Below are 114,367 nucleotides of genomic sequence, written 5' to 3' on the forward strand. Positions count from 1 at the left end.
TTTGTCGAGAGCTTCAACGGCCGCCTGCGGGACGAGTGCCTCAACGAGCACCTGTTCGCCAACTTGCGCCAGGCCAAGGAGCTGATCGCGGCATGGCGCGCTGATTACAACCACCACCGCCCCCACACGAGCCTCGACGGGCTCACCCCCTGGGAGTATCACCAACGGTCACAAGAGGACCAAACCCTGAACAGCGCTAACCTATAAGCGCGGACTCTAAGGGGAGCAGGTCAATCGACGACCGTTTAGCACCCGATCACTAAGGTTCTGTCAGTTGCGAGCGACAGCATCGGTGCTGCGGCGCTTTGCCGGTGGGTAACCATGTCCGCGTAAAGCAGTCTGAGGGCAGGTTTGAACGTTTCATTCCTCAGCGGCCCGGCGAGGTTGCCGCTGCCGAAACGCTTACGCCCTGCGGCTTAGACATGTCTCGGACGGTGATCCTAAGCTTACCGTGAATCCCATGGAGCACCGCCACAAGCACCAAAAAGACTGCGTCTCCTCCGAGCGCCTGTGATATTCTGCGGCACACCAGCACGTCTTCCCCTAAGCCTTCCAGACCAGAGCATACCTGAGTTCTGGGTTTGCAGAAGGGTTTGCAACTACCTCAGGATCCATTCGATCGCCTTAGGGGGCCAGATGTCCGCCGCGGACGAAAGCTAGCGACTCAAGTCAGAGGACGAAGACATATCGTCGTAGACCGCCAAGACGGTTCAGCCTGAAGAACAGCAGGGCAACGCACCGAACGAAGTGCATTGTCTATACATCCAAGTCCTACCCAACCTAACGGCGCCGCATTGCTCAGTGACAATACAGCAAACCAATCCGCTCAATATCCGCTCTGACGGTTGGGCCTGAACTCCCGAACCGGGCACGATTGGCGCATCTGGTCTACGCCGGGCGCGCCTCATCGGGAGGTGCATTTGGGGTCGCGACGCTACACCGGGCGCGGCCGGCGTTCTTTGACAGATACAGCGCAACATCTGCGTCAGACATGAGGCGGTCGGGTTCGGGGATGTCGTAAAATGTCGACATGGTGATCCCGATGCTCCCGGAAATACGGCATTCGTGCCCCTCCCAAAGGATCGGCTCCTCCAGGCGAAGAATGATGCGCTCCGCGATGCGGCGCATCAGATCAACATCGCTGCAACCCGCAAACACGAGTATGAACTCATCCCCGCCAACCCGCGCCACCATGTCCCCCTTGCGAACCTGATCGCGCAGGATTTTCCCGACCACAGAGAGAACGTAGTCACCCGCTGCATGACCCAGGGTGTCATTCACCGACTTGAAGTAGTCCAAGTCCAAATGCATCAGACCGAAAACCGCACGCTCTTCGGCAAGGTCAGTCAAGTGCCGGTCCATGGCGCGTCGGTTCTTGAGCCCGGTCAATTTGTCGGTCACGGCTTGGGATTCCGCCAGGGAGCGCGCGTCTGCTAGACGTGTGTTGAGACGCTGAAACTCACCCAAAACAGCGGACTGGGCCTCCATGAGAAAGAGGATTTCGACAGTGGGGTCGAAGGCCGCGAAGTCGCCCGCGCTCAAGCCATGACGTGCCACGCCGCTGGCCACATCCGCCCCAAAGAAGATGTTCATCAACCCCTGCCCTGCCCCCAGCTCATAGACGACGGCCCGCATGCGCGAGCGGTGTCCCTCGGCGGGAACCGCAACCTCTTGGCGCAACTGGATCGTCAGGCGGCGGCCCTCGTGCTGGAACAAACGCCCGATACCCGTCCCCAGGCGCGGCTGAAGGACACGTAAGACACTGGATAGACTGTCGCCTTCCTTCACTTCGGCCAAGCGGCGGAGGGTCGGACCCGCCCGCATCACGACACCCTCACCATCGAAAAGAAGGTGCATGGGCATCATCCGGTCTAACACATCCAGCGGCAGCGCCACGGTCATCAGGCGGCCCCTCCGAGGGAAAAGGCCTGGGGCGCCTGAAAATCCTCGTCGAAGAGCTGGATCGAGACGATCTCCACCCAGCCCGCAGATACCTTTTGGGTCGCGTCGATCTCAATCATGGCGAGCGCCCCGTATTCATCCGCCAAGGTCCGCAGGATGCCGGTCAAGAGGCCACTGGCGCCCGGAATGGGCCAGGTGCATTGCACCTCGAACTCCACATCATCCACTTGGCAGAGGTGAAAGATTGGCAACTCCAGCTCCGGGACCGCCATACGCGCCCGCGCCTCCACCTCATCGAGCGAAAGCACGAGATCGCGAAAACTGGTGCCAATGAAGCGAAACAGACGGCGGACCGGTTGCAGGGGGGGATGCGTACAAATCCAGATCCCGATATCCTCCATCAACTGCAACCTGTCGCGCCCCAAGCGCTTGGCAGCCGCAGTCTGGGCTGCGGCGAACACCTCATTCGGGTAGCTCTGCATCGCTTCAAACCCGTCGATGCCCACCTCTGCGTCCCGCGCGATGGCGGCCCATACGTCCTTACCATGGGCCGAGATGACATAGCCCTCCAACGATTTGCAGATCATCCCGTGCATTGCGCCCCAGCGTCCTCAGTACCCGCGGAGGAGCCTAGCGGCCCAGGCATGAAGATCGCGTTAAGGGGCCAAGGACCGCGTTAGAAATCCGTGGGCGCCCCGCCCTCTTCTTTTCGCTTCGCAACGAAGGCGGTCAGTTCCTCTCGTATGGCCGGGTCCATTTGGGGCGGCTCAAAACCGTCGATGATGGCGCGCGCAATCCCATGGGCGCGCTCCGCCGTCCAGGTGCCGCCAGCGCCGTCCCAAGCCTCGAAGTTGCGCCAGTCAGACAAAAAGGGCTGATAGAACGCCTCCTGATACCTGTCCTGAGTATGCTGGCAGCCAAAGTAATGCCCGTCGGGCCCGACCTCAGCGATGGCGTCGAGCGCGATGTCCCCCGGTGTCGTGGCATGGATCGCGGGGTCGAAATAGCGCTGGATCTGCTGCAACACCTCGCAATCCATGACAAACTTTTCGGGGCTCGCGATCAAACCGCCCTCAAGCCAGCCTGCGGCGTGATAAATGACATTTGTGCCCGACTGCACCGCCGCCCAGAGAGAGGCCGTGGTCTCCCACATGGCCTGGCCATCGGGAACATTGGCAGCGCAGACGCCGGATGACCGGATCGGCAGCCCATAGAAACGGCCCATCTGCCCTGTCATCTGCGTGGCGCGGATGTATTCCGGCGTCCCAAAGGCGGGCGCGCCCGATTTCATGTCCACATTCGAGGTAAATGTCCCGATGGCCACGGGTGTGCCGGGCGAGATGAATTGCAGCAGCGCAATGGCTGCCAACCCCTCGGCGAGGCTCAAGGTCACGGCCCCCGCCATGGTCACCGGCGCCATGGCCCCGGCCAGGGTGAACGGGGTCACGATGACCGGCTGGCGACGCCGGGCATGGATCATAGCCCCTTCGAGCATGGGGAAGTCGTGCTTCAGCGGGCTGACGGAATTGATGTTCGTATAGATCCGGGGCGTGGCCTCGAACTCTTCGTGGCTCAACCCACCGGCGATGCGGGTCATCTCAAGCACATCCTCGACCCGTTCGCGCCCCAGCGAATAGGCATGGACCACCTTATCCGTCAGCGTCAGCTTTTCGAACAGGCAGTCCAGATGGCGGACCGAGGCGTGGACGTCCACCGCCTCCACCGGATACCCGCCCGCAAAGTGGATGCAGTTAAAGTACTGGGTCAGCTTCAAAAGCTCGATGTATTTATCCAACGTGCCGGGCACCTTGCCGGTCTTCAGATCCCAGTAGTTCGGCGGGCTCGACACATTGCCGAAGGCCATCCAATTGCCGCCGATGGTCAGGCGCCGATCAGGGTTGCGCGGCGTGATGGTGAATTGGCTCGGCGCATGGCCCAACATCTCCATCACGAAATCGCTGTCCATGCGCACGTTGGTGCCATCAACACGACACCCCGCCCGGCGCAGGTGGTCCACGGCCTCCGGGTTCAGGAACTCAATCCCGATATCGCGGAGGATCCGCATGACACCGGTATGGATCGCCTGGATACCGTCTCCGTCCAAGGGTTCGGTCGGGCGGTCGATATTGCGCGGCTGGCGGAATGGCATCTGATCGATGATCGCCCCGCCCGCGCGGGCCGCATGGCCCCGGCGACCACCAGAGCGGCGGCGACGCGGTACGGTCTGATCCGGCTGTCCGTCCATGGCATGCCCTCCCTTTGCGTGTAGCTTGGGAGGGGTCGGCGCCGGGAACTGCACGTCTTGCGACCCCGAATGTCGTTTTCGCTAGCTGGGCACCCGCTCCGAAAGCCAGTGGGGCAGATCAGCGATACTGTCCAAGACGGCCACCGCATGGGGCGAAAGGGCTTCGCGATCTAAGGTCCCGGTCAGGACGGCCACCGCATCCATGCCAGCCCCATGCGCGGCGCCCATGTCCGTCATGCCATCGCCGACCACCAAAACCTCGGACGGCGCTAACCCCTGTGTTCTCGCAAAGGCGAGGGCACCGTCTGGGGTCGGTTTTGGCCCCCAACCGCTGTCGTACCCGATCACTTGATCGAAGGCGTCAAGGACACCCATGGCGGCCAGATGGGTGCGCGCCTCCGCCTCATCGGCATTCGTCAAGATGCCAAGCAGCAACCCGCGCCCCCGCAATCCAGCCAAGAACGGCGCCAGGTCCAACACGGGGACTTGCGTGACCTCGATCACCTTAGCGTCCCACCATTGAACAAGTTGCTGCGTGGACCACCCGGTCTCCTGCGCGAGGGCCTGCCCCATCTGCGCGCTGGTTCCCGTGACAAAGGCGCCGTCGGCTCGGATGACGCCCAGGTCCAGGTCAAAGCCGATGATATCGGCCAAACGCTCGGGCGCGAGACCAGCCTGCTCCGCCATGCCCCCGATGAAACCGGGCAGCCAAGCCTCCCAGGTCTTGCGAAAATCGGTGAGGGTGCCGTCTTTATCGAACAAAATCGCGCGGTACATGGCGTCGTCTTGCCAGGACAGGCCGGGCTTTGCCAGCACCCAATCAGTCGGCGCGCACCGCCCCCAAAACTGGCCCAGGTTTGCCATCGACCACGGTCTGGGCCAGCACAATCTGCGACAGACCCTCGGGGGCTTCGGGCAGAACGACGGACAGCCGCTCTTCGCCGGACCACTCCACCAAGGGATCCCAACTGCGCACGATGTTATGGTAAGTGATCTTCTTCCCGGCGTTTTCCCCGTGGGAAATGCGGACGGTCGCCTTTGGCTCAACGGTCACCAGAATGATCTGCGCCCCTCCGTCGCGGGGCATGGCAGTCACGGCCTTCCCATCCGCGCTGGAGGCGAGGCGCAGCATGTCGGTCGTCTGGGCCTGATGGGCATCAATCATTTCCGCCAGTTGCATCCCCGAAGGCCCCGCAACCTGGTCCCGCCCGCCGATCACAAACTGGGGGGTATACACCACACTGGACCCAGCGGCGGAGGCATAGAGCCGTTGGCGTTCGGAATGGGCGGGGTCCGCAAATGTGTCGGCCCACCCGATCCAGTCCCAATAGTCCACATGCAGGGACAGGGCGATCACGTCATCCCGTTCCGCCAACATGCCCAACATGTCATCCGCCGGCGGGCAAGACGAACATCCTTGCGATGTATACAACTCCACCACCACTGGATCAGCGGCGGCGGGCAGTGCCAAGAGGCTCACAAGGGCAAGGGGCAGGAAGCGCATCGGCGGCTCAATCCAATCAGGGTCGCCTAACACACCTAGCGAGGGCGCCACGCCTTTGCCAATCACCCTTGGGTGAGCGGCCCGCGCCCTGTGGCCTCAGAGCCAGCGTCGGCTCTGCGCCAGGTACGTCTCGGCCGCGGGCCCGAAGGCGCGCCGCAAGCCGGCCTCCTCCACCTGGGCGAACCGACGGTCAAGCACCCACCACAAGGCGGGCACGGGCAGCAGCGCCAAAATACTCGGCTGCCTGAGGGCATAGCCCAGCGCGATCACGACGAGCGCCAGATAGATCGGGTTCCGCGACACGCGGTATGGCCCCTCCACGATCAATGCCTTGGGGGCGTGGTGGGGTTCAATCGGTGTCTTCTTGCGCCAAAACCAGACCCCCGCCCAGAGGATCAGCGCCAAGCTCGCCCCAATCAGCGCCGCTCCCAGCCAGTCGCCAAAGGCCCCAAGCCCCGCCACAGGCACAAACCGCCCAATCGCCCAGGACGTCGCCATGGTGCCCAACAGCCAGATTGGCGGCAGGTCCGGGGCGTTCTTCATGTGCGTGCCTCCTGCCAGAGCCGAAGACACGATAAACGGTCGCTCAACTCTGGGCCTTTGGTGTGATCTCCGCCACGACGATACCGTGGTCCGATTGGCGGCTTTTGCCGACACCGTCATTCAACATGTGATCGGTCAAAACGTCAAAGTCCGTGACCCGCCCAATGCTGTTGGGCGATAGGTCCGAGAAAACATCAGACAGCAGAATATAGTCCAAGGTCGACCACTCCTGCCGGAAAATATAGGTGCCCGGGCGTGGCGCGCCGGACTCGTTCGGCCACAGGTGGAAGGCATCCTTCAGGCGGAATCGATGCATATGGGCCTTGGTCCCGGGGGGCCAGTCCGCCTCCGACAATCCGCCGATATCATAGATCGGGTCGGCCATGGTGATCGCCCGTAAGGCCACGGACCGGGAATCATCGTTGAGATCGCCCAGCACGATGATTGGTCGCGTCTCTTCCGCTTCTAGCTGCGCGGCAGCCCTCAGATACAGCGCCGCCGCCTCGGCGCCCCTCTGCAACATCGACCAGACGTGCCCGCGCGACATCTGCCGCATGGTGTCATAGACGCGGTCCCGCCAAGGCATGTCATCGGGATAAGGCGCCCCGTCCATCTTGGGGCGCTTGGATTTCAGGTGCACGCCATAGACGGTCACCTCTCCGAAGTCGGGCGTATCGACCACGACGCAGACCGGCGGGCGCGAGAGGCTAAAGTCGTCCTCTACGGGCAGAAACGCCTTGAGACCCTCGTCCACCGTCACGGGATCCGTCCGCAGGATCGGAAAGCGCGACGCAATGGCGACGACGGGGTTGAAAAAGACCTCGGGATCCTCTGGGTCCTGCACCGGTTCCGAAGCCGTCGCGAAATGGGGGTAGCCGGCCTGCTCACACAACACCCGAAGCGCCTCGATCGAAAACACCTCCTGGAAGGCCACGACGTCGGCATCTGTCCGCAGCAGTTGTTCGCCGATCCAGTTGGTCTTGTCCTGCCAAGCGTCTTCCGTGTGGGTGGACCGCCCGTTGTCCTTGCGCTCGTACCAATGGTTCGGCGGCTCTAGGAACTGGTACAGATTAAACGTGGCAACGCGCATGGGTCTCTCCTCTCACATGGGCGACACGTTAGAGGGACTGCGTGACCCATGCGTGATCCGAGCGTGGACCCCGAGGCGGTCGGCGCCGGACCGCCCCGCGCAGTCCACCGTCGACCCGCCCGAGGCGTCGGATGGCTGCTGCCGCTTGTCTTACGGCCAACCCCGGACGTTCATGCCGCCGCCAGGTTCCGCAGAACGTAGTGCAGCACGCCGCCGTTCTTGATGTAGTCGATCTCCACCTCCGTATCGATCCGGCACTTGAGCGTGACCACACGGTCGGTCCCATCGGCCATGGTGATCTTGGCCTCGACCTCTTGCAGGGGACGCACATCGCCCAAGCCTTCTATGGTCACCACCTCGTCGCCGGTCAGGCCCAAGCTGCTGCGACTGTCGCCGCCCGTGAACTCAAACGGGATCACGCCCATGCCCACCAGGTTGGAGCGGTGAATACGCTCAAAACTCTCGGCAATGACGGCCTTTACGCCCAGCAGCGCCGTCCCCTTGGCCGCCCAATCGCGGCTGGACCCGGCGCCGTATTGCTCCCCGCCGAAGACCACAAGCGGCACGCCCTTGTCCTGCCAGGCCATGGCCGCGTCAAAGATCGAAGTCTGCGCGCCGTCCGGCCCCTTGGTATAGCCCCCTTCGACCCCATCCAGCATTTGGTTCTTGATGCGGATGTTGGCGAAGGTCCCGCGCATCATCACCTCGTGGTTGCCCCGCCGCGACCCGTAGGAGTTGAACTCCCGCACGGGCACCTGACGCTCAACCAGATAGCGCCCGGCGGGCGTGCTTTCCTTGAAAGACCCGGCGGGCGAGATGTGATCCGTCGTCACCATATCGCCCAGCACGGCCAGGACCCGCGCGCCCCGAATATCCTCGATGGCGCCGGGCTTCGGGTCCATCCCTTGGAAATAAGGCGGGTTCTGCACATAGGTGGAGGCGGCGGGCCAATCGTAGGTTTCCTGCGCCGGAACCTCCACGCCCTGCCACTTGTCGTCGCCCTTGAAGACGTCGGCATATTTCTCCTGAAAGGCGGCGCGAGTCACCGTTTGCTCCACCAGTTCGGCCACCTCTTGGGCACTGGGCCAGATGTCGCGCAGATAGACGTCGCGCCCCTCGCGGTCCTGGCCCAAGGGCTGTGACGCGATATCCACGTTCATGTCCCCGACCAGGGCATAGGCCACCACCAGCGGCGGCGAGGCCAGGTAGTTCGCCCGCACATCCGGCGAAATCCGCCCCTCGAAATTGCGGTTCCCCGAGAGGACACTGGTCGCAATCAGATCGTTGTCGTTGATGCACTTGGAAATCTCAGCACCCAGCGGCCCCGAATTGCCGATACAGGTCGTGCAGCCATAGCCCACCAGGTTGAACCCGATGGCGTCCAGATCCTCTTGCAGGCCCGCCGCCTCCAAGTAGTGGGACACCACCTGCGATCCTGGCGCGAGCGAAGTCTTGACCCAGGGCTTCCGGTTTAGCCCCAGGGCCCGCGCCTTGCGCGCCACCAGACCCGCACCGATCATGACATAGGGGTTCGACGTATTCGTGCAGGAGGTGATCGAGGCAATGACGATAGAGCCGTCGTGCAACTGCGCCCGGTCCGCCTCTCCGCCCGACACGAAGCCGCGCTTGTGGTTGCCCGTATCGCCGGGGATGTCCGAAGGCTCTGGCGCGCCACCCTCCCCTTCCCAGCGGATCTCGGCCTTGGGCGATGCATCCTCTCCGGACCGAATGCCATCAACGTAGGCCCCAAAGGCCCGCGCCGCGTCGGTCAATGCGATGTAATCCTGCGGCCGCTTCGGCCCCGAGATCGCTGGCACGATGGTGCCCATATCCAGATGCAAGGTGTCGGTGTAGATCGGCGCGTAATCATCGCCCCTCCACAACCCATTCGCCTTGGCATAGGCTTCGACCAGGGCAATCCGGTCCTCGTCCCGCCCAGTCTGCCGCAGGTAGCGCAGGGTTTCTCCGTCGATGGGAAAAAACCCACAGGTGGCGCCGTACTCCGGTGCCATATTCGCAATCGTCGCCCGGTCCGCCAGCGGCAACGTGTCCAGGCCCGCGCCATAGAATTCCACGAACTTGCCGACGACCCCCTTGGCACGCAGCATCTCCACCACCTTCAGAACCAGATCGGTACCGGTGGTGCCTTCGACCATCTGACCAGTCAGCTCAAAGCCCACAACCTCGGGGATCAGCATGGAAATCGGCTGCCCGAGCATCGCGGCCTCTGCCTCGATCCCGCCGACGCCCCAGCCCAAGACGGCGGCGCCATTGACCATGGTCGTGTGACTGTCGGTGCCCACAAGCGTATCGGGATAGGCCACAAGATCCCCGTTCTGGTCGGTGTCGGTCCAAACGGTCTGGGCCAGGTATTCCAGGTTCACCTGATGGCAAATCCCGGTCCCGGGTGGCACCACGCGGAAATTGTCGAAGGCCGTCTGACCCCATTTCAGGAACTGATAGCGCTCCATGTTGCGCTCATACTCGCGGTCCACATTCATCTGGAACGCGCGCGGGTTGCCGAATTCGTCGATCATGACCGAGTGGTCGATGACCAGATCGACCGGGTTAAGCGGGTTGATCTTTTGGGCGTCGCCGCCCAGTGCCTTGATCCCGTCGCGCATGGCAGCCAGATCCACGACCGCCGGGACGCCGGTAAAGTCCTGCATCAGAACGCGGGCCGGACGATAGGCGATCTCGATAGGGTGGCGCCCGCCTGCTTCTGCCCAAACGGCGAAGGCGGCGATATCCTCCACCGACACTGTGTGACCGCCATCTTCAAACCGGAGCATATTCTCCAGCACCACCTTCAGTGCCGCTGGCAGCTTGGAAAAGTCGCCCAACCCCGCCTCGCTGGCCGCCTCAATCGAATAATAGGCGAGCGTCTGGTCGCCGACAGTAAGCGTGCGGCGAGTCTTGGCGGTATCGGTTCCGGTCTGAACGGTCATTGGCGGCCTCCAACGCTGGCTATGACGACCGGTCCGGGCTCCGCAGGCGAAAGACGTTGAACCGGCCTTTGATATCAAATCCAGATATGACAGCCCGTCGCATTCTCAAGCGTCCACGCTAAGTCGGCCCGTTTCCCACCTATGCCCCGTTGCGCCGCGCTGCCGTCTGGCGCAAGACAGCGCCATGGAACTGCGTGTCGAAGGTCTGGCCTGTCGCCGTGGCGAGGCCGTCGTGCTGCGCGACGTGGGCTTTGTGCTTGCGCCCGGCGAGGCATTGATCCTGCGGGGACCGAACGGCGCGGGTAAGACAACGATGCTGCGCGCCCTTGCGGGTCTGACCCCCCCTGTCGCGGGCACCATCTCTGCCCCGCAGGAGGCGATGGCCTACGGGGCACACGCTGACGGGCTGAAGGCGCAGCTGACCGTGGCCGAAAACCTGACCTTCTGGGCTGCGGCCTTTGGGACCTCGGGCATCGGGCCGGCCGTGGCCGCCTTCGATCTTGGCGCGCTGCTGGACCGACGCACGGCGGACCTGTCGGCTGGACAAAAGCGACGGGCGTCGCTGGCGCGGATGGTCCTGACCGGGCGGCCCATTTGGTTGCTGGACGAGCCGACGGTGTCGTTGGACGCCGCCAACGTGGCGCGTTTTGCGGCGGCTGTCTCAACCCATCTGGAGGCGGGGGGCTCCGCGCTGATTGCCACCCATATCGACCTGGGCCTGGCCGAAACACGCGTGCTGGACGTCACCCAATTCGCTGCCCGGGCCGCAGCGCGACGCGAAGCCGACCCCTTTGCGGAGGCCATCGAATGACGCGCAGCCGCCTGACCTCATCGCGCGGACACAACACCCAAAGGGGCCGCGTCCGATGATCGCTCTGCTGTTGCGCGACCTGCGCCTCGCCTTGCGTGCGGGCGGCGGCTTTGGCCTGGGGCTTGGGTTCTACCTGGTGCTCGCAACGCTTGTGCCGCTGGCAGTGGGCCCGCAGCCGGACCTGCTGGCCCCCATCGCGCCCGGTATCCTCTGGCTGGGCGCGCTTTTGGCCTGCCTGCTCTCACTCGACCGCCTCTGGGCGCTGGATGCGGAGGACGGATCCCTGGACCTGCTGGCCACCTCGCCTCTCCCGTTGGAGGGCGCGGCCACCGTTAAAGCCCTGGGCCATTGGCTCACGACGGGTTTGCCGCTGACGGTCATCGCGGCCCCGCTGAGCCTGCTGCTGTTCCTACCGACGCAGGCCCTGCCCTGGCTGGTGATCTCTCTGGCTGTGGGCACGCCCGCCCTTTCCTGGCTGGGCACCTTTGGCGCCGCCCTGACGGTGGGTCTCAAACGCGGGTCTCTGCTGCTGTCGCTTTTGGTGCTGCCGCTCTACATCCCCACGTTGGTCTTTGGCGCCGAGGTTGTGCGGCGCGGTGGCGAGGGCCTCTCCGTGGCCACACCGCTCGCGATCCTAGGCGCGATCAGCCTGGGCTGCTTGGCCATTCTGCCCTTCGCCACGGGCGCAGCCCTGCGCGCCAACCTGCGCTAAGCGGCGGGCTGGCATCCACCCGAGTGCGAACAATCCTTGCCCAGACGCGCGGCGTGAAACGGGGCAGATATTGCAAAGACAGAGCCCGAGCGCCAAACAACCTGCACTCAGACCCCGGCCGATCAAAGATCGTGAACCATGAGGCAACGCTCGCCTCGGAACACCAGCCGACGCAAGACGTGCCCCACGCGACCGGTGGCCGGACGCCCTCTCTCGTGACATACCTAGGCGGAACGCAGGCCCGTCATTCCACAGACCTCCCCCACGAGCCCCGACCAAGACGTGACACCCATGGACATGCCAAGCAAAAAGTACGGACGCACCTACCACTTGCCGACCTCTCCGGGGGCTACGGACGATGACAAGACGATGTCGGACATGGCCCACCTGATGTCCGCGTCAGAGATCGTCATCACCGAAAAGATGGATGGTGAAAACACCACGATCCACGCCGGCGGTTGCCACCCGCGCAGCCTGGACCCCCGCCCCCATCGGTCGCGAGACTGGGTCAAAGCCTTCGCCGCTGGCATTTCTCCCGCGTTGGACCAGGGCGAGAGAATCATTGGGGAATCGCTCTTTGCCCAACATGCAATCGCCTATGACGCATTGCCATCTTACTTTCTGGGGTTCGCCGTTATCCAAAGCGGCACGGTCCTCGGCTGGGATGAGACGCTGGCGCGGTTTGAGGGCCTGGGCATCACGCCCGTCCCCATCCTCCATCGCGGCCCACCGAGTGTCGGTGTCATCGACACCACCGTGGGGTCGCTGGATCTGACCCGGCAGGAAGGACTGGTGGTCCGCGTCGCAGGCTCATTCCCGGAGGCGCAGCAAGATCGATACCTCGGCAAATGGGTGCGCGCGGGCCACGTCGCGACGGATGTTCATTGGACGAAGGGACCGCTGGTCCCCAACCGCCTCGCGTGATGGGGCAATCCGGACGACAAAAAGGACGGCGTGTCCTACCGTCCCCCGTCATATCTGCCGCAAACGCCATCGCTTGACCGGCCCCGGGAGCTCTCTGACACCCCCGTGACGATGCTGCACTTGAAGCCCAGCCCGCCGGTCCATAGGAAAGGGCCATGTCACTCTGGGAATACGCCAACCCCCGCCGTTTCATGGCCCTGTCCGCAGCCGTTTTGCCATGGACCTGGGGCCTTGCCATCGCCCTCTGTGCCGTGGGTCTGACCTGGGGCTTTTTCTTCACGCCCGAAGACTTCCGCATGGGGCATTCGGTCAAGATCATCTACATCCACGTCCCCTCGGCTTTCATCGCCATCAACGCTTGGTTCATGATGCTTGTGACCTCGTTGATCTGGCTGATCCGGCGGCACCACGTCTCGGCCCTGGCCGCACGCGCGGCGGCCCCGGTTGGGCTTATCATGACAGCGGTCGCGCTGCTGACCGGCGCGATCTGGGGCAAGCCCATGTGGGGCACCTATTGGGAATGGGATCCCCGTCTGACCTCCTTCTTGATCCTCGGTTTGTTCTACCTGGGGTACATCGCCCTGTGGTCCGCCATAGAAGAGGCCGATCAAGCCGCTGATCTGACCTCTATCCTGTGCCTCGTGGGCACAGTCTTTGCCGTGCTCAGCCGCTACGCCGCGCAATTCTGGAACCAAGGCCTGCACCAGGGCGCCTCGCTCTCGCTCGATAAGGAAGAGAACGTGGCCGATGTCTTTTGGCTGCCCCTCGTGGTGTCGCTTGCGGGGTTTGTCGTCCTGTTCCTGGCCCTTGTCCTGCTGCGCACCCGGACGGAGATCCGGCGCCGCAGGCTCCACGCGCTCACGCTTCGGGACCGTCTCGCATGATTGATCTTGGGAAGTACGCCTTCGATATCTTGCTCGCCTATGGGCTGAGCGCTGTGCTGATCATTGGCTTGGTCGCGCAGACCATCGCCAGCGCCAGGTCCGCCCGCCGTCGTCTGGAGGACGCCGAAAAATGAAATGGCTTGCCTTGGCTCCGGTTGCCATCTTCGCGGCACTGGGCGGCTTTTTCCTATCCGGCCTCTTCCGCGAAGACCCTGACGCCCTGCCCTCGGCGTTGATCGGGGAGACCGCCCCCGCGATCGACGTGACCGAATTGCCGGGGCGCACGCCCTTACCCGACGGTTTCTTGGCCGACGGAGAGGTGAAGCTCGTAAATTTTTGGGCCAGTTGGTGTGTCCCCTGCCGGGTTGAGCATCCGCAACTGAAAACCCTGGCTGAGGAGCTGCCGGTCTACGGCGTGAATTACAAAGACCAGATCCCCGATGCTATCTCCTTCCTGGAGGAACTGGGCGACCCCTTCGCGGGCATCGGTGTGGACGCGCGGGGGCGCGTTGGCATCGACTGGGGGCTCTACGGCGTTCCCGAGACGTTCGTGATCGCGGGGGACGGCACCGTGGCGCTGCGCTTTGCGGGGCCAATCACCGTCTCCGTGATCGAAGACACGATCCGACCCGCTATCGAAGCCGCCAGGGCCCAGTAGCAGGGCCACGCGGTTTAGACCAACGACCCGCCGCCTCGTGCGGTCGTTTCGGATCAACACGCAAGGACGCATCCCCCCAAACGCAGCCGCCACGCCGTTTGTTGGCCGCCCGTCTCCCCTGTCTTTAGCGGTTAAACCGCCACCCAGCCGACTGCGCTTGGACCCAATCCCAACTGGACTGGCACATATCCGACAGGCCAAAATCCGCCTCGAACCCCAGCACCTCCCGCGCGCGCGCAGGATCCGCGTACAGCCGCGGCACATCGCCCGGGCGCCGGGGACCAATGACGTGGGGCAAGTCGCGACCCACCACGTCTTGATAGGCGCTGTGCATCTCCAACACGGATACCGGCGTTCCCGTGCCGATGTTGACGACATGGGCCCGACCGTCCAGCAGCGCCTCCATCGACAGAACATGGGCCCGGGCCAGGTCCATCACGTGGATGTAGTCCCGCCAGCAGGTCCCATCGGGCGTGTCGTAGTCATTGCCGTGAACCGTCAAACGCGCCAGCTCGCCCATGGCGACCTTGGCAATATAGGGCATCAGGTTGTCTGGGATCCCGCGCGGGTCCTCCCCGATCAGGGCCGATGGATGAGCCCCGACCGGGTTGAAGTACCGCAAGACCCCGATCTGCCAGGGATCGGCCTGCGCCGCCTGGGCGAGGATGTGCTCGCAGGTCACCTTGGTAAACGCATAGGGCGAGGTATGGGACAGCGGCATGTCCTCGGTCAGGGGAAAGACCTTAGGCTCGCCATAAACCGTCGCCGTGGACGAAAAGACCAAGCGCCAGACACCCGCAGCCTTCATGGCCTGCATCAGTGCAGTCAGCCCACCGATATTGGTCTGGGCATAGTCCAGGGGGTTCGCGACGCTCTCCCCAACCGCCTTACGCGCCGCGAAGTGTACGACCCCGTCGTAAGCCTCGGCCGAAAACACTTGGGCCAAAAGATCGGCATCCAGGACCGATCCTTCGATGACGGTGACGTCTTCGCCGACCAAGCGCCCCAGCCGCCCGACGACATCGGGGTCACTGTTGGAAAAGTTGTCCAGGATCATCACTTGGTGACCCGCGTCGCGCAGGGCCACAAAGGTGTGAGAGCCAATGTATCCGGCCCCGCCCGTCAGTAAAATACGCGCCATCGTGATACTTCCGAACCGGATCCGCTGCCTGCGCCGTCCCTGATGAACCGCAAAGGTGTCAAATTTTCGACGACTTTCCCTGAGATTTGAACCGAAGTCCTTCGTTGTGTCTGTTAGCGAGAAAAATTCATGCCACGATTTCTAAAAGATGAAACAGGCGCTGTCACCGTTGACTGGGTCGTGTTGACGGCTGCAGGCGTCGGACTCGGGCTGGCGGTGATGGGACTGGTCCAAACCGGTGCGGCCTCCCAAAGCGATGATGTGGATGAGACCCTGCGCGGCATCGGCATCATGACGTCCTTTACCAAGATCTATTCCACCAATGACTTCAGCGATGGCCGCGGCGATTGGTCTGGGGGCGAATTGATCAACTTCGAGGGCTTCGGCGATATCCTTGCCCTCTCAGGCAGTTCACCGACCGCTGACCTGCCCTTGGAAGTCGAATCGCAGTACAGCTATGCTGTTGTCGAGTTCGACATGGTCTTCGGAGACAGCTGGGACGGCGAACAGGCCACCATCTCGCTCAACGGCCAGGAACTCGCCATGGGCGAGTTTAATTGGCAGTCGGGCGAGCCGACGATCACCACCTACGACACGGAAACGGATACACAAATCACCCTGACGCGGTCCTCGACGGACACGGGGTCCGGGCGCGGTCGCTGGCAGAGCCAGAACGACTACACCTATTCCGTCCAGGTGGTTGCCGCGAACGACGGGTCCGCCTTGCAACTCGGCGCCTCGACCACGCTCAACAGTGGCACCAACGATGAGTTTTTTGGCATCGACAACGTCCAGGTGTCCGGCGCCATCAGCAAACCCTAAGGATCTCAGGCCCCGCGCATGGTCATGCTTGTCTGATCGTCCCGCGCACCACAGACTTCCCCCCACGCCAAATGGCGTGTGGGAGGGAGTGCGCGGGTGTCAAACGGGATTAGCCTGACTTGGGCAGATGCCGCCGCTGTGGCCGCCCTCACAATCGCGCTGCCCTATACGGCAGGCTTTGCCTACTACGCGGCCTTCTTCACGACCTTCGACGTGGCCCTGTCCGAAGTGAACCTCTCCCAAGGGGATTACTTCCTCCAGGCGCTCAATGTCGCGACGGAACGGGATGGGACCACGCGCCTGCCGCTTTGGGCCGTTCTGCTGTGCTTGGCGGGTCTCTACGGCTGTATCCTTGCGGTTCTGCGGACGGCCAAGATGCTCCGCACGCGCCATTTCGTCCTGGGGGGCGTCGCAGGGTTTGCCGCGCTCCTGCTTTTGGCGCTGACAGCTGGTCAGCACTTGGGTCGCAGCGAAAGTCGGGATCTGCTGTCTGGGGACCGATCCCTGCACCCTCCGCTTTTGCTCAACCTCGCGGCACCCAAGGACAAGCAGATCGACTTGTCGAGCTACGAAGGTCTGGGCGCCCGCCGGATCAGCGGCGACGGCGTCTGGCGTTTGATCTTTGCGGACGGCCAGACCCTCTTCCTGCTGGGCCAGTTCGACCAAAGCCCCACCCATTTCGTGTTGCGCCTGCCTGTGGCCACAACCCAAGCCCTTGTCACAACCGTCCCGGAGGGAACGCCATGACCCGAACCAACCCCGTATTGCCGACTGCCGCGTTGTTTCTATCCACGGCCCTTTGCGGTTCCGCCCTGGCAGAGGACGAGGTGCCGGTCGACCCCGCCGAAGTGGCCGATACCGATACAATTTATGTTCTGTCCCTCGGCCTAGAGACGGTGCGTGGACGCTTCGTGAAAAAGACCACGACCCCCGATGGCCGCCCCTATAACTTCGTCGATTGCTACCCCACCGACCAGTTGCGCAACCTGCCGCCCGGTAACTACAAGCCGGATCCCCATTCCAACGTCTGCGCCGCCAGCAGCGCGACGGGAACCTGGGCAAAGATGGTCGCCGTCGAGCCCTATTCCTGGGAAGCCCCCAAAGACATCACCGTCGCCTTTGCAGGCGGCAGCGCCCTGCTCGACTGCTTTGCGCCAATCGCCAGCCAGGAAATGGCCCTCGCCCCCGGGTGGGAGGAGGCGCTCGGCGGTGTGGCGGAACTCAAGGGAGAATTGGCGGGCGGCTATGCGGATGTGCTGTCGGCGACCAAAGACGACTTTGGCGGCTATGGTGTGACGCTCACCCCCGATCAATGGGCTGCCATCGGGGTCACGGCACCGGCCACGGGCATGGTCGACCTGGCCCTGCCCCGCGACAGCGTCCGCCTCGCCCAGGAAGATGGGGCCTGGATTGCGACGGTCACGCCGGACGGCTGCAAACGCGCCCTGGGCGCGACAGACCTGACCGATGCAACATTCGTCCCCACGGGGCTCGGGAACAACCTGCCCGATCTGGCCATCCCCTCGTTCGAGCGTGTCAGCCCGGCCAGTCAGTAGGGACCTTCCGTCCCATCCGCATATGGCCTATCCTGATGCCAACCATACAAGATAGAGCAGCCCCATGCCCGACGACCTGCTAAACGGCGCGGACAGCCCGCAGACCTACGACGCCTCCTCCATCGAAGTGTTGGAGGGGTTGGAGCCGGTGCGCAAACGCCCCGGCATGTATATCGGCGGCACGGACGAGCGGGCGCTGCACCACATGGTGGCCGAAGTCTTGGACAACTCCATGGACGAGGCCGTCGCGGGCCACGCCAATCGGATCGAGGTCGAATTGCTGGCGGACGGGGCCATCACCATCCGCGACAACGGGCGCGGCATTCCCGTGGACCCCCACCCCAAGTTTCCCGACAAGAGCGCGCTAGAAGTCATCCTCTGCACCCTGCACGCGGGCGGCAAGTTCTCCGGAAAGGCCTACCAAACCTCCGGCGGCTTGCACGGGGTGGGTGCCTCGGTCGTCAACGCCCTGTCCGATTCCATGGTCGTCCAAGTCGCCCGTGACCGCGAGCTTTGGGAGCAACGCTTCTCCCGTGGTCTTCCCTTGGGGCCCGTCGAGAGAATCGGCGCCGCCCCCAATCGGCGCGGCACCACCGTCACTTTCCATGCGGATGCTGACATCTTCGGCTCCCACAAACTGAAACCTGCGCGCCTGTTCAAAAGCATCCGGTCCAAGGCCTATCTCTTCTCGGGCGTGGAAATCCGCTGGAAATCCGCCATCGACGACGGCGAAACCCCGACCGAGGCCACGTTCCATTTCCCGGGCGGCTTGTCCGACTACCTGTCGGAAACCCTGGGCACGGCGTCGACCTATGCGGATGCGGCTTTCGCCGGCACCGTGGATTTTCAGGAAAAGTTTGGCGCCCCAGGCAAGGTGGAATGGGCCATCAATTGGACGCCCTCCCGCGACGGCTTTATCCAATCCTACTGTAACACAGTCCCCACGCCCGAAGGCGGCACCCATGTCACTGGCTTTTGGGCCGCGATTCTGAAGGGCATCAAAGCCTACGGAGAATTGGCGAACAACAAAAAGGCCGCGCAGATCACGCGCGACGACCTGACCTCGGGCGGCTGTGCGCTTGTGTCCTGCTTCATCGCTGAGCCTGCGTTTGTGGGCCAAACCAAGGACCGTCTCTCGACCGAGGCCGCCGCGAAGATGACCGAAGGCGCGGTGCGCGACCGCTTCGACAATTGGCTGGCGGGGGACACCAAAGCCGCCGGAGCGATCCTGGATTTCCTGGTGCTGCGCGCCGAAGAACGTCTGCGCCGCAAACAAGAAAAAGAGACCGCACGCAAATCCGCGACCAAGAAACTACGCCTGCCCGGCAAACTGGTGGACTGCAGCCAGAACAATCGTGACGGCACCGAGTTGTTCATTGTGGAGGGCGACTCGGCTGGTGGCTCCGCCAAGATGGCCCGCGACCGCAAGACCCAGGCCCTCCTGCCCCTGCGCGGCAAGATCTTGAACGTGCTGGGGGCCGCGTCCTCCAAGTTGGGCAGCAACGCCGAGATTAGCGACCTAACCCAGGCCCTAGGCGTCGGGCTGGGCACCAAGTTCAACATCGACGATCTGCGCTACGACAAGATTATCATCATGACCGACGCGGACGTGGACGGCGCCCATATCGCGTCGCTGCTGATGACGTTCTTCTTTACCCAAATGCGCCCCATGATCGACGCGGGCCACCTCTTCCTGGCCTGCCCACCCCTCTACCGCCTGACCCAGGGGGCCAAGCGCGTCTATTGCATCGACGAAGCCGAGCGCGACGGCTGGCTGGAACGTGGCATCGGCGGCAAGGGCAAAATCGACGTCAGCCGGTTCAAAGGCCTGGGCGAGATGGACGCCAAGGACTTGAAAGAGACCACGATGGACCCCGCCTCCCGCAAGCTGATCCGCGTGACCGTGGATGAGGACGCGCCGGGTGAAACGGGTGACCTGGTGGAACGGCTCATGGGCAAAAAGCCCGAGATGCGATTTCAGTATATTTCGGAAAACGCTCGGTTTGCGGGGGAGTTGGATGTGTAACCCTGCGTAGTAGGTAGACGGGCCCCGCCTCGGAACCATGTCGGATAGACAGCGGTGGCGCGGCACGACTGAGGTCATCTGCTCCGAAACGCACGCCTGCTTTATCGACTAGTGGTCATCCAAACGCGGACGCAGCCTGCTCACCCCAAAGCCACAGGGGTGAGCCGGACCAAGATCGGCCGAGGGGTGTTGGGAACATGAACCCCCCGCCCGGCGATGATCCGGCCCCCCATGCGGTGCGGGCCTGTTGTGCGCGGCACAGCAGACCCCTTCACAGCATCTTGGACAGCAGACTCCGTCGCAACATCCCGGCACACCAAGCAGGCGTTCGGTATGCGGCGAACACGGGCACAGCGTCGCCGCGCCCGGTGCTGATAGCGTTACTCCACCACGAGCAGCGCTTTCATCATCGGGTGGATCTCGCAGAAATAGGCGTATCGGCCCGGTTGGTCGAAACGGAGCGAGGCGGACTGGCCCCTGGTCAAGCGACCCGTGTCAAAGCTCCGGTTGTTCGCCGTGGCCGTGTGGGGCGCACCGTCTTCGTTTACAAAGGTTACCGTGTCGCCCGCTTGAATGGTGAGTTGCGCGGGCTGAAACGTGAACCCTTTGATGGCGACTTGATGGGTGCGCGCATGTCCATCGGCCCGCGCTGGCGCGGCAAGCGTCAGGGCCGCGATACCAGCCGTAGCGGCAGCGGCTTTGGTCATGAACTGGCGGCGGGTCGTATGGGCCATAGGGTGTCTCCTCTCATCAACGTAGACACCCCTCTGTCGGGCGCCCGACCCAAAAGGTTCATTCTTTTTTCGACGCAGTGCGTCGGGACGGTGACGGACGTCCAATGGTCCGCCCCAAATCCGACCGTGGTCACCCCTGGATCACCCCTAAAAATCCCCCCTCCAAACACGCGAAAACGGGGCGGCCGAAGCCACCCCGTTTCCCCTCTCCCCTCCCGTAGGATCAGTTGCTGCCGAGCGTCACAGTGCGGCTCGCGGGCACCTGGATCACGACTTGGCCGGCCGCGTTGGTGAAGGCGTACTGGCTGCCCTGATAGGGGGTCAGGGTCATGTCGATCGGCTGCACCTCGCTGATCACCTTATCGCCATGGAGCACGACGGGCGCGTTATCGACCGGGTGGATGACCCGGATCAGATGCGCAGAGGCCGGAGCGGCGAAAGCGATGGCGACAGCTGCGAGAGCGATGATCTTTTTCATGGTATTATCCTTTGATTTCAAGGTGACCCGCCCGCCGGTTGGCTTCGGGAGCATCTCTGCTGTCCCCTCTCTACAGACTAATTATCATCAAGAAAAATTCAAAATAATAGCAAATGAAACGATAATTTCTCATGGTAAGCGCGATCCCCCCAACGCTGACAAGTCGCCATTGTGGGACTTGGTGTTTACGCGGCGGGACCCTACGGTGATGCCATGTCCATGCTCCGTCCCTTTCTCCAGGCTTGCCGTGGTGCCGCGGTTCTTGTTGGCCTTCTGGCCATTGCGGGCTGCACCAGATCGTTGACACAGGCGGAATTGGCCCTGTCCTCAAAGCTCCATGGGGATACCTTGGACCCCGCGCCGATAACGGTGGTCCAGAACCCCTTCATCGGTCTCTTCCCAATCACCTTCAACGCCCGCCCCCGCACCACTTGCCGAGAGCGGATCGGGCCGCCGCGCAGCGGGCGCATCACGGCGGCGACCGGCGGGATTGTCCTGTTTGAACGCTTGTTGCTGTCACCCGACGCGTGGCAGCCGGACTATGCCGCCACCTACGGCCCCGAGGCGGTGATTGATCTGCCCGCTGCCATGTTCCTGATCCACGAACTCACCCACGTATGGCAGTGGCAGAACCGCGCTCTGACGGGGTATCACCCCCGCCGCGCGTTCAAGGAACAGATCACCATCGACGACCCCTATCTCTTTGATACCGATGCGGAACAGCCGTTTCTCAGCTACGGCTACGAGCAACAGGCGAGCCTGGTGGAGGAATACCTATGCTGTGCCGTCCTAGACCCGGATGGCGCGCGCACGGAGCGGTTGAAGCACCTCTTGCGGCAGGTCATGCCCGTGGCGGAGCCTCGCACCCTGACCCGCCCCGCCTGGGTGCCCTATACCGAGGACGTGCCGGGGATATGTTCGTGACCCTGGCGCGCCCTACCCTCCCCATCATGAGATGGTTGATACTGGCCTTTACGCTGCTGACCCTTCCGGCGTCAGCGCAGGACACGGACCTGGAACTGGTGCTCTTGGCCGATGCCTCGGGCTCAATCAGCCAGGCGGAGTTGATGTTCCAACGGGACAGCTACGCCCAGGCCATAACGGACCCGGCGGTCTTGGATGCGATCACCAACACGGCCTATGGGCACATTGCGGTGACGTATGTGGAATGGGCGACCAACCAATCGGTGGTCGTGCCATGGATGCGCATCGATGGGCCCGAGACCGCGGCGGACTTCGCCGCATCCCTCGCTGGACCGCCCAGGGGGGCCACGGGGCGAAACGCCATAGGGTCCGCCCTTTTGTTTGCGCGGGACTTGATCGAAGGGAACGAGATCGACGGATGGCGTCGCGTCATCGACTTTTCCGGCGACACCACTGGCAACAGTTTTGGCCCGCCGATCGAAGTGGCGCGCGACGAGGTTTTGGCCCAGGGGATCACGATCAACGCCCTTGCCATCGTGTCGGAGCGGCGTTTCGACAGCGATACGCTCGCCCAACGGTACGCAGATCGCATCATCGGTGGGCCAGGCGCCTTTGTCGTCGAGGCCGGGGTGGGCGCAGCCTTTGCCGAAGCGGTGAAGCGCAAGCTGATCTTGGAAATTTCCGGCGTGCCGATGGACCGCGTCATCGCCAACCTAGACGACTGATTCACCACTGGCCGCGAGCCAATGAGAGCGTCTGCCGCGAGGTCCGGCGTTCAACCAGCGGCCTCGGCACGCTCCTCTAGGGTCAGCCACTCTTCTTCTGCGGCGGCCAGCTTGGCCTGTCGCTCCGCCAAGGCGTCGGTCGCCTTCTTGAACTTCACAGGCTCCCGCCGGAACAAGTCCGGGTCGGAGAGCAATCCCTCCAACTTTCCGATCTCTGCCTCTAGCCGTTCCATTTCCGCTGGCAGGGCCTCCAAACGGTGCTTTTCCGTATAACTCAGCCCCGCGGGCTTCGCGGCCTTTGGTGCGGCCACAGCGGCCTTGGCTTTCTTCTTCGGTGCCTCTGCCTGCGTCTCGCGGTCTGGCCGTTGGGCGCGGTAATCGCTCCACCCGCCGGGATAGACTTGCGCACGACCCTGCCCCTCCATCGCGATGGTCTGGGTGGCCACGCGGTCCAGGAAATCCCGGTCGTGGCTGACCAGCAGGACGGTCCCGTCGTAATCGCCCAGGACATCCTGCAACAGATCCAGCGTCTCAATATCCAGGTCGTTCGTCGGTTCGTCCAACACCAGCAGGTTGGAGGGCAACGCCATGATCCGGGCCAGCAACAGGCGTGCCTTTTCGCCCCCCGACAGCGACCGCACGGGCGCCTTCAACTGCTTATCGTCGAACAGAAAGTCCTTGAGATATCCAGCCACGTGGCGCGGTGTGCCCCGGACCATGACCTGATCGGAATTGCCCGAGACGCCCAACAGGGGATCCAACGTCAGATTGTCCCAAAGGGTCGCATCCGGGTCCAGCCGCGCCCGGGTCTGGTCAAAGACGGCGACCTCCAGGTTGGTGCCCAGGCTGACGGTGCCGCCATCCGGCTCCACCTCGCCCAACAGCATCTTCAAGACGGTCGTTTTGCCCACACCATTGGGCCCCACGAAGGCAACGCGATCCCCCCGCAGAACCCGCAGGTCAAAATCGCGGAGGATCGGCTTGTCCCCATAGGCCTTAAACAGCCCGCGGGCATCGATGACCCGTTTGCCGCTGGACTGGCCCGCGTCCAACTCCAACGCAGCGGTCCCGGCGCGCCGCACCTGCGCCGCGCGCTCCGCCCGAAGACCCGCGAGAGCGCGGACCCGACCCTGGTTGCGTTTGCGGCGGGCACTGATGCCCTCCACGGCCCACCGGGCCTCCGCCTTGATCTTACGGTCCAACTTGTGTCGGGCGAGGTCTTCCTCTTCCCAGGTCTTGTCACGCCAAGCCTCGAAAGCATCGAAGCCCTTTTCCTGCCGCCGCACCGCGCCTCGGTCTACCCAGAGGGTCGCCCGGGTGAGCGCGGTCAAAAAGGCCCGGTCGTGGGAAATCAGAACAAAGGCCGCCCGGGTCTCAGACAGCTCCCGCTCCAGCCAGGCAATGGCCTCGATGTCCAAATGGTTGGTCGGCTCGTCCAGCAGCATCAACTCCGGCGCTTCGGCAAGCAGTTTCGCCAACGCCGCGCGCCGCCGCTCCCCGCCCGAGGCCGTATCGGGCGCCCGGTCGAGCGGCAGCTTCAGACCATCGGCCACCGCCTCCACCCGCCAGACCTCCGACGGATCAAGCCCCGAAACGGCGTAATCCCCGAGGGTCGCATACCCGGAGAGATCGGGATCCTGCTCCATGTAACCGACGGAGGTTCCAGGCGAGAGGGTGCGCGCGCCCGTGTCCGCCTCCACCAGACCGGCCATCACCTTCATCAAGGTCGATTTGCCAGAGCCATTGCGCCCGACCAGCGCCACCCGATCGCCCGGCTGAACCACGAGCGAGAGGTCCGCAAACACAGGGTTGCCACCGAAGGTGAGGGAGATGTCAGTCAGTTGGAGAAGTGGGGTCCGTGCCATGGCCGCGAGTTAGGCGCCCCGGCTCCCCGCGTCAATCGGCAGACCGACCGGCTGCCCCAGGGCTAGGCCGCTGCCAGCATCCCGCGCAGCAACTTGGCCCGGCGCGGTGGAATATCGGCAATGGGCAGGGCCGTGCAAACATGCACCGTGCCCAAATCGCGGTCGACCACACCATGGTCCGACACCCGCGCGCCCAAACTCAGGTAGGATCGCAACAGCGGCGGCAGGGGCGTGGCCGGTCCGGTCAGGTCCCGCGTCTCCGGGGCCTTGCGCCCTGGGGCCCAGGTTTCAGGCGCCGTTTGCCCCGTCAGGCGCGACAGCCCCGTCCCCTCCAGCGGAAACGAGGCACACCCATAAAGCGCCAGTGCCCGTTCCCGCACCACCAAGCGGGCCAATGTCGCCAGCAAGAGGCGCGGCGCATCCGGGTCGGCGCAGCGCGGATCCAGGCAGATGCGGCCAACCTCCACGACCCGGCGAAACGCCGCTGCAAAAGCGGTCAGATCGTAGAACTGAGCCGTGTATCCCTTCTGGATATCCGCCTCGCGCTGCACCTCCAGCCGCGCGCAGCCGACGACGCCCTCAGGGTCTTCGATGACCAGATGACGCGCACCGCTGTCAAAGGCATCCCGGTCACAGCCACCGCCCCGAAACACGCGCCCCCGCAGGTCCAGCGCGCCCTCGGCGCCCGCGAGGTCCGTCACACGTGCCCTGAGACGCCCCGCGTCAATCTCCATGCCGGTCCCTTCCATAGGCTCTGCAACATCCTATGTCCCGGACGTGCATGACAATCGCCCGAGAAGGACCAGCAATGGACAAAGTCGTCAAGACAGATGCGGAATGGCAAGCGCAACTCGGGAGCGAGGCCTATAAGGTCCTGCGCAAACACGGGACGGAACGGGCCGGCACCCATGAGGATTTTCCCAAAGGCGCGGGCACCTACATGTGCAAAGGCTGCGGCGCGCCCCTCTTTGACCAAGCCCATAAGTTCGAAAGCGGCACCGGCTGGCCCAGCTTCTACCAACCCGTCGACGGCCTCCAGAGCGAGCGGATCGGTGAAAGCCAGGACAACAGCTGGTTCATGCGCCGGACGGAGGTCCATTGCGCGCGCTGTGATGGCCACCTGGGCCACGTCTTCCCGGACGGCCCGAACCCTACGGGTCTGCGATACTGCATCAATGGGGTCGCGCTGACCTTTGAACCCGAAGACGGCTGAAGGGCGCGCCCGGCCCCCCTTCTTCTCGGCAAAAATACCTCCGGGGGGCCGCAGGCGGGGGCAGAGCCCCCTCCGCCCTTCAATCCAGGCGATCCCGGTCTAAACGGCGCGACATGAGCCGCGAGGCTCTGTGAGGACTTAAGTATCGTCGGCCAGTGTTTCGCCGATATTGACCCGACCGAAGTTGCGGATCAGCTGCTGGATCAGGCCGAACTCCCGGATGGACGTCTCGGTCACGCGGCGGGACAGGGTCACCACCCGGCCATCCTCCAACCCAAACCGCTCAATGTTTTGAACGGTCCCATCGTCCGCAAAGCTGATGGCGACCAACTCCCGTTCGATTGTCTCCGGGGCGCGGTAGGCGAAGTTGCGCACGCGCGAGCGGACGTAATACCAGGCATCTTCGCGGAGCACCCCATTGGCGGACGGACGCCCCACCGTGGTCTCCACGGTATCGCGGGTATCCACCCCGACGACCAGAGCCTGAAGGTCGGTCTCATCGGGGACGTAGCCATGGTTTCGGAAGGTCGCGGAACAGGCTGTCACGCCCACGAGAACCAGGGCCATCGCCGCCATGCGAACCATGCCGCGATTAGTTGCTGCCATGCCGAACCCGTCCCTGCCCCACAGCCCCGTTGCGGGCTGCCCTCTTTTCGCCCTATGGCTTACCTGTCCGGCTGGGCACCATCAAGCCCGGTCACCCAGACAGCAGTTTTCGGGAAGGCTTCGCCCATGACACCGGTCCTTAGCCACAGATTGCGCCTCGCCGATCTTCCGCAGCGTCGTGCGACGCATGTCCGGCTGGTGCCTGACAGTGGCGCGTTGACCGAATTGGCCGATCAATTCGACGTGTCAGAACTCCGGAAAGTCCGCTTCGAAGGCACGCTCGCTCCGCTGGCGGGCAAATCCTGGGTCTTTGATGGAACGCTTGGGGCCACGGTGGTCCAGCCCTGTCGCGTCACAGGCGATCCCGTCACAACGCGCATCGACGAGCCCGTCCAGCGCCGCTACCTGGCCGACTTTGAGACGCCCGAGGCCGAAGAGGCGGAAATGCCCGAGGATGACACGGCAGAGCCCTTGCCCGACGTCATCGACATGGGCGACCTGCTGGAAGAAGTCCTCGCCCTGTCCATACCGGCCTTTCCGCGCAGCAATGACGCGGAAACGCTCAATGTCAGCGCGGCCCCCGAGGGGGCAGCGCCATTGACCGACGAGGCCGTCAAACCCTTCGCGGGCCTGGCCGCGTTGCGCGCCAAGATGCAGGACACGGACGACGGGACAGACTGACAGGGGCCTGCGCCGTGCCGTGGCGCGGTCCGTTACGAGATGAGCGCGCTGACATAGGTAGTGGCCGCCCCCAAGGACAGCGACACAACCAGGATGACAACAGTGGACAGAAGAATGCGCATGGCGTGATCCTTTCCGCAGCGCGGCATCGTCTTGGTCTTAGACGTGCGACGGGGCGCCTTGGTTCACTTTTCGGTCTCTCGTCGGTTGTCCGGCGCGCCCTCCGGGCTTGCATCCCCCGTGAATCGGTGTATCAGGCGCGCTCCGCCCGGCACCTGTGTCGGGAAAGGTCTGGACCCCTGCTGAGATAGGCAATAGGGACCGACGGAAGATTCAAACTGACACTGGGCTCTCCGCGAGGCCCTCCTGATAGACTAGAGGTTGAGCCATGGCCGTCCCGCAGAACAAGGTCACCCCCTCCCGCCGCAACAACCGCCGGTCCCACGACAGCCTGCGTCCGGGGAACCCTGCTGAATGCCCCAATTGCGGTGAGCTGAAGCGCCCCCACCACGTCTGTGGGGCTTGCGGCCACTACGCCGATCGCGAAGTCATCGCGGCCAACACCGTTGAGCTGGACGACGACGTCGCCTGAGCATTGACCTCCGGCCAGCGATCCGTGACGGAGCCTGCCCATGTCTGATGCGGATGCCAGCGGCGTCCTGTCCATCGATGCCATGGGCGGCGACCTCGGGCCGGAGGCGGTCATCGCCGGCCTGGCCCGGGCCGTTCGCAAAACACCCGCCATGCGGTTCATCGTCCATGGCGATACCCAGGTGTTGGAGCCGCTGATCGCCAAGCGACGCGGCCTGTCCGATCATTGCACCCTGCGGCACGCCCAGGATGTTGTCGTGATGGACGACAAGCCCAGCCAGGTGCTGCGCACGGGAAAGGCCACATCCATGTGGTCCGCCGTCGAAGCCGTCCGGTCCGGAGAGGCGCAGGTGTGCGTCAGCTGCGGCAACACGGGCGCCCTTATGGCGATCAGCATGATCCGCCTGCGCCGCTTGCCCGGCATCAATCGTCCCGCCATCGCAATCCTTTGGCCATCGCGAAACCCGGCAGGGTTTAACGTCATGCTGGACGTGGGCGCCGACATCCGTGCGGACCCAGACGACCTGCTGCAATACGCCTTGATGGGAATCTCCTACGCCCGCAACGGCCTTGGGTTGGACCGACCCCGGGTCGGGCTGCTCAACGTCGGCACCGAGGAAACGAAGGGCCGTGCGGAACTCAAAGAGGCCCATGATTTGATTGAGGCCAACGCGGCGACGTCGCACTATGAGTTTGTGGGCTTCGTGGAGGGCGGCGACATTCCCGGCGACCGCTGCGATGTGATCGTGACGGACGGGTTTACCGGCAATATCGCGCTCAAGACCGGCGAAGGCACCGCCCGGTTCGTCCGTGATATGCTGGCCGAAGCCTTTAGTGCCACACCCCTGTCCAAGATCGCGGCGCTGCTGGCCATGACCTCGCTTAAGCGCCTGTCCAAACGGATTGATCCCCGCCGGGTCAACGGCGGCGTCTTCCTGGGCCTGAACGGAACCGTGGTGAAATCCCATGGCTCTGCCGATGAAACCGGCGTCGCGGCCGCCATCGCCCTCGCCTGGGATCTGTCGCGCTCCGGCTTTTCTGACCGGCTCCAGGCACGGGTGGCGGCAGCTACGCGGTCCCTCGATGTCCCATCGGGGGGCAAAGCATGAGGCGGGCTGTCGTCAAAGGCGTGGGCCATTGCCTGCCGGAGCGGGTCGTCGAGAACGCTTGGTTTACCACCTTCCTGGACACGTCTGACGATTGGATCAAAGCCCGATCCGGCATCGAACGCCGCCATTTTGCGGCGGACGGTCAGACCACCTCGGACCTTGCAACCGCAGCGGCCCAGGCCGCGCTGGCCGATGCGGGGCTGACTGCCGATGACTTAGACGCCATCGTGGTCGCCACATCGACGCCGGATCTGACCTTCCCGGCAACGGCCACCATCGTTCAGCAAAAACTGGGTATGACCAGAGGTTTCGCCTTCGACGTTCAAGCGGTCTGCGCGGGCTTCGTCTATGCGTTAACCAATGCCGACGCTCTGATCCTGTCAGGTCAAGCCAAGCGCGTCCTCGTCATCGGGGCCGAGACCTTCAGCCGGATCATGAACTGGCAAGACCGCACCACCTGCGTTCTGTTTGGGGACGGCGCGGGGGCGCTGATCCTAGAGGCGGAGGACAGCGCGGGGACGTCCCAAGATCGCGGCATTCTGGCCACCGACCTGCATTCGGACGGGCGCTACCGGGATATCCTGCAAGTCTCCGGCGGCGTCTCGTCGTCCCAGACCACGGGCCATCTGATGATGGCTGGTAAGGAAGTGTTCCGCCACGCCGTCGAGAAGCTGGCCCAATCCACGGTAGACGTGATGGCCAAGGGCGGCGTGACCGCCGATCAGATCGACCGTGTCATTCCACATCAAGCCAACATCCGCATTATCACGCGGACGGCGGCGAAGCTCGGCCTGTCCATGGATAAGGTGGTCGTCACCGTGGCCGATCACGGCAACACCTCGGCGGCATCGATTCCCTTGGCAATGTCCGTCGCGAAGGCGCGGGGAGAGCTGCGTGCGGGCGATTTATGCGTGACAGAGGCCATTGGCGGGGGCTTGGCCTGGGGGGCCGTCCTGCTGCGCTGGTAGGCGAAGCGCGTTACGCCATATGGGCTTTCTCGGATTTCGTCCGGCAAAAGACGGCATATGAACTTCGGCGGCTAAACCCCGATGTTGACACGGCTTTCCGCGTGAGGTGAACCTGGGGTCATCTGATGATACTTTGTCTGCATATCGGAGCTTTTGATGTCGGGAAAAACTCTCACCCGGATGGATCTCAGCGAAGCCGTTTTTCGCGAGGTCGGCCTTAGCCGCAATGAAAGCGCAACGCTCGTCGCCTCCGTTCTGCAACATGTCTCAGATGCGCTGGTCGCTGGCGAACAAGTGAAGGTGTCCAGCTTCGGAACCTTTTCGACCCGGGACAAGACCGCCCGCGTTGGACGGAACCCTAAGACCGGCGAAGAGGCGCCCATTCCGCCCCGTCGCGTGCTGACGTTCCGTCCGTCACACCTGATGAAAGACCGCGTGGCTGCCGGTAACAAGGACTGATCCTTGGCTAAAGCACCGGAAAAATCCGACGGCGCGTTTCGTACAATCCGCGAAGTTGCCGACTGGCTTGGCGTACCCACCCATGTGCTCCGCTTTTGGGAGTCGAAGTTCGACCAGATCGCTCCGGTTAAGGGCGCGGGCGGTCGTCGATATTATCGCCCCGAGGACATGCGTCTGCTGGGTGGGATCAAAGTCATGCTGCATGACCAAGGTCTGACGATCCGTGCCGTGGGCCAGAAGATCGAGGACGACGGCGTCGATCCGGTCATGGCGCTCTCACCGGAGGTGGAGATGCCAGAGGGGCCGCCCGCACGCACCCGCCGTGTCATACGGCAGGGGGACGAGCCTGCCACGGAGCCGGTGGCGTCCAAAGCGACGCCCACCGATATACCTGCCTCGGAGGAGACCTCTGCCAATGAGCCGGACCTGTCCGAACCGGCAACCATCGCGGAGCCGACTGACACGCCTGTCGCCGAGCCGGACCTTGAGACCGAAGATGCATCCGAGGCACGGGTAACGCCGGGGGCTGCCCTGCCCAAATCACGGCTGACGCCCGTCAGCCTGGAAGAGTTCCCGGATGAGGCGCCCACCGAGGATGGGGAGTCAGCTGCACCGACCGATGAGGCACCCAGCCCGTCCCCCGACACGCGGGATAACACAGATACGCCAGAGGACAGCGCCGAGGCCGAACCCATCGCGCGGGACACCGACGTTGATGCCGACCAGACCCCGCAGCCTAAGCCAGTGCCGGTGCCGGATGTGCCGAACCAGCCCGACGATCCGACGCTGGCGGCGGAGGTACCAGAGCAGCCGGACGCTCCCAGCCCTGCCGTCGAAGCGGCGCCGCAGACGGATCCCGTGCCTGCACAGCCCGTGCCGACGGTTCCCCCGCATGATCCTCACCCAGAGCCTGCAGCGGCCTCTCAACCGGCGCTGTCCCTGCGACGGGCGCGGGAACAGGCCCGGGGCGCGGCATCCCTGGATGATCTCGCCCGGCGGCGGTTGCGGCGCTTGGTCCGCCGTTACCGTGCCCTTGCCGAAGAAATCCGCGAAGACCTGGATGACAGCGCGCAAAAATGATCGCAGGCCCGGCGCAAAAAGCGGGACTTTATGCTTGCGCCCCCGACGCAGGACCGTATGTATGGCCGCCAGTCGGGCTATGGCGCAGCCTGGTAGCGCGTCCGTCTGGGGGACGGAAGGTCGCAGGTTCGAGTCCTGCTAGCCCGACCATATCGCAACGCCTCTCCCCGATTGGGGTGAGGCGTTTCGCGTTTTAAGACCGCACAAGGCGGAGGGGATGATGGCATATCCGCCTGGTGTTTTGGCCAGTCAGCAAATCCAGGGGCTTGTCGCACAGGGCGCGATTTCGGCGCCTCCGTTGATCGAGGGTCAGGTCCAACCGGCCAGTCTGGATCTCCGGTTGGGGACTGTGGCCTATCGGGTTCGTGCCTCGTTCCTGCCAGGCAGCGGCCAGCGTCTTTTGGATCGCTTGCCCGAGTTCGAGATGCATCGCATCGACTTGACCGAAGGTGCGGTCCTGGAAAAGGGAGCGGTCTATCTCGTGCCGCTGCAAGAAGCCTTGGACCTACCCGAGGATCTGTCCGCCGTCGCCAATGCTAAATCGTCGACCGGGCGCTTGGACCTTCTGACGCGCACGGTGACCGATGGCGGGGCGGAGTTTGACAGGATTGCCCCCGGCTATACGGGGCCGCTCTATGCTGAAATCTGTCCACGCAGCTTTAGCGTTCTGGTCCGCCCCGGTATGCGCCTGAATCAAATCCGGTTCCGCGCAGGCGAGGCGACCCTGAACGATCAGGCCCTGCGCGCGCTCCATAATGCGACGCCGCTGGTCGATGGGGCGGCGGTGATTGGCGACGGTCTTGGCTTTTCCGTCGATCTGACCCCAGGTAAGAGTGAGCTTGTGGGGTGGCGGGCGAAGCCCCACAGCGGGGTGATCGACCTGGATCGGCTAGGCCACTATGCGCCCCGTGACTTTTGGGAAGCGATCCGCACCGACAAGCGTCGGATCGTGCTGGATCCTGGTGCGTTCTATATTCTTGTCAGTCGCGAGGCTGTCACCATCCCGCCAACCCATGCCGCAGAGATGGCGCCCTACCTGGCAATGGTCGGCGAGTTCCGCGTTCACTACGCCGGATTCTTCGATCCGGGCTTTGGCCATGGCACCCCTGCCCGTGGCGTGCTGGAGGTCCGCTGCCACGAAGCCCCCTTCGTCCTGGAGGACGGACAGGTCGTCGGGCGCCTGATTTACGAGACGATGTCCCAGGTCCCTGAAACGCTCTATGGTCAGGACATGGCGTCAAACTATCAGGGACAGGGACTGAAGCTATCGAAGCATTTCGCCGCCCCCTGATCGCCGCCCGGCATCTCGCTAGCTGTCAATCGCGGACATGGTCGTCGACGTCGAAGGCCGCCGTGACACCCGCTTGAACACCCCGTTCAAGGTGCGTGGACAGCGCCATGTATGTCTTCGTCCCGATCACCCCTTCCACGTCATACACGCGCGCCAGTAAGCCCTCTAACGCATGGGGTGACGCCACGCGCACCTTTAGGATCAGACAGGTGTCGCCGGTGGCGGAGTGGATTTCTTCGACCTCGGGAAAGGCGCTCAAGGACAGAAGCGACCGGGTCTTGCCCCATCCCCGCGTGTTCACATGTACGAAGGCGAGCATCGGCTTGCCCATGGCCGGGCCGTCCAAATCCGCCGTGGTCCCTCGGATCACGCCTGCGGCGCGCAGACGTCGCACCCGCTCATGCACGGCCGCTGGCGACAGGCCGACCTCCGCTGACAAATCGGAATAGCTGACCGTCGCATCCCGTGCCAAAACACCGGATATTTTTCGGTCCATATCATCCAAACCCCGTCCTGCCCCGGCACGGGACCGAAGACCAATCGTTTCTTCACCCTTCGGCATATGCGCTCCTTCCAGAATGGTGTTCGCCCGATTACGCCAACGGGCAGCGCAATTCTAAGGATCTGCACGCCATGCGAAACGACATTCTTTTGATGAGCGCGGTTGGCCTTGTCGGGACAAACTCCATGGCCTTGGCACCGATCTCGGGCACCGTGGGGGCGGACCTTGGGCGGACAGCGACGCAGATCATGGGCGCCTCCGCTGCATTTGGCTTGGCCACGGCTGTCGCGGCCCTGGCGCTCGCGCCCTTGATCGACCGTTTCGGCGCGGCGCGCATGGCCACGGTTGCCCTGATGACCCTGGGCTGTGGCTTGGCCGCCAGCGGTTTGGCGCCAAGCTTCACCTGGTTGCTCTTTGGCCAAGTCCTGGCGGGGCTTGCCTCAGGGGTGGCGTTGCCAGCGGCTTATGCCCTGGCCTCCGAGATCGCGCCCCCCGGACGTGAAGCAGCAACCCTTGGCCGGGTGCTCACCGGATGGACGATTGCCATGGTCTGTGGCGTGACCCTGTCCGCCGTTCTGGCCGACCAGGTCCATTGGCGCATGATTTACGGGCTGACCACGGTTGTGTCCGTCGCCCTATCTTGGTGGATGATGCAACTCCCCAATCGGGGCGGCGGGACGGTCTCGCCCCCTTGGACCGCCCTAACATGTCCCGGTGTTCTGAGCGGGTTGATCGCCCAAGGTGTGCTGATGACGTCGTTCTATGGCACCTACAGCTTCCTGGGGGCCCACGGTGAGGCCCAGGGCTGGACCACGACACAGGGTGCCCTGCCAGTTCTGGCCTACGGGATCGGCTTTGGTGCATCGGGCCTGTTCGATCCCTGGCTGGACCGGCGCGGCTATGGCGGTGCGGGCCCTTGGGTCTTTGCAGGCAGCGCCTTGGCCCTCGCTGGGATCAGCTTGACGGGATCGTCCTTGGTCGCGCTGTCCCTGGCTTTCTTGGCCTGGGGTGTGATCACACACTTGGCCCTCGGATTGACCGTCGGGCGCCTAACGCGGGCCGCCGGATCGCAAAAGGGGGCGGTCCTTGGCCTCAATTCAGCGGTCACGTACTTGGGTGTTGTCGGAGGTGCCGCAGGCTTTGCACCGGTCTTCACCTGGGGCGGCCTGGCCACCTGCGCCATGATTGCTGGCGGAGGGTCAGCGGTGCTGTGGGCAGAAGCATTGAGCTACCGGTTGAGATCGCCGGCTGCACAAAGTTGAGATGCCGGGCCATGTTTTCAGCGCCGCATTTCAAAGACGGGGAAAAAGCGCGGTTTCCGTGCGTCGGCAGGGAACGTGACCAAAATCCGCACGACCACTGCCGGACGCGCTAAACTGGAGCGTCTTGAGGGCATCACTCCTCCGGGGCGGCGTCGCTCAGCAGGTCGTCGCTTTTGGCCTCCCGCCGCTCTTCGTCGACCATGCGCTCGATGGTGGTATCGGCGGCGAGATCCTCCACATCCGCTGGGCTGGCCGTTGGTCGCGGCGCTGCGGCGGGGGTCTGCACAGGCTCGGTCGTCGTCGGCAGCGTCCCGGAAATCGCCAAACGGTAGGTGGGTTCGGGCAGTCCGATGTCAGCAGCCGTCAGAGCCGCCATGACGCTGCGCAAGGCTTCGCCCCGAGCGACCGCGAAATTAACCTCACGCTGATTGACCCAGCCCAGGAATTCGACCGCGATGGTCGAGTCGCCTGCCTCTGAAATCCAGACCTGGGGCGCGGGATCGTCCAAGACGAACTCCAACCCCTCCAAGGTAGACAGCCCAATGCGCCGGGCCGCAGACAAATCCGCCGCCGGGTCGATGCCCAGGACAAAAGAAAACCGGCGTTCAGCGTTGCGTGTGTAATTGATGATCTTTGACTTGAAGACAGTGGCATTGGGCAGACGGACGTGATTGCCGTTCGGGTCCAACAAGACAGTCGCTCGGCTGGTGAGGCGGATGACCGACCCCATGCTGCCCTCGATGTCCACGAAGTCGTTGGGGCGAAACGGCTGACGCAGAGACAGCATCACCGAGGCAATGAAGTTCTCGACCGTGTCGCGCACGGCAAAGCCGACCGCCAACCCAACAATCCCCGCAGCGCCGAGCAAGCCCGTCAAGACAGCGGTCGCATTGAGGATATCCAGCGCAATGACGACCCCTGCCAAGACAAAGACGAGGCGCAGCACCATACGATAAATGTCTGCGATGAAACCGTTCGGAGCCAGACGGCGCCACGGGGCCTCCCACCGGGCCAAGAGGATGCCACCAAAGATCACGGCGCCCCCGGCGGACACCGCAATCGCCACGAGTGGCAGGTACGCCACCGCCTGGGCCAAACGGTCCTGGAAACGGTCCACGACCGGATCGAGCCGTTGGGCAACGTCCGTGCTCTCATCGACTTCGTTTTCGATGGCGACCACCCCGTCGACACGCGCGGCCAGGTCATCGAGCCGAGGAATGTCCTCTCCGTCGAGGACTTCACCGGTGAAGGTCACAATCCCGTCTTGCACCGTGACCTGCACGGTGTCGTATCCGTCTAAGGCGGCAATGATCGTCTGAATGCGGCGCTGGATCGCCGCATCGGCAGCGCTGTCCTGCGTGGTGGAAATGGCCCCAGACGGCTGAGCGCCCCCCTGCGCGCTGACGGAGGGCCCCCAGAGGGTCAGGGCCAGGATGGCCGTTAGAAGAAAGGCACGCATGACGTCCCCGTCGGATCAGACACTTACGCCATCAACGGGCCGCAAATAGCACGTGGCGTCAAGGCCCGAGCACCGGTCCGGTCAAAAGGTTTGATCGTAGGCGCCTACGGTCGGCTCCTGCCGGATGATTGCGTCGAGATCGCCGAAGATGGCCCGCAACTCCGCCTCCGAGGCGGGGCTTTCGCACACCACCACAAGATTGGGCGTGTTAGACGACGCGCGGACCAGGCCCCATGCGCCATTCTCCAACATGACGCGCGCGCCATTCACCGTCACGATATCTACGATCCGCTGCCCACCCAGCGTGCCCTGCCCCTTCATTGGCAAGAGACGCGCGACGATCCGGTCAAGGGTGGCGTACTTTTCCTCGTCCGGACAAAACGGCGCCAAGGTCGGCGTATTCCAAACCTTGGGCAGCGCGGCGCGAAGGTCGGAGAGGCTGGCCCCTGGATTGCGATCCATCAGCTTGCACACTTCGACAGCGACCCGCATGCCGCAGTCGTAGCCTCGACCGATGGGCTGCGCGAGAAAGTAGTGACCCGACTTTTCGAAGCCCGCCAAAGCCCCCAGGGCGTGAACACGGCGCTTCATGTGGCTGTGACCTGTCTTCCAATAATCCGTCGTGGCGCCGTTGCCGCGCAAGACAGCGTCGGAGGCAAAGAGCCCTGTGGATTTGACGTCCGCAACGAAGGTGGCGCCGGGGTGCAACGCGGACAAATCACGGGCCAGGATCACGCCCATGATGTCCGCAAAGATTTCCTCACCCTGGTCATCGACAACGCCGCAACGATCCCCATCGCCGTCAAAACCTAAGGCCAAATCGGCCCCCGAAGCCCGCACGGAGTCGGCCATATCATGCAGCATTTCCATGGCTTCGGGGTTCGGGTTGTAGGCGGGGAAGGTGTAGTCAGGGGTGCAATGGCTCTCGAGCACCTCGGCGCCGATACGCCGCAAGATCTCGGGCGCGAAGGCGCCGGCAGTGCCGTTGCCTGTGGCGCAGACAACCTTCAGCGGGCGGGACAGGCGGAAGGTCCCGACCAGATCCTCGATGTAAGCCTCCTGCACGCCATCCACAAAGGACCACCCGCCGCCCGGACGCGCCTCGCCATGGCCACCAAGGACGATATCGCGCAACTCGGCCATTTCCTCAGGCCCGTGGGTCAGCGGCCGCTCAAAGCCCATCTTAACCCCAGTCCAGCCATTCGGGTTATGGGACGCGGTAACCATGGCGACGGCAGGCGCGTCCAAATGAAACTGTGCAAAATAGGCCATGGGCGAGAGGGCCGGACCGATGTCTTGCACCTGAATCCCCGCTTGCACCAGGCCCAGGATCAAGGCCTGCTTGATGGCCAGCGAATAGTCCCGGTAATCATTCCCGACGGCAATCCTCGGCTCAATCCCGCGTCGGTGCATTTGCGTGCCTAGACCCAACCCGAGGGCCGTCATGCCGGGCAGGTTGATGGATTCGGGGTACTGCCATCGCGCGTCGTATTCGCGGAAGCCCGTCGGCGCGATCATCGGGTCTCGGAGAAAGCGCCAGGTGTTCGGCGTCACGGTGGCCAAGGGTGTCATGGTTGGGTCCAGAAATGTCTGTCGAAGGAAGGGTCTAAGGACAGGTGCGCGACCTTAACCGCTCACCTGTTCGCGCAGGATTGCAGCCGTCAGCGAAATCATAAGATAGATCCCGGAGAAGATCAGAAACGCCAGGATCGTGTTCTCGAACGCCCTAGGATAGGTCGGTTCATCCACGGCAACGGGGGCCACGGGCGTGGACAAGTAGCGGACCTGCCGGTTGGCCTCGATCCGGGCGGTTTCCTGTTGCTGCGCCGCTTGTTGCAGCAGAAGCTGGCGGGTGTTCAGATCCATCTGCGCCACGCCCAATTCGGCCGACACGCGGGCCAGGCTGGCGTCAGCGGTCGCGCCATCGGTCAGACCCGCGCGCAGGTCCTCCAACTCCGCATTGAGACGCGCGATGTTGCGCTCCGCCACGTCGACACGGGTCGCATTGGGACGGGCATTGGCCAAAAGCTGATCGAGGCGCAGACGCTCGGCCCGCAATTCCGTTTCGACAAGGTTGATTTGGCTGTAGCGGCTGCTCAGTTCCGCATCGGCGGAAACCACGCCCAATTGCTCCTGCAGATCGACGACGCGGGCCTGGGCCTCCAACATCCGCGCCTCGGCGGCGGCAAAGCTTTCCATCGCGCCCGCCATTTGGTCGCTGCGCAACCGTGCGGTGAGTTGGTCGACCTGCTCTTCCGCGTAGTCGATGAGCGCCTCGCTGAATTGGAGCGACACCTGGGGATCGGCGGCGACAACCTCCATCTTGATGACGCCTTCGGTCGGATCGTATCCGATTTCGACCATACGCTGGTACAGCGCATAACCATCGGCTTGGGAGCTATCGGCATCGAGTCGCTGCAACGCATCGATGGAGGGGTCCGCGAAATGCGCCGTAAATCCCTGGTCGGCATCCAAGCGGCGGAACGCATCGCGCGACAGCAGATACCCTTGGACCGAGACGCTGTCGGTCTGGGTCGCAAGCCCCGTACCCGAGAACAAACCGCCAAGCCCCCCGGCCCCGCCCGCCGCACTGTCGGCCTGTTGGATCACAAACTCCGACTTGGTGGCGTACATGGGGGTAGCGATGGTGTAGTAGTAAATCCCGGCTATGACGGTCGGAAGACCGACGAAAAACGCCAGCCGGATCGACAACAAGGCCAGACGGCGGCGACGGCGGCGGGCAATGTCGCGCTGAATGTTGACGATCTCAGAATCGCGTCGGTCGCCGTCCAGAACGATTGGTGTGGGCGCGGCGGGTACGGGCGCCTGGGGCATCGCTGGAACCTGTGATGCCGCGGCAGCGGGACCAGGAACCTGGGCGGGCGCGGTCTGAGCCGGCACCAGTTGCAGCATGTTCGCCCGCTCAAAGGGGTCGATGCCCTTGGCGCGCAACGCCTCGACGGCCTCTTTGTCGGAACTGACCTTGATGCCGTGTTTCTGTGCGATCCGACGGGCCATCCGCAGTTGGCGTCCCGTCGGCTCCGCCGGACCATTCCCCGCCGAGGCCTCCGGCTTCGCGCCATCGCCCAAGGGCGCGACCGGCGGGGGGGCATCGTTGGCGGCAGGTGCGATATGTGTCGCCCCCACGACCGGGGCGGCCCCCTCGGTCAGTTCGACGCCCGGCGTCATAAAGGGCGCGTCGGGGCGGATGCGGAACTTGCGGGCCTTAGGCATCGTACTCATAGAGCCTCCGCGCTTCGTCGAGCGTCTCGAACTGGTGCAGTTTGCCATCCCGGAGCACCGCCGCCGACGTGGCAAACCGCTCAAGCGTCTTCGGTTGGTGGCTGACGATCACCACGGTGGCATCGCGCAGGCGATCCTTCAGGATGGAGCCCGCCCGCTTATTAAACCCCGCGTCGGTGGTCGATGGCATCCCCTCGTCGATCAAATAGATGTCAAATTCCAGCGCCAGCATCAGGCTAAAGCTGAACCGCGCGCGCATCCCTTGGCTGTAAGTGCCGACAGGCATGTCGAAATATTCTTTGATGTCACAGAGCCAGCGGCAGAAGGCTTCGCCGTAATCTGGATCAAGTCCGTAGAGCTGGGCGATGTAGCGGGCGTTTTCGGTCGCGGTGTTGCGATTGACCACACCGCCCATAAAGCCCAACGGAAAGGACACACGGCTGGTGCGATGCACCTCGCCCTCATCGGGCTTTTCCAGACCGGCCATCATGTTGATGATCGTCGTCTTGCCAGTGCCATTGGGCGCCAACACCCCGACGGAGCGGCCCATCTCCACCCGGAAGGAGGCGCGATCAAGGATCACCTTGCGCTGTTGGCCGGTCCAAAAGGACTTCGAGACGTGGTCAAACTCGATCATATGACGGCAAACCCCGACTCACCTATCTGGACAATGCATCCCCGATCAGGGTAGCGCGCTGTCCCTGCTAAGCGGTTAATTCGCCGATATTATGGTGAATGGCAGAGGTTTTGACCACCGAAAGTGGGGAAATGCGGCGACTTTGGGGCAAAGTCGCCGCCGGTTGGTTGGGTGGCTACTGAACGGCCACCTTTTGAACACGGGTCAGTTTTCCTGCCACGAAGGATAGAATGGCGGCGGCAAAGCTGAACAGCGCACCCATTTTCGCAGCGTCTTGGACCGGACCCGGATCAAAGGCGACGGACGCCACAAAGAGCGACACCGTAAACCCGATCGCTGCCACACAGCCGATGACGAACAGGTCTATGGTTCGCATCCCGGCCGGCAGGCCCAGCTTCAAGGTATGGGCGCCCACATAGCCAAAGAGCAGGATACCAAGCGGTTTGCCCACGATCAGACCAGCAAGGACCAACCAGGTCGGCTCAGAAATGGCCGAAAACTCAACGCCCGCATTCATCAGGCCGAAGAAGAACAGGATCACTTCGACCGGGTGCTTCAGCAGATGCTCCGTATGGTTCAGCAGATCCGTCAGGTGCTTTTCCGCATCGGCAAAGATACCAAAGGCGCGGTCCGCATGGGGCAAGGTCGGCACGATGGGCAGCAGGCCCAAGGCAGGGTGCAGGCCCGACTGGGCAAAGCCATACCACGACAGCGCGCCCGCGATCAGATAGGGCCAGTAGGACAGCTTTTGACGCATCCAGGTGGAGCGAGGGCGCAGTTGATCGCCCCGGTCCAACCGGCGCGGCAGCCAGTTGAAGATCAGGAACACACCGACCGCAGCAGCCAGCGACAGCAGAAGCCATTCCGGCGCCAATGCGCTGGACGGATAGAAGATCGCGAGGATGATCAGGCCCGCCGCGTCATCTGCGATGGCCAGCAGCAGCAGGAACCGCACAGCCGGGTGCCCGGCTCCGAAGACGAGACGCCCGACGAGGTAGCTGAACGCGATGTCTGTCGCGGTCGGAATGGCCCAACCATTGGCAACCATGCCGAACTTGTCGGCCCCCAGCACCGCAGCGAGGCCTAGATACACGGCAATCGGCCCAAACATGCCGCCAGCCGTCGCAAACAGGGGCGTCGCAGCCTTCTTGCCGCGCAGGCTTCCGTTCTTGAGGATGACCGCTTCCCAGACTTCTTTCCCCGCAATCGCAAAGAAAAATGCCATCAGCAGGTCGTTGACCAAGTAGTGCGCGGTCAGAACCTTGGCGCTTTCTGGGTGGCCGAACGCCAGGGCGTCCTCGCCCATGGCGACCTCCCAGTGGTGGAGGCTGACACCGATGAAGTCATTGAACCAAAGGGGGTATTCCACGAAAACGTGGTAGGAATGCCCCTCGGTGTTTGCCCAAACCAACGCGATGATCGCGCCGAATATGAGCAAAAGCGAGTAGTTCGTGAGAAAGTTCCAAACGCGATACATGGTCGTCCCCGGTCTAGTTTCAAGGGCCTTTATCTGACGAAATGATACAGGACAACCGCAGCGCTGTCCCCGCTTCCTTCGTCTAACGTATTTCGTTACCATGCTAACGAATCGTAGGAGACCCACATGACTGACCTCAACATCTTCGCGCGCATCACCCCAAAGCCAGAGTTTCGGAGCGCCGCCATCGACGCCGTTCGCGGAATCATTCCCGCCACCACGGCGGAGCCGGGGTGCCTCCGCTTTGAGCTAAACGTCGGAACCGGCGAGGATCCCGCGATATATCTGGTGGAGCGATGGACCGATGAAGCGGCGCTAGCGGCCCATTATGCAATGCCCTACACCGCCGCGGTCATGGAGAATTACGCTGATTGGCTGGCAGAGCCCGCAGAGATCATCCACATGCACCCCGCCTGACGTGTTCTTTCTGAAGGACCTGCCCACGCGCGAAATGATCGAAGGGTTGGCGGGCCGGTTCGCCGGGGCAGATGCCGACGCCATGCTGGATGAGCTGCGCCTGCTGCGTCGGGCCAGCCTGCGCCTGCGTCTCGTGGAGAATTACCTGACGGCCCAGGGCCTATCGCAAACGCAGTTTCTGGTGCTCACGGTCATCCTGCGAGAGCCGGACCGGGACAGCCTCACGTCTGTCGAGATCGCTGAGCGTTTGGACGTCTCGCGCCCCGTTCTCTCGAAGACCCTGGCCACGATGGAGCGCAAAGGCCTGATCGCGCGTCAGCCCCACGGCCAAGACAAGCGCTGCGTCCTAATCGCCCCGACCGAGGCTGGGACTCAGACGTACCTGGCGCTTTTGCCGGGGTATTGTGACGCTCTGTTGGCACCCCTGCCCGATGACGGGGCATCGAAAGATCCCACGGCCACGGGATAACCCGCAGGCCCCCACGAAACGCAACAAAGGGGCCCAAGGGCCCCTTTGCTTATGCCGTGTCGGCACATGTCTCAGCCGAGGGCTGATTACATCATGCCGCCCATGCCGCCCATGTCGGGCATGCCGCCAGCGGCGCCACCGGCACCCGGCTTTTCGGGCTTGTCGGCAACCATGGCTTCGGTCGTGATCAGCAGACCGGCAACCGAGGCTGCGTCTTCCAGGGCGGTCCGAACCACCTTGGCGGGGTCGATCACGCCGAAGGAGAACAGGTCACCGTACTCTTCGGTTTGCGCGTTGAAGCCGAAGGAGGTGTCGTCGCTTTCGCGGACCTTACCGGCCACCACGGCACCGTCGACGCCGGAGTTCTCGGCGATCTGGCGCAGCGGCGCTTCGATGGCCTTGCGCACGATGGCGATACCGGCGTTCTGATCGGCGTTGGCGCCTTCCAGACCGGCGAGGGCCTTGCCACCCTGAACCAGGGCAACACCACCCCCAACGACGACGCCTTCTTGCACGGCGGCACGGGTCGCGTTCAGGGCGTCATCGACGCGGTCCTTACGCTCTTTGACTTCCACTTCGGTCATGCCACCGACGCGGATCACGGCAACACCACCGGCCAGCTTGGCCACGCGCTCTTGCAGCTTTTCGCGGTCGTAGTCGGAGGTCGTCTCTTCGATCTGACCACGGATCTGAGCCACGCGGGCTTCGATCTCGGCCTTCTCACCGGCGCCGTCCACGATGGTGGTCTCGTCCTTGGTGATCGAGACGCGCTTGGCGGTGCCCAGCATGTCCATGGTGACGTTTTCGAGCTTCATGCCCAGATCGTCGGAGATGACCTGGCCACCGGTCAGGATCGCGATGTCCTGCAGCATGGCCTTACGACGGTCACCGAAGCCCGGCGCCTTGACGGCAGCGATCTTCAGACCACCGCGCAGCTTGTTGACGACCAGCGTGGCCAGGGCCTCGCCTTCCACGTCCTCGGCGATGATCAGAAGCGGCTTCTGCGACTGGATCACCGACTCGAGCAGCGGAACCATCGGCTGCAGCGACGAGAGCTTCTTCTCGTGCAGCAGGATCATGGCGTCTTCCAGCTCGGTCGTCATCTTGTCCGGGTTGGTGACGAAGTAGGGCGACAGGTAGCCGCGGTCGAACTGCATCCCTTCGACAACATCGGTCTCGGTTTCGAGGCCCTTGTTCTCTTCGACGGTGATGACACCCTCGTTGCCGACCTTCTGCATGGCGTCGGCGATCTGACGGCCGATTTCGGCTTCGCCGTTGGCCGAGATGGTGCCGACCTGGGCAACTTCGTCGGAGTCTTTGACTTCGCGCGAGGCGGATTTGATCGCTTCGACCACTTTGGCGGTGGCCATGTCGATGCCGCGCTTCAGATCCATCGGGTTCATGCCAGCGGCAACCGACTTCATGCCTTCCTTGACGATGGCCTGGGCCAGAACCGTCGCGGTGGTGGTGCCGTCACCCGCTTCGTCGTTGGTGCGGGAAGCGACTTCCTTCACCATCTGGGCGCCCATGTTCTCGAACTTGTCTTCCAGTTCGATTTCCTTGGCGACCGAGACACCGTCCTTGGTGATGCGCGGGGCACCGAAGGATTTGTCCAGAACCACGTTGCGGCCTTTGGGGCCCAGCGTGACCTTAACGGCGTCAGCCAGAATGTTGACGCCGCGCAGCATGCGGTCACGGGCGTCGGTATCGAATTTCACGTCCTTAGCGGCCATGGTATTCTCCTAAATTACAGTATGATGGGGGACGATCGTGAGATCAGCGGCTCAGCCGATGATGCCCAGGATGTCGCTCTCCTTCATGATCAGCAGTTCTTCGCCGTCGAGGGTGACCTCGGTGCCGGACCACTTGCCGAACAGGATCTTGTCGCCAGCTTTGACAGACGGTGCGATCAGCTCGCCCGAGTCCTTGCGGGCGCCTTCACCGACGGAAACGATCTCACCTTCGGCGGGCTTTTCCTTGGCGGTGTCGGGGATGATCAGACCACCCTTGGTCTTTTCGTCGGACTCGACGCGGCGGACCAGGACGCGGTCATGCAGCGGTGTGAAAGCCATTTCGGCCCTCCTGAAATTGCGTTTCTCCCTGTTGTCACTCACCAAGGGCGAGTGCCAACGCCCGCTAGGTAGGTGCGCGATCCGAAGGTGTCAACAGGCGCCGTCCCGCTGAATGCAGTGTTCGGTTTGCGCTAACTTACGCCAAGCCTGATCCGTGGGAGCGCGCAGACTTTCGCACGGATGGAGACGCGGCCTTAACCTATCGCTGCGAGTTACCGCAACGACCTAGAGGCAAGGCGATGGCAGGCATCACGCGAAATGGCGGAAACGGTCCCGACAGCTTGGTCGGGACGCAGGATGACGACACCCTCCGTGGGAATGGTGGCGACGATACGCTGCGCGGCCTGGACGGCGCGGATTCGCTGGACGGCGGAAACGGAAATGACAGCATCGCCGGAGGGGATGGCGACGACACGCTCGACGGCGGCGACAACGACGACACCCTAAAGGGCGACGGCGGGGCCGATTCGATTACCGGCGTGAACGGCGCCGACAGTATCTCTGGCGGCGCAGGCGACGACACGCTCAAGGGTGGCAGTCAGGACGACACCATTGGCGGCGGGGCCGACGATGACAGCATCGAGGGCGGATCGGGCGACGACCTGATCGGTGGCGGCGCGGGCAATGACTCCCTGACCGGCGACGATGGAGAGGATACCATCTATGGCGAAGGTGGCGACGATTTCATCGACGAAAGTTTCGACGGCAGCCGCAATCGGTTGGACGGCGGCGACGGCCAAGACGCCATTCTCGGCGGCTCTCTCGAAGATACCATTTGCGGCGGCGACGGCGACGACTTCATCGACGCGGGCACAGGCGGCGACCATGTGGACGGCGGCGCGGGCGACGACACGATCATTGCAGGCGGCGGCAGCGACTACGTCGACGGGGGAACCGGCGACGATAACATCACCTTCGGCGGCTACGACGGCGGCAATGACACCATCGCCTTCGATGTCGGGGGCGGCACGGATACCGTTCTGGGTTGGAACCCGCAGGAAGACCTCATCCACATCGGTGACCTGACCCAGGATGACATCACACTCACCCAGGTCAGTCCGAAGATCTGGCAGATTAGCGTCGATGGGGGCGACCCGGACGATGTTCTGACCTTGGACTATGATTTCTTTTGGAACCAAAACCTGACTGAGGACGATCTGCGCGCCCGGATCCTGACCAGCGCCGATGAGCCGCGACCAGAGAAACCCGATGTGGCCGACCCGCCATGTTTCACGCCAGGGGTTCGGATCCTGACGACAGATGGGCTTGTACGCGTGGAACATCTCATTCCCGGTCAGATGGTCGTGACCCGAGACCACGGCCCCCTGCCCTTGCAGCGGCTGCTGGAGACCACCATTGACCCAACCGTCATGTCGGACATGCCCAACTTGCGACCGGTCGTGTTTCCGGCAGGGTCTATCGCGCCGGGCATCCCGCCGCGCCGCATGCGCGTGTCACCACAGCACGGCATCTTGCTGTCGTTGCCGAGTGGCCCTGCCGTGATCCGGGCGCGACACATCGTGGAGCACGCGAACATTGGCCACCGGCAACGGGCACCGTCCCAGCCGGTACGCTATCTCCACCTGCTATTGGAGCGTCACGCGTTGGTGCAAGCGGACGGGATTTGGTCCGAGAGCTTTTATCCCGGCCCCCAAACTCTGTTCGGGCGCCGAATTCTTTCAGAGGTGACTGACCAAAAGCGGGACCCGCTGCCTTGGCCGTACTTGAAACGCCGTGACGTGCGCGCCTTGACCTCTTCGGACCTGCGACGCGCGCTGGGTGACGGGCTGACATCCGAGAACGATGACGCGACAGCCAGCTTGCAGCGCATCTAGTCCGTTGTCCTATGGATGACCGGCCCTTTGACGGTAGAGCAGTGTATCGCCCACGGCCCATAGACGTGCTCGATTAGGGACCAGATGCCCTAACCGTCGCCTCACGCCAAAGGCCCCGGATCTGGGCCATGCCGACCGACTGCGTTCAGACAGCCGGCATCCCCAGGGATCGCCTTAGGCCCAGAACTTCCAGAACGGCTTCTTTTCCGGTGCCGTGCCAGCCATCGCCGGGGCCGGGTAAGCCGCGTCTTTCATCACGCCAGAGAGCGTTCCATAGGCGGTGACCCAAGCCTCTTTGACTTCAGGGGTGAACCCATCGCCCAGACCCTTTTCCAAGGTGCGCAGCAGCGAGGCACCGACCTTGTCGTAGTCCTCGGCTTTCACGCCGTAGGCCACGTGACCCACGGCCAGCTTCTGCGCCACCGGCACAATCTTATCGAGGTCGCGCAGACCGTTCACGACAACCGCCAGGGTGGCCATCAGCTTGGAGCCCTGTTCCGTCATGTCGCTGTTCTTGAAGTAGGGCTTCACCTCGGGCGAGGTTTCAAAGAGGTCGTTGTAGAAGATCTCGGCGGCGGCGTCCTTGATCGGCACAACCTTGGCAAAGCTTTCCTGCACGAGGACGATCTGCTGTTCGTTCATAGTCTCATTCCTTTGGGATCTGTGTTTCCGCCCAGGCCAGCGCCGGGGAGTCTCCGCCGCTGGCCCAAATCATAAAGGCCACAGCCGCCTCGACCTCAGCATCGCTCAGGTCCGCGTTGCCGCCACGCGCGGGCATTTCGGCATATTTGGGCCCGATGAACCCATTGATCGCGTGATCAAAAAGCACATCGAGACCTTGGTCTATTCGGGGCGCCCACACCTCGGTCGAGGTGATTTTGGGCGCGCCCGTCAGCTTGTTGCCCCCGTGGCAGTTCTGGCAGGTGTCGCCCCAAACCGCGCGCCCGGCGGCCAGGGCCGCCACATCGGGCACGGGAAGGCGATCCAGGGTGACAAAGCCGTCCAACCCCTCGGGCGTGGCTTGCGCCAGCACCGAAGGGGCCATCAGGGTGGCCAGGGCCAGGGAGAAACAAGCCGTCCGCATCTTACATCGGGATGCGGATCACGACGCCGCCCATGACGTCACCGGCTTTGAAGTCGGTCCGGGGCGTGTCCTTGTGGTCGTTGTGGCAAGCCCAGCAGGCTTCGGCCACGGCAATGTCAGGGTAGACGGCGGTGAAGTAGGTTTCGCCACCCAGCTCTTCTTCGCCATAGAAGTTCTCACCGGGGTTGGCGGCGATGTATTCCAGGCCCTCTTTCTCCATCGGAGTGGTCGGCGCGTTCTGCTTGTTGATCGGCCAGAGCGACAGCAGCGAGTAGGAGAACTCGTCGGTTTCCTCTGCCACCATCTCGGAGCCGAAGCGGAACATCTGGGCGGGCAGCACCAGGGCCTTGTCGTCCTCAAAGTGTTCGGAGGCTTTGATCACGCCTTCCTCGACCGCCAAACGGTTGACGATCATGCGCGTGTAGACCGTGCGGTCGGAGCTCATGACCAGGTGCAGAAGGTCGGTCACCGTCTCGTAGTCCATGCCGTCCGCCGAGGCCGAGCCGCCCAGGGCGACGCCCGCGCCCACGATAAGGGCTTTGACCTTTGCCATTGGTGTCATCATATCTGTGTTTCCTGTCGCTCTTGCAGTTGCGGGAAGCGTGGCCAGCCGGTCATTGGTTGGAGCCTTGGTCCGGTTGGTCCACGCGTTTTACCGCCCAATCGATGCTTTCGATGTGGCGATCCGGGGTGCCCTGGAAGTTCCGCTGCACCAAGTCCGCGTCCGCCAAAGCGTCGATCGAGAATTCGAGGCTGTGACAGGACATGCAGACGGGGCGGATCATCTTCTCATTGGGGCGAAGGGTGTCGTTCTGGTTGTGGTTGGTCATCACTACGCCGCGCCGCTCGCTGGTGGACATGTGGCATGTGGCGCAGGTCACGCCCGACCCGGGCGGCAAGTCGCCAGCCATTTCGGCCAAGACCAGGTCATGGTGGGCGCTGTCCTCATAGGCGAGGCTGTGATCGTCGGAATGGCACGTCAGACAGGCGCCCGTGGAGGCAAAGGACAGATCCTGTTCGTGGGGCGCATGGCAGGTGGCGCAGGTCAGGTCGCGGCCCATGGCCTCGGCATGGAGGTCGACGCGGGCCTCGGAGGTGGACATGAGCGGCGCAGGCGCAGGATCGGCCAGATAGTCTTCGAGCGCAGAGACGACCATTTCTGGCGGCTCTGACCAGCCCAGACGCTTAAGCATACGCTCCGGGTCACGGGGGTTGGCCAGTTCTGGGTGGCGGCGCATTCCGTGGCGGCCCAGAGCGAAGGTCTTGGCCTGGCCACGGTGGCAGGAGGCGCAAACCTGTTCCCCTGGCGCAGGCTCCCACGCAGCCTCAATCTCGGCCGGGGTTTCGGCGTCGGGCGCGTGGCATCCGCCACAGCCCACATCAGCGGCGGCATGGGCGGAGGCCGCCCAATGGGTGTCGGCCTCGGTGCCTTGGGCATCTTCTGGGGCGACGATGGCTGCTAGATAGGTCTCAATCTCACTGGCATCTGCACGGGGACGGGCCCGGGCGATGACGCTGGGCGGATGGGTCGGATCATCGGCCAACCACGGCTCGCCCGCGTGTTTCACCAGGAAGTCCTCATAGAGCGCCTTGTTGTCGTGGTAGTTGTGGCACCCCGAAGAGGCACAGGTGTCAAAGGTCAAGCCCAGGTGCGACGGGCGGTTCACCCGCACGTCTTGCTCCCCTTCCGAATGGCAGGCCACGCAGTAGTCGCCGGGCAATGTCAGCAGACCGGCCTCGGTGATCTCCGGCTCATGCTCCGAATGGCAGGAGGTGCAGTACCGCGCGTCGATCCGGTCCCAGTAGGCCGCCATCCGCGGGTTCTTGAACTTCTTGATAGGGTGGCTGTCGTCCGCGGCCTTCAGCTCTTCTTTGTGGCAGGTCACGCAGGTCTTGTTCAGATCCTTGCGGATGGAGGCCTGATCTTCGAACGGCTCAGAGGTATGGCAAGTCTCACAAGAGACTTCGAACTGATGGTGCACGCCCGAGGTCTCACCCGGTTGAAAGACAGTGCGATCACCCCCCACGTAGAGCCGCGCCGACGCCGCAGCCGCAAGCCCCAGGGTAAGCGCAATCCAGAGGATCCAAAGCGTTCCGGTCTTCATCGCCCTCGCCCCCTCAGTACGCGTATGACGCTAAAACGTGGATGAGCAGCAGCACCGGCAACGGCCAGAGCAGCAGGATATGGGCCCAAGTCGGCATCTTGCGGGGTGGATTGCGGGTCGTCCCAATCCGACGCGCCCGCAGTTCGTGGTCTGCCCCCGTGGCCACACCGGCAACCGCACCAGTCAGCAAGGTGCCCAAAGCCACCACACCAAGCGCGAGGTTCCAGCCGGAGCCCAGGCTGAACCCCGTATGGGCGAAGAAGCCCGCAACCGCGCTCAACCCCACCACGTTGTGAACAAGACGCCAGCCATCAAAGCTGCCCAGACGATCAAACAGACGGATCCGCTTGCGCAGCCCGATGGCCAAGGCCGCCACGAAGATACCGACCAGGATGTAGCCGGACCACTGCTTGACGATATTGTCGCGCCACAGCCAGTCGCGCAGGCTATCGGCGTCGTAGCTGGTTGGCAGCGGGACGTTCCCAACGAACAGGGGATACAGCCCCACCAACAAAGCAACCAACGACAGGGCCAGAACCGGCTTCCACAGCGGCACAGGCTCTGGGTCGGCGCCGGCGTCAATCATCTCGGCCAGAATGGGACGGCAGGTGCCACAGACGCTGCCAGCGGTGGTGACCGCCGATAGATCGGGGACGGTGCCCGCCCCCTGGGCAATCGCCTGGCGCAACTGTCCCGCCGTCACGCCCGTGCAATTGCAGACCGTCGCAGAGTCGGCCATGGCCTCGGCAGAGGCGTCGCTTTCGGCCCAGAGGTGCCCGTTCGCGCGAAAGCGAAACACCATCCAGGGTTGAACGGTCGCGCCCTGCCCCACGGCATCCTGCACGCGGCTCGCATCGCGCCAGCCCCCGACAGCGATCGCGCCGACCAAGCGGCCCCGCTGAATAAAGATCCGCCGGTAGCTGTCGCCTTCGCTCCAACTATGGGAGCGGACGCCGACCCGAGCTTCGAGCTGTTCCACGTCACCGGCCGAGAACACCTCCGCGCCGATGACCTTGAGCTTTGTCGCCGGGGTCCGCGCCTCGAAGGCATCGATCCCCCCGGTCACGGTGGTCGCAGCCACCTCCGCTTGGGACAGGCCTGGCCCGACCAGACCATACAACTGGCCCTCATGTTCCGCGCATTCCCCGACAGCAAAAATATCGGGGTCGCTGGTCCGCATGTGATCGTCGACCGTGATGCCACGCCCAAAGGCCAGCCCCGCATCCCGCGCGAGGTCGATGTTTGGGCGGATACCGGTGCAGATCACGACGGTATCGCAGTCCAACGTACTGCCATCGGCAAAGGCCAGGCCCGAGACCCGTTCCGCCCCGGTGATTTCGCGCACGGCCACGCCGGTCCGCACCTCGACGCCCATCTCGGACACGCGGGCCGCAAGCCGATCCCCACCGGCCTGGTCCAACTGGCGCGGCATGAGCCGGCTTTCGTGTTCCACCACCGTGACGGCGCACCCGCGCAGGGCCATCCCCCGCGCCGCTTCCAACCCAAGCAGACCGCCGCCGATCACCGCGACGCGGCGGGCAGAAAAGCTGCGGGCGAGCAATGCCGACGCGTCATCGGCACTGCGGAAGCGATAGACACCGGTGCGATGACGGCCCGGGATGTTGGGCACGAAGGCTCGGGAGCCCGTCGCCAGAACCAACTTGTGATAGGGCCAAACGGCTCCGGTGGCGGTCACGACCTGCCGGGCCTCGCGATCAATTCGGACGATCCGCTGGCCGAGCGCCAGGTGCCCTTCCTCTCCGGAGGATGCCAAGGCAGGCAGCGCGATGTCCCCGAACTGAGCCTCTCCGGCCAGGAGTGGCGTCAGTTGGACCCGATTATAAGGATCTACCGTCTCGTCGGTCAGGACAATCGCCCTTTGGCCAAGGCGTGCAAGGGACTGAGCCGTCCGGATCCCCACGGGGCCACCGCCGACGATGACGATACCGTCATCTTGCGAAACCCGATCTGGGACATGCCCGTGTTGGGCGACAGCTGGGCTGGCAACTGGGGACAAAGGACCTCTCCTTTCACGGGGAAACCCCGATCCGACGAGCGCCTTTGCCCAAAAATGCGACTTGCGAGAGCACCCCGTTGCATCCCCCGCGTCCCCAGGATTGTGCATGTGCAGAATCTGTCAAGCGACAAGCCGCGAAATGGCACGTTGGTCGCAGGTAACGGGCGGCAGGTTTTAGAACTGCTCAAATCCTAACAGCTTTGCCTCCGCTCATGACGCAAAAACGGCCGCAGTGCGCTTAGTGCAATGCGGCCGAAAGGCAAGGATCTGCTGCTGATTCCAGGCGATTCCTAAGCGTCAGAGGATGAAATCTCCAACCTCCGCACCGCCGACAATGTAGATTTGACCATTGGCGACGCCGTCACCTCGGGTGTCGAACGAGGCGATGGTGACCGCCTGCCCCGACAGCGTGTAGTCGTTCAAGATCATCTGCCCCCCGCGACCAGTGAACACGCTGCCGCCAAAGGTGAAGGTCTGGTTGCCCGACAACCACACATTCGCGTCCATGGCCGACAGATCGATCACGTCACCCTCTGCAGCGTCGAAATCACGGATCTCATCGCGGCGCCACCGCCCCACACCCGTATGCGCGACGCTGGTAAAGACAAAGCGGTCCGCGTCCGCGCCGCCCGTCAGAAAGTCCACGCCGTCGCCGCCCCCCAGGGTGTCGCGCCCAGCGCCGCCGAGCAAACGGTCCACGTCATCACCGCCTTGCAACAGATCATGGCCCTCACCACCCAACAGCGTGTCGCGCCCATCCAGACCGTAGATCCTGTCATTGCCCAAGCTGCCTTCGAGCCGGTTGCCGTGGGCATGGGTGCCATAGATCAGATCGGCGTGGCCTGACCCAAAGGCATGTTCGATCCGCGACAGCCGGTCCGTCCCTCCGCCACCGGTGGCGGTGCCCGCTTGCAGATTGACCTGCACCCCCGCGCTATGACCCGTGTAGAGCACCATGTCGAAGTTCGTGCCGCCATCCAGTGTGTCGTCGCCCGCGCCCCCGCGCAGCGTATCGGCATAGCTGCCACCGCTTAGCCTGTCGTCGCCGTCATCGCCTTCCAGCCTGTCGCTGCCGCTGTCCCCGTTGAGCGTGTCATCGCCGCGTCCACCGCGGAGCGTATCGTTGTCGGCACCCCCCGTGAGCAGATCGTCGCCATCCCGCCCCAATAGACTGTCGTTTCCGGCGCCCCCGTCCAGATCATCATCGTCATTGATCAGCGCGATTTCCTGCCGGGCTCCGGCAGAAATTGCCTGGAGCGCCGTGCCGCCTTCGAGATCGGGGATCGGGCCACGGTTTGCGTCGGGCACCCAGTAGTTCACCAGATCCGGATCCGATGTGCTGGCCAGGTCGCTGATATCCCGCGCGGCCACCTCCACGCTGCTGAGGGCCTTGTCGTAGACCGCGATCGGACCGAAATCGCCCTCGAACAGCGCGTTTCCACTGGACGTCCAGACGCCCTGACTGTCGCCGAACACCAGCTTGCCGCCAGAGGTGAAGCCCGTGCCAGCCTCATAGGTCGTCGACCGCTTTTCGACCCCGTCCAGGTACAGCGTCATCATACCGGTCGAGGCGTCCCGCGTGATGGTCAGCCTGTGCGCCTGTCCGTCGGCCAGGTCACTGGCATAGAGCCCTGTCCAAGCCGTCGTGTATCCGCCCGACCGCGGTACGATAAAGAACAGCGCGTTCGATCCGGTGCTGTCGAACAATTGCAACTCCAGGATCGGGTCGCCGGATCCGTCGGGATCGTAGGACACGATCCGTTGCAAATGGTTCACGTTGGCGTCGAACTTCAGAACCATGTCGATCGTGACGCTGCCGGGCATGGCGTAGTTGTCGATCTCCAGCCTCCGCGCGGGACTGGTGCTGTCGTTCATCTCTGCCAGGATCACAGTGGGCACCGGCTGCCCTGGTCCGGCCCCGTCCAGAGTGTCGTTCCCCGCGCCGCCACGGATGGTGTCGTTGCCCAGACCACCCCGCAACAGATTGGCGGCCCCATTGCCCGTCAGACTGTCATCTCCGATGCCTGCGACGCCCTCCTCGATGGTGACGCCAAAGGCAATGTTCAAACCACCACCCGCGCGCGTCACATCACCGTCGCCATCGCGGACGACGTCCCAAAGCGAGACATAGCCGCCCCCGCCGACCTCCACTTGGAGGGTCGCTGCCCGCAGGTCTAGGATGCTGTCGCCCGTGATGCCGGACAGGTCGATGCGGTCGGTCCCGCCAGCGTCCCAGATGGTGTAGAACGAGCTGTCGAAAGACACCCCGGGCACGTAAGTCGTATCGCCCGCCTCATGGGTCTGGTTCGCCCCAAAAATCGCCTGCAAGGCCGCGATGTCGAACGGCGCGAGGTCTTCGGGATAGAGAAACCGCAGATCAGGATGCTCGGTCGGGGTACCGGTGCGGTAGGCCATGACGGTGTAGAAATTGCTGTTGAAGCCAAACTGCCCTGGATCGTAGGTACTGCCCACGCCGGGCAGCTTGGTCCCGTCGAACGGATGGTCCAGCGCCATCACGTGGCCCAACTCGTGGGTCAGCAGGCCGATGCTATCCGATCCGACCACAAACGTGCCAGACGTGCCCGCATAGCCGCCCCAGCCCCCTGGGACGGAGTCCACCATTTCCAGTCGGATGTCAGAACTGCCGTAGGGAACCTCCGTAAAGGTCATACCGGCGACTTCGCTGAAACGGGCCACGACGTCTCGGAAGTTGGCCTTTTCCTCGTTCGTCCAAGCGCGGGTGAAATCGGAGCCGCCCTCGTACCCTGCCTTCGTCGTGGGATTGCCCGCTGGCACGAAGGCATAGGTGTAGCTCGATTTCGTGGGATTGAAGCCGTAGGACAGCGACCCCAGCAAGGGATGGTTGATGTTGTCGATGTTTGTTGCGCCCACGGACATTTGATCGCCTCCTCGTTTCGGCCGTTATAGGCGCAAGAGAAGGGTCCGCGTCACCCAGATTGTCGCAGACACGGCCAGCGTGCGACCTTTGTCTCACGGGATGATCAGAGACGGTCGTGAACCACCGGGCCAGACAAGACGCAGGTGTGGCGGCGGGCGGCCCCCCTGCTGGGGGCCAGCCGTTCTCGCATCGCGCATCTGACTACAAAATGAAGTCGCTGATGTCCGCCCCGCCCACGATGTAGATTTGACCATCGGCCAACCCGTTGCCGCGCACATCCAAGGACGCAATGGTCACGTCCACACCGCTGATCACAAAGTCATTGAGGATGATCTCACCACCCGTGCTGGTGAAGCTTGTCCCGGCAAAGGTGAAGGCCTGGTTGCCCGCGTTGAACACATTGGCATCCATCACAGACAGGTCGATCATATCGCCATCGACGCTGTTGAAATCACGGATCTCATCCCGTCGGAACCGCCCGACGCCGGTGTCGTTGATGTTGCCAAACTCAAAGGTATCGGCCCCCGCACCACCCGTCAGGAAGTCGACGCCACCACCGCCGTTCAGCGTGTCGTTCTGATTTCCACCCAGCAAGCGGTCCACGTCATCGCCGCCAAACAGGACATCTTCGCTGTTGCCGCCCAGGAGGGTGTCCCGGCCATCGAGGCCGTAGATCGTGTCGTCCCCGGACGACCCCTCGAGACGGTTGCCATGGGCATTAGTGCCGAAGATCTCGTCACCTGCGGCAGAGCCGAAGACATTCTCGATATTGCGAATGGTGTCCGTCCCGGCGCCGCCGGTGGCCGTTCCCGCCTCCAGGTTGACCTGCACGGCCGCGAAGATCCCAGTGAACAGGACCGTGTCGAAGTTTGTCCCACCGTCGAGCGTGTCGTCCCCGAGCCCAGCGAGCAACGTATCGGCAAAGGTGCCGCCTGACAGGCTGTCGCTGCCATCGCCACCGTCCAAGCGGTCCGCGCCGGACCCACCGATCAGCGTATCGGAATCCGCCCCGCCGCTCAGCGTGTCGCTGCCCGCACCGCCGTCCAGGGTGTCGTTATGCGTGCCCCCTTCCAACACGTCGTTCTCGGTGCCGCCGTTCAGTTCATCGGACCCGCTTCCGCCCTTCAGCGTGTCGTCACCGCCATCGCCAAAGAGTTTGTCGTCGCCGCCGTTGCCCTCCAGGCTGTCGGCATCGGCGCCGCCCTCCAGTCGGTCACGGTCCGCGCCGCCAAACAGGCTGTCTTCGCCTTCGTCGCCAAACAGACTGTCGTCTCCGCTGAGCCCATAGAGCTTGTCATCGCCGCGTTTGCCTTCCAGCACGTTCGCGATGCTGTTGGAGCCGAACACCGTATCATCGCGGTTCGATCCGATGACATCCTCGATACTAACCAGGGTATCGGTGCCCAAAAGCATCCCGCTGGCGGTTTCGTTTTCCAGGTTGACCGAAACCCCTTCGGGAATGAACAGGAACGATACAACGTCGGAGTTTTCGCGGCCATCGAGACTGTCATCTCCGCTGCTGGCGAAGAAAAAGTCGTCACCCCTGCCACCGATCAGCGTATCGTCGCCACCCCGCCCGGCCAGTGTGTCGTCGCCATCGTCACCAAACAGCCGGTTCGCGCTAAAGGCGCTGCCGGACAGGACGTCGTTGAACGCGGAGCCATCGACGTTCTCGATGGAGATCAGGCTATCGTTGCCTTCGCCCGTGGCCGTCCCCGCGTCGAGATCCACCGTGACACCCATGGTGGCGTTGGTGAACCGCGCCGTGTCACGATCCGCCCCGCCATCCAGCGTGTCGTCGCCAGCTAAGCCGATCAGCGTGTCATCCCCAGCGCCGCCGGTCAGCGTGTTGCCATGGATCGCGGTGCCGGTGATCTTGTCGTTGCCGCTGCTTCCGGTGGCATGCTCGAACTGCTCGACGACAGTCACCGTGCTGCTGCCACTGCGGACGGCTGTCCCCGCCTGAAGATCAATGTCGAAATCGGAAATGGCCGCGCTGAAGTCCACGAGGTCAAAGTTCGACCCGCCGTAGATGTAGGACGCGCTCGTCAGCGAGTCATGCAACATGACCGTGTCCCGACCGCTGCCACCGTCCACGGTATCGCCCGTCGCGTTCCCAATTATCAGGTCGTTCCCGCCCCGTCCGTTCAGGATATTGGCACCGAAATCGCCGGTTATGGTGTCGTTTCCGTTGCCACCATCGACGTCTTCGATCCCGATCAGGGTGTCGCTGCCTTCGCCCGTGGCCGTCCCAAGCAGCAGATCAATGTTTAGGTCCGCTGTCGCGTTGGAGAAATCCGCGAGGTCGTAATAGCGGGTTGTGGTCGAAATACCCCCGACCATGACGACACGGTCGCCGCCACCTTCGAGCGTATCGTCGTCCGGTCCGCCCAGAAGGGTGTCATTGCCGTAGCCGCCGAACAGCTCGTCCGAACCGCTGCCGCCCACAACAACATCAGCGCCATCATTGCCACGGATGGTGTCGTCTCCACCGCGTCCGCGCAGGGTGTCGTTGCCGCCCAAGCCGATGATCAACTCGCCGGCATTGGTTCCCGTAAAGTCATCGTTGATCGACCCCTGACCGACGAAGGCGGTCGTATCAATGCCCGATGGATTAATTTCACCGTCGCTATACCCGTCCATCTGGTCCAGGTACGACCATCGTTCAGCATCCCCGCCAGAGATTACGCGGCTGGGCGCGCCGGGGTTGTAGGTTCTGCTCAGACCGCTCAGCACGATATCGGCAAAGCCGTCTCCGTTGATATCGCCGCCGTCGACCTCCACCGCGGAGATATCGAAGTTGCCGTAGCCAAAGGCGCCGAGGTTGATGCGGTATCCGGTGGAGGGCGTGAGGCCTGAAACCTCGACAAGCTCGGTCGGTGTGATCGCCGATCCAAAGATGACGTTCAGTGTGACATCATAGGCCGAATACGTGGCGCCACTGTAGCTGGTCAGCTGCTGGGCGACCGTTGATTGGCTGAAGACACCTATGTCGTCGAGGCCGTCGCCATTGACGTCGCCAATCGCCGCGGCCTTGCTGCCGATCGCGTCTTCGCCGTCCATCAGGGTTGCACCGTCCCCAACCACAAACCCAAGCGCGGACCCCAGGTCGTCTCGGTCCATGATCCCCGTGAAGCCGTCGGCATTGCCGAGGACCACGTACACTTGCCCCGTTGCGCGCGTATACGTGTTCGTCCGGGTTATGATGTTCGTGTACTGCTGGCGCGTGTAGCTGCCGCCGTAGGATGTATAGGTGTAGGTCCCTTCTCCCTTGAAGTATCTCCCGCCGGGTTGCGGGACGTAGCGATAGCTATACGTCGTCGTCTGGTAGGTCTGATAGGTCCGGCTGTTGGCCCCTTCGGCCCCGATGGCAAAATCGCCAAACCCGTCTCCGTTGATGTCACCAAGCGCCGCAACCGACGACCCGACGCGATCACCACGCTCGAGGCCTTGGAAGATGATCCCGTTGGTGGCGTTGATCTGGGACGTTGCCAGTGAACTGGTCATCGGATCGCCAAAGACGATATAAGCGCGACCAACTTCGAACTGCGTATACAGGTAGTCCGTGCCGGGGCCGGTGTAAGTGCCGCCTCCGGTGTACGTTCCACCTCCGGTGTAGGTACCGCCGCCACCATATGAGGTCCGGATTTCTACAAAGTTGTAACCTGCGGCGCCGACGATCAGGTCGTCCTTACCGTCACTGTTGAAATCGCTGCCGAAATCGACCGCTTGGCCGAACCCAGTCGGGTTTCGGTAATAATCATAACCGGTATCGTAGAAACCGAAACCATTGTTGTAGTAGTACTTTTGCCCAGCGGACCGGAACGTAAAGTCGATTGGCAGCGCTTCTAGCGATGCAGACCCGCCAAGAACCGTGACTTGGCCGGCTCCAGGCTCTCGATAGGTTCTCGTGTACGTGTTGAACGTCGTGTAAGGGATCCCGTCCCTCGTGTAGGTGATCGCATTTGTATACGTGTTATACGAAATCGAAACCGGACCATATGGCTGCGCCACGACAATATCGTCAAACCCATCCCCATCGAAGTCCCCGGACCCAATAACCATATTACTCGGCGGTATACCGAGGGCGCTGATTTCCGCATCCGTCAAAACGGCCGCCGCATCCTCATCGATGGTGATCTCTGCGCCCGGTTGGTCGCTGCCCAGGATGACAAACGACAATTCCTGCGTGCTGTCGCCCGACACGGCGATATCGTCATAGCCATCGCCGTTGATATCGCCGAGCCCGCGAACTTCCCGCCCAACGCTGACGAAGCCGGTCAGCGATTCAAAACCGCGTTCTCGCCGCTGGATAAGAACTCCGTCGTCTGCTGCGAGGCTGGACAGATCAATATCTTCCGGCAAGCCATTGGGATCGCCAAAAACGATCGCGGCCTTCCCCAATTCGGACAAATAGGTCGCGGAGGTATAAGGTGCTCCACCGGGCGTGTACAAAACATATCCGCCTGCGATCACAGCGGCGCGGGTATCCCCCACCAGGAAGTCATCATAGCCATCACCGTTAAAATCGCCGATGAGGCTGACACTCTTGCCAAAATCCGACAAAGGCCCGGTGACGCCAGACCCCGTGACACGTGTCGCAATCAAAGGCATCGCTCACTCCACAAAAAAGGAACTAAAATCGGTAGCGCGTTGAAATCTTTAACGTAAGGTTAACGGCAGTGATCCGCCCACGCCACAAATTTTGTTCTTTTTAAGGCAGGCCAGAAATTTGAACGAAAAATCAATATGTAAGGTTCTCTCAAGCGATGTTGACGAGGCTGGAATCGACGCCAATCGCGGCTTAGACGGCCCCACGTCGGCTCATACGACCGAAGGCCCATGACTTATTCAACGAGCCCTGAAGCCGCCCATCAGCCACCGCTGCAAATGTTTGAAAGCGAGGGACTTGCGGAGTTTCTTCGATCAGCAAACCTGTCGCTTGCGTTTTCCACCTATCAAGCGGGCAAGCTGTTCTTTGTTGGCGTCAACGACAAAGGGCGCGTCTCAATCTTCGAGCGTAACTTCCCGCGCTGCATGGGCCTGTCGGTGTCCAATGGGGCGATCTGGCTCAGCACGCTCTATCAACTCTGGCGGATGGAGAATTTTCTGGATCCGGGACAGGTCTATAAGGGGTACGACGCTGTTTTTGTCCCGCTCAGCGGCCATACGACCGGAGAAATCGACGTCCACGACATGACCCGAGGTCCCACAGGGCAGCCGGTGTTCGTCGCGACGCGGATGAACTGTCTGGCGACCATCGACGACCGCCACTCCTTTACCCCCCTTTGGACCCCGCCCTTCATCGATGCCATCGTCGCCGAAGACCGCTGTCATCTCAACGGTGCGGCCTTTGTGGATGGCGTTGCAAAATACGTCACCTGCGTGGCCGATACGAACTACGCGCGCGGCTGGTCCGACAAGCGGCGCGATGGCGGGGTCGTGTTGGACGTGGCAACGGGCGAGACCGTCGCCCGTGGGTTGTCGATGCCCCATTCCCCACGATTACACGACGGCAAGCTGTGGGTGATCCAATCGGGCCTGGGCGAATTTGGCTGGATCGACATCGCAACGGGCCGGTTTGAAACCCTGTGCCACCTCCCCGGTTTCGCCCGAGGTCTGGGCTTTGCCGGGGGTCACGCGATCATCGGCGTTTCCGGCCCGCGAAAGGACAAAACCTTCGAAGGTCTTGCCTTGAACGAACGGCTTGCAGCACAGAACCGGCAGCCGATGTGTGGCGTCCTGGTGGTAAACTTGACCACTGGCCAGATCGTTCATCATCTCGAACTGCGCGGCGTGGTCTCGGAACTCTATGACATCGCCCTGCTGCCAGGCGTGCGCCGCCCCATGGCCTTAGGGTTCAAGACCGATGAGATCCGGTTCATGCTACGCTCCGGCACCTATGAACGGGGCGCCTATCCACAGTCCGGGGGCCACGCATGACCACCGAGGACCGCCCCACCCCGAAGCTGATCGTCCATATCGGGGACTGCAAATCAGGCTCAACCGCCATTCAGTCTGTCCTGCAACGGGGCAGCTATCGCTATATCGAGCCGGGTGCGCCGAGCTTGCGATATGCCCTTGGGGGCCGCCGCAAAGGTCTCAACCATCACCGATTGTCCAACAGCCTTCACCTGGAAAACCACGCCAAGATCAAAGACGAGGCTTGGGGACGCTTCGCCGAAGAGGTCGCGGCCTGCAAAGACGACCTGATTGTGATTTCCTCGGAGCGGTTCGAGTTTTGCGACCCGGCGATCGTGGCAAACCAACTTCGCAAGGTTCTACCTGAGCACATCCATCGCACCATGCGCGTCATTGCCTATGTGAGACCCCATGCGCAGCGTCTGCTTTCTGGGTATGCCCAACAGGTGCGCCAAGGGTTGTTTGAAGGATCTCTTGAGGCCTTCCTGGACCACGTCACCGACGAGGCGCGCTTTGCCTTCGCCCCAAGATTGGAGCGATGGCAGGCGGCCTTCGGTCAAGCGCTGACGCTGCGGGTGATGGATCGCACGTCCCTCGAAGGGGCCTGCGTCGTCCATGATTTTTTGGCCTTCTGCGCAGAGAAACGGGCAACGCCCCGCGTCGACCTGATCCCCACGGCAAACACGTCTTTGAATCCGTTCGGTTTGGCGACGATGCGCGCGCTCTCGGCTGAGTTGAAGCGCCGGAACCCCGCCCCCAACGCAGAACGACAGGCGCTGTTACAGCACTTAGCCACGCAGCTGGAGGACACCGACGGGTTCGGAACCGGCAGTCTGCGCGTTCCCGCAAGGCTGGCAGACCGCGTTGATGCCGCCTTCGCCGAAGACGCCGCCACGTGTGATCGGCTGTTCTTTGACGGGACGCCGTTGACCCAATCTCTGGCGACGATTGTCGCCGCGGCGCGATCCTCCGACGCGTCTGTGATGCCAGAGCCTGATGCGCCGGAGATCCTTCGACACAGGGACATGGCCATCGCTTGGATGGAGATCTTGAGGATGCAGCAACGCGCCCAACAGGCCGCGGCCCGAAAAGCGAATGGGCCATCCGGGCGACGACACGTTCAATAGGCCGCCGCTCTGCACCCGGATCAAAACCGGGCGCCGTCCTCGTCGTACGGCTCGCAACTTGGCGCGCCCCCCACGACTTTAGGCGACCCCTTGTCGCCCGAAAGCCGCTAGATACAAGCATGCGGGCCTGAGACGGCTGTGGGGTCGGGACGCCCCGACAGGCATGGAGACCCAGACTTGACAGACAAATAGCTTGCATGCTCGCTGACAGCTTTAAGCGCCGGGGGGTTCCATGACGAGTTTCAATATTCTTTCGACCACATCCATTCAGCGCTCGCTGACGGGCAGCGAACATGGGTTCATCGCCCAGGGCGTCGGGATCATCGCGACCGAGCCGGTGGCCAATGCGACACCCGGCGTCACAATCAAGGGCACAACCAACACCCTGACCGTACTTGGATTTATCAACAACGGCACGGATTCGTCCGTATCCTTCGAAGACGCGAACGGCGCCTTTGTGACAATCGGCAGCAGCGGGTCGGTGACCAGCGGAGCGGTCGCAGCCGCAGCTCTGTCTGGCACATTCGTCGGAAACGGCATTCGTATGACCAACGCCGGTCTGATCTCCAACGGTCTTGGAAACGGTGTCCTGTTGACCGCCGTAAACGGGTCAACGTCGGTGGTTGATATCTTCAACACCACGACCGGTATCCTCCAGGGAGCGTTCACAGGTCTTGAGCTCAACCCGCGCTTCTCGCGCGCGAACGTTGTGAACGACGGCCTCATCACAGGCGGCGTTACAGGCGTAAATCTGACCTACACCGAGTTCGCGACCAGCACGCAGACGGTCAACAACAGCGGTGACATCGTCGGTGGACAAACCGGTCTGTTCATAACGGCTTCGTTCATCACGCCGCTAAAGGTGACAAACACGGGGGTCATAAGCGGCGGCCAGTCCGGGGCTGCGATCACCTCCCGCGGGACGATAGAGTTCGTGAACTCTGGTACCCTGAGCGGCAGCGCCAACAGCCTTACCCTGGAGGGCGCGCGCGGGAACGCGACGATCCTCAACAGCGGGAATCTGGTGGGGGATGTGCAGCTCGGGTCCGGCGCCGATGTCTTCGATACGCGCGGCGGCACGGTCACGGGCACCGTCAACCTGGGGGACGGGGCCGACACAGTCCTTCTCGACGACGCCAGCGTGACCCTCGTCGGCGGGGGCGGCGTGGATTTGGTCAGATCATGGGTCGGCTACCATATGCGAACTAGTGATTTGGAGCAGCTGGTGCTCGAAGGCACGGAGGACCTGAAAGGCGCGGGGAACAGCGGCAACAACGTGATCACCGGGAATGTCGGTGACAACGCCTTGTTTGGCTTTGCTGGGAACGACACGCTGCTGGGGCAAGAAGGCAATGACAAGTTGTTTGGCAGCGCCGGAGTCGACAATGTTTCGGGCGGTGATGGTGACGACTGGATCCACGGCGGTGCGGACCGAGACGTCTTGCAAGGCGGGTCAGGAAACGACCTGATCCAAGGCGGAACCGGAGACGACGTGCTTGACGGTGGCGAAGGGCGCAACACACTCGAAGGCGGGGTGGGCGATGATATCATCATCGCGGGCGTAGATGCTGAAACGATTCACGGCGGCCAGGGCGAGGATCTCATCAGTTTCGCCGGCTCCCTCTCCCGCGTGGTCGTCAACATCGGTGTCAATTTCACGTCCGGCGGCGCGGCAGAAGGCGATGTCATCTCCGGGTTTGAACAACTGGTTGGCTCAAACTTCGACGATGTCCTCGTAGGATCCAGCGGCAACAACGTGATCAGTGGACAGAGGGGGGCAGACCGCCTCCGGGGGGAGGCAGGCGAAGACTCCCTGACCGGCGGGGCTGGCGCCGATACGCTGGACGGCGGCACTGGCGCGGATCTGGTCAGCTATCAGTTTTCCCAAGCACGGGTCATCGTGAACCTGGAGACAGGCTTCACCAGTGGCGGGGATGCCGCCGGGGACGTGCTGATTTCTATCGAGCGGGCGGAGGGCTCGAACCTAAACGACCGGATTGTCGGATCCACCGACGGCAATCGCTTGTTCGGCTTGGATGGCGAGGACTACCTGGACGGCGCAGCAGGAAGCGACATCATAGAGGGCGGCCGGGGCAACGACGACCTCCTGGGGGGCGCAGGCGCCGATAGGTTTGTCTTTGGGCTTTTTTCCGGGAACGACCGCATTTTGGATTTCGAGGACGGCTCGGATATCATCGACCTGCGTCCCTATAACGTGCTGCAGTTCTCGGACCTTGCCCTCTCCGTCGATGACGACGACCTGCTTATCAATATAGGCGGGTTTGGCACGTCCATCCGGCTGGTGTCCGAAAACGGTCAGACGGTCCTAACCGAGGCAGATTTTCTCTTCAGCTAGGGAACAGCGCGTGACTTGGGTCGAGGCACACTGACACGACCAGCGCCCCGTCGGTTGATCACCCCTGTCTTATCCCCAGGCGCGCCTTAGGTCTGCGCCATGACCGTGACCGATGAGATCGCTGCTTGCCGCCATTGCGCGGACCGCTTCGCCGCAACCCATACCGCCCATCGGCCTGCCCCCGTCGTCTGGTTTCAACCCGGCGCGCGGGTCCTCGTGGCCTCCCAAGCGCCCGGCATGCGCGCCCACCAGTCAGGTAAACCCTTCGACGATCCATCGGGCGTGCGCTTGCGAGCCTGGATGGGCCTGGACGAGGAGACCTTCTGGAACAAGGAAAAGGTCGCCATCGTGCCCATGGGCTTTTGCTTCCCCGGCTACGACGCCAAGGGCAGCGACCTGCCTCCGCCCCGCGATTGCGCCAAGCTTTGGCGCGCCCGGGCCCTGGACCACGTGGGCGAGGTTGCGGTCACGCTCCTGATTGGGGGCTATGCGCAGGACTGGCACCTGGGCCGGGGACGCGTCACCGACCGGGTGCAAGATTGGCGCGCACGGGCCCCCCATATCTTCTGCTTGCCTCATCCGTCCTGGCGCAATACCGCCTGGTTGAAACGCCACCCGTGGTTTGAAACCGAGACATTGCCCGTCCTGCGCAATACGATCCAAGAGGCCCTGCGATGATGACCCCGCTCGACACCGCCCATCAGCGTGCCGAGGCAAGCGGCGAGGACGCCGACCGTTTGGCCTTTTTCAACACATTGGCCGAGGCGGAGTTGCATCTGCTGCTGGATGCCGCAGACGGAGATCGTGTGACCCCACGTCTCTTTGAGGTGGAAGGCGCACGGTATGCAGCGGCGTTTGACTTGCCTGAACGGTTGGAGGCGTTTGCCGGCGCCGCGCAAACGGCGACCCTTTCGGGTCGGCGGGTTGCGGGCCTGCTAGCCTCCGAAGGATTGGGCTTGGCCCTCAACCTCGAAGATGCGCCTTCGGCGCAGCTGTTGCCGCCCGAGGCCATAGGTTGGTTGCGCGATACGCTGGATCACGCTCCGGTCGAAGAGGACCGCAGGATCACCGAGATCGCCCCGCCCGGCGCCCTGCCCGAGGCGCTCATAACGGCCTTGGACGGAAAACTGACCCTGGCCGCCGGGTTGGGTCGCAGTGCGTATTTGGCCTCTGCCCATTACGAAGACGGGGGCCGGGGTCATGTGCTCGCAATTGTCGATGCCGTGCCAGGCGCGGAAGAGGACTTGGCCCGCGCCGTGTCGGAGGCGCTCGTGTTTTCGGGCCTAGAGGCTGGGCAGTTGGACGTGACCTTCCTGCGCGCAACCCATCCCCTTGCAGCGGCCTTGGCCCGTCACGGCCTGCGCATCGACATCCCGGAGCCGCAACAGACAGGCCCGGTGCGCGACCCAAACGCCCCTCCCCGCCTGCGATAAACGCGAAACCCCCGCCCGCGCCCTGGAGCGTCGAGACGGGGGGTGAGGCCGATCCCCAAGCCGGAACGGCATGGGATGTCTGGCCTCGCTATCACTCCGACCGGGCGGGGGGACACCCGGCCGGAGCGGTTAGCGAAAGATCAGTCGTCGTCGCGGCTCTCCTCGGCGAAGCGGGCGAAGATGTTCGTCGCGATGGCGTTCTTGCCGACGACGGTCGCGCCGTTCAGCCCGCGCCGGTCGTTGGCGTTGTCCTCGGTCGCGTTGAAGATCGCGAAGGCCTCACCAAGCGAGCCGGACCGGGTCGAGACGGTGACGGTCGCGTCGCCGCTGGGCAGCTTCGAGCGGTCGTTGGCGCGGTCGATATCCTGGTTGAAGTGAGCGATGGCCCCGGCGGCGCCCGCGGGCACTTGGGCGGAGGCGGCTCCGGCGATGGAAGCGGCGGCGACGATGGCGGAGAGGATGAGCGTTTTCATAGTGTTAGTCCTTATGTGAGTGGCCCAGTTAGCGTTGCGGCGGGCCTGCGTGGGTTGCGGTGTGCTGGGCTGTTGCCCTGCTGATGGGATTGATATGCGGGAGGGCGGCCTGGCATTCAACAAACGGACGCGTGAGAATGACGCGATAAGCGTGCATCTGCGCACATATCTCTCCCCCAACCGCACGGCCCTCACGGGCGCGCGACGGCAGCTCACCAAACCGCGACAATTCCCCTAAAATCCGACACGAAACCCCGCCCCAGCCGCGCCCCACCCCGAGCCACAACCACCCGCCCCAGCTTCTTCTCGGCAAAAATACTCCCAGCCCCACAGCCCCCCAAAAGCGCTGCGGGCGGAATCCGGGACCCTCAGCTAGTCCAAGTCCCCACGGGCGGACACCACACCACCGATCAGTTGCTGCGCCAGCAGGTCAGGCACTTCGGAGGGCGCACGGATCCTTGGCTCAACGCCTGGCGGCCCGTCGTCGCGCAGGTCTGCGATGGACACGAAACGAAACGACAGGCGCGCGCCCACGGGGGCCTGTAACGCTCGGGGCAAATCCTGCGGGATGATCGTTCCAATGCGGGGGTAGCCACCGGTGGTCTGGCATTCGGGCCCGAGAATATAGGGCACCCCATCCCCGGTCATCTGGAGATCACCTGGAAAGATGAAGTCCGACAACAGGCTCAATTGCCCTTCCGTCGCGAAGCCGGGCCCTGGCATATCCAGACGGATCCCTTGCCTGTTGCCACGCGGGTCGCGGATGAATGTCGTCTGCTCGAACCGATCCCGCTCGGCCTTGGGAAACAAAATGGTTTGGGGCGTGGGCACAATACGCAGACTGCCGCCCTCAAAGCGATCTGGGATGCGCGACAATCGCAGCGACGGACGCGGCGCCGTTTCACGGGCAATCGGCAGCCTTTCCCCGGCTTGGATTGCGCCACCGATCTGCGCGATCTGATGGGCGGACCGGCTGCCAAGACGTTCTTCGGTCAAAAGCCCGCCAGCCACATGGACATAGGAGTAGACCCCGACCGACCCAGGTCGCAGATCGAGAACCGTCCCCGCCTCGACCCGGTGGCACGCATGCCAATCCAAAGGGCCATCCGTCGTTTGAACCACCATGGGCGCCCCGGTGAAGGCGAGCGTCGTTGCCTCCCCGACGGCCAAGCGCAGCGGCCCGCCCGCGGATTCGAGCCCTGCGCCGGGTGCCTCCCCCAACAGACGCGCGGCCTCCACCCGCGCCATGGGATCGGCGGCGCCACCCTGGGACAAACCTTGGGACACCCATCCGGGGCGACCATCGTCCTGGATGGATACCATCGGACCGCAGGCCAAGACCTCAATCATGGGATCATCGTGACGGTCGCCCCGCCATGACCGGACGGATCGGACCGCTCCGCCTCTCGCAGGGCTTCTGCCGTTACCGGTTGAAAGCGCACCTCGTCCCCCGGTGACAGGGCAATGGGCCGGTCACGACCCTGTCGGAAACAGCCGAATGACGTCCGCCCCACTTGACGCCAACCTGTAGGCGCCTCGGTGCCGAACAACACGAACTGACGGACAGCGACGACCAGGGCGCCCTCGGGCACTTTGGGCGTCAAACCGGACTGGCGGGGAATGTCCCATGCAGGCGGCAGGATCCCCAGGTAGGGCATCCCAGGCGCAAAACCCAAGGCCAAGACGCGCACCGATTGCGCGGTCAAGGCGTCGATCGCCTCGGCCTCGGCAACCCCGGCCAAATCCGCCGCCTCCGCCAATTGCGGCCCGTCCGTGCCACCAAAACTACAGGGTATGGTCCAAAGCCGCCGCGGTGGCAGCGGCTGCTTCGCCCAATCCTGGGAGCCCAGGAGCCGCTGAGCCGCCTGCTGGGGCCCGTCCCGGTCGCCCTCGAAGCGGATCAAGACCGACCCAAGCGAAGAGGCCGTCTCGCGCACACCGGCCCATGCCTCGGGCGTCTGCTGCCGTGCCGTCTCGACCGCAGCGCGATAGGCTATGGCCGCGCGATTGGCTTGGTCGTCGAGGCGGTCGGTGAAGCGCACCAACCAGCCCTGGGTGCCAAGCAGCTCAATTCGGGGAAAGTCGTCGGCCATCATCTATGGGGTGCCGACCTTCGTCGCAGAGGTCAAGGCTTGCCCCGCGCCCGGGTCCATGGAAACGGTAGCACCATGAGATTGGCCTACACGATCACCGAAGGGCGCGGCGAGCTCGACCCCCTTCTTTATGACGTTGCACAAACGGCGATGACCCGTGGTCTGCGCGTGGCGGGTATCGTTCAGGTGAACAGTGACCGGCCCGATTGTGCGCGGTGTGACATGGATGTGCTTGTGCTGCCCGATGGCCCCATGATCCGCATCAGCCAATCCCTTGGACGGGAAGCGCGCGGCTGCCGGTTGGATGCGGATGGATTGGAAACCTCCGTTGCGGCGGCGCAGGCGCGGCTGGATGCGGGGGCCGATCTGCTGATCGTCAACAAGTTCGGCAAGCAAGAGGCGGCGGGACGCGGCTTCCGCCCGGTGATTGCCCAAGCCTTGGCCTCAGACGTGGATGTCCTTGTTGGGGTGAACGCCTTGAACCGCGACGCGCTTTTGGCCTTTGCCGATGGATTGGCCGAGGCCGTCCCGGCGGATCAGGACGCCCTGACACATTGGCTTGTCGCGTCACGGGTTCTTGGATCCAGAATACAATCATAAGTGGCGATCCGCCCGACTCGATAGACACAGCTTACGCTTTTAGAAAGAATTGGGGTCCGGCAACGCACATGCGACCGTCCCGAACTCTGGATAGGAGCGATCCGATGATGACTGAGGGCTACCCGGAACACGTCGGGGATGCCGATGCGGAGGCGACAGATACGCCTGCGCAGCCTCAAGGAGGCTCGTCGCCTGCGACGCCGCAAACGCCCCTGATCGTCGGGATCGCGGCGTCTGCGGGCGGGTTGGAAGCGGCGTCTTTGCTTGTCCAGAACCTGCCCCCCGACCTTGGGGTGAGCTATGTGCTCGCCCAGCATATGTCCCCGACACACAAAAGCATGTTGGCCAGCCTGCTCGCCAACGAGACGTCTTTGCCCGTGGTCGAACTGACCGAGGATGCGGAGCCGCAAGCCGACACGATTTACGTCACCCAGCCCAACTTTGACGTTGTGATGGAGGATGGAAAAGTCTGCCTCCGCCCACAAGACGGCGGACCTGGCAAACCGAAGCCCTCGGCGGACCGTTTGTTTAAATCCATGGCCGAAGAAATGGGCGAACGCTGCGTCGCACTTGTCCTATCAGGAACGGGCAGTGACGGCAGCTATGGCGTGCAAGCTGTGCGCGAGGCGGGCGGCATCACGATTGCGCAGGATGTGGGCACCGCCAAATACGACGGCATGCCAGCCTCGGCGCTGGAGACGGGGTGCATCGATCTACAATTATCCCCGCAGCAGATCGGTCAACACTTGGCCAAGATCCTGGCTGTGCCACGGGATCTGGAACGCTTCCGCCGCCTGTCGGATCAAGTGTCACCTCTGTCGGACCTGATGCATATCCTGCTGGCGCGCACGGGCGTGGATTTCCGCGACTACCGTGAGAACACCGTCAATCGCCGCGTGGCCCGCCGGATGGCCGCCTTGGGGATCGAAGACTACGACGCCTATGTGGCCCATTGCCGGGGGTCTGCCGAAGAGATCGACGCGCTGTATAAAGACTTGCTGATCTCCGTGACGCGCTTCTTCCGCGACCGGGATCAATTCGCTCAGCTTGGCGAGGCGCTTCGCACGCGGATCCGCACCCGCGATGACATGGACGGCCCCTTCCGGGTCTGGGTGGCGGGCTGCGCAACCGGCGAGGAAGCCTATTCCATCGCCATTCTGCTTGTCGAAGCCCTTGGCGGGTTGGAGGCCCTGCAACGGGCGCGGCTGCAGATTTTTGCGACGGATATCGACACAAGCGCATTGGAGGTGGCCCGGCGCGGGGTGTACCCACAAACGGCGGTCAACGACATTCCCGATGAGTTCATCGACCGCTACTTCCGCATCCATGACGGAAAGATCGAGGTCATCCAGGCCCTGCGCCAAGTGGTTCTGTTCTCGCACCACAACATCTTTCAGGATCCGCCGTTCATCAACGTCGACCTCGTCTCGCTGCGCAACGTCATGATCTACTTCAAGACCGCGTTGCAGGAACGTGTGCTGGCGCGGTTGCACTACGCGCTCAACGGGGCGGGGCTGCTGTTTCTGGGCACCTCCGAGGCCATCGGAGCGATGAACGGCTACTTCGAGTCCACGCCCAACGGCGACAAGGTTTTCGCAAAGCGGCAGATGAGCCGACGCCACATCGAACGGATGGGCCTTGTGTCGATGTCGCGCCCCTCCACGCGGGGGCAACGCGAACAGGCGGCGACGGGGTATCGGACCGAAAGCGACCTGGGCTTGTTCGAACAACTGGCCCGTGCCGTGGCGCCTAACGGGTTCGTCGTGACGCAGACAAACGACATCGTGCGCATTTTCGGCGATATCAGCCCGATCACAGAGATCAGCGAGCGATCCGCGCTGGTCCTCAACACGACGATCCTAACCGGCAAGCTGCGGGATGAGGCCGCCAGCCTAACGGCCCTGGTCCTCCGATCCCAGAGCGCCCGGCGGGGACAGTGGCATCCCATCTCGCATGCGGAATTCAACGAAGTCAGCCTGGAGGCATTCCCGATCCCGAACGCCGGAGGTGGGGAAAGCCACGTTCTCTATGCGATGCGAACCCGCTTCCAATCGACCGTTCCGACCGATCTGAGCACGCTCAGCGCCAACGAAGGCTTGGCCGTCTTGCATGAAATGGAGAGCGAGATGGCCTCCACCCGCGAGACGTTGCAACAGACGGTGGAAGAGTTGCAGACCTCCAATGAGGAGCTGCAATCGGTGAACGAGGAGCTTCAGTCCACGAACGAAGAGCTGCAAGCCACGAACGAGGAAATGGAGACCTCAAACGAGGAACTGCAATCCACGAACGAAGAGTTGATCACCGTCAACGAGGAAATGCAGATCAACGCGACCGAGCTACAAACGCTGACCAGCGAGATGCTGGCCGTCCTGGACGCCGTGCCTTTGCCAATCCTCGTGGTTGATCATGCGCTCCAAGTCCGACGCGCCAGCCGGGCCGCGCTGACGTACTTTGGGATCGAAAACTACGGCCTGCTCGACCTGCACCTCTCACGATGCCGCGTGATCGAGGGCCTGCCACCGTTGATCCCAATTGTCAGCGAAGTCTTTCAGGAGCGACGGACGCGCGCGATGACAATGGAATCGGACGGTATGTTTCGCCGGGTGACGGTCACCCCTTACAACCAACGTGGCGGCGAAATCATGGGCGTGACTGTAACCGTCAACGAATTCGACAAAGGCCTGTCGGAGGAGGACGAAAGTTCAGATTAAATGCATTGGGCTGACATCCACGCTGTGCCGTTATAAACTCGGCTCGATTGGACTGGAGCGGGCGAAGTAAACTGACAAACCGGTTTTGCGCAGGCAGGACTTGCAAATGACAACAAAGGGCTATGCTTTTTTGTGCAGACGGAGACGCTCGAAAAGTGCTGAACTCACACGCACCACGGGTGATGCGACAAAACACACCAGTCCCTAAGACTGTTTCCTTTTGTTCAAATTTATCTATGTTGTTAAGTCTTTGTTAGGATGCAGTTGTTAAGTCTTTGTTAGGATGCACACGTGAGAGTGGCGGTTTAAGAGCTCCGTAACAGGCTCTGGGAGGGCTAGACGTGCCGGGCGATCGTCAATCTGAGCTGGAGATGTTTTCCATCCAGCTAGCCCGCACGTCAGATGGGCGCGCGCTGCAGCTTCTCAGCGCCGAAGTCGTGCGCCCTGGGTTTCGCCACAAACTGTCTTTCAATCGCGACAACACCATTCACGAAGTGTTGGAGCCGGAACTTGCCGCTTTCGTTCAAACGACCTTGGAAGAGGCCATCGACACCGGCCCCCGGATCCTTGCGCAGCCCGATCTAACCCTGGCCCTGCCTGGGCTGATGCTGGGGCGGCTTCGCGTTATCATCGGCGGACCGATTGGATCCAACAGGCAGGCCACGCTCCGGTTCAGGTACTTTATCGGCGGCATTCAGAACGCCTTCACCGCCCGCACTTATTTCGACCGACCGGCCCTGGAGCATCGCGAAGAGATAGGGCTCCGCGCGCTGGAGGACGTGGCAGTGCCCCTTTTGAACATGGCCATGACGGCCCAGAGTTGGGGCACGATGCCCATGGACCCGGCGACCGGCCCCAACATGACCACGGCCCTCGCCTCGATCGAGGCCCATGCCGTGGAGTTGGAGTTCTACGCCGGTCTTCTGCGCCGCTACATCCACGAATGCGGCCCCCAGCGTCAGGCGGAACTGGGCGGGTTCGAAGACCCGGTCATGCGCATGATGCAGATGGCGGAACCGCCGGTGCCAGCACTCCGCAAACGGAGCGAAGGGTAAACCTGCGCCCGGGAGTGCATGATCGAGTTGGTGCTGACGAGCCAGTGCCGTTCAAGGCAGCGCGCCATCCACGTCGGGCCCGCGTGTATCAATGGCAAAGACGACACGGCGGGACGCAATTGGATCCTCCTGCCCCTCGGACGTGAGGACCGGCCTCGACGACGAATAGCCCACGGCCGTCATGCGCGTGCGGGCCCAGTCCGCCACGGCATCGTCACCGGCATAGGCAAGGCACCGCTTGAAGACGGCCGCCGCGCGGGCCTGGCTGAGGTCCAGGTTGCGGTCGAAGGCCGCCCGGGGCGGCAGGGAAATCCATTCCGAGGACGCATGGCCCTCGATCCGCACCGAAGACAGGACGTCGCGACGCGCGTAGAGCGTCTCAATCCAGGGTCGGCAAAGCTGGGACAAGGCCGCGTCAAACGTCGGACGTAGGGTCGCGCTGCCCGCATCAAACAGCAGGGTATCCCGAAAGACGATGGACCCATCCGCTTGGACCACGCCGCCCAGGCTCGCGACCAGCCCACCGGCCTGCACGCGCAGGGCCTCCGCGATGTCGTCACGGCTGGCGGCGGCGTTCAGACGCGCGCGGGTCAAGTCATCCATCTGGGCTGCCAGGGCGCGCACCTCATCGGGATGCAGCCCGGTCGCGCGATAGGCCGCCAGAAGATCGGCCATTTCTGCCGCACTGTCTGGATCGACCCCACTGGCGAGAATGTCTTCAAAGGCTGCCAGCTTGGCCAAATCACTGCGCAAGGACTCGAGCCCGGTGTCGCGCAGCAGGTCAGCGACTTCCGGGAAGTCGTCGAGCTGTGCCATCTCAGACAGAGTCGCGCGGGTCTCCGGGTCCAAGGTCACGGCGGCCTCGGCCAAGTCCCGCAACATCGCTTCATCCAGCAAACGGACACGGTCTGCGACCTCTGGCAAGGTGACTCCATCGGGTAGCTGACCAAGCAAATCCAGGGCCATGGCTGCCTCGGACGGGCTGGCGCCCTGATCGGTGAGGGTGCGAAAGGCGTCCAACTTGGCCAAGTCATTCCCCAAGAGAGTCAATTGATCCCGTCCAGCAAGGGCAGCGGCTTTCTGTTCCTCCGTGAAAGACTGCGCGAATGGCTCAGAAGCGCGAACACGCTCCTCCAGCGCGGTGATCCTTTCCCGTGCGGAGGCCATCCAAACGCCCAGGAGCATCAACAAAACGAAGGCAATCAGCATGAAGGCCTCGGCCACGGTCAATCCCATGACTGTGCCGCGCCTGTAGCCGCGCCCGCGATCCATAGCGTCGCGATGCCTCATCCGTCATCCGCCCGGACCTGTGGCGCGTCATTGGCGGCCTTGGTGAGGGTTAGTGCGGCGCGGATCTCCGCCCGGATTTCCGCCCGATGGGCGCGCAACTCACCCAAGGCAGCCTGACCAATCGCTGCTGTGCTGGCCGCCAGGGTCGCCGAGGACCGGTTCGCAGCGGCTTCGAACCGGGCGATCACAGCCTCCAACCGCGCTTCGGCTGCTGCGGCCGCCCGGGCCGAAGCGTCCTCCATCCGCGCCTCAAAGGCCTGCCCGGCTTGATCCTGTCGGTCGGCAAGCGTTGCGAGACGGCCCGATGCGGCGGCCACAGTCCCCTCGGCCCGCGTGGCCAGCACATCGTTCATGGCGGCGGCGCGGTCGGCAAACCGATCCATGGCGGCCTCGAAACTGGCCATCATGCGATCCGTCGCTTCTTTGCTGCGGGCCATATCTTGCTCTGCCAGCTCCTTGTGATGCTGCGCCAAGGTTTGCCGGATCTCGACGCCCAGGAACCGTGTGCCTCGGATCACTTCGGCAAGTTCGGATCGAAACGCGGACATGCCCTCGGCCAAGGCAAGCTGGGCCTCCCGCTCCCGCGCCACGAGGTCGATACGGAACTGCATCAGAAACACCCGGACCGCGACACCCACCACGGTGGAGGTCAGCGCCACCCCAAAGCCAGAGACGACCTCGGCGATGAACGCGGCCTCTGCCTCGACCGCCCCCAAGGCCCAGAGCGTATAGGCCAGCGAACACAGCGTCAGGACGAACCCAAGGTAATAGGCATTGTCCCCAATCTGCTCCGGCTCCAACCGGGCCGACCGCAGAAACCAGGTCAGCCCCGCATAGGCCACGATGACCCCACCCGCATAGAGAGCAGGCGCCCACTGCGGCATCTCCGCCAGTTTGAGCGCCACGACGCCCAGCGCCCCCGCAAAGAACGCCAGCGCCAGCAGCCACCGGTCCAAACCAAAACTGTCCAGCGTGCGGCGGGCCATGGCTAGAGATCCCCCAGAACGCTGGGCGAGACGCGCGCGGCGCCCTGGGCATCCAGGTAGCGCACCCAGAAGTCATCCACCGCCGCCTGGGGCGCCGCAGGGCGCGGCAAGCGCAGAATCCGCACCTCTGCGCCAGATAGGTTTCGCGCCAAGCGATCAACTGCACCGGACGCGCGAAAGCTGGTCCAGTCACCGCCCCGGTAAAAGCTGAACACCTCGGAATGCTGGACCAAATCCGTGACCAGGATCACCTCGCGGCGCGTGTCGGCTCCGGCCTCCGTAAAGCCGGGGATCGCGGCCAGGAAGCGTTGGAGCGTCTCGATGATCGGGCTGCTATCGGCCTGGGGCACCGCCAGCAGACTGTCCAACGTCTCGGTCACCGGGCGCAGGAAGGCTGTCTCATAGCGCTCCGCCACGAGGCGGGGGTTGGCGGTCAGGGCCGAGGCATCGCGGGGCGGCTTGCACAGGCTGCGCACGGCGCCCCCCGCATCCGCCCGCACGGTGGCAAAGCTGATGCGGGTAAAGTCAGGCGCCGCCTCGATCAGGGCGCCAACCCTGTTCCGGGCCAGTTGCAACTGCGTCGCGGACACCGGGTCCGTTGTGTCGAGCAAGATCGCCAAGTGACCCCGCGGTCCGTCTTCCGGGCAAAGGCTGGCCGCGTCGATGCCCGGCTTGTTGCTTTCCGTGAACACAAGCCACCCGATCACGCCGAAGGCGGCCAGGGCCGCGACGATCAACGCCGCACCGAGCAGGGTCGCGCCGAGCCCCCCGCCACGCCGCCGATTGCGTCTGCGCCGCGCCACCTCAGGCCGCCTCTGCCACGACACGTGGGCGCGGGGCCATGTCGCCTGCCTTGATCTCTCGGACCGTGGGATAGGCATCCAAGGCATGTTCCCGCGCGGCCAGCAAAGCCGCGACACCGTCCCGCACGACAGTATCGATGCGCGCGATTTCCGCCTGGGCTTGCTCCCGGTCGCCATCGGGTGGTGCCGGTGGCGCATAGGGTGGAAAGGCAAACGGCGTGTTGAAATACGCGGGGCCGTCGTCGTCCCGCACCCTCAGGTTCGCATCCCGGTAAAGCCGGATCAGACGGTTCGCCGCCTCATCGCAGGTTTCCAAGAATGTCTCCAAGGTCCGCGTCAAGGTGCCCCGCTGATGCACGGCGTCCACTGCGGCCTTGAGGTCCGTCCGCCTGGCCTGGGCCTCCTGTTCCAGCTTATCGCGCGCCTCGGCAAAGGCGTCCTCCAGGGCGTCTTGGGCATCCCCATAGGCCTCCGCGTAATCGTCGATGGCATCCTCCCAGGCGTCATAGATCGCGTTGTAGCCGGGCGTCGGGTCGCCTTGGGTCAATCCCTTCCAGAAGGCGGTCAAACTGACCAACAGGCCAAAGCCCACAACAAGCCAAGAGGCGAAGGAGCGTAACGACACAGGCCCCGCCACCAACCGCTCCACCGAGGCGATGAGCGCGGCATCCCAGGCGAGTGTCTCCAATGCGTCCCGGAAATGGGCCACGGCCAAGTTGAGCGTCGCGGCCAGCGCAAGAAAGACCACCAGACAGAACAGCCCCCAGACCTTCCAGGTGGGACTGCGCAGGTTCACGTATCGGACCTGTCCGCCCAAGCCATAGCTGAACGCCACATTCACGACGGCAATCACCGAAGCGATGGCAATGCCGCCCACGTAGCCCAAGGCATTCTGTTCGGCAAAGAAGTAGCCATTGAGCACCACCTCGCAGAGACCCACCACGAGGATCAAACCAAAGGCCAAGAAGCCGTTCTGCCGGGCCTTCGGTGGACCGGCGAGGCCCTGGCGATCCTGGAAATCCCGCAACTTCCGCTCCAACCCACCGACACGGGTGCGCGCGTTCTCCAAGCGGTTCTCTTCGTCCAAGGTCAGGTTGCGGATGGAATTGCGTGCCTCCCCCACCATCAACTCGACCCGTTCGCGGGCAGATCCAGCCTCGGCAATGCGGGCGGCATAGGCTTGCTGTTCCATCTCGTATTGCGACAGGGCGCGACGGCGCAGGGCGCGGACGGCATCGGCCGCCTCTAGCTCCGCCGCCGATAACGTGGCCGCCGTCACCGGTGGAACCGCTGCGCGGGCATCCGCCTCACCACGTTTCTCAAGACGCAAATCGGCTGCCAATCCGTCGACCATGATCTCGGGAAAGGTCTGCAGGTCCGGGTTGAACCGGTTTGCCTTTGGTTTTCCGAACATCGCAGGTCCCCTGGGCCAGTGCCGACCAGTTTGAGATAAAGTGGCCGCTTCCATGGCAAAGTTCAAATGGCGAGCGCGCGATTCCGGCCTTGCAGGTGAACCAAGGCGTCCCCATTAGGGAAACAGATGCAGACGCGACGCATAGCTCCCTGGCAGATATGGATCTGGCCGCTTGTCCTTGTGGCCCTCGCCTTTGGCGGCTGGTTGCTGCCGTGGCAAGACTGGGTCCCGCCACTGCGGCTGTGGGTCGACGATCATGCGATGACGGGCTGGCTGGCCTTTATCGGGGTCTACATCGTCGTGGTGATGCTGCCCCTGCCTGCGGCGGCCATGTCGATCTTTGGTGGGCTTGCCTTTGGGTGGTGGGGATTTCCCCTCTCCATGGTGGGCAGCATCCTGGGCGCGGTGTTCCCCTATCTGATCGGTCGGCGCCTGCTGCGCGCGCCGTTGCTGCGGCGGTTCGACGGGCCCAAGGTCGCCGCAGCGGACCGGGCCATCGCGCAGAATGCAGTTCTGTTCATCATTCTGCTGCGCCTGACGCCGATCTTGCCGTTCACGGTGCAGAACTGGTTGCTCGGCGTCACATCCGTGCGCTTCTGGCCCTATGTCTGGGCATCGACGGTCGGGCTTGCCCCCGGAACCTTGGCCATGGTCTGGATCGGCGAAATGGGCGGCCTTGCCTCTGCCGAGGTTCAGGGCCTGCGGTTTTGGGGCATTGGCGCGGGCCTCGCCATCTTTGGCGCTCTCATCATCTGGATGGGCCGTGTCGCCACCCAGGAACTCCGCCGCGCCGGCGTGGTCGAGGACAGCCCCGGAGGACCGTCGTCTATCGATTAAGACGTCGCGCGATGCGGACCGCGCGCTGGACCGTCCGTGCGTTTCGCGCCGACCGTTGGCCAAGCAACCGCCCGACAAAGCGCCAAGCAAAGCGTCTGATGATGAACTTTAGCATGCGACTCCTCCGTCGGTTTGGCCTACCTCGAATGACAAATAGCAATGCAACATCGCCTGAGGGTATTCGCGCGCGGCTTTGTCGCGGGCGACGCAGGACAAACATCCGTGGAGCGGCGCGCGCCTAGACCGGCGGCTCCTCGGGTGGGCTTGGCACAAAGAGATCATCCTGCGCGTCGCCCTCGGGCTCTGGCAGTGCATCGGGCGAGGGCGTGCTCTCCAGCAAACCGGCGGCCCGCAATTCCTTGAGCCCGGGCAAATCGCGCGGCGTTTCCAGGCCGAAATGGTCCAAGAACGCGCGGGTCACAACAAAGGTGACAGGCCGCCCCGGCGTCTGCTTCCGCTTGCCGAGCTTAATCCAGTCCAGCTCCAGCAGCTGTTCGACCGTCCCCTTTGAAACCGAGACCCCCCGGATTTCTTCGATCTCAGCCCGCGTCACGGGCTGGTGGTAGGCGATAATGGCCAGTGTTTCGATGGCGGCCCGGCTCAGCTTACGGGTTTCGACCGTCTCGCGCGTCATGAGAAACGCCAAGTCCGAGGCCGTGCGAAAGGCCCAGGCATCGCCAACCCGGATCAGCCGCACGCCGCGCCCCTCGTACCGCTTGGCCAAGTGCGAGAGAGCCGCTGGCGCGTCGCACCCATGGGGCAGACGCGCATGCAAATCCGCCACGGTCACGGGCGCGGCCGAAGCGAAGAGGATCGCCTCCACCATCCGCTCCTGCTCTGCCAGGGGGGGCGCCTGAAACAGGCTTTCTGGCGTTTGCGCGTCGTCGTCGCTCACGGGCGTCTCCGAATGTGGATCGGCCCGAAGGTGTCGGTCTGCCGCAGGTCAAGCCCACCGCCCTTGGCAAGCTCCAAGGTGGCCGCAAAGGTCGCGGCTGTGGCCGACCGACAGCGCGCCGCATCGGCATTCCACCCCTGGGGCAAGAAAGACAGGATGTCGGTCCACTCAACCACGGCCCCGATCAAGGGGCGCATTCGCTCCAACGCTTCCTCCATGGTGAACACGCCATCGCGATCCATCACGAACGGGCGGAAATCGTCACGCGTGCGCAAGCGGGCATAGCCCTGCATCAGGTCGAGCAAGGTGGCAGTGTAGGTAACGCGCCGTGCCCGTTCCACGCCCTGGGGTTCCCCGCGGGCAAAGACGTCGCGGCCCAATTGGTCGCGGGCCATCAAACGCGCGGCGGCCTTTCGCATGGCCTCGAGACGCTCCAGTTGAAACGCCAGATGGGCGGCCAAATCCTCGGCGCTCGGCCCCTCCTCCTCTGGATCGGGCGGCAAAAGCAGGCGGGATTTGAGAAACGCCAACCAGGCCGCCATGACCAAGTAGTCGGCGGCCAGTTCGATCCGCAATTCCCGGGCTTTTTCCACAAAGGCCAGATACTGCCGCGCCAGTGCCAGGACGGAAATGGCCCGAAGATCGACCTTTTGCGTCCGCGCGAGCGTCAGCAGCAGGTCCAGAGGCCCCTCAAAGCCATCCACGTCTACGATTAGGGCTTCGGCGGCCAGCCGCGCCTCGACGGCTGCCGCATCGAGACCGTCGTCGCGCGCGGGACCTTCGGGAAAGGATGGATCAGACAGGATGGGTCCCCTCAGGCGGTGAGCGCCTGAAATTCCGCCCGCGCCGCCGCGATGTCAAGCGTGACCGGCGGGCGGCGGTCTTGCAGGGCGCGGTCCGCGCGCAGCAGCGCCGTGCCTTCCAGTTGAGGACAGGTAGCCGCGACCACCTCCATGTCTCCGGGCGTCCCGTTGCAATGTAGAACCACGTCACAGCCCGCCGCGATACTTGCGGCGCAGCGACTGGCGATATCACCGGGCAAAGCCCCCATGGAGATATCGTCGGTCATCAGCAGACCATCAAAACCGATGTCATCCCGGATCACGCGGTGGACCGGGCCGGAGATCGTGCCGGGCGCCGCATCAATATCGGCATAAACCACATGGGCCGTCATCCCGAGCGGCAAATCGGCCAATTGGCGAAAGACCTCAAAATCCGTGCGCGCCAACTCAGCCCGGGGCGTCTGAACCTTGGGCAAGGACAAGTGGCTGTCGGTGGTGGCACGCCCGTGGCCGGGAATGTGTTTCATGACCGGCAGGACACCGCCTTGCAGGCACCCCTCGGCGTTGGCGCGGGCCCGGGCCACAACCTCCTGCACGGTGTGACCATACAAACGGTTGAGCAAGAACGGATGGGTCCCCTCGCCCGCGATATCGGCGGTGGGGGTGCAGTTGACGTCAATGCCAACCTCCCGCAACTCGCGCGCGATCAGGGTGGCACGCAGGAACATGGCGCGCTCGGGGTCTTTCGCCCGCGCCATTTCCGTCAGGGGCGGCACCCAACCCGACCAGAACGGCGGGCTCAGCCGCTGGACGCGCCCCCCCTCTTGGTCGACCAGGACGACCGCATCCCGGCCCACGGCCTCGCGCAAGTTAGCGGTCAGCGCGCGCAGACGTTCTGGGCTTGTGACATTGCGGGCAAACAGGATGAACCCCCAGGGGTCGGCCTCGCGAAAGAACGCGGCCTCGCTGGGGGTCAGGTCCGGACCGTCACAGCCAAGGATAAAGGCGCCAGCCATCGACAGGCGTCAACGCATGGTCACAGGAATGCAGGCTGCGTCCTTGGCCAACAGGGCCGAGCAGAACCGCCGGGCGTCGGAGCCGTCCGCAAAGCCGACAACCCGCAACCGCCAGAAATCCCGTCCGCCAGAGCGGGCCTTTTGCACCAGACGTTGCTTGCCGGACATGTAGTCACCGAACCGTCCGGTCATCCGATCCCACTCGGACCGGGCCGCGGCTTCGCTGTCATAGGCGCCCAGTTGAACGACGCGGGTTCCCGGCGCGACGCTATTGGGGTCGACGTCCACTCCGCCCAAACTTGCGACTTGGCGCGTAGGTGCGGCGGCGGGCGCCTCGGTGGGCGCGACGGTTGTCGCAGGCGCCGCGATCCTGCGGGCGGATGGACGAATCGTCGGTCGGGCCGAGCGCGCCAGGCCTGGGCCGGTGAACACGGGCGCCGCCGCCACTTCGGGCTGGGGCGCGGTCAAGATCGGGTCCGGTGTCGGCAGGGCCTGGGTCGCTGGCGCAGAGGCGCCAACGATCTCATCGAGCGGCGTCTGACCGGCAGCCAATTGCTCCGCCAGTGCAGCCATGTCCAAAGGCTCCGGCGTGGTAATGGCGCTTGGGGCTTGCGCAGGCGCGGCCTGAGCCTGGGTCACAGCGTCGGCGACGGGGGCTGCCTCCAACCCGGCAGCCTGGCGACGCTCCGCCAGGGTCGGGGCCGACAAATCAACCGGCGAGGGCGCCAGGACGATTTCCTCGGGCGCGGGCGCCGCCGCCCCTCCGGATGTAATGTCAGACAGGGCCATGCCCTGAAACGGCGCCTGTGTCCCACCAGGATCAGCCGGGGCCACCCGCATCGGGCCATCGACGCGCGCGATCACGGGCACGTTGGACATATCGCGGAACGTCAGATCTACTGCCCAGATCGACAGCGCCGCCGCCAAGCCAAGCGAGGTGCCCGCACCGATCCAGTTCACCAAACCAAAGTTCCGCAATGCGTCGCTGATGCGGGACGTGGGTTCCGCGCCATAGTCCGCACCGTAGTAGTCGAGATCCGCCATATGCCTGCCCTCCGCCCCGGACGCCTGCGACACGCCGGGACTGCTGATTACTGCCCTGATCCGCCGGGGTTTTCCCCGGTCGTCTCGCCTCTGCTACCGGCGGCTGGTGCCCGTCTGACGCGGGTCGTTCAGCGCATTTCCTGTGCCGGTTCGACGCCCAAGATACCCAATCCGGCCGAAATTACAACGGACACGGCACGGGCCAAACCGATCTTGGCCTGGGATGTGGCGACATCCTCCTGCAGAAACCGCAGCGACGGTTCCTCGTTGCCCCGGTTCCACAGCCCGTGCAGCCCACTGGCCAGGTCATAGAGATAAAAGGCCACGCGGTGCGGCTCATGCGTCCGCGCGGCGATCTCAACCAGGCGCGGCCATTCCGCCAGCTTGCCCGCAAGCGCGTGTTCGGCGGCATGGTCCAATTTGGTCAGGTCCGCCGCGCCCAACGCCGCGTCAGAGACATCGATCCCCTGCGCGGCTGCCTTGCGGAGCACCGACATGACGCGGGCATGGGCGTATTGAACGTAATAGACGGGATTGTCCTTGGACTGCTCCAGCGCCTTATCGACGGCGAAATCGAGCGGGGCATCGTTCTTGCGCGTTAACATGATAAAGCGAGTCACATCCGACCCCACCATCTCGACGAGGTCGGCAAGGGTCACAAAGGTCCCTGCCCGCTTGGACATCTTCAACTCCTGCCCGTCGCGCATCAGCTTGACCAACTGCGTCAACTTGATGTCGAGCGGCACGCCATTGTCGGTCAGCGCCGCGACGGCGGCCTTCATCCGCTTAACGTAACCACCGTGATCCGCGCCAAAAACGTTGATCAGACTGTCGAAGCCACGCTCCGTCTTGTCGAAGTGGTATGCAATGTCGGGCGCGAAGTAGGTCCAGGCCCCGTCGGATTTCATGATGGGCCGGTCGACGTCATCGCCATAGTCCGTCGACTTGAACAGCGTCTGTTCCCGCGCCTCCCAATCCTCGGGCAGCTTGCCCTTCGGCGGCTCCAAGGTGCCGGTATAGATCAAACCTTTGCCGCGTAGGGCGTCGATGGCCGCCTCGATGCGGCCCGTGCCATAGAGCGACTTTTCGCTAAAGAAGACGTCCATTTCGACGCCCAGTCGCGCCAAGTCCGCCCGGATGAGGTCCATCATGGCCTCGGTCGCGAAGGCGCGCACATCGGCCAGCCAGAAGGGCTCTGCCTTGCCGACATAGACGTCGCCGACCTTCGCCTTGAGCGCCTGCCCAACGGGCACGAGGTAGTCGCCGGGATAGGTCCCATCGGGGAAGTCGACGGCCTCGCCATGGGCTTCGAGATACCGCAGGTACACCGACCGGGCGAGCACATCCACCTGCGCTCCCGCATCGTTGATGTAGTATTCCCGGGTCACCGTATGACCCGCATATTCCAACAGGCTGGCCAGCGCATCTCCGAACACCGCGCCCCGTGTGTGCCCCACATGCAGCGGACCGGTGGGGTTGGCCGAGACATACTCGACATTGACCGTCTGCCCGGCCCCCATGTCAGACCGCCCAAAGGCCGTTCCTTGGGCCAAGACGGCGCCCACGACAGTCTGCCAAACGACCGGCGCCAGCCGAATGTTCAAGAACCCGGGCCCCGCCACCTCGGCGGAGGCGATGCGCGGGTCGGCCATCAAACGCGGCGCCAGGGCATCTGCAATGTCGCGGGGCTTCTTTTTGGCGGGCTTGGCCAAGACCATCGCCGCATTGGTTGCCATATCCCCATGGGCCGCGTCGCGGGGCGGCTCGACGGAGACATTCTTCGTGTCCAGCCCCGGTGGCAGGAGACCGTCCTCCGCCAGGTTGGTCAGCGCGTCGACGGTCAGGGCACGTATATCGGCAAAGAGGTTCATGGGGCGGCGTCCGTGTCTTGGGGGTGCCCCCCTTTAGCGCCGAGACCCAGGGGCCTCAAGCACGACCACCGGTCGGACTTGGCCCGGTGCCGCAGGCGACCGTTTCTTCTGGAAGAAACGGTCCCACCGCCGCCGTTAGCCCTTCCATTCCATGACGTAGGTCATGTCGAGAACGCAGTCCGGTACGCTGAGGGCGCCGCCCTGCTCTTCCATCATCTTCTCCACGTCCATATCGACGCGGTTTTGGATCTCCGTCTCGCTGACCACCGTCATCGTGCCGATGACAGCCTCTTTGCCGGGCCCGGACAGGCTGGCGCGCCACGTGACGTCATCCACGCGATCCCAGGTCACGGGCTGCCCGTCGGGGTTCAGACCGCTGGCCAGATTAGGATCAAAAGCATCGGGCCAATCCACCTCATAGACGTCGCGTTTGCCGATATTGGCCACCATTTGATCGGCCATGGGTTGGAACATCGGTGGACAGGCCTCGGCCATGTTCGCCTCGACCGAGCGGACGGTCCAGGTGCCATCGCGGGGCACGATGCCTTCGGCGGCGGCCTGGGTGGCGCAACAGGCCAACAAACAAACGAAACGGATAAACATGTGAACCTCGAACGACTGCCTTGCCAAGCTACCCTGCCCGGCATGCGCCGCCCCGGCAAGGAAGGGTTCCCCTACCCTGCCAGACCACATTGCCCGCGCCAGACCGCCGGCCCGGCACGGATGGGATGCCCGCCGCACTGAGCGGCGATGAAACCTGCCGTGCGCCGAGGTCTACCACCGACGAAGCCGCAAAGACGCCCCGTGTCGGGGACCTTACAACACCAGCCCAGTGCAGCGGCACGCGCGGCACCTACCCCAGCAATCGCTCGTGCTGTTGGATCGCAAACCGGTCCGTCATCCCGGCGATGTAGTCGCAGACAATCCGGGCCAGTTCGACCTCATCCCGCACCTCGGCCACATCCTTGCGCCATTGTTTGGGCAAATCGTCAGGGTTGGCCATGAAATGGGGAAACAGCTCATCCACCATCTGCGTGACCTGCCGCCGCATCTCGACCACGGCGGGGGCGCGGTACATCCTGGCGAACAAAAATTGCCGAATGACCTTCAAATCAGACCAGAGCCCGGGCGAGAACTGCACCATCATGCGCCCCGCATGGCGCACATCCCCAGGGGCGCGGGGCTGCAACTCGGCCAGGTTGGCTTCGGTCACGGCGATCACATCCTCGACCAGAACGCCGAAGAAGCGCCGCAGGGCCTCATGCCGTCGACGGTAGTAGTTCAACCCTGGGTAGGCGCGGTCGACCTCGGCAAAACAATCGTGGAGCACCGGCAGTTCGGCCAATTCGTCTGTCGAGAAAAGTTCCGCGCGGAGCCCATCGTGCAGATCGTGGTTGTTGTAGGCGATGTCATCGGACAATGCGGCGATCTGGGCCTCGGCACTGGCGTGGGTCGAAAGCTCCAAGTCGTGCAGGGCGTCGTAATCCGCCAGCGCATAGGGCACCTCGCCAAGCACTGGGCCATTGTGTTTGGCGATGCCCTCCAAGGTCTCCCAGGTCAGGTTGAGGCCATCCCAGTCGGCGTAGTGGCGTTCTAAGCGGGTCACGATACGGATGGCCTGGGCGTTGTGGTCAAAGCCGCCGTAGGGCGCCATGAGGCGTTGCAGGGCCTCCTCTCCGGTGTGGCCAAACGGTGGGTGGCCCAGGTCGTGGGCCAAGGCCACGGCCTCGGTCAGCTCCATGTTGAGGCCCAGGTGCTTGGCCAGGGTCCGCGCGACTTGCCCGACTTCGATGGAATGGGTCAGACGCGTGCGGAAGTAATCGCCCTCGTGCTCGATAAAGACCTGAGTCTTGTGCTTCAGACGCCGAAAGGCGCTGGCGTGGATGATGCGGTCGCGGTCCCGTTGAAACGGAGAGCGGAAATGGCTCTCTGCCTCCGGGTAAAGCCGTCCGCGGGTCTGGGCCGGATCGCTGGCAAAGGGGACTGTCACGGGGCTCTCTTGGCAGGCGCTGTCTTGGTCCATATATCTGACGAAACGGCAATGCACAGCCCCGAGGCCCACCCATGGAACTCTCCGTCCCGCCCCGCGTCACCCCCCGGGCCTTTGAACGCCTGGCCGAAATCGGCGCAAGCGATGACGGCAAGGCCCTGCGGGTCGCCGTTGAGGGCGGCGGATGCTCTGGCTTTCAATATCAGATCGAACTGGACGCCCCGGCGGAGGGCGACCTGATCCTGGAAGGCGAGGGCCAGAAAGTCGTGGTGGACGAAGTCTCCCTGCCGTTCCTGGCGAATGCGGTGATCGACTTTACCGAAGAACTCGTGGGCTCTCGGTTCACGATCGAGAACCCCAATGCCTCATCTAGCTGTGGCTGCGGCGTCAGCTTTTCGATGTAGCCCCGTCGGGCATCCGCCCGACCAACCCCACAAAGCGCGCCGCCAGAGCCACGGCGGCGGCGGCAAGCCCGACGCACAGGCCCAGCCAAATCCCAGTCGCGCCCAGGCCCAGGGGAAACCCCAGCACATAGCTCGCCGGGATGCCCAGCGCCCAGTAGGAGACGATGGCATAGACCATCGGCAGCCGGGTGTCTTGCACCCCGCGCAGCGCCCCAAGCGCCATGACCTGGCCTGCATCTACCAGTTGGAACAGCGCGGCCAGCACCAGCAAATGCACGCCCAAGGCTAAGATCGCCGGTGCCTCCGCATCGCTCGGATCCAGGAACAGCGAGATGATCGGCGCGCCAGCCCCCAAATAGAGGATCGTCGCGCCCAAGACGGCAATCCCCGACAGGATCGTGGCCGCAATCGCGGCGCGCAGCAGCCCCGCTTTGTCCGACCGACCCCAGCCCTGCCCCACGCGGACGGTGGCCGCCTGGGACAGGCCCATATGCACCATGAACGTCAGGGCCGCGATCTGGATCGCGATCCCATGGGCGGCCAAGGGCACCGTGCCCAGCCACCCCATCATCAGCGCCGACCCCACGAACAGCCCGCTTTCGGAAAGATGGGTCAAACCAATGGGCCAGCCGAGCCGAAAGATATCGCCAAACACCGGCCAGTCGGCGCGGTGGATGTTCTTGAGCAGTTCGAACCGCTCCATCCCCGGCCAACGTGTGGCATAGAGCACCAGGATCCCCGCAGTGAGCACGTGGACCGCGACCGAGGCCACGGCGGCGCCCCGGATCCCCAACTCCGGCGCCCCCAAGTTACCGAAGATCAGAAGCCAGTTCAGCACAGCGTTCAACCCCGCCGCAGCCAGCGTAGCAACCAAAACGACCTGCGTATGTTCCAACGCGCTCAGATGGCTGCGCAGGGTCGCCGCCAGGAGCGACGGCAACAGCCCCAGGCCCGCAATTCGCAGATAGGTCTGGGCATCTTCGGCCACCTGCGCCTCCTGCCCGGCAGCCAACAGGATCGGGCCGGAAAAGAAGAACAGCGGCAGTGTGACGATACCATAAATCGTCGACCACCACAGCCCCATACGGGCCACACGCCGCGCGCGCGTCTCATCATCGCGACCCACAGCCTCCGCCGCCATGGGCAGGACGGCATAGGCAAAACCCGCCCCGAGTACCATAACCACAAAGAAGAACGACGCCCCCAAAGTGCCTGCCGCCAGCGCCGGAACCGAGTACCAGCCCAGCATCAAGGTATCGGTCAAACCCACGAGGATATGCGCCACCTGACTGCCCACGAGGGGCAGGCCAAGCGACAGCGTCTGTCGCATCTCCGAGGTTAGAGGATGTGCCATGCCTGGGCGGTACGCCTTCGCGGGCGCCCTGTCCACACCGCTCAAACCAGAGGCGTCAGTTGGCCTGCGGCCTGCGAAGCCGCTCAAGGTCGGCCACCATATCCTCGGCCAGGGCTACGGCATCAACGCCAGCCCGCTCAGACGCGGCTCGCAACCCCGTGACATCGGATTGATACCGCCGCGCAAGCCGGTCTGGATCATAGGAGGCGTCAATGTCCCCGGACGCTTGTGCTGCCGCAAAGAGGGCCGCGAACCGGGCTTCCATCTGGGACAATAGCGCATCGGACCGCGTCGCAAGCACGCCACCGCGCCCGCCCACTTCCAACAGAGTTTTCACCGCCATGCAGGCCTTTCCCTGCCCCGGCGGGCACGCGGCAAGCCCACGAAGATGCGCGATCAGCGCGTCCAGCGGCCCATGGGTCTCGACCAATTCGGCCAGAACCGCCGCGCCGTCCTCTGCGTATCGCTCTAGGGCGAGGGCAAACAGCGCCTCCTTGGACCCAAAGGCCGCATAGAAACTGCCTGGGCGCATATCCAGCGCACGCTCCAGATCCTTCATGGAGGTCCCAGCCCAGCCTTGGGCCCAAAACAGGTCCCGCGCTCGGTCGATGAGGGCATCTCGGTCATAGGAAGGCGGTCTGGGCATGGCATCACGGATACTTGAACGATTACTCAATTATATTCTTGAACGATCATTCAAGCAAGCGTAACTCAACATCATCTGCACACAGGAGCTATCCCATGACCGATTTCCCATCCCATGATCTGACCACGGCGCCAGAGGCCTCGAAACCACTGCTCGAAGCGTCGAAAGCTGCCTTTGGCCGCCTACCAGGCCTGCACAAAGTCCTGTCCGAAAGCCCCCAGGCGCTGGAAGGCTACCAAGCTTTGCACAAGCTGTTCATGCAAACCGACTTCAACGCCGACGAGCAAACGGTGGTCTGGCAGACGATCAACGTCGAACACGCCTGCCACTACTGCGTGCCTGGGCACACGGCGATTGCGAAGATGATGAAGGTCGATGACGCGATCACCGAAGCGCTCCGCAATGAAACGCCGCTGCCGACGGCGAAGCTAGAAGCCCTCCGCACCTTCACGCTTCACATGGTGCGGAAGCGTGGCGAGGTCAGCGAAGACGATATGGCGGCTTTCTTTGACGCAGGCTACGACCATCGCGCCGTGCTGAATGTCATCCTGGGCCTCGCCCAGAAGGTCATGTCCAACTACACCAACCACGTCGCCCAGACCCCCGTGGATGAGCCGATGCAGAAATTCGCCTGGACCAAGGCCGTCGCCGCGGCCTGACAGCAGACACAAAAACGGGGCGCCACATGTGGGCGCCCCGCTCTATCTTCGGGCGGGGATTTCCCCGCCTTTTCTGTGGGCTTAGCCGACCAATTCGAGGCCCGAGAAGAAGAACGCGATTTCTTCGGCAGCCGTCTCCGGCGCGTCCGACCCGTGGACAGAGTTCTCGCCAATCGACAGCGCAAATTCCTTACGGATGGTGCCCTCGGCGGCATCGGCCGGGTTGGTGGCGCCCATCACTTCGCGGTTCTTGGCGATGGCGTTCTCACCTTCCAGAACCTGCACGACGATCGGCTCGGAGATCATGAACTCACACAACTCGTCAAAGAAGGGACGGTCTTTGTGCACGCCGTAGAAGGTCTGCGCCTGGGCCAGGGTCAGCTGGATCCGCTTCGAGGCAACGATCCGCAGACCAGCCTCTTCGAACTTGGCTGCGATCTGACCAGTCAGGTTGCGCTTGGTGGCATCGGGTTTGATGATGGAAAAGGTGCGTTCCAGGGCCATTTCGGTCTCCAAATCAGAGGTCAATTTGGCCGGCCCATAGCATCGGGCCTAGGCGATGAAAAGCCGCGTCGGTGGGCCATCGTCCGCCTGAGCAGGCGCGGCTTGGTTGCGATACCGGCCATGCGGTCTCCGAGCCGCCGCGAATGTCACTTCACTCAGGCACTGCGGATGTCGAAGCCGCATCCGATGGATGGATCTTGGCGGCGAGGCTGACGACGCCCTGTCTGGGCGCAGAGCTGCTGCGGGCACTGAACCGTCCCGCGGAAGACTGATTGTTGATTGACTGCGCTTGCAAAGCCCCGCGCCCATCGGGGGCACTGGTCCACGCAAGACGCCGCAGAGCACCGTGTACTGATCAAGCGGACCACTGCACACTCCACCTCCAAACTACATCAATTCACCTCACGACGCCCCTTACGGCCCTTGCAGGGGAACAAACGTGCAATTGGCAACAGCGCCAGGTTCCTAATTCCAACCGAAGCACTGCTCCGAAGTCTAGCGACTAACTTGGCCACCGTGCCAAATGCCATATCCAAAAGGCCTGACAGCAACTTCCATCGCCATTTGAGCCAATCCATTCCGTCTAAAGCGGCCATCCCCGCCCGCCTGGAACTGGTACTCTTCTCATCATCAATTGGGGCCAACAGGGTCTTAGCGGTCGGAGCGGCAAACTTCAGCCGAGGCGAAGCCCTTTTCTACCCGAGAACAAGACCGATGATGCCGCGACAGGTTTAGAAACGAGACGAACGGCCACCGTTATGGGCAGCTCGCGAGTGCTTGGGGCCTGACCAATTCCTCTATCGGTGAGCTTCCATCTGCACCGAAAAGACCCCAACCACAGCGGTGAAGACATCCCTTGGGCCTGGGACGTTCGTTTCCCCGCGCCAGCACCCAACGCGCCGCGCCAATGCTCGGAATGGCATAAGCTTCCCCGCTTGGACCGGGATGCGCGTACGACGCTTCACAGCTTCCTCGGGAGCAAGACACCTCTACGGGTCAGTACACAGACCAACCGCGACGCCGGGCGACATACCACAACTCCACTCATCGCGCACCACGCCCCAGAAACACGAACCAGCGCGATAGTCACCGATTGACACCGTTGCGCCAGCGCCCCAAGGCGGAGCCATGCTACAGATCACAGACCTGTCCTACTCCGTCGCCGGGCGCCCGCTGCTGGTCGAGGCAAGCGCGACAATCCCCGAAGGCCATAAAGTCGGCCTTGTCGGGCGGAACGGGACCGGCAAATCGACGCTTTTTCGCCTGATCCGAGGCGAAATCCCACTCGATGCCGGAGAGATCTCTCTCCCGTCCCGTGCGCGGATCGGCGGCGTCGCACAGGAGGTGCCGTCCTCAGAGGTCAGCGTTCTCGACACGGTCCTTGCGGCCGATACGGAGCGCGCAGCCCTTATGGAGGAGGCCGAGCGCGCCACGGATCCGACCCGGATCGCCGACATCCAAACGCGTCTACAAGATATCGACGCGTGGTCCGGTGAGGCGCGTGCCTCCTCGATCTTGCGGGGTCTCGGGTTCGAAGTCGACGAACAAGCGCGCCCCTGTTCGGCCTATTCCGGCGGCTGGCGGATGCGCGTGGCCTTGGCGGGTGTGTTGTTCTCACAACCCGATCTTCTGCTGTTGGACGAACCGACCAACTACCTCGACCTCGAAGGGGCACTTTGGCTGGAGCAATACCTGGTCAAATACCCCCATACGGTCATCATTATCAGTCACGACCGGGCGCTGTTGAACCGGTCGGTGGGTGGGATCCTGCACCTCGAAGACAAGGGCCTCACCTACTATACCGGGACCTATGACCAATTCGTTAAGGCCCGTGCGGAAAAGCGCGCAGGTCAAGCGGCATTGGCGGCGAAGCAAGCGGCTCAGCGGGCCCATTTGCAAGCCTTCGTGGACCGCTTTAAGGCTAAGGCCAGTAAGGCGAAACAGGCGCAAAGCCGCGTGAAGATGCTGGAGCGGATGGAGACGATCACGCCGCCCGAAGACGCGGCGCGCGTGGTGTTCACCTTTCCGGAACCAGCACAACTCAGCCCACCGATCCTGCGTCTGGACGCGGCGTCCACTGGGTATGAGCAAAAGACGGTGCTCCAACGCCTAAGTGTTCGAATTGATCAAGATGATCGCATCGCTCTGCTTGGTCGAAACGGTGAGGGTAAATCCACCCTTTCCAAACTCTTGTCCGACAAGCTTAACACATTTGATGGACGCCGGGTTTCGTCTGGAAAGTTGAAAATCGGCTACTTTGCACAGCACCAAGTTGATGAACTCCACGTGGACGAAACGCCCCTGGACCACATCCGGCGAGAGCGGCCGGACGAAGCTCCGCCAAAGCTGCGCGCGCGCCTTGCGAGCTTCGGTCTCGGGGTCGATCAAGCGGACACCTTGGTGGGCAGCTTATCGGGGGGGCAGAAGGCGAGATTATCCTTGCTTTTGGCCACCTTAGATGCGCCGCACCTGCTGATCCTCGACGAGCCAACCAACCACTTGGATATCGAGAGCCGCGAGGCGCTGGTGCAGGCCCTGACCACATACAACGGCGCGGTCGTTTTGGTGAGCCATGACATGCACCTGTTGAGCTTGGTCGCGGATCGGCTGTGGCTGGTCAAAGACGGGACGGTCCAACCCTACGACGGAGATCTGGAGAGCTATCGCGCCTTCCTGCTACAAGGTGAAGATCGACCGACAAAGCCCCAGAAGAAAACGAAAAAACAGCCCGTCAGTCGCGACAAAATCCTGGAGCTTCGGGCCGAAGTTCGCAAAGCCGAAGCGCGGGTGCAGAAGATCGAAGAGATGCGTGAGAAGCTGTCGAAGAAGCTGGCGGACCCCGCGCTCTATGAAGATGCGCGGGTCGGCGAGTTGGAGACGTGGAACAAGAAATACGCGGAGGTCATGGAGGCCTCTGACCGGGCTGAGGCGATCTGGGTGAAGGCGATGGAGACGCTCGAAAAGGCGGAAAGCACCGGTTGAAATTCAGGTATGACCCGAGGGTGACGGAGAGATGATCCACGTATGACGTTCGCCGAGGCCGCCATCGCGTTCACCGCGCTCTTTGTCGTGATCGACCCCATCGGCCTGACGCCCATTTTCGTGGCCATGACCGCAGGGATGACACCCCGCGAACGGCGCGCCATTGCCCTGCGCGCCTGCCTGATCGGCGGCGGCATCTTGGTCGTCTTCGCCGTCGCAGGCGAAGCCGTTTTGACCTTCCTCGGCATTTCGATGCCCGCCTTTCGGATCGCGGGCGGGCTGCTGCTGTTTCTCACCGCGCTAGAGATGCTGTTCGAAAAGCGGCAGCCCCGACGGGAAGGCCGCAAGGAAGAGCCGACCTCGGACCCGTCGGTCTTTCCCCTCGCCCTACCGCTGATCGCAGGCCCTGGCGCCATTGCGACGATGATATTGCTGACCGATGGCGCCTCGACCATCGGTGCGGCGCAGGCCATCGGGGTTATGTTGACGGTCATCGCGGTGGTCTGGATCTTTTTCCAACTGGCCACCCCGTTGGAGCGGTTGCTGAAGCCGACGGGGATCAATGTGGTGACGCGCCTCTTGGGGATGCTGTTGGCTGCGCTGTCGGTGCAATTCGTTTTGGACGGTCTGGCCGACCTGTCTTGGTAGCCGAGGCTTGGCGGGCGACCGACCGGCCCCTATGTCCTGGGCATGGATACTGACAGCCTCATGCAACTCATCTACCTCGGGATCCTTCTGACGGTCATCGGCGGGTCGTTCCTCTTGTCGACGCGCCTCAAGCTCAGCCAGATGGCCCAACAGGCCGCGATTTGGTTCTTTATCTTCGTGGGCGTTGTCGCGGTCTATGGCCTGTGGGACGACATCTCGGGGACCGTGGCGCCGCGACAGACGGTGATGGCCGATGGAAACGGGATCGTTGTGGACGTGCCGCGTCGCCGGGACGGTCACTATCATATCGTGCTCGGCGTCAACGGTGTGGATGTGCCCTTCATCGTGGACACAGGCGCGACCGACCTCGTGTTGACGCAGCAGGATGCGGAGCGGGCTGGGATCGACCCAGACGACCTGCGGTTTTTCGGGCGGGCGCAGACAGCCAACGGCACCGTTGAAACGGCAGCGATCCGATTGGATGAGGTGACGCTTGGCGAAATCGTGGATCGGAATGTCCCCGCCGTCGTCAATGGCGGGGAGATGCGCCAAAGCCTGCTGGGCATGTCCTACCTGCAGGAATTCGGACGCATCGAGATCGAAAACAACCAATTGCGGCTGATCCGGTGAGCTTGGACATCCGTCGAGCGGAGGGGCTATCGGCGGAGGCGTTGCGGCTGGGTATGGTTGCGGGCTTCGAAGGGTACGCGGTGCCCATGGCCCCGACTGCGGAACAATTCGCCTTTATGATGGGACAACGCGGGATGGTGCCCGATGCCTCTTGGGTGGCCGTTGAAGGCGACGTGGTCCGAGCGGTCTGGCTCGTGTCCATCCGGGAGGGGCGCGGATATCTGATCGCCAGCGGAACCGCCGCCGAATGGCGCGGCAACGGCATCGCGCGGCGCATGGGCGAGGCCTCGATTGCAGATTTGGCTGCGCGCGGCGTTGGCACCTACTGGACCGAGGTCCTGCACGGCAACAACGCGGCCCGTGCACTCTATGATCGGTTGGGGTTCACCACAGCGCGGGAGTTTTCCTGGTACGACCTGACGCCCTCGGGGGACGGTCTTGGGGAGATATGCGCTTGGGGCGACGTGGTGGCCGAGGCCGCCGCCTGCCGCGATTGGGAGCCGTCCTGGCAGAACAGTGATGCCTCGCTTGCTGCGGTATCCGACGGGATCACGGTGGTTCAACTGCGGGATGCGCGGGGGCTGGTTGGATATGCGGCGATGGTCACCGCGTCCGGCACTGTGGCCCAGATCGCTGTGCGGGAAGACGCGCGCCGGCGCGGGGTCGCACGGGGGCTTCTGGCGCGGCTTGGAGCGCTGTCGCCAAAGGGGGCGCTGCGTCTGGCCAACGTGCAGTCCGACGATGCCGGATTTGCAGCAGCCGCCGCCGCGCTCGGCGCAGTGCCGGACCTGGGCCAGACGGAGTTGCGCAGGACGCTCTAGCTGCGCTACCCCTTCGCCTGTCAGGTGCCCTCAACGGGGGAGAATCGGGAAGCCGGGGGAGATCCGGCGCGGGCCCGCCGCTGTGACGGGGACGAGACGGCAAACCACTGGAGCAATCCGGGAAGGGCCGACCCTCGGGTGATCCGAAGCCAGAAGACCGGCCTGACCAGATGGCTTCCCCCGTATGGACGGCGGGGCGTGGCGGTGATCTGTCAAAGGAGGGTGCAGCCCGTGCCCGACCCGTCCCCCTGCGCGCCCGTGAGCGCGCGTGTTTTCAGCGAAGCGGAGCGCCAGGCGCTCTATGATGTCATCGCGCACCGACGGGATGTGCGAAACGAGTTTCTGCCCGACCCCATTGCGCCCGACGTCTTGCGGCGCATCCTGCATGCGGCCCACGCGGCGCCCTCGGTCGGGCTGTCGCAGCCCTGGCGGTTCTTGCTGATCCGCGATGCGGCGCGACGGGCACAGGTGCGGGCGGCGTTCCAGCGGGCCAACGACGAGGCAGCGACGCAGTTCGGGGCGCGGCAGTCGGCCTATGGCGCCTTGAAGCTGGAGGGGATCGACAAAGCCCCGCTCAACATCTGCGTGACCTGCAGCCGCCCCGAGGGGCCTGTGCTGGGCGCGACCCATAACCCCAAGATGCTCCCCTACTCCACGGTGTGCGCGGTGCAAAACCTATGGCTGGCCGCGCGGGCCGAGGGGGTCGGCGTCGGCTGGGTGAGCATTTACCATGATACGGAGTTGCGGACGATTCTGGGCTTGCCGGAGGAGGTCGAGATCGTGGCTTACCTCTGCCTGGGCTATGTCGATGCCTTGTTTGACCGGCCAGAGTTGGCCCTGCGCGGCTGGAAGGAGGAGGCATCGCTGGATGCTGTCTTGATGGACGAGGTCTGGCAGGACTAACCCCCAGCGCGCGACAGCCCAGCAGGGCAACCGGACCACCCGAGGCAACGGCCCCGGGGGATCACTTGATCGCATGACCGACTTACAGGACGTCCGCCGCCACACGTTCAATGCTGTAAATCGCTTCGGCGAAATCGCCGTTGCCACCAAACATGCCAAGATCCATGGACAGCAGCACGCCACCCACATCCGGGTCCGCCGAATAGATCGCGTGCTGTTGCAGATCCTGGTTCAAGACGTCGGGGTGCGCGTGGGTCAACACCCCTGGTAGGATTTCCCCGTCTATCGCCGCGAAGATGTAGTTTCGGTCCTCAAGGTCCGCGGGGTCTCCGTTCAGGCCGACAAAGTCGAAACTGTCCATTTGCGCCTGGGTCAGCTCCTCTCCGTTGTCTTGGCGGAACAGGAAGAGGCCAAGCTGGTGCCCTTCTTCCACATCGTTCACGCGGGGATCGGGCGGGATACGCGGCTCCCCGCGATCATTGACTGTGATCTTGGGCTGAACCTCCGGCGACAAAATGCGGACGTCCAGGATTTGGCCCTCCGGCGTGATCTCGTAGACGCCCAAGGCGGTGTCGCTCGGCGGCTCAGAGTTCGAGCTGAGTCGAATGCGGAAATCCGTATTGCCATCGCCGGTCAGGAAGGCGTCGACAATCGGGGTGGCGTCAAATCGAGCGGGGTTTTCGACAGGCATGCCGGAAATCGGCCCATCCGCGAGGCGCACGTAGCCCACGGCTGTGCCTGCGTCGGTGACAGCGGTCACGAAGGCACCCCTAAGGCCCCGGACAGGCCCGCCGATGTCGATACTACCATCGCTGATGCCGTCGCCGTCCAGGTCAAAGATGACCTCTCCCAGGTCCCGATCCAGGCTGATTTGGTCCGGGGTAAGGGATACGCCCTCAACGAACAACATATCGTCCCAGGTGGCCCCGATCAGGCGATCCCCGAACAGGTCTTCGGGCGTGCCGATGATGACCATTTCGCCCTGGCCCAAGGCCATGGTATCGGCCCCTAACCCAGGTCGGATCGTATCGGCGCCACCGCTTCGCGTGAAAAAGTCGGCCTCGTCGGTGCCGACAAGCTCATCTGCCCCCTGCGTGCCGTTGATCAAACCGGGGGTCGGGACGGCGACAACACCGTCGGGGCCAAACTCAAAGGCAGGGACGGGCAGGTCGGGCAAAGCCCGCAACAGGTCCCCTTGGTTGGAGGCCTCAAGCTCCACGAAGAAAGCGCCATCGCCGACGGTGAACCCGATGCGGGCCGTATCTGTGTCCGCCTCGCCGATCCCGTAGGTCCATTGGATGTCTTCGTAGCGGAGTTCCACCCGGAAGGCGCCGTCCGAGCCGGGCACCGCTGTCAGCCGGATTTGAAAGGCATTGGTCTCTCCGCGCGTGACCTCGGTATAGGGGCGCACATCGTCCCAGGTAACCGTGAAGGCCCCCGCCTGCGGATCCAGATCGTACCAGATCTGGTTCGTGCCCCGGGACGTGCCGCCGGGCGACACGCCTACGGCCTCGCGGCTGACGTCGATATCGGTCCAGAAGGGATACAATCCAGCCACGTCGAGCGTGCGAATATCCCTGGGGTTGTATTCAGTGAAAGAGGCGTCAAACGTGAGGTTGCCATTGCTGTTGATGAAAATGGTCTCATACCGGCGACCAAAGAAGTCGAGCCCGTTTGGGAAAACGGACGTTAGGTCAATCGGACCGCTCGAGTCGTCGTCCCCGCCGGGTCCGCGTTGTTCGCCGAAGCCGACGGGGCCACCTAAAGTATTAATCAAATCCATTGGGTTATCCTGAATAACGAGCGTAAGACGTGGCGCTTACGCCACCAGAGGACCCAAAGGCGCATTCAGGGGCAAGGGCTAAGCCCCTTTTTGGCAGCGGACTGGGATACGGTGCTACTCTAGGTGCCGTGCGGGCTCTCACCGTGGCGATGCCCGGACGCGTCAGGCGATGTTCTTGGTCGCCTTCTCTTCCCATTTGCCCGATTCCTCGGACCAATAACGCGCGCCGACGCCTGCCCCGGTCAAGGTGGTCCATTGGCTGCGCGCGCGGGCCAGGGCCTCTCCGTCCAGGCCGTCGAACAGGATACAGGCGCGGGCCAGGGGCGCGACCTCTGCCGCCGTGATCTCGGCCCCATCTACGGACATGACGCAGTGGGGGTCATTGGCGGCTTGGTCCGGCGTCAGCAGGATCGGCTGCCGGGCGTCATAGTCGCCGCCCGCCACCCCGTGGGGCAAAAAGCTGTCCGGCGGGCCGAGCCACAGCTTTTCGTCCAGCCACGCAATCCGAGCCGGATCGCCACAGCGCACGGCCACGCGCCATCCCTGGGACAGGCATCGCGGCAGGAGCGCACCGAGGGTATCCACCACCGACCGGCGGGTCAGGTGGTAGAAATAGACGTCACCCATCGGCGGCGTCTGGCTTGGCCTCGTAGGTGTCGCGGACCAGCCGGTCCAAGGCACGCACGCCCCAGCCGGTGGCCCCATCGGGCGACAGCGCCGTGCCACCCTTGACGGAGGCGACGCCCGCGATGTCCAGGTGCATCCAGGGTGTGCCCTCCTTAACGAAGCGTTGGAGGAATTGGGCCGCGGTGATCGACCCGGCGGGACGCCCGCCGACGTTCTTCATATCGGCCACGCGGGACTTGAGCTGTTTGTCGTAGGCCTTGCCCAGGGGCATGCGCCAAGCGCCCTCTTCCTCGGCGGCGGCGGCCTTGAGGAAGGCTCCGGCAAGGGTGTCGTCGTTGGAGAAGACGCCTGCGTTCTCATGGCCCAGACCGATGATGATCGCGCCGGTCAAGGTCGCCAGGTCGACCATGCCCACCGGCTCAAACCGCTCCTGCGCATACCACATGATATCGCAGAGGACGAGGCGGCCCTCGGCGTCGGTGTTGATGATCTCGACCGTGTCCCCCTTCATGGAGGCGACGACGTCACCGGGGCGAATGGCATTGCCATCGGGCATGTTCTCCACCAGGCCGACGATGCCCACGACATTTGCCTTTGCCTTGCGGCGGGCGAGGGTCAGCATTGCGCCCGCGACGGTGCCCGCGCCGCCCATGTCCATGGTCATATCTTCCATGCCAGCGGCGGGTTTAAGGGAAATGCCCCCGGTGTCGAAGACGACGCCCTTGCCGATCAAGGCAAAGGGGTTTTCATCGCCGCCACCGTTCCAGCGCATGACCACGACCTTGGACGGGCTGACGGAGCCCTGCCCCACAGCCAGCAGCGTGCGCATCCCGAGTTCGGCCAGCTTGTCCTCTTCCAGCACTTCGACCTCAACGCCGTGTTCGCTGAGTGCAGAGAGGCGGTCGGCGAATTCGGTGGTGGTCAGGATGTTGGAGGGCTCATTCACTAGATCGCGGGTGAAGAACACGCCCTCGGCCTGGGCGCTGGCATCGGCATAGGCCGCGCGCGCCTCGTCCGGTTTGGCGCTGAGGACAGTGATCGCGGGCGCTGGCTTGGGCTCGGCGGTCTTGTGGTCTGCGAAGTCATAGCTCCGCAGGACGGCGCCCAGAACCACATCGGACAGCCGCCGAACCGCCCCCGCCAGGATCGTCAGATCGCCCGTGCCCCGTGCCTTGGCGATGCTTGCACCTGCGGCCAAGGCGGCGGACCTGGGGGCGCGGCGCTCCAGCTTGATGACCAAGACGGAGGACACGGCCATGCCGACCGGAAAGCCGATCTTGAGCGCGTCACCCGCAGACAGCGCCTCGAAGGCATCGCCCTCGACCGCCCGTTTCAGGGCGCCTCGGGTCAGGCGGTTGAGACGGCGCGCGCCGGGGTCGAGTGTTCCAGCCTCGGGCACGAAACAGGCGATCACCCCTTCGACACCGGCCAGGGCGTCAAGATCCAGGGGCGCGAAGGTGACGGCGGCGGGCGTGGTCATGGATGAACTCTCCGAAGCGGTTGCGGGCATCTGTGTCGCGCGACCCTAGTGCGCGGTCCCCGGCATTTCCAGACGCCATCGCCGAACGGGGGTTTGCCCTCCGCAGGAACCCGTTTAGGAAGAACGCCAAGTGCCTATTCCGGGGGGGATCTTGGCCACGTTCGACCGATACCTTGCTGGTCAATTGATGACCTATTTCGGCTTTTTCAGCCTGGTGCTGGTGGCCGTCTATTGGGTGAACCGGGCGATTGGTCTGTTCGACGGGCTGATCGCCGGGGGGGCCAGCCTTGTGACCTTTCTGGAGTTCACGGCCCTGGCCTTGCCCAATGTCATCGTCGTGGTGCTGCCGGTGTCGGCCCTGGTGGCAACGCTTTATGGGTTGAACCGGCTGTCGGCAGATAGCGAGATGGTCGTGGCCCAAACGACAGGGTTGGGACCTTGGCAATTGGCGCGACCGGTCGCAGTGTTTGGCATCGCGGTCGCGGTTATGATCTCGGTTCTGGCCCATGTCCTGGTCCCGGCCTCGCGGGCCGCTTTGGCCACGCGCAGCGTCGAGGTCAGCCAGGATGTGACCGCGCGCCTTCTGAAAGAGGGGGAGTTTCTGCACCCCGGCACGGGCGTGACCGTCTACGTCCGCGAAATCACCGAAGCCGGGGAGTTGCTGGGCCTGTTCCTGCAAGACCGGCGCAGCGCGGACACCCGCACCTCCTACACGGCGGAGCGGGCCTTGCTGGTGCGGTCCGAGACGGGCACGGGCCTGGTGATGTTTGACGGCATGGCCCAGACCTTGGACGTGGCGGAGCGCAGTCTGGTCACCGTCCGGTTTGACGATTTCGCCTACGACCTGGCGGGGCTGACGGGCACGGGCAGCGACCGTCTGAGGGATCCGCGCGAATTGTCGACCCTGGCCCTGTTGCAAGCGGGACCCACGCAGCAGGAGGCGACGGGCGCCAACCGCGCCAAGCTGCTGGCCGAGGCCCATACCCGGTTTTCGGAAGCGCTCTTCGCGGCAGCAATCCCCCTGCTGGCGCTGGGGTTCCTGATGCAGGGCGGGTATTCGCGCATGGGCCTTTGGCGGCAGATCATGGCCGCTGTTGTGGCGGCGATCCTGTTCAAAATGCTGGCCAATGTGGCCGAGGCAGAGGCGCGGGACAGCGCAAGCCTGTGGTGGTTGATCCATGTCCCGCCGGCCATCACCCTTGGTTTGGGCTTGGCCCTCACCTGGCGCAGCACCCTTGGGCCGCGTCCCTGGCGACGGGGGGCTGTCGCATGACGCTGTCGCTCTACGTGGCCCGCCGCTTCTTGTGGTTGGTGTTTATCGTCACGCTGGTCTTCACGGGCCTGTTGCTGCCCATTGACCTGATGGAGCAGGTGCGCCGGTTGGAGGGGCAAGACGCCGGGATCGGCGACGGCCTGCGCCTCGCTGCCCTGAATCTGCCCAGCGCGCTCTATCAGATCCTGCCGCTGATCGTGATCCTGGCGACGCTGGCGCTGTTCCTGGCCTTGGCACGGTCGAGCGAATTGGTGGTCATTCGCGCGGCGGGACGGTCTGCGCTACGCGCCTTGATGGCGCCCGTCGCGGCGGCGATCCTGCTGGGTGCGCTTGCGCTGGCCATCGTCAACCCCATCGTTGCCGCGACCCAAGGGATCTACGAGCGGGAGATCGCCAAGTTCCGCTCCGGTATCTCGTCTGTGCTGTCGGTCAGCGAGGAAGGTGTTTGGCTGCGACAGGGCGATGCTTCGGGTCAGACGGTGATCCGCGCGGCGCGGTCTTCTTTGGACGGGACGGTCCTGTTCGAAGCGACCTTCATTGCCTTTGACGCAGGCGGCACCCCGATCGAGCGCGTAGACGCGCGCCGCGCTGAATTGAGCGCGGGCGATTGGCTGCTGGAAGGTGCGAAGCGCTGGCCGCTGGGCACATCCGACAACCCCGAGCGGGATGCCAAGGCCGTGGATATCGCCACCATCCCCTCGACACTAACCGAAGACCAAATTCGCGACAGTTTCGGCGTCCCCTCCTCCATCCCGATCTTCGAACTGCCGGGCTTCATTGAGCAACTCGACGCCGCGGGGTTCTCCGGGCGCACCCACCGTGTGTGGTTGCACATGGAACTGGCCAATCCCTTTATGCTGGCGGCCATGGTGATGATCGGCGCGGCCTTCACCATGGGCCATGTGCGATCCGGCGGGGCAGGCAAGATGGTGTTGATCGCGCTGCTGCTGGGGTTCGGTGTGTTCTTCCTGCGGTCTTTTGCCCAGACCCTGGGAGAGAACGGGCAACTTCCGGTGGCCCTGGCGGCCTGGTCGCCCCCTTTGGCCGCGATCCTGATGTCGCTGGGCGTCATCTTACAGTTGGAGGATGGCTGATGCGGTGGCTTGTCCTGTGCCTCGCCCTAATGGCCGCGCCCGCCCATGCGCAGACGGCGCCCGCGACGCTGGTTGCGGACCGGATCGACTTTGATCCCACACGGCTCGTGGCCTCCGGCGCGGTGGAGATCTTTGCCGAAGGCCGCATCCTCAGGGCACCGCGCATCACCTATCTACGCCAAGAGGATCGCTTGATCGTCGACGGCCCGCTCACGCTCATTGATGGGGATGAGGCGGTGCTGGTGGCGGATTTCGCCTCGCTCTCGCCCGACCTGCAGGGCAGCGTTCTACAAGGCGCGCGCCTGGTCTTGGACGACCGGCTGCAGGTGGCCGCGACCGAGGTCACTCAGGGCGAAGAAGGGCGCTACACCCAGCTGTTCCAAGCTGTCGCCTCCTCCTGCCCCGTGTGCGACGAGGGCGACGTTCCGCTGTGGCAGATCCGCGCCAAGCGCATCATCCACGACCGTCAGGAAAAGCAGATCTACTTCGACAGCGCGCGTTTCGACGTGGCCGGGGTGCCCGTGGCCTGGCTGCCGCGTCTGCGCCTGCCGGACCCGACGTTGGAGCGGACCAGCGGTTGGTTGGCCCCGCGCTTTTCGTCCGATGATCTGTTGGGCACGGGGGTGACGACACCGTATTTCTTTACCCTCGGGCCGTCGCGGGACCTGACGCTGTCGCCCATGTGGACCAACTTCGACACGCGCAGTCTGGGGGTCCGCTATCGCCAGGCCTTTAACACGGGGCGGATAACAGTCGAGGGTGCCCTGTCCGACGACCGCCTCACATCGGAGCCATGGCGCGGGTATGTCTTTGCCGAGGGACAGTTCAGGCTGCCACGGGATTATCGGCTCGACTTCGATATCGAGGCGGTGAGCGACGACACCTATCTGCTGAACTACGACATCAGCGAAAAGGACCGTCTCGACAGCCGCATCGCCGTTAGCCGGGTCGAGCGGGACAGCCGTCTCGTGGCGGAGGCGATCCTGTTCCAATCCCTGCGCACAGGCGATGACGACCGGTTTTTGCCCACCCGCGTCCTCACCGTGGAACGCCAGGGCCGGACCGAACCTGACCTGCTCGGCGGCCAGGCGCTCTGGACACTACAGGCCCACGCGCGCGAGCGCACGGCGACGACGGTGCCCGCGGGACAGTCGGCCAACGCGGCCCGCGACGTCTTGCGCGCCTCGGCTGCGGTGGATTGGCGCCGGTCTTGGGTGACGGGCGGCGGGCTGGTCTTCACGGGCTTGGGCGGGCTGCATTTGGATGCCTACAACATCCGACAAGACGATACCTTTGCCGATACAACCTTCGCGCGCGCCGTGCCCTATGCAGGGCTGGAGGCGCGCTTGCCCCTGGCGCGCACCGATCAGAGCGGCGTGCGACACGTGATCGAACCGGTGATGCAGGTGATCCTGGCGCCCGAAAACCGGGCGACCACCCCCGACGAGGACAGCCTGACGCCCGAATTCGACGAGGGGAACCTCTTTTCGGCAAGCCGCTTCGCCGGGCGGGACACGCGGGAGTTGGGCAATCGCGTCAATCTGGGACTGGGCTACACACGGTACAGGCCGGACGGCTGGACGGTCGGAGCCCTGGTAGGTCGCGTGATCCGCAGTCGGGATTTGGGGCAGTTCCGCCCCGAAACGGGCTTGGATGGGAAATCCTCCGATTGGCTCCTTTCGTTTGGGATCGCCGACGATAATGGGTTCGAGGCGATGACCCGCTCGATCTTTGACGACCAACTCAGCGTCAACCGGTCCGAGACGATCTTGCGCTGGTCCAGCGACGACCACGCGCTGGAGACGCGTTATACCTTTCTGCAAGCGGACACGACCGCAGGCCGCCCCATCGACACGTCGGAGTGGTCCCTGGACGCGGCGCGCAATCTTGGCGGCGACTGGACGGGCCGGGCCAACTGGCGATATGACTTCGTCACGAACGACGCCAGCCGGGCGGGACTGGGTCTGACCTATCGGTCGGACTGCGTGACTGTGGATTTTGATGTGGAGCGGCGGTTTACCTCTTCGACCACCTTGCAGCCATCGACGCGCTTTGGCCTGTCGGTGGAGTTGGCGGGCTTTGGGGCAGACGACCGGGCGAAACGGGCGCGCAAATGTGGACTATGACGGGCAAAGGCCAGGTGGGCAGATGATCAAGCAGATGAAACGGCTCGGCGGTGCGCTGGCCCTAGTGATGCTGGCCGCGACGGGGCCACTCCACGCCCAGGGACAGCCCTTTGCGCCCGTGGTGATCGTCAACGGGACCGGCGTCACGAACTTCCAGATCGACCAACGCGCGCGGTTCCTGTCCCTGCTGGGGGCGCCGAATGCCGATTTGGCCAGTGCGCGCGAGACCATGGTGGACGAGACGTTGCAGGTGCAGGCCGCCCGTGCGGCTGGCATCGAGTTGACCGCAGAAGAACTGGACGCGGGCATGGTGGAATTCGCCGCCCGCGCCGGGCTGGAGCCTGCCCAGTTCATCGAAATCCTGGAACGGGGCGGGATCGCCGGAGAGACCTTCCGCGATTTCGTGCGCAACGGGCTCTATTGGCGACAGCTGGTGCAGCAGCGCTTCGGGCCCCAGGCCCGGCCCAGCGAAGCGGAGATCGACCGCACCCTGGCCCGTGGCACAGCCGGGGGCGTCCGAGTGCTGCTGTCGGAAATCGCCCTGCCCCAGACGCCGGAAAACCGCGACGAGGTGGCGGCCCTGGCCCGGCAGTTGTCAGAGACCATTTCCAGCGAGGCCGCGTTCCAGCAGGCCGCGCGACAGTATTCCCGATCCGCCAGCGCGCGGCGCGGCGGACGCATCGACTGGCTGTCGCTATCGCAATTGCCCCCGCCGCTTGTGGCGCAGGTTTTGGCGCTCGGCCCGGGTCAGGTCTCGAACCCAGTCGACCTGGGCGCCTTTGTCGGCCTGTACCTGCTGCGCGATTTGGACGAGAGCGGGGTCACCCGCACGGAGGCGCTGTCGGTCGACTATGCCGAGTACCTGATCCCCGGTGGACGCAGCCAAGAGGCCCTGGCCCGCGCGGCGCAGATCCAGGCCCGCATCGACACCTGTGATGATCTCTACGGCGTGGCCAAAGGCCAGCCGCCCGAGGTTCTGACCCGCACAATCGCGCGCCTCGACGACCTGCCCGGCGACCTGCGGCAGGAATTGGCGAAGCTCGACGACGACGAGGTCTCGACCCTCCTGACACGGGGCGGAAACCTGCGGTTTGTGATGCTCTGCGGCCGCGTGGTCGAGCCACCCGAGGGCGCCTTCGAGGCCGTTGGCCAGCAATTGCTGAACGAGCGGCTGACCAGCTATGCCCAGGGCTATCTGGCGGAGTTGCGCTCGGACGCGATCATCGAGGATGGCTGACCGTCCGCCCCTTGTCGTGACATGCGGCGAACCGGCGGGCATCGGACCGGAGGTGATTGCGAAGGCGCGGCTGGCGGCACCGGATATCCCCTTTGTGGTGATCGGAAACCCGGATCATTTTCAGGGGCTTGGCTGTCCCGTTGACGTGGTGGAGACACCGGTGTCGGCGTCCCAACATGGGCTGTCCGTCCTGGCCCACGACATTCCCGGCCCACGGGTTCCAGGCCGCCCCGACCCCGCGCAGGCAGCCGGCGTTATCTCTGCCATTGCGCGGGCGGTGGACCTGGCGCAGACGGGCGCTGCGTCGGGAATTTGTACCGCGCCGATCCACAAGAAAGCCCTGAAGGACGGCGCCGGGTTCGCCTATCCGGGGCATACGGAATACCTGTCGGCCTTGGGTGGCGATGCGGACGTGGTCATGATGCTGGCCTGCCCTGACTTGCGCGTCGTGCCAGCCACCATCCACATTGCCCTGTCTGAGGTGCCACGTGCCCTAACACCGGACATCTTGGAGACGTGCTTACGGGTCACCCATGCGGGCCTGCGCCGTGACTTCGGGATCGCCGCCCCACGGATCGCCGTTGCGGGGCTGAACCCCCACGCGGGCGAAGGCGGAACCATGGGCACGGAGGAGCTGACCTGGATCACGGCGCTGGTGGCACGGCTAGCCCCGGAGCTTGGGTGTTTTGGCCCGCTGCCCGCTGACACGATGTTCCACGCCGGGGCACGCGCGGGCTATGACGCCGCCGTCTGCATGTACCACGATCAAGCGCTGATCCCGATCAAGACCATTGATTTCGCCGGGGGCGTGAACGTCACCCTGGGCCTGCCTTTTATCCGCACGTCGCCCGACCACGGCACGGCCTTTGACATCGCGGGACGGGGCATGGCGGACCCAACATCGATGGTCGCAGCCCTCCGCATGGCCTGGGACATGGTGGGCCGACGGCAAGGGCTCGCGCTGGTTTAACGGCTTTCGCTTCGGGACAGAGGGCGCAGCGGATGCAAGGCCAGTATGACGGTGGATCAGCGCTCTGCCAGAACACGATTGGGCGGCTACTGCCACGCAAACATAGGCAGGGAACGTCGCACGCAGCATCCGCAGGATCAGCAAAAGTGTCGCGATAGGTCCTTTCGGTCTTCAACACCCGATGCGGGCTATCGAGCGAGGCGGATGTTACACCCACTTGCTCGGCGGCTGAGGGCGCCGTGTCATGGCGGATCCGACACCTGAAATCGAAACTTACGGCCCCCATCGCACTGCTGGTTTGGGCACCAAAGAACAGCCCTGATCGCTTCAGGCGCGGCAAATGGCTTGTGCGGCCGCATCAAAGGCACATTTCAAAACTCAGATCATCGAGGGGCGTTTATCTTTCGCCATTCTCGATAACGCCGTTTTCGAGACGGCAAGGCGACTGCCGGAACACCGTCGAGAGCCTTGGGAGACGCCACGGCGCGTCCCCGCTAACCGCGCAGCGCATTTGGTCTCTCTAGCCGGAGGCCAGGGAGCGACACCTCGCCCGAAGCGCACATCGCCCCGTCTCCGACCTACTGCAATTTGCCGGTCTCCCATGGCGTGTTTCTCGCGGGCCACGAGCCGAGGCCGGCTTTCGCAGTCAGGGCGCCCGAGAACGCTTCCTGTTAGCCCTTGGCGCGTTAGGATCAGGTCCCAGGTCTTCGGTCGTTTGGATCCATGACTAAGCACCCCTCCACGCTTTAACGTATCTACCAACTCAGACGACCGGCAACTGAGCTGCTACACCTCCGAGCGATCCCACAGGAACGGGCACGACAAGGCCCTTGTCCTGGCCCCCTATCATCGTCAAACGCCATAGACATGAGCCAAATCGACGACCTGCCCCCGCTCCGCGATGTGATCGCAACCCATGGCCTGCGCGCCAAAAAGAGCATGGGTCAGAACTTCCTGCTGGATTTGAACCTGACGTCCCGCATTGCGCGGCTGTCCGGTCGGTTGGATGGCGCCCATGTGTTGGAGGTGGGTCCTGGCCCCGGCGGCTTGACCCGTGGACTGCTGGCGGAGGGCGCGGCCCGCGTTGTGGCGGTGGAAAAGGATGCTCGCTGCCTGCCCGCACTGGATGAAATCGCCGCCGCCTATCCCGGCCAGTTGACCGTGCTCAATGGCGACGCCCTGGAGATCGACACAGCGGCTCACCTTGAGGCCCCGTGGCGCGTGGTCGCGAACCTGCCCTACAACGTGGGCACCGAGTTACTGGTGCGCTGGTTGACGCCTACCAGTTGGCCGCCGCCGTGGCAGAGCCTGACGCTGATGTTTCAGAAGGAAGTGGCCGAGCGGATCGTGGCCCAGCCCGGCGCGAAGGCCTATGGGCGGTTGGCGGTCCTGGCGCAATGGCGCACCACTGCGCAGATCGCGATGACCCTGCCGCCGGAGGCCTTTAGCCCGCCGCCGAAAGTGCATTCTGCGGTGGTCCACCTTGAGGCCCTGCCCGCGCCCCGCTTCCCAGCCGATGCAGCCGTCCTGGAGCGCGTGGTGGCCAAGGGGTTCAACCAGCGCCGCAAGATGCTGCGGGCCGCGTTGAAAGGCGTTGTTACTGACCTGGAGGATCACTTGGTCGCTGCAGGGATCGCCCCCACGGACCGGGCCGAAGTCGTAGGTTTGGAGCAATGGTGCGCCCTAGCGCGGAGCGTGGCTGAGGCCAGGTGACCCTGTAGCGCTCCGCTGAGTCCTTTTGCCCTGCGGGCCGGGCGGCGGTGCGATTGCCGACGGGATGCGGGGCGCGTTGGGGCCCCGTCGTTTCGGGATAGGCGGTTATGAGCATCGGTAACTTTAGGCCTATGGGCACGGCCTACGACACCCAGCCAGGCCTTGAGCGGCCCAACGGACAAAGAAAGCGAGACGAACGATGCCGTGTTGCTGAACTTTCGACGAAGTGGCTCCGACGCCTTGCAGTGGTGTCCAACTTGCGACGACCACGGTCGGATATTTGGTCCAACTCTGCCCTCTGTGAAGGGTGACGCACCAAACGCCCCAGAGCCGAGGTCACCCCAACGACACATGCGGGACGCTGAGACAGGGCAGGATCAGCTCAGGCGTCTTCGGAGGATTGCGTGTCGGGCGCATCGGGAGCCGCCTTCGCCTTCGCCGGAGACTTCCGCTTTGGTTTCGGCTTCGCCTCCGCACCGTCATCTGCCGTCGTTGGCGCTGCGTCGGCCACCGCGTCATCGGTCGGTGCCTTTTTGCGGGTGCGCGTGCGGCGGGGTTTTGGCTTGGGCGCATCGTCCGCTGCGGGTGCCCCCTCCGGCGCGGGGGCCGTGCCGCTCGCCTCTGGGGTCTCGACGAGGCCACTGTCCGTCGCCTCTGTCTCGATCACATCGACGGGCACAGAGTCTGACGTCGTAGCGGGCTTCGGTTCAGCGGCGTCGCGGCGACGATTGCCGCCCTGTTGACCGCCGGTGTCACGGGCCTCGGACCCATTGTCAGACCGACCCTGCTGCGCAGATTGGCCCGCATCAGACCGGGAGCCGTTGCCTTGGTTTCCGTCACCGCGCTGGCCGCCATCATTGCGGTTTTGGCCGTTCTGACCAGAGTTCCCAGACTGATTGTTCTGGTTATTCTGTTGGTTGTTGTGGCCCTGGTTCTGCTGGTTTTGCTGCTGCCGGGCTTCCATCTCTTTTTGAGCGGCCGCCAACATGCGCGTGTAATGTTCCGCGTGTTGCTGGAAATTCTCGACGGCGACGCGATCGCCGGACAATTGGGCGTCGCGCGCCAATTGGTTGTACTTGTCGATAATCTGTTGGGGCGTTCCGCGCACCTTACCCTCGGGGCCGGAGCTGTCGAAAACCCGATTGATGATGTTGCCGCCCTGGGGCCGGTTGTTACGGTTCTTATTGCGCGACCGCGACTTAGAGCTTCTCATGCCAGGATAGGTTCCGCTTGGATTTAGCCAAGGACCGTGCCCGCCTGCGGTGGGTCGAATGGGTCCGGGGTTCGTGGGCGTTGCAAGAGGGGCGATGGGATGTTCCACCGACTTCCGCAAGTTGCACTCGCCTTATGGAAGTGTCTGCCCTGGTTTACAAGTAGATTCGTTCCACTCAGGTGGATTTTTGCCCTGCAACCACGCGATCCTTGCCGGGCAGGTCCTTGAGTACGCGGATGTCCCGTAGCCCAGCGCGTTGAAACATGGCCACGACGTCGCCTGCCTGGCCCGCGCCGATTTCAACCAGTAGTCGCCCGCCTGACGTGAGGAACCGACCGGCCTCTGCCGTGATCGCCCGATACGCCGACAGACCATCGCCGCCGGGTGTCAGGGCCATCGTCGGCTCATGAAGGACTTCGGGCGAGAGGTCCTCCATCTCTTGCGCGGTTATGTAAGGCGGGTTCGACACGATGAGGTCGAACGGCCCCTGAACCGCCGTGAACCAATCGGAACGTATCAACTCCGCTCGGTCCGCCACCCCCACTTGGGCGAGGTTTTGCTGCGCGACGGCCAAGGCGGCCTCCGACAGATCCGTGCCCACACCCCGCGCCCGTGGCCGTTCATGGAGCAGGGACGCGAGGATACAGCCCGAGCCGGTGCCCAAGTCTAAGATGCGGTCAAAGGCCCCCTCCAAGGCGGCCTCGACCAGGGTCTCCGTATCAGGGCGCGGGTCCAGCACATCGGGTGTCACGACGAAGTCATGCATCCAGAACGCCCGCCGCCCCAGGATATGGGACATCGGCTCTCGCGCGATGCGCCGGGCAACAAGCGCCTCCAAGGTGGCAGCGGTGCGGTCGCTCAAAGGCGCCGCATCTTCCGCCCCAGCCGCCTGCACAAGCTTTGCCGCATCCCGCACCGCATCCGGCACGCCCGCCGCTTCGAGCCGCTGCCGCACATCGGAAAGGAGCTGTTGGGCATCTGGTGTCTGAGCGGGGTCGGTCACCCCGCCATCTCGGCCAATTGCCGCGCTTGCAGATCGGCGGTTAGCGCATCGATCACTTCATCCAGGTCACCCTGAACCACCTGATCCAACTTATAGAGCGTCAGATTGATGCGATGGTCTGTCATGCGCCCCTGGGGGAAGTTGTACGTTCGGATCCGCTCGGATCGGTCGCCACTGCCGACCTGGGCACGGCGGTCTGCGGACCGCTCGGCGTCCAGCGCGGCCCGCTGCGCCTCGTAGAGACGGGCGCGCAGGACGTTCATGGCGATCTCGCGGTTGCGGTGCTGGGACTTCTCGCTGCTGGTGACCACGATCCCCGTGGGCAAATGGGTGATGCGCACGGCGGAGTCGGTGGTGTTGACGTGCTGCCCCCCGGCTCCGCTGGCGCGCATGGTATCGATCCGAATGTCGGTTGCGGGAATGTCGATATCCACCGCCTCCGCCTCGGGCAGCACAGCCACGGTTGCCGCCGAGGTATGGATACGCCCGCCGCTTTCCGTCGCGGGCACCCGTTGGACCCGGTGAACGCCACTTTCAAACTTGAGCCGAGCAAAAACGTTCTCGCCCGCGATACGCAGGACCAACTCCTTGATTCCACCGAGGTCGGTTTCTTGCCGCTCCACCACCTCGGTCTGCCAGCCGCGTCCTTCGGCGTAGCGGCGGTACATCCCTTCCAAATCGCCCGCGAACAAAGCGGCCTCTTCGCCACCGGTCCCGGGTCGGATTTCCAAGATGGCGGGGCGTGCATCAGCGGCGTCGCGCGGCAACAACGCAATTTGAAGGGCGGATTCGCTGTCGGTCAGGGCGGCCCGCAGGTCCGGCACTTCGGCCTGGGCCAGTTCCGCCATCTCTGGGTCGTCCAGCAAAGCCTCTGCCTCCGCCAACTGCGTCGATAGGGCGCGGTGGGCCTGGATCTGTTCCGCGACGGGCTTCACCTCGGCATATTCCCGCGTCAGATCAGCAATTTCCGAGGCCTCGGGGCCCGCGTTTAGCCGCGCTTCGAGGTATTCGTAGCGGGACAAAATCTGGTCAAGGCGGTCTGTCGGGATCATCCGCGCGTGATGGGCGTGCAAAGTCGCTAGGTCAAGGGCGGCGTCCAGGTTAGCCTACCCGCCAGGAGGTATGTGAGATGACGAAATATACGATCCTGGCCTGCGCTCTGGCGGCCCCCTTGGCGATCACCCCAGCGCTGGCGGATAAGAAATGGCCCGACTGCTACTGTACGGACAGCAGCGGCAGCCGCGTGGAGATCGGACAGACAACCTGCCTGACGGTCAACGGTCGGGCGTTTCAGGCCAAATGCGAGATGTCCTTGAACGTGCCCATTTGGCGCAACAACGGTCAGGGCTGCGTGACTGGCTAAGCTGTTTATCAGCGGGCGTCATCCAGCCCCGGCACGCCCGTAGCGGGTGAGCGCGGTATAATCCTTCCGCGGCCCCCGCACGCGCCATCGCATGGACCACCGGGGCCATTGGCCAAAATCGTAGGCCAGTTGGTAGTCATCGGGCGGGCAATCATGTTGACAGGTTGCGCGTGCGCCAGGACCGATCCAATGGAACGGGCGGCCGTCGCCGAACCGTACTTCGACCCCGTCGCCGCGGACCTGCCACAGGGTCTCTCGCCGGGCTTCGAACCCTGCGCCCCCTTGCTGCATCTGGCCCACTTCGACCGAGCGGAGCGCAGACCCTTCGCGCGTCCAGACTGCGGTGCCCTGGAACCGGATCCAGTCCCCCCCGACCGGCCGCAACACCCGCACCACGGACCACGTGCCCAATAGGGCGGCGAGGCGTCCGTCGGGCGTCTCCCCTGGGATCATGGTGCGTCCTCCCCTTCCTTGCGGCCCCTCGCCGCGCACCCTATGACGCGCGCGACGCCGCTGCCAGAGGACGACCGCCCATGATCCCCCGCTATTCCCGCCCCGAGATGGTTCAAATCTGGGAGCCTTCGACGAAGTTCCGCATCTGGTACGAGATCGAGGCCCACGCCTGCGACGCCATGGCAGACCTGGGCGTCATCCCCCGCGAAAACGCCGAGGCTGTCTGGAAAGCCAAGGACGTGGAGTTCGACGTGGCCCGCATCGACGAGATCGAGGCCGTGACGAAACACGACGTCATCGCCTTCCTGACCCACTTGGCCGAACACGTCGGATCGGAAGAGGCGCGCTTTGTCCACCAGGGCATGACCTCGTCGGATGTCTTGGACACCTGCCTGAACGTCCAGATGGTGCGCGCGGCGGACATTCTGATCGCGGACATCGAAGGACTTTTGGCGGCGCTGAAAAAGCGCGCCATCGAACACAAAGATACCCTGCGCGTCGGGCGCAGCCACGGCATCCATGCAGAGCCGACCACCATGGGCCTGACCTTTGCGCGCTTTTACGCCGAGATGGACCGCAACCTGACGCGGATGCGCACGGCACGGGCGGAAATCGCGACAGGCGCGATCTCGGGCGCCGTGGGCACCTTCGCCAACATTGACCCCGCGGTCGAGGAGCACGTCTGCGCCAAGCTGGGCCTGAGCCCCGAGCCAATCAGCACCCAGGTCATTCCCCGTGACCGCCACGCGGCTTTCTTCGCGACCCTGGGCGTGATCGCCAGCAGCATCGAAAACATCGCCATCGAAGTCCGTCACATGCAGCGGACCGAGGTTCTGGAGGGGGCAGAGTTCTTTTCCATGGGGCAAAAAGGCTCCTCCGCGATGCCACACAAAAAGAACCCCGTGCTGACGGAAAACCTGACCGGTCTGGCCCGCTTGGTGCGCGGCGCGGTGGTGCCTGCCATGGAAAACGTCGCCCTGTGGCACGAGCGGGACATCTCCCATTCCTCGGTGGAACGTATGATCGGGCCGGATGCCACGATCACGCTGGACTTTGCCCTGGCCCGCCTGACCGGGGTCATCGACAAGATGCTGATCTTCCCTGAAAACATGCTGGAGAACATGAACAAGTTCCCCGGCCTCGTGATGTCCCAACGGGTGTTGTTGGCTCTGACCCAAGCCGGTGTCAGCCGCGAAGACGCCTATTCCATGGTGCAGCGCAACGCCCTGAAGGTCTGGGAAGAGCGGGTCGATTTCCGCGAGCAACTGCTGGCCGACGCCGACGTGGTTGCCGCGCTTGGTGTGGACGGGATCGAAGAGAAATTCGACATGGGCTACCACACGAAACACGTGGACACGATCTTCAAGCGCGTCTTCGGCGCATAGATCGGGGCCGCATCCAGCCCTATGGGAAGGCGACAGGGGTCAGTTGCCCTCTGCTGCGCCTTCCACTGCGGTCGCGGCACCTTCCACGGCTTCGGCGGCGCCTTGAACCGCCTCGGCCGCGCCGCCGGTGATGGTGACGTAGGTTGTGTCGTCGGCTGGCGCGCCGTTGAGGACAAAAAACCAGATGGCCAGGCCCGCGATAACGGCCCCGAGAATAAGCCAGAGCGCAGAGGACCCTCCGCCCGATTTTTCGACGATATGAACGGTTTCTTTTTCCCGCGTGTGCGGATCATTGGCAGAGGTCATGGGGCTATCTTTCCTTGCGTTCTGAGGGACAAACCACGGTCCCGTCTGATCGGTTCCAACGGCATCGGGTGACCCTGCGACAATTGGGTGTTTGGTCGGGACGGAAAGTCGGCCTACCCTCTTTGTCACGAAAGACACGAACGGAGACGACGATGACCAAGATCAAGACGATCCTCGCCGCCGCCGCGCTAATGCTCGCGCCCGGTATTGCTGCTGCTTACGAATGCAACTGGGGCAAAGGTGAACAAGTGACCATGTCCTGTGCCCCAGGGTCCAGCTGGGACGCCACCGCCGGCGTCTGCACCCCGGACGCCACAGGCTAAGACCTGCCGCCAGACACAAAAGATTGGGTCTCACAGTTTCTGTGGGGCCCTTTTTCGTTGGCGGATCCGATCTCACCGCCCACCGGGTCACCCAGACGTCTGTGTCGCGACGGCTTTGCCCGCCACATAGACCTTCGCCACAGCCCGGTCATCGCCCATCATGAGTGTGGGGAACACCGCTTCCCAGATCGTCTCCGCACGGTTGCTGCGTTGGGCAATCGCCGGGGTGGAGGCCAGGTCCAACACCACCAAATCAGCCGCACTGCCGGGGGCCAGGGTGCCCACCTCCGCCTCTGCCCGGAGCGCCCGGGCAGACCCTTCTGTGGCCAGCCACAGCAACTGCGCAGGATGCAACGCTTGCCCCCGCAACTGCGCCACCTCGTAGGCTGCCGCCATCGTGCGCAGCATGGAAAAGTTGGACCCGCCGCCCGTATCGGTGGCCAACCCAACCCGGTGGGTTGCCGCTAACCCCATGTCGAACAGCCCGGAGCCGATGAACGTGTTGGAGGTCGGACAATGGACCAGCGCGGCGCCAACCTCGGCCAGCCGATCCCACTCTCGCGGCGTGAGGTGGATGGAATGCCCATAGACGCCGTTTTCTCCCAAAAGCCCGTGCGCCTCATAGGTGTCCAAGTAGTCGCGACTGTCGGGGAAGAGGTCACGCACCCAGGCCACTTCGTCGGTCTGTTCGCTGAGATGGGTTTGCATCAAACACGATGGGTGTTCTGCCCAAAGGGCCCCTAGGGCTGACAATTGGCCAGGCGTCGAGGTCGGCGAAAACCGGGGTGTGATCACATATCGAGCCCGACCCCGCCCGTGCCACCGATCCAACAGAACCCGGCTATCGTCATAGGCCGATTGCGCCGTGTCCCGCAGGGTGTCCGGTGCATTGCGGTCCATGCAGGTTTTCCCGGCCCAGACAGCCATGCCTCGCGCCTCTGCCGCCTGAAACAAGGCATCCACACTGCTTGGATGGATGGTGCAATAACTGGCCACGGAGGTCGTCCCATGGGCAAGGGCCAAGTCCAGGTATCGGGCGGCGATGGTATTCGCATAGGCAGGATCGACGAAACGCGCCTCCTCCGGGAAGGTGTAGGTGTTCAGCCAGTCGATCAGCCGCTTGCCCCAGGACGCGATAATGGCCGTCTGCGGGTAATGGACATGGGCGTCCACGAAGCCGGGCAGGATCAACCCGTCGCCGTGGTCGACCTCCGTCGCGTTTGGATGGGCGTCGCGCATCGCCTGCACCGGACCGTGCCCAAGGATCACGCCGTTCTCGACGGCGACGGCCGCCCGAGCTTCATAGCGCGCCGCCCCTTCCGGTGGGACACGGAACGGATCATCGGTGAAGGCAAGCACTTGGCCCAGGATCAGCATTGTCATGCCTTGGGCCTAGGACCAGGGGCCGCATCGCGCAAGGGGCCGCGCCAGGACGGGCGGTGAGCAGCGATTGGCATACCCCTGCACCAGGGTCCGGGGTGCCAATTGGATCACACTGGATGGGTTTTTGACGGGATCCCAAACGGTGTGTCTGGTTGGGAACATCACACTCGTTGGCATCATTCGACCGATCACATGGGCCCATGCGCTGCGGCCTATCCAATCACGTCGCCCCGAAGGAGCATCACGTCTAACACTGCCTGTCATACCGCCATGGCTATTTCGGCGAAGCAGCATACGCATCCAAGTTGCCGTCCTATGCGCGCTTGAAATGCCACGTCCCGGTTCGACCGCCCCCCAAACGACTGCGCCACTGCACGGTCGCCAAATGGGAAACGCCCCCTATCTCTCGGGGCGGCGA

General features: G+C 63.7%; 105 protein-coding genes, 1 tRNA gene and 1 riboswitch. Of the genes, 51 read left to right on the forward strand and 55 right to left on the reverse strand.

Annotation, left to right across the window (positions count from 1 at the left end; all coding sequences use genetic code 11):
• Positions 1–207: integrase core domain-containing protein (locus K5R33_RS00005; protein WP_220746926.1), on the forward strand; the 207-nt coding region annotated here is incomplete at its 5' end.
• Positions 208–888: 681 nt separating this feature from the next.
• Here K5R33_RS00005 and K5R33_RS00010 read toward each other — a convergent pair.
• From K5R33_RS00010 to acnA, 8 genes are all read right to left on the reverse strand, one after another.
• Positions 889–1,902: a GGDEF domain-containing protein gene (locus tag K5R33_RS00010; protein ID WP_220746927.1), complete on the reverse strand. Its 1,014-nt coding sequence runs from the start codon at positions 1,900–1,902 to the stop codon at positions 889–891.
• Positions 1,902–2,498 carry a heme NO-binding domain-containing protein gene (locus K5R33_RS00015; protein WP_220746928.1) on the reverse strand — a complete coding sequence of 199 codons (597 nt, stop codon included), beginning with the start codon at positions 2,496–2,498 and terminating at the stop codon, positions 1,902–1,904. Before K5R33_RS00015 ends, K5R33_RS00010 begins: the two co-directional genes overlap by 1 nt.
• An 80-nt stretch (positions 2,499–2,578) precedes the next feature.
• The gene (locus K5R33_RS00020) at positions 2,579–4,147 is read right to left on the reverse strand and encodes a trimethylamine methyltransferase family protein (RefSeq protein ID WP_220746929.1); all 1,569 of its coding nucleotides are present in this window, start codon (positions 4,145–4,147) and stop codon (positions 2,579–2,581) included.
• A gap of 81 nt (positions 4,148–4,228) precedes the next feature.
• Positions 4,229–4,924 (reverse strand): HAD family hydrolase, encoded by a 696-nt coding sequence (locus tag K5R33_RS00025; RefSeq protein WP_220746930.1) that lies wholly within the window; start codon positions 4,922–4,924, stop codon positions 4,229–4,231.
• 43 nt (positions 4,925–4,967) lie between these two features.
• Positions 4,968–5,651 (reverse strand): DUF1223 domain-containing protein, encoded by a 684-nt coding sequence (locus tag K5R33_RS00030; protein ID WP_220746931.1) that lies wholly within the window; start codon positions 5,649–5,651, stop codon positions 4,968–4,970.
• Positions 5,652–5,747: 96 nt separating this feature from the next.
• Positions 5,748–6,194 carry a methyltransferase family protein gene (locus K5R33_RS00035; RefSeq protein WP_220746932.1) on the reverse strand — a complete coding sequence of 149 codons (447 nt, stop codon included), beginning with the start codon at positions 6,192–6,194 and terminating at the stop codon, positions 5,748–5,750.
• A gap of 43 nt (positions 6,195–6,237) precedes the next feature.
• Positions 6,238–7,284 (reverse strand): endonuclease/exonuclease/phosphatase family protein, encoded by a 1,047-nt coding sequence (locus tag K5R33_RS00040; protein ID WP_220746933.1) that lies wholly within the window; start codon positions 7,282–7,284, stop codon positions 6,238–6,240.
• A gap of 170 nt (positions 7,285–7,454) precedes the next feature.
• On the reverse strand, positions 7,455–10,232 hold the full coding sequence (gene acnA, locus K5R33_RS00045) for an aconitate hydratase AcnA (RefSeq protein ID WP_220746934.1): 2,778 nt from the start codon (positions 10,230–10,232) through the stop codon (positions 7,455–7,457).
• A gap of 184 nt (positions 10,233–10,416) precedes the next feature.
• Between acnA and ccmA the strand changes: the two genes are divergently transcribed.
• The 6 genes from ccmA (at position 10,417) to K5R33_RS00075 (ending at position 14,221) form a co-directional block, all read left to right on the forward strand.
• The gene (gene ccmA / locus K5R33_RS00050) at positions 10,417–11,043 is read left to right on the forward strand and encodes a heme ABC exporter ATP-binding protein CcmA (protein ID WP_220746935.1); all 627 of its coding nucleotides are present in this window, start codon (positions 10,417–10,419) and stop codon (positions 11,041–11,043) included.
• A gap of 55 nt (positions 11,044–11,098) precedes the next feature.
• Complete coding sequence (gene ccmB, locus K5R33_RS00055; protein ID WP_220746936.1) at positions 11,099–11,755, forward strand: heme exporter protein CcmB; 657 nt, start codon at positions 11,099–11,101, stop codon at positions 11,753–11,755.
• 291 nt (positions 11,756–12,046) lie between these two features.
• Positions 12,047–12,679 carry an RNA ligase family protein gene (locus tag K5R33_RS00060; RefSeq protein WP_255576119.1) on the forward strand — a complete coding sequence of 211 codons (633 nt, stop codon included), beginning with the start codon at positions 12,047–12,049 and terminating at the stop codon, positions 12,677–12,679.
• A gap of 155 nt (positions 12,680–12,834) precedes the next feature.
• Complete coding sequence (gene ccmC, locus K5R33_RS00065; RefSeq protein WP_220746937.1) at positions 12,835–13,563, forward strand: heme ABC transporter permease CcmC; 729 nt, start codon at positions 12,835–12,837, stop codon at positions 13,561–13,563.
• A complete protein-coding gene (gene ccmD / locus K5R33_RS00070; protein ID WP_220746938.1) occupies positions 13,560–13,697 on the forward strand; it encodes a heme exporter protein CcmD in 138 nt (45 codons plus the stop codon). The genes ccmC and ccmD overlap by 4 nt, the downstream gene beginning before the upstream one ends.
• A complete protein-coding gene (locus tag K5R33_RS00075; protein ID WP_220746939.1) occupies positions 13,694–14,221 on the forward strand; it encodes a DsbE family thiol:disulfide interchange protein in 528 nt (175 codons plus the stop codon). The genes ccmD and K5R33_RS00075 overlap by 4 nt, the downstream gene beginning before the upstream one ends.
• 124 nt (positions 14,222–14,345) lie before the next feature.
• Here the strand turns inward: K5R33_RS00075 and galE are convergent, their stop codons facing one another.
• Entirely contained in the window at positions 14,346–15,362 is a 1,017-nt protein-coding gene (galE, locus tag K5R33_RS00080; RefSeq protein WP_220746940.1) for a UDP-glucose 4-epimerase GalE, read from the reverse strand.
• A gap of 129 nt (positions 15,363–15,491) precedes the next feature.
• Here galE and K5R33_RS00085 point away from each other — a divergent pair, with 129 nt between their 5' ends.
• From K5R33_RS00085 to parE, 4 genes are all read left to right on the forward strand, one after another.
• Positions 15,492–16,184 carry a hypothetical protein gene (locus tag K5R33_RS00085; protein WP_220747893.1) on the forward strand — a complete coding sequence of 231 codons (693 nt, stop codon included), beginning with the start codon at positions 15,492–15,494 and terminating at the stop codon, positions 16,182–16,184.
• 96 nt (positions 16,185–16,280) lie between these two features.
• Complete coding sequence (locus K5R33_RS00090) at positions 16,281–16,931, forward strand: hypothetical protein (RefSeq protein ID WP_220746941.1); 651 nt, start codon at positions 16,281–16,283, stop codon at positions 16,929–16,931.
• Positions 16,928–17,740 carry a hypothetical protein gene (locus K5R33_RS00095; protein WP_220746942.1) on the forward strand — a complete coding sequence of 271 codons (813 nt, stop codon included), beginning with the start codon at positions 16,928–16,930 and terminating at the stop codon, positions 17,738–17,740. Before K5R33_RS00090 ends, K5R33_RS00095 begins: the two co-directional genes overlap by 4 nt.
• 64 nt (positions 17,741–17,804) lie before the next feature.
• On the forward strand, positions 17,805–19,766 hold the full coding sequence (parE, locus tag K5R33_RS00100; protein WP_220746943.1) for a DNA topoisomerase IV subunit B: 1,962 nt from the start codon (positions 17,805–17,807) through the stop codon (positions 19,764–19,766).
• A 380-nt stretch (positions 19,767–20,146) separates the two neighbouring features.
• On the opposite strand, the gene K5R33_RS00105 is transcribed toward parE, so the two are convergent.
• Complete coding sequence (locus tag K5R33_RS00105; RefSeq protein WP_220746944.1) at positions 20,147–20,500, reverse strand: cupredoxin domain-containing protein; 354 nt, start codon at positions 20,498–20,500, stop codon at positions 20,147–20,149.
• Between the two features lie 223 nt (positions 20,501–20,723).
• Positions 20,724–20,978, reverse strand: a complete 255-nt coding sequence (locus K5R33_RS00110) for a hypothetical protein (protein WP_220746945.1) — start codon at positions 20,976–20,978, stop codon at positions 20,724–20,726.
• 213 nt (positions 20,979–21,191) lie between these two features.
• On the opposite strand from K5R33_RS00110, the gene K5R33_RS00115 reads away from it, so the two are divergent.
• Together K5R33_RS00115 and K5R33_RS00120 are read left to right on the forward strand one after the other, a co-directional pair.
• Entirely contained in the window at positions 21,192–21,902 is a 711-nt protein-coding gene (locus K5R33_RS00115) for a hypothetical protein (RefSeq protein WP_255588381.1), read from the forward strand.
• A 26-nt stretch (positions 21,903–21,928) separates the two neighbouring features.
• Positions 21,929–22,627, forward strand: a complete 699-nt coding sequence (locus K5R33_RS00120; protein ID WP_220747825.1) for a DUF1194 domain-containing protein — start codon at positions 21,929–21,931, stop codon at positions 22,625–22,627.
• A gap of 50 nt (positions 22,628–22,677) precedes the next feature.
• Here the strand turns inward: K5R33_RS00120 and K5R33_RS00125 are convergent, their stop codons facing one another.
• Together K5R33_RS00125 and K5R33_RS00130 are read right to left on the reverse strand one after the other, a co-directional pair.
• Complete coding sequence (locus K5R33_RS00125; protein ID WP_220746946.1) at positions 22,678–24,492, reverse strand: ABC-F family ATP-binding cassette domain-containing protein; 1,815 nt, start codon at positions 24,490–24,492, stop codon at positions 22,678–22,680.
• A gap of 62 nt (positions 24,493–24,554) precedes the next feature.
• Positions 24,555–25,226 carry a GNAT family N-acetyltransferase gene (locus K5R33_RS00130; protein ID WP_220746947.1) on the reverse strand — a complete coding sequence of 224 codons (672 nt, stop codon included), beginning with the start codon at positions 25,224–25,226 and terminating at the stop codon, positions 24,555–24,557.
• A 74-nt stretch (positions 25,227–25,300) separates the two neighbouring features.
• On the opposite strand from K5R33_RS00130, the gene msrB reads away from it, so the two are divergent.
• On the forward strand, positions 25,301–25,705 hold the full coding sequence (msrB, locus tag K5R33_RS00135; protein ID WP_220746948.1) for a peptide-methionine (R)-S-oxide reductase MsrB: 405 nt from the start codon (positions 25,301–25,303) through the stop codon (positions 25,703–25,705).
• A 138-nt stretch (positions 25,706–25,843) separates the two neighbouring features.
• Here msrB and K5R33_RS00140 read toward each other — a convergent pair whose 3' ends face one another.
• A complete protein-coding gene (locus K5R33_RS00140; RefSeq protein WP_255576116.1) occupies positions 25,844–26,311 on the reverse strand; it encodes an outer membrane protein assembly factor BamE in 468 nt (155 codons plus the stop codon).
• A 126-nt stretch (positions 26,312–26,437) separates the two neighbouring features.
• On the opposite strand from K5R33_RS00140, the gene K5R33_RS00145 reads away from it, so the two are divergent.
• From K5R33_RS00145 to K5R33_RS00180, 8 genes are all read left to right on the forward strand, one after another.
• A complete protein-coding gene (locus K5R33_RS00145) occupies positions 26,438–26,992 on the forward strand; it encodes a YceD family protein (protein WP_220746949.1) in 555 nt (184 codons plus the stop codon).
• Positions 26,993–27,380: 388 nt separating this feature from the next.
• On the forward strand, positions 27,381–27,584 hold the full coding sequence (rpmF, locus tag K5R33_RS00150) for a 50S ribosomal protein L32 (RefSeq protein WP_220746950.1): 204 nt from the start codon (positions 27,381–27,383) through the stop codon (positions 27,582–27,584).
• A 40-nt stretch (positions 27,585–27,624) separates the two neighbouring features.
• Positions 27,625–28,692 carry a phosphate acyltransferase PlsX gene (gene plsX / locus K5R33_RS00155; protein ID WP_220746951.1) on the forward strand — a complete coding sequence of 356 codons (1,068 nt, stop codon included), beginning with the start codon at positions 27,625–27,627 and terminating at the stop codon, positions 28,690–28,692.
• On the forward strand, positions 28,689–29,660 hold the full coding sequence (locus tag K5R33_RS00160; protein ID WP_220746952.1) for a beta-ketoacyl-ACP synthase III: 972 nt from the start codon (positions 28,689–28,691) through the stop codon (positions 29,658–29,660). The genes plsX and K5R33_RS00160 overlap by 4 nt, the downstream gene beginning before the upstream one ends.
• A gap of 156 nt (positions 29,661–29,816) precedes the next feature.
• On the forward strand, positions 29,817–30,119 hold the full coding sequence (gene ihfA / locus K5R33_RS00165; protein ID WP_220746953.1) for an integration host factor subunit alpha: 303 nt from the start codon (positions 29,817–29,819) through the stop codon (positions 30,117–30,119).
• Between the two features lie 3 nt (positions 30,120–30,122).
• Positions 30,123–31,199, forward strand: a complete 1,077-nt coding sequence (locus K5R33_RS00170; RefSeq protein ID WP_220746954.1) for a MerR family transcriptional regulator — start codon at positions 30,123–30,125, stop codon at positions 31,197–31,199.
• Positions 31,200–31,272: 73 nt separating this feature from the next.
• A tRNA-Pro gene (locus K5R33_RS00175) sits at positions 31,273–31,349 on the forward strand.
• A 70-nt stretch (positions 31,350–31,419) separates the two neighbouring features.
• Positions 31,420–32,490 carry a 2'-deoxycytidine 5'-triphosphate deaminase gene (locus K5R33_RS00180; protein WP_220746955.1) on the forward strand — a complete coding sequence of 357 codons (1,071 nt, stop codon included), beginning with the start codon at positions 31,420–31,422 and terminating at the stop codon, positions 32,488–32,490.
• A gap of 25 nt (positions 32,491–32,515) precedes the next feature.
• Here the strand turns inward: K5R33_RS00180 and K5R33_RS00185 are convergent, their stop codons facing one another.
• The gene (locus K5R33_RS00185) at positions 32,516–33,052 is read right to left on the reverse strand and encodes an Lrp/AsnC family transcriptional regulator (RefSeq protein WP_255576113.1); all 537 of its coding nucleotides are present in this window, start codon (positions 33,050–33,052) and stop codon (positions 32,516–32,518) included.
• 71 nt (positions 33,053–33,123) lie between these two features.
• Between K5R33_RS00185 and K5R33_RS00190 the strand changes: the two genes are divergently transcribed.
• A complete protein-coding gene (locus K5R33_RS00190; RefSeq protein ID WP_220746956.1) occupies positions 33,124–34,254 on the forward strand; it encodes an MFS transporter in 1,131 nt (376 codons plus the stop codon).
• Positions 34,255–34,387: 133 nt separating this feature from the next.
• Here K5R33_RS00190 and K5R33_RS00195 read toward each other — a convergent pair whose 3' ends face one another.
• The 5 genes from K5R33_RS00195 to K5R33_RS00215 form a co-directional block, all read right to left on the reverse strand.
• Positions 34,388–35,713, reverse strand: coding sequence for a mechanosensitive ion channel domain-containing protein (locus tag K5R33_RS00195; RefSeq protein WP_220746957.1), 1,326 nt, complete (start codon positions 35,711–35,713; stop codon positions 34,388–34,390).
• 81 nt (positions 35,714–35,794) lie between these two features.
• Complete coding sequence (locus K5R33_RS00200) at positions 35,795–37,285, reverse strand: phosphomannomutase/phosphoglucomutase (protein ID WP_220746958.1); 1,491 nt, start codon at positions 37,283–37,285, stop codon at positions 35,795–35,797.
• Between the two features lie 54 nt (positions 37,286–37,339).
• Complete coding sequence (locus K5R33_RS00205; protein ID WP_220746959.1) at positions 37,340–38,956, reverse strand: KpsE/RkpR family capsule polysaccharide export protein; 1,617 nt, start codon at positions 38,954–38,956, stop codon at positions 37,340–37,342.
• Positions 38,940–39,593: an ABC transporter ATP-binding protein gene (locus K5R33_RS00210; protein WP_220746960.1), complete on the reverse strand. Its 654-nt coding sequence runs from the start codon at positions 39,591–39,593 to the stop codon at positions 38,940–38,942. The genes K5R33_RS00205 and K5R33_RS00210 overlap by 17 nt, the downstream gene beginning before the upstream one ends.
• 175 nt (positions 39,594–39,768) lie before the next feature.
• On the reverse strand, positions 39,769–41,070 hold the full coding sequence (locus K5R33_RS00215) for a Na+/H+ antiporter NhaA (protein ID WP_220746961.1): 1,302 nt from the start codon (positions 41,068–41,070) through the stop codon (positions 39,769–39,771).
• A gap of 126 nt (positions 41,071–41,196) precedes the next feature.
• Here K5R33_RS00215 and K5R33_RS00220 point away from each other — a divergent pair, with 126 nt between their 5' ends.
• Both K5R33_RS00220 and K5R33_RS00225 read left to right on the forward strand, forming a co-directional pair.
• Positions 41,197–41,487 carry a putative quinol monooxygenase gene (locus K5R33_RS00220; protein ID WP_220746962.1) on the forward strand — a complete coding sequence of 97 codons (291 nt, stop codon included), beginning with the start codon at positions 41,197–41,199 and terminating at the stop codon, positions 41,485–41,487.
• A gap of 1 nt (position 41,488) precedes the next feature.
• Positions 41,489–41,956 carry a MarR family transcriptional regulator gene (locus tag K5R33_RS00225; RefSeq protein ID WP_220746963.1) on the forward strand — a complete coding sequence of 156 codons (468 nt, stop codon included), beginning with the start codon at positions 41,489–41,491 and terminating at the stop codon, positions 41,954–41,956.
• 86 nt (positions 41,957–42,042) lie between these two features.
• On the opposite strand, the gene groL is transcribed toward K5R33_RS00225, so the two are convergent.
• Both groL and K5R33_RS00235 read right to left on the reverse strand, forming a co-directional pair.
• Positions 42,043–43,689, reverse strand: coding sequence for a chaperonin GroEL (groL, locus tag K5R33_RS00230; RefSeq protein WP_220746964.1), 1,647 nt, complete (start codon positions 43,687–43,689; stop codon positions 42,043–42,045).
• A gap of 51 nt (positions 43,690–43,740) precedes the next feature.
• Positions 43,741–44,028 (reverse strand): co-chaperone GroES, encoded by a 288-nt coding sequence (locus tag K5R33_RS00235; protein WP_220746965.1) that lies wholly within the window; start codon positions 44,026–44,028, stop codon positions 43,741–43,743.
• 239 nt (positions 44,029–44,267) lie between these two features.
• On the opposite strand from K5R33_RS00235, the gene K5R33_RS00240 reads away from it, so the two are divergent.
• The gene (locus tag K5R33_RS00240; RefSeq protein ID WP_220746966.1) at positions 44,268–45,863 is read left to right on the forward strand and encodes a Hint domain-containing protein; all 1,596 of its coding nucleotides are present in this window, start codon (positions 44,268–44,270) and stop codon (positions 45,861–45,863) included.
• A gap of 174 nt (positions 45,864–46,037) precedes the next feature.
• On the opposite strand, the gene K5R33_RS00245 is transcribed toward K5R33_RS00240, so the two are convergent.
• The 7 genes from K5R33_RS00245 to K5R33_RS00275 form a co-directional block, all read right to left on the reverse strand.
• Positions 46,038–46,505, reverse strand: coding sequence for a globin family protein (locus tag K5R33_RS00245; protein ID WP_220746967.1), 468 nt, complete (start codon positions 46,503–46,505; stop codon positions 46,038–46,040).
• Positions 46,506–46,509: 4 nt separating this feature from the next.
• Positions 46,510–46,947, reverse strand: coding sequence for a c-type cytochrome (locus K5R33_RS00250; protein ID WP_220746968.1), 438 nt, complete (start codon positions 46,945–46,947; stop codon positions 46,510–46,512).
• Between the two features lies 1 nt (position 46,948).
• Positions 46,949–47,512 carry a Tll0287-like domain-containing protein gene (locus tag K5R33_RS00255; protein ID WP_220746969.1) on the reverse strand — a complete coding sequence of 188 codons (564 nt, stop codon included), beginning with the start codon at positions 47,510–47,512 and terminating at the stop codon, positions 46,949–46,951.
• Between the two features lie 49 nt (positions 47,513–47,561).
• Positions 47,562–49,052: a cytochrome c3 family protein gene (locus K5R33_RS00260; protein ID WP_220746970.1), complete on the reverse strand. Its 1,491-nt coding sequence runs from the start codon at positions 49,050–49,052 to the stop codon at positions 47,562–47,564.
• Positions 49,053–49,065: 13 nt separating this feature from the next.
• Positions 49,066–51,069, reverse strand: coding sequence for an FAD-dependent oxidoreductase (locus tag K5R33_RS00265; protein ID WP_220746971.1), 2,004 nt, complete (start codon positions 51,067–51,069; stop codon positions 49,066–49,068).
• Between the two features lie 297 nt (positions 51,070–51,366).
• On the reverse strand, positions 51,367–53,967 hold the full coding sequence (locus K5R33_RS00270) for a M10 family metallopeptidase C-terminal domain-containing protein (RefSeq protein WP_220746972.1): 2,601 nt from the start codon (positions 53,965–53,967) through the stop codon (positions 51,367–51,369).
• Positions 53,968–54,169: 202 nt separating this feature from the next.
• A complete protein-coding gene (locus tag K5R33_RS00275; RefSeq protein ID WP_220746973.1) occupies positions 54,170–58,582 on the reverse strand; it encodes a hypothetical protein in 4,413 nt (1,470 codons plus the stop codon).
• A 228-nt stretch (positions 58,583–58,810) separates the two neighbouring features.
• On the opposite strand from K5R33_RS00275, the gene K5R33_RS00280 reads away from it, so the two are divergent.
• From K5R33_RS00280 to K5R33_RS00300, 5 genes are all read left to right on the forward strand, one after another.
• A complete protein-coding gene (locus tag K5R33_RS00280; RefSeq protein WP_220746974.1) occupies positions 58,811–59,911 on the forward strand; it encodes a TIGR03032 family protein in 1,101 nt (366 codons plus the stop codon).
• Positions 59,908–61,017: a hypothetical protein gene (locus K5R33_RS00285; RefSeq protein ID WP_220746975.1), complete on the forward strand. Its 1,110-nt coding sequence runs from the start codon at positions 59,908–59,910 to the stop codon at positions 61,015–61,017. Before K5R33_RS00280 ends, K5R33_RS00285 begins: the two co-directional genes overlap by 4 nt.
• A 232-nt stretch (positions 61,018–61,249) precedes the next feature.
• Entirely contained in the window at positions 61,250–63,373 is a 2,124-nt protein-coding gene (locus tag K5R33_RS00290) for a calcium-binding protein (protein WP_220746976.1), read from the forward strand.
• Between the two features lie 99 nt (positions 63,374–63,472).
• Positions 63,473–64,051, forward strand: coding sequence for a uracil-DNA glycosylase family protein (locus tag K5R33_RS00295; RefSeq protein WP_220746977.1), 579 nt, complete (start codon positions 63,473–63,475; stop codon positions 64,049–64,051).
• Positions 64,048–64,806 carry an SseB family protein gene (locus K5R33_RS00300; RefSeq protein ID WP_255576111.1) on the forward strand — a complete coding sequence of 253 codons (759 nt, stop codon included), beginning with the start codon at positions 64,048–64,050 and terminating at the stop codon, positions 64,804–64,806. Before K5R33_RS00295 ends, K5R33_RS00300 begins: the two co-directional genes overlap by 4 nt.
• A 140-nt stretch (positions 64,807–64,946) precedes the next feature.
• Here K5R33_RS00300 and K5R33_RS00305 read toward each other — a convergent pair whose 3' ends face one another.
• The 3 genes from K5R33_RS00305 to K5R33_RS00315 form a co-directional block, all read right to left on the reverse strand.
• The gene (locus K5R33_RS00305) at positions 64,947–65,279 is read right to left on the reverse strand and encodes a hypothetical protein (protein WP_220746978.1); all 333 of its coding nucleotides are present in this window, start codon (positions 65,277–65,279) and stop codon (positions 64,947–64,949) included.
• 372 nt (positions 65,280–65,651) lie between these two features.
• Entirely contained in the window at positions 65,652–66,629 is a 978-nt protein-coding gene (locus K5R33_RS00310; protein WP_220746979.1) for a 5-oxoprolinase subunit C family protein, read from the reverse strand.
• Entirely contained in the window at positions 66,626–67,375 is a 750-nt protein-coding gene (locus K5R33_RS00315; protein ID WP_255588382.1) for a 5-oxoprolinase subunit B family protein, read from the reverse strand. The genes K5R33_RS00310 and K5R33_RS00315 overlap by 4 nt, the downstream gene beginning before the upstream one ends.
• A 72-nt stretch (positions 67,376–67,447) precedes the next feature.
• On the opposite strand from K5R33_RS00315, the gene K5R33_RS00320 reads away from it, so the two are divergent.
• From K5R33_RS00320 to K5R33_RS00330, 3 genes are all read left to right on the forward strand, one after another.
• On the forward strand, positions 67,448–67,972 hold the full coding sequence (locus tag K5R33_RS00320; RefSeq protein ID WP_220746980.1) for a DUF2478 domain-containing protein: 525 nt from the start codon (positions 67,448–67,450) through the stop codon (positions 67,970–67,972).
• A 107-nt stretch (positions 67,973–68,079) separates the two neighbouring features.
• A complete protein-coding gene (locus K5R33_RS00325) occupies positions 68,080–70,683 on the forward strand; it encodes a chemotaxis protein CheB (RefSeq protein WP_220746981.1) in 2,604 nt (867 codons plus the stop codon).
• Between the two features lie 371 nt (positions 70,684–71,054).
• The gene (locus K5R33_RS00330) at positions 71,055–71,738 is read left to right on the forward strand and encodes a hypothetical protein (RefSeq protein WP_220746982.1); all 684 of its coding nucleotides are present in this window, start codon (positions 71,055–71,057) and stop codon (positions 71,736–71,738) included.
• Between the two features lie 51 nt (positions 71,739–71,789).
• On the opposite strand, the gene K5R33_RS00335 is transcribed toward K5R33_RS00330, so the two are convergent.
• The 4 genes from K5R33_RS00335 to K5R33_RS00350 are packed head-to-tail and all read right to left on the reverse strand — an operon-like array spanning position 71,790 to position 76,231.
• Entirely contained in the window at positions 71,790–73,028 is a 1,239-nt protein-coding gene (locus K5R33_RS00335; RefSeq protein ID WP_220746983.1) for an OmpA family protein, read from the reverse strand.
• Complete coding sequence (locus tag K5R33_RS00340; protein WP_220746984.1) at positions 73,025–74,014, reverse strand: hypothetical protein; 990 nt, start codon at positions 74,012–74,014, stop codon at positions 73,025–73,027. The genes K5R33_RS00335 and K5R33_RS00340 overlap by 4 nt, the downstream gene beginning before the upstream one ends.
• A gap of 2 nt (positions 74,015–74,016) precedes the next feature.
• Positions 74,017–74,817: a hypothetical protein gene (locus tag K5R33_RS00345; RefSeq protein ID WP_220746985.1), complete on the reverse strand. Its 801-nt coding sequence runs from the start codon at positions 74,815–74,817 to the stop codon at positions 74,017–74,019.
• A 1-nt stretch (position 74,818) separates the two neighbouring features.
• Entirely contained in the window at positions 74,819–76,231 is a 1,413-nt protein-coding gene (locus K5R33_RS00350; protein ID WP_220746986.1) for a hypothetical protein, read from the reverse strand.
• 126 nt (positions 76,232–76,357) lie between these two features.
• On the opposite strand from K5R33_RS00350, the gene K5R33_RS00355 reads away from it, so the two are divergent.
• Positions 76,358–77,068, forward strand: coding sequence for a TVP38/TMEM64 family protein (locus K5R33_RS00355; RefSeq protein WP_220746987.1), 711 nt, complete (start codon positions 76,358–76,360; stop codon positions 77,066–77,068).
• A 238-nt stretch (positions 77,069–77,306) separates the two neighbouring features.
• On the opposite strand, the gene scpB is transcribed toward K5R33_RS00355, so the two are convergent.
• The 7 genes from scpB to K5R33_RS00390 all read right to left on the reverse strand — a co-directional run bounded on the left by scpB (position 77,307) and on the right by K5R33_RS00390 (position 84,666).
• The gene (gene scpB / locus K5R33_RS00360; RefSeq protein WP_255576109.1) at positions 77,307–77,963 is read right to left on the reverse strand and encodes an SMC-Scp complex subunit ScpB; all 657 of its coding nucleotides are present in this window, start codon (positions 77,961–77,963) and stop codon (positions 77,307–77,309) included.
• On the reverse strand, positions 77,960–78,667 hold the full coding sequence (locus K5R33_RS00365; RefSeq protein ID WP_373314112.1) for a segregation and condensation protein A: 708 nt from the start codon (positions 78,665–78,667) through the stop codon (positions 77,960–77,962). Before K5R33_RS00365 ends, scpB begins: the two co-directional genes overlap by 4 nt.
• Before the next feature lie 110 nt (positions 78,668–78,777).
• Positions 78,778–79,761, reverse strand: coding sequence for a glycoside hydrolase family 3 N-terminal domain-containing protein (locus tag K5R33_RS00370; protein ID WP_220746988.1), 984 nt, complete (start codon positions 79,759–79,761; stop codon positions 78,778–78,780).
• Positions 79,762–79,770: 9 nt separating this feature from the next.
• Positions 79,771–80,805 carry an SPOR domain-containing protein gene (locus K5R33_RS00375; RefSeq protein WP_220746989.1) on the reverse strand — a complete coding sequence of 345 codons (1,035 nt, stop codon included), beginning with the start codon at positions 80,803–80,805 and terminating at the stop codon, positions 79,771–79,773.
• A gap of 128 nt (positions 80,806–80,933) precedes the next feature.
• Positions 80,934–82,676, reverse strand: a complete 1,743-nt coding sequence (argS, locus tag K5R33_RS00380) for an arginine--tRNA ligase (RefSeq protein WP_220746990.1) — start codon at positions 82,674–82,676, stop codon at positions 80,934–80,936.
• A gap of 135 nt (positions 82,677–82,811) precedes the next feature.
• Positions 82,812–83,279 (reverse strand): hypothetical protein, encoded by a 468-nt coding sequence (locus tag K5R33_RS00385; protein ID WP_220746991.1) that lies wholly within the window; start codon positions 83,277–83,279, stop codon positions 82,812–82,814.
• 250 nt (positions 83,280–83,529) lie between these two features.
• Positions 83,530–84,666: a deoxyguanosinetriphosphate triphosphohydrolase gene (locus tag K5R33_RS00390; protein ID WP_220746992.1), complete on the reverse strand. Its 1,137-nt coding sequence runs from the start codon at positions 84,664–84,666 to the stop codon at positions 83,530–83,532.
• 74 nt (positions 84,667–84,740) lie between these two features.
• Between K5R33_RS00390 and K5R33_RS00395 the strand changes: the two genes are divergently transcribed.
• Positions 84,741–85,070, forward strand: a complete 330-nt coding sequence (locus tag K5R33_RS00395) for a HesB/IscA family protein (RefSeq protein WP_220746993.1) — start codon at positions 84,741–84,743, stop codon at positions 85,068–85,070.
• Here K5R33_RS00395 and K5R33_RS00400 read toward each other — a convergent pair.
• Both K5R33_RS00400 and K5R33_RS00405 read right to left on the reverse strand, forming a co-directional pair.
• Entirely contained in the window at positions 85,054–86,424 is a 1,371-nt protein-coding gene (locus K5R33_RS00400) for an MATE family efflux transporter (RefSeq protein ID WP_220746994.1), read from the reverse strand. The two genes, K5R33_RS00395 and K5R33_RS00400, sit on opposite strands and share 17 nt — an antisense overlap.
• Before the next feature lie 55 nt (positions 86,425–86,479).
• Positions 86,480–87,070, reverse strand: coding sequence for a TetR/AcrR family transcriptional regulator (locus K5R33_RS00405; protein ID WP_220746995.1), 591 nt, complete (start codon positions 87,068–87,070; stop codon positions 86,480–86,482).
• A 95-nt stretch (positions 87,071–87,165) separates the two neighbouring features.
• Here K5R33_RS00405 and K5R33_RS00410 point away from each other — a divergent pair, with 95 nt between their 5' ends.
• The gene (locus K5R33_RS00410) at positions 87,166–87,729 is read left to right on the forward strand and encodes a carboxymuconolactone decarboxylase family protein (protein ID WP_220746996.1); all 564 of its coding nucleotides are present in this window, start codon (positions 87,166–87,168) and stop codon (positions 87,727–87,729) included.
• An 81-nt stretch (positions 87,730–87,810) separates the two neighbouring features.
• On the opposite strand, the gene ndk is transcribed toward K5R33_RS00410, so the two are convergent.
• Positions 87,811–88,233: a nucleoside-diphosphate kinase gene (ndk, locus tag K5R33_RS00415; RefSeq protein WP_220746997.1), complete on the reverse strand. Its 423-nt coding sequence runs from the start codon at positions 88,231–88,233 to the stop codon at positions 87,811–87,813.
• Between the two features lie 1,128 nt (positions 88,234–89,361).
• Between ndk and K5R33_RS00420 the strand changes: the two genes are divergently transcribed.
• From K5R33_RS00420 to bluB, 5 genes are all read left to right on the forward strand, one after another.
• Positions 89,362–91,215 (forward strand): ABC-F family ATP-binding cassette domain-containing protein, encoded by a 1,854-nt coding sequence (locus K5R33_RS00420; protein ID WP_220746998.1) that lies wholly within the window; start codon positions 89,362–89,364, stop codon positions 91,213–91,215.
• A gap of 42 nt (positions 91,216–91,257) precedes the next feature.
• Entirely contained in the window at positions 91,258–91,863 is a 606-nt protein-coding gene (locus K5R33_RS00425; protein ID WP_220746999.1) for a MarC family protein, read from the forward strand.
• Between the two features lie 42 nt (positions 91,864–91,905).
• Positions 91,906–92,493: a retropepsin-like aspartic protease family protein gene (locus tag K5R33_RS00430; protein ID WP_220747000.1), complete on the forward strand. Its 588-nt coding sequence runs from the start codon at positions 91,906–91,908 to the stop codon at positions 92,491–92,493.
• Positions 92,490–93,314, forward strand: a complete 825-nt coding sequence (locus tag K5R33_RS00435; RefSeq protein ID WP_220747001.1) for a GNAT family N-acetyltransferase — start codon at positions 92,490–92,492, stop codon at positions 93,312–93,314. The genes K5R33_RS00430 and K5R33_RS00435 overlap by 4 nt, the downstream gene beginning before the upstream one ends.
• 5 nt (positions 93,315–93,319) lie before the next feature.
• A riboswitch (cobalamin riboswitch) is annotated at positions 93,320–93,494 on the forward strand.
• 51 nt (positions 93,495–93,545) lie between these two features.
• Positions 93,546–94,217 carry a 5,6-dimethylbenzimidazole synthase gene (gene bluB, locus K5R33_RS00440; protein ID WP_220747002.1) on the forward strand — a complete coding sequence of 224 codons (672 nt, stop codon included), beginning with the start codon at positions 93,546–93,548 and terminating at the stop codon, positions 94,215–94,217.
• Positions 94,218–94,299: 82 nt separating this feature from the next.
• Here the strand turns inward: bluB and K5R33_RS00445 are convergent, their stop codons facing one another.
• The 3 genes from K5R33_RS00445 to K5R33_RS00455 all read right to left on the reverse strand — a co-directional run bounded on the left by K5R33_RS00445 (position 94,300) and on the right by K5R33_RS00455 (position 98,107).
• Positions 94,300–96,000 (reverse strand): nidogen-like domain-containing protein, encoded by a 1,701-nt coding sequence (locus tag K5R33_RS00445; RefSeq protein WP_220747003.1) that lies wholly within the window; start codon positions 95,998–96,000, stop codon positions 94,300–94,302.
• A 162-nt stretch (positions 96,001–96,162) separates the two neighbouring features.
• A complete protein-coding gene (locus tag K5R33_RS00450; RefSeq protein WP_220747004.1) occupies positions 96,163–96,627 on the reverse strand; it encodes a DNA polymerase III subunit chi in 465 nt (154 codons plus the stop codon).
• Positions 96,620–98,107, reverse strand: a complete 1,488-nt coding sequence (locus K5R33_RS00455) for a leucyl aminopeptidase (protein ID WP_220747005.1) — start codon at positions 98,105–98,107, stop codon at positions 96,620–96,622. Before K5R33_RS00455 ends, K5R33_RS00450 begins: the two co-directional genes overlap by 8 nt.
• Before the next feature lie 151 nt (positions 98,108–98,258).
• Between K5R33_RS00455 and lptF the strand changes: the two genes are divergently transcribed.
• The 6 genes from lptF (at position 98,259) to rsmA (ending at position 106,520) form a co-directional block, all read left to right on the forward strand.
• The gene (lptF, locus tag K5R33_RS00460) at positions 98,259–99,380 is read left to right on the forward strand and encodes an LPS export ABC transporter permease LptF (protein ID WP_220747006.1); all 1,122 of its coding nucleotides are present in this window, start codon (positions 98,259–98,261) and stop codon (positions 99,378–99,380) included.
• Positions 99,377–100,474, forward strand: coding sequence for an LPS export ABC transporter permease LptG (lptG, locus tag K5R33_RS00465; RefSeq protein ID WP_220747007.1), 1,098 nt, complete (start codon positions 99,377–99,379; stop codon positions 100,472–100,474). The genes lptF and lptG overlap by 4 nt, the downstream gene beginning before the upstream one ends.
• A complete protein-coding gene (locus tag K5R33_RS00470; protein WP_220747008.1) occupies positions 100,474–102,600 on the forward strand; it encodes an LPS-assembly protein LptD in 2,127 nt (708 codons plus the stop codon). The genes lptG and K5R33_RS00470 overlap by 1 nt, the downstream gene beginning before the upstream one ends.
• Positions 102,601–102,622: 22 nt before the next feature.
• On the forward strand, positions 102,623–103,837 hold the full coding sequence (locus K5R33_RS00475; RefSeq protein ID WP_220747009.1) for a peptidylprolyl isomerase: 1,215 nt from the start codon (positions 102,623–102,625) through the stop codon (positions 103,835–103,837).
• Entirely contained in the window at positions 103,830–104,807 is a 978-nt protein-coding gene (gene pdxA, locus K5R33_RS00480) for a 4-hydroxythreonine-4-phosphate dehydrogenase PdxA (protein ID WP_220747010.1), read from the forward strand. Before K5R33_RS00475 ends, pdxA begins: the two co-directional genes overlap by 8 nt.
• Before the next feature lie 867 nt (positions 104,808–105,674).
• Positions 105,675–106,520 (forward strand): 16S rRNA (adenine(1518)-N(6)/adenine(1519)-N(6))-dimethyltransferase RsmA, encoded by an 846-nt coding sequence (gene rsmA / locus K5R33_RS00485; RefSeq protein WP_220747011.1) that lies wholly within the window; start codon positions 105,675–105,677, stop codon positions 106,518–106,520.
• A 382-nt stretch (positions 106,521–106,902) separates the two neighbouring features.
• Here the strand turns inward: rsmA and K5R33_RS00490 are convergent, their stop codons facing one another.
• The 3 genes from K5R33_RS00490 to prfA all read right to left on the reverse strand — a co-directional run bounded on the left by K5R33_RS00490 (position 106,903) and on the right by prfA (position 109,788).
• Positions 106,903–107,733: a DUF4167 domain-containing protein gene (locus tag K5R33_RS00490; RefSeq protein WP_220747012.1), complete on the reverse strand. Its 831-nt coding sequence runs from the start codon at positions 107,731–107,733 to the stop codon at positions 106,903–106,905.
• Between the two features lie 175 nt (positions 107,734–107,908).
• On the reverse strand, positions 107,909–108,736 hold the full coding sequence (gene prmC / locus K5R33_RS00495) for a peptide chain release factor N(5)-glutamine methyltransferase (protein WP_220747013.1): 828 nt from the start codon (positions 108,734–108,736) through the stop codon (positions 107,909–107,911).
• A complete protein-coding gene (gene prfA / locus K5R33_RS00500) occupies positions 108,733–109,788 on the reverse strand; it encodes a peptide chain release factor 1 (RefSeq protein ID WP_220747014.1) in 1,056 nt (351 codons plus the stop codon). Before prfA ends, prmC begins: the two co-directional genes overlap by 4 nt.
• Positions 109,789–109,865: 77 nt before the next feature.
• Here prfA and K5R33_RS00505 point away from each other — a divergent pair, with 77 nt between their 5' ends.
• The gene (locus tag K5R33_RS00505; protein ID WP_220747015.1) at positions 109,866–110,099 is read left to right on the forward strand and encodes a hypothetical protein; all 234 of its coding nucleotides are present in this window, start codon (positions 109,866–109,868) and stop codon (positions 110,097–110,099) included.
• An 18-nt stretch (positions 110,100–110,117) separates the two neighbouring features.
• Here the strand turns inward: K5R33_RS00505 and K5R33_RS00510 are convergent, their stop codons facing one another.
• Positions 110,118–110,552, reverse strand: coding sequence for a DUF6314 family protein (locus tag K5R33_RS00510; protein WP_220747016.1), 435 nt, complete (start codon positions 110,550–110,552; stop codon positions 110,118–110,120).
• An 80-nt stretch (positions 110,553–110,632) separates the two neighbouring features.
• Here K5R33_RS00510 and purB point away from each other — a divergent pair, with 80 nt between their 5' ends.
• On the forward strand, positions 110,633–111,937 hold the full coding sequence (purB, locus tag K5R33_RS00515; RefSeq protein WP_220747017.1) for an adenylosuccinate lyase: 1,305 nt from the start codon (positions 110,633–110,635) through the stop codon (positions 111,935–111,937).
• 39 nt (positions 111,938–111,976) lie between these two features.
• Here purB and K5R33_RS00520 read toward each other — a convergent pair whose 3' ends face one another.
• Positions 111,977–112,243: a hypothetical protein gene (locus K5R33_RS00520; protein WP_220747018.1), complete on the reverse strand. Its 267-nt coding sequence runs from the start codon at positions 112,241–112,243 to the stop codon at positions 111,977–111,979.
• A gap of 152 nt (positions 112,244–112,395) precedes the next feature.
• Here K5R33_RS00520 and K5R33_RS00525 point away from each other — a divergent pair, with 152 nt between their 5' ends.
• Complete coding sequence (locus K5R33_RS00525) at positions 112,396–112,566, forward strand: hypothetical protein (protein WP_220747019.1); 171 nt, start codon at positions 112,396–112,398, stop codon at positions 112,564–112,566.
• Between the two features lie 87 nt (positions 112,567–112,653).
• On the opposite strand, the gene guaD is transcribed toward K5R33_RS00525, so the two are convergent.
• Positions 112,654–113,949, reverse strand: a complete 1,296-nt coding sequence (guaD, locus tag K5R33_RS00530; protein WP_220747020.1) for a guanine deaminase — start codon at positions 113,947–113,949, stop codon at positions 112,654–112,656.
• Positions 113,950–114,367 lie beyond the last annotated feature (418 nt).

The sequence above is a fragment of the Jannaschia pagri genome, from assembly GCF_019655435.1.
Taxonomy (GTDB): domain Bacteria; phylum Pseudomonadota; class Alphaproteobacteria; order Rhodobacterales; family Rhodobacteraceae; genus Jannaschia; species Jannaschia pagri.

Bases quoted from the DNA above. Each gene is read 5' to 3' on its own strand.
- K5R33_RS00020 (WP_220746929.1), bottom strand. From the start codon at position 4,147: ATGGACGGACAGCCGGATCAGACCGTACCGCGTCGCCGCCGCTCTGGT.
- K5R33_RS00350 (WP_220746986.1), bottom strand. From the start codon at position 76,231: ATGTTCGGAAAACCAAAGGCAAACCGGTTCAACCCGGACCTGCAGACC.
- ccmD (WP_220746938.1), top strand. From the start codon at position 13,560: ATGATTGATCTTGGGAAGTACGCCTTCGATATCTTGCTCGCCTATGGG.
- K5R33_RS00505 (WP_220747015.1), top strand. From the start codon at position 109,866: ATGACGAAATATACGATCCTGGCCTGCGCTCTGGCGGCCCCCTTGGCG.
- guaD (WP_220747020.1), bottom strand. From the start codon at position 113,949: ATGACAATGCTGATCCTGGGCCAAGTGCTTGCCTTCACCGATGATCCG.
- ccmB (WP_220746936.1), top strand. From the start codon at position 11,099: ATGATCGCTCTGCTGTTGCGCGACCTGCGCCTCGCCTTGCGTGCGGGC.
- rsmA (WP_220747011.1), top strand. From the start codon at position 105,675: ATGAGCCAAATCGACGACCTGCCCCCGCTCCGCGATGTGATCGCAACC.
- K5R33_RS00120 (WP_220747825.1), top strand. From the start codon at position 21,929: ATGAGATGGTTGATACTGGCCTTTACGCTGCTGACCCTTCCGGCGTCA.
- K5R33_RS00525 (WP_220747019.1), top strand. From the start codon at position 112,396: ATGACCAAGATCAAGACGATCCTCGCCGCCGCCGCGCTAATGCTCGCG.
- K5R33_RS00195 (WP_220746957.1), bottom strand. From the start codon at position 35,713: ATGCGTGCCTTTCTTCTAACGGCCATCCTGGCCCTGACCCTCTGGGGG.
- K5R33_RS00270 (WP_220746972.1), bottom strand. From the start codon at position 53,967: ATGTCCGTGGGCGCAACAAACATCGACAACATCAACCATCCCTTGCTG.
- ndk (WP_220746997.1), bottom strand. From the start codon at position 88,233: ATGGCCCTGGAACGCACCTTTTCCATCATCAAACCCGATGCCACCAAG.
- K5R33_RS00180 (WP_220746955.1), top strand. From the start codon at position 31,420: ATGGCATATCCGCCTGGTGTTTTGGCCAGTCAGCAAATCCAGGGGCTT.
- K5R33_RS00205 (WP_220746959.1), bottom strand. From the start codon at position 38,956: ATGAGTACGATGCCTAAGGCCCGCAAGTTCCGCATCCGCCCCGACGCG.
- lptG (WP_220747007.1), top strand. From the start codon at position 99,377: ATGACGCTGTCGCTCTACGTGGCCCGCCGCTTCTTGTGGTTGGTGTTT.
- K5R33_RS00320 (WP_220746980.1), top strand. From the start codon at position 67,448: ATGAGATTGGCCTACACGATCACCGAAGGGCGCGGCGAGCTCGACCCC.
- K5R33_RS00290 (WP_220746976.1), top strand. From the start codon at position 61,250: ATGACGAGTTTCAATATTCTTTCGACCACATCCATTCAGCGCTCGCTG.
- K5R33_RS00275 (WP_220746973.1), bottom strand. From the start codon at position 58,582: ATGCCTTTGATTGCGACACGTGTCACGGGGTCTGGCGTCACCGGGCCT.
- K5R33_RS00420 (WP_220746998.1), top strand. From the start codon at position 89,362: ATGCTACAGATCACAGACCTGTCCTACTCCGTCGCCGGGCGCCCGCTG.
- rpmF (WP_220746950.1), top strand. From the start codon at position 27,381: ATGGCCGTCCCGCAGAACAAGGTCACCCCCTCCCGCCGCAACAACCGC.
- K5R33_RS00315 (WP_255588382.1), bottom strand. From the start codon at position 67,375: ATGATGGCCGACGACTTTCCCCGAATTGAGCTGCTTGGCACCCAGGGC.
- K5R33_RS00470 (WP_220747008.1), top strand. From the start codon at position 100,474: ATGCGGTGGCTTGTCCTGTGCCTCGCCCTAATGGCCGCGCCCGCCCAT.
- K5R33_RS00285 (WP_220746975.1), top strand. From the start codon at position 59,908: ATGACCACCGAGGACCGCCCCACCCCGAAGCTGATCGTCCATATCGGG.
- K5R33_RS00400 (WP_220746994.1), bottom strand. From the start codon at position 86,424: ATGGCACATCCTCTAACCTCGGAGATGCGACAGACGCTGTCGCTTGGC.
- K5R33_RS00395 (WP_220746993.1), top strand. From the start codon at position 84,741: ATGGAACTCTCCGTCCCGCCCCGCGTCACCCCCCGGGCCTTTGAACGC.
- K5R33_RS00355 (WP_220746987.1), top strand. From the start codon at position 76,358: ATGCAGACGCGACGCATAGCTCCCTGGCAGATATGGATCTGGCCGCTT.
- K5R33_RS00385 (WP_220746991.1), bottom strand. From the start codon at position 83,279: ATGTTTATCCGTTTCGTTTGTTTGTTGGCCTGTTGCGCCACCCAGGCC.
- K5R33_RS00250 (WP_220746968.1), bottom strand. From the start codon at position 46,947: ATGCGGACGGCTTGTTTCTCCCTGGCCCTGGCCACCCTGATGGCCCCT.
- K5R33_RS00490 (WP_220747012.1), bottom strand. From the start codon at position 107,733: ATGAGAAGCTCTAAGTCGCGGTCGCGCAATAAGAACCGTAACAACCGG.
- K5R33_RS00425 (WP_220746999.1), top strand. From the start codon at position 91,258: ATGACGTTCGCCGAGGCCGCCATCGCGTTCACCGCGCTCTTTGTCGTG.
- K5R33_RS00160 (WP_220746952.1), top strand. From the start codon at position 28,689: ATGAGGCGGGCTGTCGTCAAAGGCGTGGGCCATTGCCTGCCGGAGCGG.
- K5R33_RS00340 (WP_220746984.1), bottom strand. From the start codon at position 74,014: ATGGCCCGCCGCACGCTGGACAGTTTTGGTTTGGACCGGTGGCTGCTG.
- pdxA (WP_220747010.1), top strand. From the start codon at position 103,830: ATGGCTGACCGTCCGCCCCTTGTCGTGACATGCGGCGAACCGGCGGGC.
- purB (WP_220747017.1), top strand. From the start codon at position 110,633: ATGATCCCCCGCTATTCCCGCCCCGAGATGGTTCAAATCTGGGAGCCT.
- K5R33_RS00430 (WP_220747000.1), top strand. From the start codon at position 91,906: ATGGATACTGACAGCCTCATGCAACTCATCTACCTCGGGATCCTTCTG.
- K5R33_RS00140 (WP_255576116.1), bottom strand. From the start codon at position 26,311: ATGGCAGCAACTAATCGCGGCATGGTTCGCATGGCGGCGATGGCCCTG.
- K5R33_RS00280 (WP_220746974.1), top strand. From the start codon at position 58,811: ATGACTTATTCAACGAGCCCTGAAGCCGCCCATCAGCCACCGCTGCAA.
- K5R33_RS00060 (WP_255576119.1), top strand. From the start codon at position 12,047: ATGGACATGCCAAGCAAAAAGTACGGACGCACCTACCACTTGCCGACC.
- K5R33_RS00235 (WP_220746965.1), bottom strand. From the start codon at position 44,028: ATGGCTTTCACACCGCTGCATGACCGCGTCCTGGTCCGCCGCGTCGAG.
- K5R33_RS00210 (WP_220746960.1), bottom strand. From the start codon at position 39,593: ATGATCGAGTTTGACCACGTCTCGAAGTCCTTTTGGACCGGCCAACAG.
- K5R33_RS00075 (WP_220746939.1), top strand. From the start codon at position 13,694: ATGAAATGGCTTGCCTTGGCTCCGGTTGCCATCTTCGCGGCACTGGGC.
- K5R33_RS00130 (WP_220746947.1), bottom strand. From the start codon at position 25,226: ATGGAGATTGACGCGGGGCGTCTCAGGGCACGTGTGACGGACCTCGCG.
- K5R33_RS00240 (WP_220746966.1), top strand. From the start codon at position 44,268: ATGGCAGGCATCACGCGAAATGGCGGAAACGGTCCCGACAGCTTGGTC.
- K5R33_RS00095 (WP_220746942.1), top strand. From the start codon at position 16,928: ATGACCCGAACCAACCCCGTATTGCCGACTGCCGCGTTGTTTCTATCC.
- K5R33_RS00220 (WP_220746962.1), top strand. From the start codon at position 41,197: ATGACTGACCTCAACATCTTCGCGCGCATCACCCCAAAGCCAGAGTTT.
- K5R33_RS00310 (WP_220746979.1), bottom strand. From the start codon at position 66,629: ATGATTGAGGTCTTGGCCTGCGGTCCGATGGTATCCATCCAGGACGAT.
- K5R33_RS00040 (WP_220746933.1), bottom strand. From the start codon at position 7,284: ATGCGCGTTGCCACGTTTAATCTGTACCAGTTCCTAGAGCCGCCGAAC.
- K5R33_RS00260 (WP_220746970.1), bottom strand. From the start codon at position 49,052: ATGAAGACCGGAACGCTTTGGATCCTCTGGATTGCGCTTACCCTGGGG.
- galE (WP_220746940.1), bottom strand. From the start codon at position 15,362: ATGGCGCGTATTTTACTGACGGGCGGGGCCGGATACATTGGCTCTCAC.
- ccmA (WP_220746935.1), top strand. From the start codon at position 10,417: ATGGAACTGCGTGTCGAAGGTCTGGCCTGTCGCCGTGGCGAGGCCGTC.
- K5R33_RS00200 (WP_220746958.1), bottom strand. From the start codon at position 37,285: ATGACACCCTTGGCCACCGTGACGCCGAACACCTGGCGCTTTCTCCGA.
- K5R33_RS00085 (WP_220747893.1), top strand. From the start codon at position 15,492: ATGCCACGATTTCTAAAAGATGAAACAGGCGCTGTCACCGTTGACTGG.
- K5R33_RS00370 (WP_220746988.1), bottom strand. From the start codon at position 79,761: ATGGCTGGCGCCTTTATCCTTGGCTGTGACGGTCCGGACCTGACCCCC.
- parE (WP_220746943.1), top strand. From the start codon at position 17,805: ATGCCCGACGACCTGCTAAACGGCGCGGACAGCCCGCAGACCTACGAC.
- K5R33_RS00110 (WP_220746945.1), bottom strand. From the start codon at position 20,978: ATGAAAAAGATCATCGCTCTCGCAGCTGTCGCCATCGCTTTCGCCGCT.
- ccmC (WP_220746937.1), top strand. From the start codon at position 12,835: ATGTCACTCTGGGAATACGCCAACCCCCGCCGTTTCATGGCCCTGTCC.
- K5R33_RS00520 (WP_220747018.1), bottom strand. From the start codon at position 112,243: ATGACCTCTGCCAATGATCCGCACACGCGGGAAAAAGAAACCGTTCAT.
- K5R33_RS00445 (WP_220747003.1), bottom strand. From the start codon at position 96,000: ATGGATTTGATTAATACTTTAGGTGGCCCCGTCGGCTTCGGCGAACAA.
- K5R33_RS00455 (WP_220747005.1), bottom strand. From the start codon at position 98,107: ATGACCACGCCCGCCGCCGTCACCTTCGCGCCCCTGGATCTTGACGCC.
- K5R33_RS00015 (WP_220746928.1), bottom strand. From the start codon at position 2,498: ATGCACGGGATGATCTGCAAATCGTTGGAGGGCTATGTCATCTCGGCC.
- K5R33_RS00035 (WP_220746932.1), bottom strand. From the start codon at position 6,194: ATGAAGAACGCCCCGGACCTGCCGCCAATCTGGCTGTTGGGCACCATG.
- acnA (WP_220746934.1), bottom strand. From the start codon at position 10,232: ATGACCGTTCAGACCGGAACCGATACCGCCAAGACTCGCCGCACGCTT.
- K5R33_RS00010 (WP_220746927.1), bottom strand. From the start codon at position 1,902: ATGACCGTGGCGCTGCCGCTGGATGTGTTAGACCGGATGATGCCCATG.
- K5R33_RS00115 (WP_255588381.1), top strand. From the start codon at position 21,192: ATGTCCATGCTCCGTCCCTTTCTCCAGGCTTGCCGTGGTGCCGCGGTT.
- K5R33_RS00450 (WP_220747004.1), bottom strand. From the start codon at position 96,627: ATGGGTGACGTCTATTTCTACCACCTGACCCGCCGGTCGGTGGTGGAT.
- K5R33_RS00330 (WP_220746982.1), top strand. From the start codon at position 71,055: ATGTTTTCCATCCAGCTAGCCCGCACGTCAGATGGGCGCGCGCTGCAG.
- groL (WP_220746964.1), bottom strand. From the start codon at position 43,689: ATGGCCGCTAAGGACGTGAAATTCGATACCGACGCCCGTGACCGCATG.
- K5R33_RS00375 (WP_220746989.1), bottom strand. From the start codon at position 80,805: ATGGCGGATCTCGACTACTACGGTGCGGACTATGGCGCGGAACCCACG.
- msrB (WP_220746948.1), top strand. From the start codon at position 25,301: ATGGACAAAGTCGTCAAGACAGATGCGGAATGGCAAGCGCAACTCGGG.
- K5R33_RS00145 (WP_220746949.1), top strand. From the start codon at position 26,438: ATGACACCGGTCCTTAGCCACAGATTGCGCCTCGCCGATCTTCCGCAG.
- K5R33_RS00300 (WP_255576111.1), top strand. From the start codon at position 64,048: ATGATGACCCCGCTCGACACCGCCCATCAGCGTGCCGAGGCAAGCGGC.
- argS (WP_220746990.1), bottom strand. From the start codon at position 82,676: ATGAACCTCTTTGCCGATATACGTGCCCTGACCGTCGACGCGCTGACC.
- prfA (WP_220747014.1), bottom strand. From the start codon at position 109,788: ATGATCCCGACAGACCGCCTTGACCAGATTTTGTCCCGCTACGAATAC.
- K5R33_RS00335 (WP_220746983.1), bottom strand. From the start codon at position 73,028: ATGAGGCATCGCGACGCTATGGATCGCGGGCGCGGCTACAGGCGCGGC.
- ihfA (WP_220746953.1), top strand. From the start codon at position 29,817: ATGTCGGGAAAAACTCTCACCCGGATGGATCTCAGCGAAGCCGTTTTT.
- K5R33_RS00325 (WP_220746981.1), top strand. From the start codon at position 68,080: ATGACTGAGGGCTACCCGGAACACGTCGGGGATGCCGATGCGGAGGCG.
- K5R33_RS00030 (WP_220746931.1), bottom strand. From the start codon at position 5,651: ATGCGCTTCCTGCCCCTTGCCCTTGTGAGCCTCTTGGCACTGCCCGCC.
- K5R33_RS00215 (WP_220746961.1), bottom strand. From the start codon at position 41,070: ATGTATCGCGTTTGGAACTTTCTCACGAACTACTCGCTTTTGCTCATA.
- K5R33_RS00295 (WP_220746977.1), top strand. From the start codon at position 63,473: ATGACCGTGACCGATGAGATCGCTGCTTGCCGCCATTGCGCGGACCGC.
- K5R33_RS00025 (WP_220746930.1), bottom strand. From the start codon at position 4,924: ATGTACCGCGCGATTTTGTTCGATAAAGACGGCACCCTCACCGATTTT.
- K5R33_RS00410 (WP_220746996.1), top strand. From the start codon at position 87,166: ATGACCGATTTCCCATCCCATGATCTGACCACGGCGCCAGAGGCCTCG.
- K5R33_RS00190 (WP_220746956.1), top strand. From the start codon at position 33,124: ATGCGAAACGACATTCTTTTGATGAGCGCGGTTGGCCTTGTCGGGACA.
- K5R33_RS00475 (WP_220747009.1), top strand. From the start codon at position 102,623: ATGATCAAGCAGATGAAACGGCTCGGCGGTGCGCTGGCCCTAGTGATG.
- K5R33_RS00125 (WP_220746946.1), bottom strand. From the start codon at position 24,492: ATGGCACGGACCCCACTTCTCCAACTGACTGACATCTCCCTCACCTTC.
- K5R33_RS00255 (WP_220746969.1), bottom strand. From the start codon at position 47,512: ATGATGACACCAATGGCAAAGGTCAAAGCCCTTATCGTGGGCGCGGGC.
- K5R33_RS00510 (WP_220747016.1), bottom strand. From the start codon at position 110,552: ATGATCCCAGGGGAGACGCCCGACGGACGCCTCGCCGCCCTATTGGGC.
- K5R33_RS00245 (WP_220746967.1), bottom strand. From the start codon at position 46,505: ATGAACGAACAGCAGATCGTCCTCGTGCAGGAAAGCTTTGCCAAGGTT.
- K5R33_RS00405 (WP_220746995.1), bottom strand. From the start codon at position 87,070: ATGCCCAGACCGCCTTCCTATGACCGAGATGCCCTCATCGACCGAGCG.
- K5R33_RS00305 (WP_220746978.1), bottom strand. From the start codon at position 65,279: ATGAAAACGCTCATCCTCTCCGCCATCGTCGCCGCCGCTTCCATCGCC.
- plsX (WP_220746951.1), top strand. From the start codon at position 27,625: ATGTCTGATGCGGATGCCAGCGGCGTCCTGTCCATCGATGCCATGGGC.
- K5R33_RS00105 (WP_220746944.1), bottom strand. From the start codon at position 20,500: ATGGCCCATACGACCCGCCGCCAGTTCATGACCAAAGCCGCTGCCGCT.
- K5R33_RS00185 (WP_255576113.1), bottom strand. From the start codon at position 33,052: ATGCCGAAGGGTGAAGAAACGATTGGTCTTCGGTCCCGTGCCGGGGCA.